Origin of the sequence: Streptomyces fructofermentans (genome assembly GCF_014651055.1) — a bacterium.
Lineage (GTDB): Bacteria > Actinomycetota > Actinomycetes > Streptomycetales > Streptomycetaceae > Streptomyces > Streptomyces fructofermentans.
Window position 1 is genome coordinate 24,119 of record NZ_BMWD01000021.1, and the last position, 85,013, is coordinate 109,131.

At 70.9% G+C, this 85,013-nt stretch carries 73 protein-coding genes and 1 tRNA gene; 32 read left to right on the forward strand and 42 right to left on the reverse strand.

Translation table 11 applies throughout. The annotated features are described in order from the left end of the window. Positions 1-73: 73 nt before the first annotated feature. The 4 genes from IE265_RS25820 to IE265_RS25835 form a co-directional block, all read right to left on the reverse strand. Complete coding sequence (locus IE265_RS25820; protein WP_190038083.1) at positions 74-505, reverse strand: LppU/SCO3897 family protein; 432 nt, start codon at positions 503-505, stop codon at positions 74-76. 115 nt (positions 506-620) lie between these two features. Continuing rightward, positions 621-1,886 (reverse strand): MFS transporter, encoded by a 1,266-nt coding sequence (locus IE265_RS25825; protein ID WP_190038084.1) that lies wholly within the window; start codon positions 1,884-1,886, stop codon positions 621-623. Between the two features lie 102 nt (positions 1,887-1,988). Beyond that, positions 1,989-3,071, reverse strand: coding sequence for an inositol-3-phosphate synthase (locus tag IE265_RS25830; protein WP_190038085.1), 1,083 nt, complete (start codon positions 3,069-3,071; stop codon positions 1,989-1,991). Positions 3,072-3,115: 44 nt separating this feature from the next. Beyond that, positions 3,116-3,799, reverse strand: coding sequence for a PadR family transcriptional regulator (locus IE265_RS25835; RefSeq protein WP_190038086.1), 684 nt, complete (start codon positions 3,797-3,799; stop codon positions 3,116-3,118). A 373-nt stretch (positions 3,800-4,172) separates the two neighbouring features. Here IE265_RS25835 and IE265_RS25840 point away from each other — a divergent pair, with 373 nt between their 5' ends. After that, entirely contained in the window at positions 4,173-6,878 is a 2,706-nt protein-coding gene (locus IE265_RS25840) for a transglycosylase domain-containing protein (RefSeq protein ID WP_190038087.1), read from the forward strand. Between the two features lie 118 nt (positions 6,879-6,996). Beyond that, entirely contained in the window at positions 6,997-8,511 is a 1,515-nt protein-coding gene (locus IE265_RS25845) for a glycosyltransferase family 87 protein (protein WP_190038193.1), read from the forward strand. A 97-nt stretch (positions 8,512-8,608) separates the two neighbouring features. Here IE265_RS25845 and IE265_RS25850 read toward each other — a convergent pair whose 3' ends face one another. From IE265_RS25850 to IE265_RS25860, 3 genes are all read right to left on the reverse strand, one after another. Then, positions 8,609-9,640 carry an alanine racemase gene (locus IE265_RS25850; RefSeq protein ID WP_190038088.1) on the reverse strand — a complete coding sequence of 344 codons (1,032 nt, stop codon included), beginning with the start codon at positions 9,638-9,640 and terminating at the stop codon, positions 8,609-8,611. A gap of 65 nt (positions 9,641-9,705) precedes the next feature. Then, a complete protein-coding gene (gene femX, locus IE265_RS25855; protein ID WP_190038089.1) occupies positions 9,706-10,827 on the reverse strand; it encodes a peptidoglycan bridge formation glycyltransferase FemX in 1,122 nt (373 codons plus the stop codon). 211 nt (positions 10,828-11,038) lie between these two features. Then, a complete protein-coding gene (locus tag IE265_RS25860; RefSeq protein ID WP_190038090.1) occupies positions 11,039-11,338 on the reverse strand; it encodes a hypothetical protein in 300 nt (99 codons plus the stop codon). Positions 11,339-11,614: 276 nt separating this feature from the next. Here IE265_RS25860 and rpsF point away from each other — a divergent pair, with 276 nt between their 5' ends. The 4 genes from rpsF (at position 11,615) to rplI (ending at position 13,350) form a co-directional block, all read left to right on the forward strand. Next, positions 11,615-11,905 (forward strand): 30S ribosomal protein S6, encoded by a 291-nt coding sequence (gene rpsF, locus IE265_RS25865; RefSeq protein ID WP_005482942.1) that lies wholly within the window; start codon positions 11,615-11,617, stop codon positions 11,903-11,905. Positions 11,906-11,982: 77 nt separating this feature from the next. Further along, entirely contained in the window at positions 11,983-12,591 is a 609-nt protein-coding gene (locus IE265_RS25870) for a single-stranded DNA-binding protein (RefSeq protein ID WP_190038091.1), read from the forward strand. A gap of 57 nt (positions 12,592-12,648) precedes the next feature. Then, positions 12,649-12,885, forward strand: a complete 237-nt coding sequence (gene rpsR / locus IE265_RS25875) for a 30S ribosomal protein S18 (protein WP_003949403.1) — start codon at positions 12,649-12,651, stop codon at positions 12,883-12,885. Between the two features lie 18 nt (positions 12,886-12,903). Beyond that, entirely contained in the window at positions 12,904-13,350 is a 447-nt protein-coding gene (gene rplI / locus IE265_RS25880) for a 50S ribosomal protein L9 (RefSeq protein ID WP_190038092.1), read from the forward strand. Between the two features lie 259 nt (positions 13,351-13,609). Here rplI and IE265_RS25885 read toward each other — a convergent pair whose 3' ends face one another. Beyond that, positions 13,610-14,947 (reverse strand): MATE family efflux transporter, encoded by a 1,338-nt coding sequence (locus IE265_RS25885; RefSeq protein WP_190038093.1) that lies wholly within the window; start codon positions 14,945-14,947, stop codon positions 13,610-13,612. A 459-nt stretch (positions 14,948-15,406) separates the two neighbouring features. Between IE265_RS25885 and dnaB the strand changes: the two genes are divergently transcribed. Then, the gene (dnaB, locus tag IE265_RS25890; RefSeq protein WP_190038094.1) at positions 15,407-16,903 is read left to right on the forward strand and encodes a replicative DNA helicase; all 1,497 of its coding nucleotides are present in this window, start codon (positions 15,407-15,409) and stop codon (positions 16,901-16,903) included. A 35-nt stretch (positions 16,904-16,938) separates the two neighbouring features. Here the strand turns inward: dnaB and IE265_RS25895 are convergent, their stop codons facing one another. Then, positions 16,939-17,505 (reverse strand): dihydrofolate reductase family protein, encoded by a 567-nt coding sequence (locus IE265_RS25895; RefSeq protein WP_190038095.1) that lies wholly within the window; start codon positions 17,503-17,505, stop codon positions 16,939-16,941. Positions 17,506-17,867: 362 nt separating this feature from the next. Between IE265_RS25895 and IE265_RS25900 the strand changes: the two genes are divergently transcribed. Continuing rightward, complete coding sequence (locus IE265_RS25900) at positions 17,868-19,256, forward strand: serine hydrolase domain-containing protein (RefSeq protein ID WP_190038096.1); 1,389 nt, start codon at positions 17,868-17,870, stop codon at positions 19,254-19,256. 80 nt (positions 19,257-19,336) lie between these two features. On the opposite strand, the gene IE265_RS25905 is transcribed toward IE265_RS25900, so the two are convergent. Together IE265_RS25905 and IE265_RS25910 are read right to left on the reverse strand one after the other, a co-directional pair. Next, positions 19,337-19,789: a GNAT family N-acetyltransferase gene (locus tag IE265_RS25905; protein ID WP_190038097.1), complete on the reverse strand. Its 453-nt coding sequence runs from the start codon at positions 19,787-19,789 to the stop codon at positions 19,337-19,339. 83 nt (positions 19,790-19,872) lie between these two features. Continuing rightward, positions 19,873-20,337: a MarR family winged helix-turn-helix transcriptional regulator gene (locus IE265_RS25910; protein ID WP_190038098.1), complete on the reverse strand. Its 465-nt coding sequence runs from the start codon at positions 20,335-20,337 to the stop codon at positions 19,873-19,875. 139 nt (positions 20,338-20,476) lie between these two features. Here IE265_RS25910 and IE265_RS25915 point away from each other — a divergent pair, with 139 nt between their 5' ends. After that, positions 20,477-21,691 (forward strand): MFS transporter, encoded by a 1,215-nt coding sequence (locus tag IE265_RS25915; protein WP_229916526.1) that lies wholly within the window; start codon positions 20,477-20,479, stop codon positions 21,689-21,691. A gap of 167 nt (positions 21,692-21,858) precedes the next feature. Further along, complete coding sequence (locus IE265_RS25920; protein WP_190038194.1) at positions 21,859-22,278, forward strand: GlcG/HbpS family heme-binding protein; 420 nt, start codon at positions 21,859-21,861, stop codon at positions 22,276-22,278. Positions 22,279-22,379: 101 nt separating this feature from the next. Here the strand turns inward: IE265_RS25920 and IE265_RS25925 are convergent, their stop codons facing one another. Continuing rightward, on the reverse strand, positions 22,380-23,246 hold the full coding sequence (locus IE265_RS25925; RefSeq protein ID WP_190038099.1) for a GNAT family N-acetyltransferase: 867 nt from the start codon (positions 23,244-23,246) through the stop codon (positions 22,380-22,382). Positions 23,247-23,251: 5 nt separating this feature from the next. Beyond that, on the reverse strand, positions 23,252-23,803 hold the full coding sequence (locus tag IE265_RS25930) for a DUF2269 family protein (protein WP_190038100.1): 552 nt from the start codon (positions 23,801-23,803) through the stop codon (positions 23,252-23,254). Between the two features lie 746 nt (positions 23,804-24,549). Here IE265_RS25930 and IE265_RS25935 point away from each other — a divergent pair. Beyond that, complete coding sequence (locus IE265_RS25935; RefSeq protein WP_229916541.1) at positions 24,550-26,235, forward strand: globin domain-containing protein; 1,686 nt, start codon at positions 24,550-24,552, stop codon at positions 26,233-26,235. Between the two features lie 57 nt (positions 26,236-26,292). On the opposite strand, the gene IE265_RS25940 is transcribed toward IE265_RS25935, so the two are convergent. The 5 genes from IE265_RS25940 to IE265_RS25960 form a co-directional block, all read right to left on the reverse strand. Then, complete coding sequence (locus IE265_RS25940; RefSeq protein WP_190038102.1) at positions 26,293-26,775, reverse strand: NUDIX domain-containing protein; 483 nt, start codon at positions 26,773-26,775, stop codon at positions 26,293-26,295. A gap of 66 nt (positions 26,776-26,841) precedes the next feature. Beyond that, complete coding sequence (locus IE265_RS25945; protein ID WP_190038103.1) at positions 26,842-27,747, reverse strand: LysR family transcriptional regulator; 906 nt, start codon at positions 27,745-27,747, stop codon at positions 26,842-26,844. A gap of 213 nt (positions 27,748-27,960) precedes the next feature. Then, positions 27,961-29,100 (reverse strand): cystathionine gamma-lyase, encoded by a 1,140-nt coding sequence (locus IE265_RS25950; RefSeq protein ID WP_190038104.1) that lies wholly within the window; start codon positions 29,098-29,100, stop codon positions 27,961-27,963. Further along, positions 29,097-29,591 carry a low molecular weight protein-tyrosine-phosphatase gene (locus IE265_RS25955; protein WP_190038105.1) on the reverse strand — a complete coding sequence of 165 codons (495 nt, stop codon included), beginning with the start codon at positions 29,589-29,591 and terminating at the stop codon, positions 29,097-29,099. Before IE265_RS25955 ends, IE265_RS25950 begins: the two co-directional genes overlap by 4 nt. 8 nt (positions 29,592-29,599) lie before the next feature. Beyond that, on the reverse strand, positions 29,600-29,977 hold the full coding sequence (locus IE265_RS25960) for a phage holin family protein (protein ID WP_190038106.1): 378 nt from the start codon (positions 29,975-29,977) through the stop codon (positions 29,600-29,602). A 58-nt stretch (positions 29,978-30,035) separates the two neighbouring features. Between IE265_RS25960 and IE265_RS25965 the strand changes: the two genes are divergently transcribed. The 4 genes from IE265_RS25965 (at position 30,036) to IE265_RS25980 (ending at position 32,395) form a co-directional block, all read left to right on the forward strand. Next, entirely contained in the window at positions 30,036-30,353 is a 318-nt protein-coding gene (locus IE265_RS25965; RefSeq protein ID WP_190038195.1) for a cupin domain-containing protein, read from the forward strand. Positions 30,354-30,526: 173 nt separating this feature from the next. Continuing rightward, entirely contained in the window at positions 30,527-30,739 is a 213-nt protein-coding gene (locus IE265_RS25970) for a DUF5326 family protein (protein WP_190038107.1), read from the forward strand. A gap of 313 nt (positions 30,740-31,052) precedes the next feature. Then, the gene (locus tag IE265_RS25975; protein ID WP_373303015.1) at positions 31,053-31,856 is read left to right on the forward strand and encodes an IclR family transcriptional regulator; all 804 of its coding nucleotides are present in this window, start codon (positions 31,053-31,055) and stop codon (positions 31,854-31,856) included. A gap of 98 nt (positions 31,857-31,954) precedes the next feature. Continuing rightward, positions 31,955-32,395: an SsgA family sporulation/cell division regulator gene (locus IE265_RS25980; protein WP_190038108.1), complete on the forward strand. Its 441-nt coding sequence runs from the start codon at positions 31,955-31,957 to the stop codon at positions 32,393-32,395. 74 nt (positions 32,396-32,469) lie between these two features. Here IE265_RS25980 and IE265_RS25985 read toward each other — a convergent pair whose 3' ends face one another. After that, positions 32,470-33,924, reverse strand: a complete 1,455-nt coding sequence (locus IE265_RS25985) for a YibE/F family protein (protein WP_190038109.1) — start codon at positions 33,922-33,924, stop codon at positions 32,470-32,472. Between the two features lie 221 nt (positions 33,925-34,145). Here IE265_RS25985 and thiC point away from each other — a divergent pair, with 221 nt between their 5' ends. The 3 genes from thiC to IE265_RS26000 all read left to right on the forward strand — a co-directional run bounded on the left by thiC (position 34,146) and on the right by IE265_RS26000 (position 38,836). Further along, positions 34,146-36,002 (forward strand): phosphomethylpyrimidine synthase ThiC, encoded by a 1,857-nt coding sequence (gene thiC / locus IE265_RS25990; RefSeq protein WP_229916528.1) that lies wholly within the window; start codon positions 34,146-34,148, stop codon positions 36,000-36,002. Between the two features lie 96 nt (positions 36,003-36,098). After that, the gene (locus tag IE265_RS25995; RefSeq protein WP_190038110.1) at positions 36,099-37,613 is read left to right on the forward strand and encodes a VWA domain-containing protein; all 1,515 of its coding nucleotides are present in this window, start codon (positions 36,099-36,101) and stop codon (positions 37,611-37,613) included. Positions 37,614-37,732: 119 nt separating this feature from the next. Further along, the gene (locus IE265_RS26000; protein WP_190038111.1) at positions 37,733-38,836 is read left to right on the forward strand and encodes a hypothetical protein; all 1,104 of its coding nucleotides are present in this window, start codon (positions 37,733-37,735) and stop codon (positions 38,834-38,836) included. Between the two features lie 158 nt (positions 38,837-38,994). Here IE265_RS26000 and IE265_RS26005 read toward each other — a convergent pair whose 3' ends face one another. The 3 genes from IE265_RS26005 to IE265_RS26015 form a co-directional block, all read right to left on the reverse strand. Then, a complete protein-coding gene (locus IE265_RS26005) occupies positions 38,995-39,867 on the reverse strand; it encodes a hypothetical protein (protein ID WP_190038112.1) in 873 nt (290 codons plus the stop codon). A gap of 183 nt (positions 39,868-40,050) precedes the next feature. Further along, positions 40,051-41,277 (reverse strand): metallophosphoesterase, encoded by a 1,227-nt coding sequence (locus IE265_RS26010; protein WP_373303020.1) that lies wholly within the window; start codon positions 41,275-41,277, stop codon positions 40,051-40,053. A 176-nt stretch (positions 41,278-41,453) separates the two neighbouring features. After that, positions 41,454-42,566, reverse strand: coding sequence for a LacI family DNA-binding transcriptional regulator (locus tag IE265_RS26015; RefSeq protein ID WP_190038114.1), 1,113 nt, complete (start codon positions 42,564-42,566; stop codon positions 41,454-41,456). A 409-nt stretch (positions 42,567-42,975) separates the two neighbouring features. On the opposite strand from IE265_RS26015, the gene hisC reads away from it, so the two are divergent. From hisC to IE265_RS26045, 6 genes are all read left to right on the forward strand, one after another. Continuing rightward, the gene (gene hisC / locus IE265_RS26020; RefSeq protein ID WP_190038115.1) at positions 42,976-44,052 is read left to right on the forward strand and encodes a histidinol-phosphate transaminase; all 1,077 of its coding nucleotides are present in this window, start codon (positions 42,976-42,978) and stop codon (positions 44,050-44,052) included. Positions 44,053-44,619: 567 nt separating this feature from the next. Then, a complete protein-coding gene (locus IE265_RS26025) occupies positions 44,620-46,128 on the forward strand; it encodes a cytochrome ubiquinol oxidase subunit I (RefSeq protein WP_190038116.1) in 1,509 nt (502 codons plus the stop codon). 20 nt (positions 46,129-46,148) lie between these two features. Then, on the forward strand, positions 46,149-47,153 hold the full coding sequence (gene cydB / locus IE265_RS26030; protein ID WP_190038117.1) for a cytochrome d ubiquinol oxidase subunit II: 1,005 nt from the start codon (positions 46,149-46,151) through the stop codon (positions 47,151-47,153). Between the two features lie 102 nt (positions 47,154-47,255). Continuing rightward, entirely contained in the window at positions 47,256-50,753 is a 3,498-nt protein-coding gene (gene cydD, locus IE265_RS26035) for a thiol reductant ABC exporter subunit CydD (protein ID WP_190038118.1), read from the forward strand. 360 nt (positions 50,754-51,113) lie between these two features. Further along, positions 51,114-52,775, forward strand: a complete 1,662-nt coding sequence (locus IE265_RS26040) for a GAF domain-containing sensor histidine kinase (RefSeq protein WP_190038119.1) — start codon at positions 51,114-51,116, stop codon at positions 52,773-52,775. Positions 52,776-52,945: 170 nt separating this feature from the next. Further along, on the forward strand, positions 52,946-54,013 hold the full coding sequence (locus IE265_RS26045) for a M23 family metallopeptidase (protein WP_190038120.1): 1,068 nt from the start codon (positions 52,946-52,948) through the stop codon (positions 54,011-54,013). Positions 54,014-54,196: 183 nt separating this feature from the next. Here IE265_RS26045 and IE265_RS26050 read toward each other — a convergent pair whose 3' ends face one another. The 7 genes from IE265_RS26050 to IE265_RS26080 all read right to left on the reverse strand — a co-directional run bounded on the left by IE265_RS26050 (position 54,197) and on the right by IE265_RS26080 (position 61,613). After that, positions 54,197-55,084, reverse strand: a complete 888-nt coding sequence (locus IE265_RS26050) for a Cof-type HAD-IIB family hydrolase (protein WP_190038121.1) — start codon at positions 55,082-55,084, stop codon at positions 54,197-54,199. 177 nt (positions 55,085-55,261) lie between these two features. Then, positions 55,262-56,173: an LLM class flavin-dependent oxidoreductase gene (locus IE265_RS26055; protein WP_190038122.1), complete on the reverse strand. Its 912-nt coding sequence runs from the start codon at positions 56,171-56,173 to the stop codon at positions 55,262-55,264. Between the two features lie 139 nt (positions 56,174-56,312). Continuing rightward, complete coding sequence (locus tag IE265_RS26060) at positions 56,313-56,861, reverse strand: RNA 2'-phosphotransferase (RefSeq protein ID WP_190038198.1); 549 nt, start codon at positions 56,859-56,861, stop codon at positions 56,313-56,315. A 170-nt stretch (positions 56,862-57,031) separates the two neighbouring features. Further along, positions 57,032-57,985 (reverse strand): MerR family transcriptional regulator, encoded by a 954-nt coding sequence (locus tag IE265_RS26065; RefSeq protein WP_190038199.1) that lies wholly within the window; start codon positions 57,983-57,985, stop codon positions 57,032-57,034. 126 nt (positions 57,986-58,111) lie between these two features. Continuing rightward, positions 58,112-59,014 carry a metal-dependent hydrolase gene (locus tag IE265_RS26070; RefSeq protein ID WP_190038123.1) on the reverse strand — a complete coding sequence of 301 codons (903 nt, stop codon included), beginning with the start codon at positions 59,012-59,014 and terminating at the stop codon, positions 58,112-58,114. Continuing rightward, the gene (locus tag IE265_RS26075; RefSeq protein WP_190038124.1) at positions 59,011-60,768 is read right to left on the reverse strand and encodes an SDR family oxidoreductase; all 1,758 of its coding nucleotides are present in this window, start codon (positions 60,766-60,768) and stop codon (positions 59,011-59,013) included. Before IE265_RS26075 ends, IE265_RS26070 begins: the two co-directional genes overlap by 4 nt. Beyond that, positions 60,765-61,613 (reverse strand): M24 family metallopeptidase, encoded by an 849-nt coding sequence (locus tag IE265_RS26080; protein ID WP_190038125.1) that lies wholly within the window; start codon positions 61,611-61,613, stop codon positions 60,765-60,767. Before IE265_RS26080 ends, IE265_RS26075 begins: the two co-directional genes overlap by 4 nt. A gap of 274 nt (positions 61,614-61,887) precedes the next feature. Here IE265_RS26080 and IE265_RS26085 point away from each other — a divergent pair, with 274 nt between their 5' ends. The 6 genes from IE265_RS26085 to IE265_RS26110 all read left to right on the forward strand — a co-directional run bounded on the left by IE265_RS26085 (position 61,888) and on the right by IE265_RS26110 (position 66,209). Next, positions 61,888-62,874: an ABC transporter ATP-binding protein gene (locus tag IE265_RS26085; protein ID WP_190038200.1), complete on the forward strand. Its 987-nt coding sequence runs from the start codon at positions 61,888-61,890 to the stop codon at positions 62,872-62,874. Next, the gene (locus IE265_RS26090) at positions 62,864-63,793 is read left to right on the forward strand and encodes an ABC transporter permease subunit (protein WP_190038126.1); all 930 of its coding nucleotides are present in this window, start codon (positions 62,864-62,866) and stop codon (positions 63,791-63,793) included. Before IE265_RS26085 ends, IE265_RS26090 begins: the two co-directional genes overlap by 11 nt. Continuing rightward, the gene (locus IE265_RS26095) at positions 63,790-64,701 is read left to right on the forward strand and encodes an ABC transporter ATP-binding protein (RefSeq protein WP_190038127.1); all 912 of its coding nucleotides are present in this window, start codon (positions 63,790-63,792) and stop codon (positions 64,699-64,701) included. Before IE265_RS26090 ends, IE265_RS26095 begins: the two co-directional genes overlap by 4 nt. Positions 64,702-64,711: 10 nt before the next feature. Beyond that, positions 64,712-65,431 (forward strand): ABC transporter permease, encoded by a 720-nt coding sequence (locus tag IE265_RS26100; protein WP_190038128.1) that lies wholly within the window; start codon positions 64,712-64,714, stop codon positions 65,429-65,431. 156 nt (positions 65,432-65,587) lie between these two features. Beyond that, positions 65,588-65,854, forward strand: coding sequence for an SGM_3592 family protein (locus tag IE265_RS26105; protein WP_190038129.1), 267 nt, complete (start codon positions 65,588-65,590; stop codon positions 65,852-65,854). A gap of 268 nt (positions 65,855-66,122) precedes the next feature. Further along, positions 66,123-66,209: transfer RNA gene (locus tag IE265_RS26110), tRNA-Ser, on the forward strand. 91 nt (positions 66,210-66,300) lie between these two features. Here IE265_RS26110 and IE265_RS26115 read toward each other — a convergent pair. The 9 genes from IE265_RS26115 to IE265_RS26155 form a co-directional block, all read right to left on the reverse strand. Next, on the reverse strand, positions 66,301-67,134 hold the full coding sequence (locus IE265_RS26115) for an HAD family hydrolase (protein ID WP_190038130.1): 834 nt from the start codon (positions 67,132-67,134) through the stop codon (positions 66,301-66,303). After that, entirely contained in the window at positions 67,131-68,408 is a 1,278-nt protein-coding gene (serS, locus tag IE265_RS26120) for a serine--tRNA ligase (protein ID WP_190038131.1), read from the reverse strand. The genes IE265_RS26115 and serS overlap by 4 nt, the downstream gene beginning before the upstream one ends. A 914-nt stretch (positions 68,409-69,322) precedes the next feature. Further along, entirely contained in the window at positions 69,323-70,255 is a 933-nt protein-coding gene (pheA, locus tag IE265_RS26125) for a prephenate dehydratase (protein WP_190038132.1), read from the reverse strand. 71 nt (positions 70,256-70,326) lie between these two features. Continuing rightward, positions 70,327-71,733: an iron uptake transporter deferrochelatase/peroxidase subunit gene (gene efeB / locus IE265_RS26130; RefSeq protein ID WP_229916531.1), complete on the reverse strand. Its 1,407-nt coding sequence runs from the start codon at positions 71,731-71,733 to the stop codon at positions 70,327-70,329. A 7-nt stretch (positions 71,734-71,740) separates the two neighbouring features. After that, the gene (locus tag IE265_RS26135) at positions 71,741-73,786 is read right to left on the reverse strand and encodes a copper resistance CopC/CopD family protein (RefSeq protein ID WP_190038133.1); all 2,046 of its coding nucleotides are present in this window, start codon (positions 73,784-73,786) and stop codon (positions 71,741-71,743) included. 13 nt (positions 73,787-73,799) lie between these two features. After that, positions 73,800-74,240 (reverse strand): copper chaperone PCu(A)C, encoded by a 441-nt coding sequence (locus IE265_RS26140; protein ID WP_190038202.1) that lies wholly within the window; start codon positions 74,238-74,240, stop codon positions 73,800-73,802. A 32-nt stretch (positions 74,241-74,272) separates the two neighbouring features. Next, on the reverse strand, positions 74,273-74,944 hold the full coding sequence (locus IE265_RS26145; RefSeq protein WP_190038134.1) for an SCO family protein: 672 nt from the start codon (positions 74,942-74,944) through the stop codon (positions 74,273-74,275). Positions 74,945-75,037: 93 nt separating this feature from the next. Next, positions 75,038-75,796 carry a YcnI family copper-binding membrane protein gene (locus IE265_RS26150; RefSeq protein ID WP_190038135.1) on the reverse strand — a complete coding sequence of 253 codons (759 nt, stop codon included), beginning with the start codon at positions 75,794-75,796 and terminating at the stop codon, positions 75,038-75,040. A gap of 132 nt (positions 75,797-75,928) precedes the next feature. After that, positions 75,929-76,762 carry a hypothetical protein gene (locus IE265_RS26155; RefSeq protein WP_190038136.1) on the reverse strand — a complete coding sequence of 278 codons (834 nt, stop codon included), beginning with the start codon at positions 76,760-76,762 and terminating at the stop codon, positions 75,929-75,931. Positions 76,763-76,986: 224 nt separating this feature from the next. Between IE265_RS26155 and IE265_RS26160 the strand changes: the two genes are divergently transcribed. Next, on the forward strand, positions 76,987-77,442 hold the full coding sequence (locus IE265_RS26160) for an ATP-binding protein (protein ID WP_190038137.1): 456 nt from the start codon (positions 76,987-76,989) through the stop codon (positions 77,440-77,442). Positions 77,443-77,503: 61 nt separating this feature from the next. On the opposite strand, the gene IE265_RS26165 is transcribed toward IE265_RS26160, so the two are convergent. The 4 genes from IE265_RS26165 to IE265_RS26180 form a co-directional block, all read right to left on the reverse strand. Then, positions 77,504-78,787 (reverse strand): MFS transporter, encoded by a 1,284-nt coding sequence (locus IE265_RS26165; RefSeq protein ID WP_373303017.1) that lies wholly within the window; start codon positions 78,785-78,787, stop codon positions 77,504-77,506. Between the two features lie 317 nt (positions 78,788-79,104). Next, on the reverse strand, positions 79,105-80,472 hold the full coding sequence (gene pdxR, locus IE265_RS26170; protein WP_190038139.1) for a MocR-like pyridoxine biosynthesis transcription factor PdxR: 1,368 nt from the start codon (positions 80,470-80,472) through the stop codon (positions 79,105-79,107). Positions 80,473-80,779: 307 nt separating this feature from the next. Beyond that, positions 80,780-82,267 carry an aminopeptidase P family protein gene (locus IE265_RS26175; RefSeq protein ID WP_373303018.1) on the reverse strand — a complete coding sequence of 496 codons (1,488 nt, stop codon included), beginning with the start codon at positions 82,265-82,267 and terminating at the stop codon, positions 80,780-80,782. Between the two features lie 89 nt (positions 82,268-82,356). Next, positions 82,357-83,805 carry a PP2C family protein-serine/threonine phosphatase gene (locus IE265_RS26180; protein WP_373303021.1) on the reverse strand — a complete coding sequence of 483 codons (1,449 nt, stop codon included), beginning with the start codon at positions 83,803-83,805 and terminating at the stop codon, positions 82,357-82,359. Positions 83,806-84,332: 527 nt separating this feature from the next. On the opposite strand from IE265_RS26180, the gene IE265_RS26185 reads away from it, so the two are divergent. Further along, positions 84,333-84,998 (forward strand): bifunctional DNA primase/polymerase, encoded by a 666-nt coding sequence (locus IE265_RS26185; protein ID WP_190038141.1) that lies wholly within the window; start codon positions 84,333-84,335, stop codon positions 84,996-84,998. The last annotated feature ends 15 nt before the right edge of the window (positions 84,999-85,013 follow it).

The following is an 85,013-nucleotide window of genomic DNA, read 5'->3' on the forward strand; positions in this document are numbered from 1 at the left end:
GTCCGTGTGGCTGGACACCTCGGAGGCCGTTGTTTCACGTGAAACAACGGCCTCCGAGCGCGTCAGCGGTCCCCTACTTGGCGGAGATCTCCGACAGGCAGAGGGTGAAGTCGCTGCCGCCGCCGGTCTCGGTGTACTCGGCGTACTTGGTGCGGTCGCAGCCCGAGTCGTTGCTCTTCTTCTGCTCGACCTTGTACGCGGCCTTGGAGTTGCTGCAGTCCACGACCTCGAGCTCCGGGTCGGTGGCGCTGTTCGGGTTGCCGATGCTCATGCAGTCGCCGACCTTGGCGGCCTGAGCGTCGTCCCGGCTCGCAAGCCAGCCGGCACCGGCGACTATGAGGGCGATGACGATGATGATGACGCGGAAGTACTTCTTGATGCTGCGCTTCGGCGGCTCCGGCGGAACCGGCGCGTAGGGCGCGGCCGGCTGCTGGCCGTACGGGTTCCCCTGGGGCGGCTGCCCCTGAGCGAACGGATTCTGGCCCTGGGGCGGCGGAGTGGTCACTTGGGGGTCCCCCTTGTACGTAGGAGCGCTTGGCGCGAAATAAGACGCACGTAAGCTACCGGTCGCCGCTGACAACTCTGTAGCCCGGATGGGCTCTGTGTCATTGATGTGACACTTAGTGCAGCTCAAATCGGGCCATAGCGGCAGCTACCGCTCCGTAGGTAACGGCCACCGTGATCACCAGTGCGACTGAGCGGCCGTCAGCAGGCAGCATCAAGGCGGCCACCGCCGCCGCGCCGACGAAGGCGACGTTGAACAGGACGTCGTAAACGGCGAAGATCCGGCCACGGAAGCCGTCGTCGACCGACGACTGGACCAGAGTGTCGGTGGCGATCTTCGCTCCCTGGGTCGTCAGCCCCAGGACGAAGGCCGCGATCAGCGTGGTGACTTCCTTGAACGGCAGCCCCAGCGCGGGCTCCAGAATCGCGGCGGATCCGGCGCAGACGGCGATCCAGCCGCCGGGCCCGAAACGCCTGGCTCCCGCCGGAGTCAGTACGGCCGCGGCGAAGAAACCCGCCCCGGAGGCGGCCACGGCCAGTCCCAGCAGGGCGAGCCCGTCGTCGTCGGGTCCGGACGACCAGGCGTACCGGCAGAGCATCAGCACCATGACCGTCAGCGCGCCGTAGCAGAACCGCATCAGCGTCATCGCTGTGAGCGCCCATGCGGCCTCCCTCCGCGCGGGAGAGGCCAGATGGCGTACACCCGCCGCCAGGCCGCGTGCCGAGCCCAGGAGTGCCTTCCGAAGTCCGGGCCGTGCGGACTTCCGGTCCGGGCCGAGCAGGTCCGGTGCCAGGCGGAGCGAGGCGAGCGCGGAGCCCATGTACAACGCGGCGCCGACCAGGACCACTACGGCGTCGGAATCCGAGCCGACGATCCGTACGACGAACGCCAGTCCGCCGCCGACGGTCGCCGCGAGCGTGCCGGCCGTGGGAGAGAGGGAGTTGGCGACCACGAGCCGTTCGGAGTCGACGACGCGGGGCAGCGCGGCGGACAGGCCCGCCAGGACGAAGCGGTTGACCGCGGTGACGCACAGGGCAGAGGCGTAGAAGAGCCAGTCCGGTACGTGGCTGAGCATCAGGACGGCCGTCAGCGCGGCCAGCAGGGCCCGCAGCAGGTTGCCGTACAGAAAGACCTGGCGGCGTCGCCAGCGGTCGAGGAGGACGCCCGCGAAGGGGCCGACGAGTGAGTACGGCAGGAGCAGCACGGCCATGGCGGACGCGATCGAGGCCGCGGACGTCTGCTTCTCGGGCGAGAAGACGACATAGGTGGCGAGGGCCACCTGGTAGACACCGTCGGCACCCTGCGAGAGCAGTCGTACGGCGAGCAGACGCCGGAAGTTCCGGAAGCGCAGAAGTACACGCAGGTCCCGTACGACAGCCATGGGCACAGCCTCACATACGGCTGAGGTCCCCGGGTGCAGCACCCGGGGACCCTCAACAGACCTTGGCGCGTGGTGTCCCGCCGCGCCGTGGTGTGGCCTGGATCAGCGCTCGACCTCGCCCTTGATGAACTTCTCGACGTTGGCGTAGGCCTCGTCGTCGAAGTACTGGACCGGCGGGGACTTCATGAAGTAGCTCGACGCGGAGAGGATCGGGCCGCCGATGCCGCGGTCCTTGGCGATCTTCGCGGCGCGCAGCGCGTCGATGATGACACCCGCGGAGTTCGGGGAGTCCCAGACCTCGAGCTTGTACTCGAGGTTCAGCGGGACGTCGCCGAACGCGCGGCCCTCGAGGCGGACGTACGCCCACTTGCGGTCGTCGAGCCACGCCACGTAGTCCGAGGGACCGATGTGGACGTTCTTCTCGCCCAGGTCGCGGTCGGGGATCTGCGAGGTGACGGCCTGCGTCTTCGAGATCTTCTTGGACTCGAGGCGGTCCCGCTCCAGCATGTTCTTGAAGTCCATGTTGCCGCCGACGTTGAGCTGCATGGTGCGCTCAAGACGGACACCGCGGTCCTCGAACAGCTTCGCCATCACACGGTGCGTGATGGTGGCGCCGACCTGCGACTTGATGTCGTCGCCGACGATCGGGACGCCCGCCTCGGTGAACTTGTCCGCCCACTCCTTGGTGCCGGCGATGAAGACCGGAAGGGCGTTGACGAAGGCGACCTTGGCGTCGATGGCGCACTGGGCGTAGAACTTCGCCGCGTCCTCGGAACCGACGGGCAGGTAGCAGATGAGAACGTCGACCTGGCGGTCCTTGAGGATCTGGACGATGTCGACCGGGGCCTCGGTGGACTCCTCGATGGTCTCTCGGTAGTACTTGCCGAGACCGTCGAGCGTGTGACCGCGCTGGACCGTGACGCCCTTGCTCGGGACGTCGCAGATCTTGATGGTGTTGTTCTCGCTGGCGCCGATGGCGTCCGTGAGGTCGAGGCCGACCTTCTTCGCGTCGACGTCGAAGGCGGCGACGAACTCGACGTCACCGACGTGGTAGTCGCCGAACTGGACGTGCATCAGGCCCGGCACCTTGGTCGCCGGGTCGGCGTCCTTGTAGTACTCGACGCCCTGCACCAGCGAGGCGGCGCAGTTGCCCACGCCGACGATGGCTACGCGAACCGAACCCATTCCGGTTGCTCCCTGTTTGTTCTCGGTGAAGTCCCGACCGGGCTTCACGTGGCGGTGTCGTCGAACGGATCCGGCCCGGGGATTTCCCCGTGCCGGGGCAGGCCGCCCGACTCTCCAGATGTGCTGTCCTGCTGAGCGGATCCTTCGGACGCGGGACGACGCTGGTCCCGACCGGCCCGCTCGCTCTCGATGAGCTCGTTCAGCCAGCGCACTTCGCGCTCCACGGACTCCATTCCGTGGCGCTGGAGCTCAAGCGTGTAGTCGTCGAGGCGCTCCCGGGTGCGCGCCAGTGAGGCGCCCATCTTCTCCAGTCGCTCCTCGAGGCGGCTGCGGCGGCCCTCGAGCACCCGCATCCGTACATCCCGCGACGTCTGCCCGAAGAACGCGAAACGAGCGGCGAAGTGCTCGTCCTCGTAGGCGTCGGGGCCCGTTTGCGAGAGGAGGTCCTCGAAGTGCTCCTTACCTTCCGCCGTCAGCCGATAGACGATCTTGGCCCGGCGTCCGGAGAGCGCTGTCGCGAGGGCGTCCTCGGGAGTACTTCCCGATTCCTCGATCAACCAGCCGTTGGCGACCAGCGTCTTGAGGCAGGGGTAGAGCGTCCCGTAGCTGAACGCACGGAACACACCCAGTGACGTATTGAGGCGTTTGCGCAGCTCATAGCCGTGCATCGGGGACTCGCGGAGCAGGCCGAGGACGGCGAACTCGAGGATCCCGGAGCGCCGGCTCATCTCGCCTCCTCTCTGCCGCGGCCCTGCCGTGACGGTCTTTATGCCGAGCTGATGTATCGACTCGATACATCAGCACGATAGATCGGTTGCGCTCATGGGACAAGAGGGGGCACGGTGAACGGCGTCACATCGGAGATTCAGAAGGAGCAAGTTGCCTGATTTGAGGTGAACTTCGGTCCTAGGCGGGGTTTGACGGTGCGTAGTCTGTGCGCCATGCAAACCACGGGGAACCGAGTGACGCGTGGGGACGTCCTCGTCCCCGGTGCAGTACGGGTGAATGCAACAACGACCGCATCCGTACTTCGGGGGGACCGGAAACCAGCTGCCGTTTCCAGGCGCGCTCACACGCGCCTGCCCGAGGAGTAATCGTTCGATGAGCGAGCACCGTCGCAAATCGCCGCAGCCGCAGGGCGGCGGACGTGCCGCGGCCCGACGCGGCCAGACAGGTTCGTCCTCCGGCCGCCGTGCGGCACCGCGAGGCGCAACCGGGTTTCCTTCCGACTCTTACGACTCGGGAGGTGACGAGAACCAGTCCGGCAGCCGCGCGGAGTCCCGCCGGGCTGCCCAGAGGAGCACGGGCGGTGGCCGGCGCAGAGCCGCCGATGGCCCCGCAGGGGCCGGCCGACGCGGTGGCTCCGGGCTGCCCGGAGGCCCCGGCAGGGTCCGGGCCCGTGGAGCAGAGCCGCCGAACAAGCGGATCATCGACTATCCCCGCGCGGGCAAGTACGGGGGTGCCCGTTGGGTGCCGTCCTGGAAGCTCGTGTCGGGACTGTTCATCGGCTTCTGCGGCAGCATGATGGCCGTCGCGGGGGTCGCGTACGCGCTCGTGGGCGTTCCCGAGGTCGCCAAGACGGCGGAAGCGCAGAACAACGTCTACTACTGGTCCGACGGCACGCAGATGGTCGCCACCGGTGGTGAGACGAACCGGCAGATCATCGACTACTCGCGCATTCCCAAGGAAATGCGCTATGCGGTCATGTCAGCCGAGAACAAGACGTTCGAGAGCGACAAGGGCGTCGACCCGATGGGTATCGGCCGCGCCCTGTTCAACATGGCCAAGGGCGGTCAGACCCAGGGTGGCTCCACGATCACCCAGCAGTACGTGAAGAACGCGATGCTGGACGATCAGTCGCAGACGCTCACCCGGAAGTTCCAGGAGCTCTTCGTCTCCATAAAGGTCGGCGCCCAGGTCGACAAGGAAGACATCATGGCCGGCTACCTGAACTCCGCGTACTACGGGCGCGGGGCCTACGGCATCCAGGCGGCCGCACGGACGTACTTCGGCAAGGACGCCGAGGAGCTCAAGGCGGACCAGTGCGCGTTCCTGGCCGCCGTGCTCAAGGGCGCCACGTACTACGACCCCGCCGGCGCGACCTCGGTCGATCCCGCCGCCACCCCCGAAGCCAACCGGGACCGGGCGGAGCGGCGCACGGAGTGGATCCTGAACGAGATGGTCAAGGACGGTCGCCTGAGCGCGACCGACCGGGCCAAGTACAAGGACTTCCCGACGCTCAAGAGCCCGCGTTCGAACGCGCAGCTCGGCGGCCAGGTCGGCTACCTCGTGGACCTCGCCAAGGGCTACATCGTCAACAACAGCGAGAAGACGGGGATCACCGAGAACCAGCTCCAGCGGGGCGGCTACGAGATCCACACGACCTTCGACAAGAAGAAGGTCAAGCAGCTCGAGGACGCCGTCAAGAAGGTCCGCAAGGAGAACATCAACACCAAGGTCCGCCCCAGGACCGACAAGCACGTCCAGTTCGGTGGAGCGTCCGTCAACCCGGAGTCCGGGGCCATCGAGGCCATCTACGGCGGCGAGGACGCGACGAAGCACTTCACCAACAACGCGGACCAGACCGGTGCCCAGGTCGGTTCGACGTTCAAGCCCTTCGTGCTCGCGGCTGCCATGAAGTGGGGTGTGCTCGACCCCGACGGTGAGCCGACCCAGGCCCAGGACGAGCGGATCAAGATCTCCCCCAAGAGCCTGTACAGCGGTAAGAACAAGCTCAAGATCCAGGAGTACGACGGGAGCGTCTGGACGGACAAGGACGGGCAGGAGTGGCTCCAGCGCAACGACGGCGACGAGTCGTACAACCCGCCCAACTTCCAGATCGACCTGCGTGAGGCGATGCGCGTCTCCTCGAACTCCGCCTACGTCCAGCTCGGCATGAACGTCGGTCTGGAGAAGGTCAGGGAGTCCGCCCTGGACGCCGGCATCAAGCCCGGTTCCCTGGCCAGCGCCAACTTCCCGTCCTTCTCGATCGGTACCTCCGACCCGAGTGCGATCCGCATGGCCGGCGCCTACGCGACCTTCGCGGCGAGCGGCAAGCAGAACGAGCCGTTCTCGGTCGACGAGATCACCAACAAGGACGGAGTCGTCTTCAAGCACGACGACGTGGCGACGACCAAGCAGGCGTTCACCGCCCAGGTCGCCGACAACGTCACCGACGTGCTGACGACGGTCGTGGACAAGGGCACGGGTACGGCGGCGAAGCTCGCCAACCGGCCCGTGGCGGGCAAGACCGGAACCACCGACGGCAACAAGTCGGCCTGGTTCGTCGGCTACACCCCGCAGCTCTCGACCGCGATCTCCATGTACCGCATGGACGACGACGAGTCGAACAAGAAGCGCGAGTTCCTGGAGATGTACGGAACGGGTGGCCAGGACAAGATTCACGGCGCCTCCTTCCCGGCCGAGATCTGGCACGACTACATGGAGAAGGCGCTCAAGAACGCGAAGGTGGAGCCCTTCCCGACGCCTGAGCCCATCGGTCAGGTCGTCAACGACGTCCCGAGCCCGACTCCCACCCCCTCGCCCACCGAGACGGAGGAGGAAGAGGAGGAGAGCGCCCCGCCGAGCCCCACGCCGAGCAGGCCGGAGTTCTCCCCGTCGCCCACGCCGACTCAGACCTGCGGCAGCTTCGGCTTCGGTTGTGAGGACGACGGAGGCAACAACAACGGCGGCACCGATACCGGTGGCTCCAACGGCGGTGTGACCGCGTCACCGACGGAATCCGATGACACGGGGAACAACAGAGGCAACGGCAATGGAGGCCTTTTCGGAGGATCCTCCGGATAGCTGCCGCTGTGGGTGTTTCACGTGAAACATTCGCAATGAGGTGTTTCACGTGAAACGAGGGCCGCCGCACCGACTCGGTGCGGCGGCCCTCGGCGTATTCCCAGGCGCGTACGGCAGGATGTGCGGCATGCCCAGTGCAGAAACGACGCGAGTGAGCGCGCACGAGCCGGACCTGGTGCGGCCGACCAAGGAGGACCCGGTCGCTGCGGCCAGCAGTGAGCTGTTCGGCGGCCCCCTCGGGCGCCGCGCCCTGCTCGGCGCGTCCTGGTGGACCCCCGTGCGCGTCATCGCGCTGGTCGCCCTCGGCATGTTCGCCCTCGGCATGGTGCAGAAGCTGCCCTGCTACGACGGCGGCTGGTTCTTCGGGGCCAGCTCGCAGTACACGCACGCCTGCTACTCGGACATCCCGCACCTCTACCAGGGGCGCGGCTTCGCGGACGGGCTGGTGCCGTACTTCGACAAGCTCGAAGGCGACATGGAGTACTTGGAGTACCCGGTGCTCACCGGTGTCTTCATGGAGGTCGCCGCCTGGTTGACCCCGGGCAGCGGCAGCATCCAGCACCAGGAGCAGGTCTACTGGATGGTCAACGCCGGGATGCTGATGGCGTGTGCCGCCGTCATCGCCGTGTGCGTGACCCGCACCCATCGCCGCCGCCCCTGGGACGGCCTGCTGGTCGCCCTGGCCCCCGCCTTCGCGTTGACCTCCACCATCAACTGGGACCTGCTGGCGGTCGCTCTGACGGCCGCGGCGATGCTGATGTGGTCCAGGAGCCGTCCGCTCGCCTTCGGGGTCCTCCTGGGGCTCGCCACGGCCGCGAAGCTGTACCCCCTGTTCCTGCTGGGGCCGCTGCTGGTGCTCTGCTGGCGGGCGGGGAGGTGGCGGGAGTTCGGTACGGCGCTGCTCGGCGCCGTGGGCTCCTGGCTGATCGTGAACGTTCCGATCATGCTGCTGGCGCCCGAGGGGTGGGCGAAGTTCTACTCCTTCAGCCAGGAACGCCCCATCGACTTCGGCTCCTTCTGGCTGATCATGTCCCAGCGGTTGGAGCTCCAGCTCGCCACCGAGACCGTCAACACCATCGCCACCCTGCTGATGCTGGTCTGCTGCGTGGGCGTCGCCGCCCTCACGCTGACGGCACCGCGCCGGCCGCGCTTCGCCCAGCTGGCCTTCCTGATCGTGGCGGCCTTCATCCTCACGAACAAGGTTTACTCGCCCCAGTACGTGCTGTGGCTGATCCCGCTCGCCGCGCTGGCCCGCCCGAAGTGGCGCGACTTCCTGATCTGGCAGGCGTGCGAGGTGGCGTACTTCCTCGGCATCTGGATGTATCTCGCCTACACGACCAGCGGCGACGCCCACAAGGGGCTGCCGACGGAGGGCTACCAACTGGCGATCCTGGTGCACCTGTTGGGGACGCTCTACCTCTGTGCCGTCGTGGTCCGGGACATCCTGATGCCCGAGCGGGACGTGGTGCGCAGGTCCGGGGACGACGACCCGTCCGGCGGGGTGCTGGACGGGGCCGAGGACGTCTTCGTCCTGGGCGCCGCGGCCCATCCGCCGAAGCACGCGGCGCAGTACGACGGCCCGTACGTCGACTGGGGGAACGAAGGGGAGCCGGCGCAGCGGCGTTCGCTCTGAGCGAACACGATTGGGCGGGCCCACGACGAAGGGCCGTACACGGACTCCGTGTACGGCCCTTCGTCGTGCCGGCTTCCGCCGTGGTGCGTCCGAGCCGTCAGACCTCGACGATGCGGTCGAACTGCGTGGTGGTGTGGCGCAGATGGGCCACCAGCTCCTCGCCGACCGTCGGCTCCGGGGCGTCCGAGGGCACGAAGAGGATCGACACCTGCATGTGCGGGGGCTCCGCGAACCAGCGCTGCTTGCCGCCCCAGACGAACGGGGCGAGGTTCCGGTTGACCGTGGCCAGACCGGCGCGGGCAACGCCCTTGGCGCGCGGCATGACGCCGTGCAGGGCCTTCGGGGCCTCCAGGCCCACCCCGTGCGACGTACCGCCCGCCACGACGACCAGCCAGCCGTCCGAGGCGGCCTTCTGCTGGCGGTACCCGAAGCGGTCGCCCTTGGAGACGGGCGTGACGTCCAGGACGGCCCCGCGGTACTCCGTCGCGTCGTGGTCCCCCAGCCAGAGCCGGGTGCCGATGCGGGCGCGGAAGCGGGTCTGGGGGAACTGCTGCTGCAGCCGGGCGAGTTCCTCGGCCTTGAGGTGGCTGACGAACATGGTGTGCAGCGGCAGGCGTGCCGCGCGCAGCCGGTCCATCCAGCCGATGACCTCCTCGACGGCGTCCGAGCCGTCGGTGCGGTCCAGGGGAAGGTGGATCGCGAAGCCTTCGAGCCGTACGTTCTCGATGGCGGCGTGGAGCTGGGGCAGGTCCTGCTCGCTGACTCCGTGGCGCTTCATGGAGGACATGACCTCGATGACGACACGGGCCCCCACGAGGCCGTAGACGCCGTCGACGGACGAGACCGACCGGATGACCCGGTCGGGCAGCGGAACGGGCTCCTCGCCGCGTCTGAAGGGCGTGAGCACCAGGAGATCGCCGCCGAACCAGTCCTTGATCCGAGCGGCCTCGTACGTCGTGCCGACGGCGAGGATGTCGGAGCCCAGGCGGGTGGCCTCGTCCGCGAGCCGCTCATGGCCGAAGCCGTAGCCGTTGCCCTTGCAGACCGGGACGAGCCCCGGGAACTGCTCGGACACGTGCTTGTGGTGCGCCCGCCAGCGCGCGGTGTCGACGTAGAGGGTGAGCGCCATGGCCGGCCCTGGAACCTTTCTCGTGGCAGCGGTGTATCAGAGGTGTGAAAGCTGATTCTGGTACGTCAGCGGCGCGACATGTAGATGTCGAGCGCCTTGTGCAGCAGCTTGTTGAGCGGGAAGTCCCATTCGCCGAGGTACTCCGCAGCCTGCCCACCCGTGCCCACCTTGAACTGGATGAGTCCGAAGAGGTGGTCGGTCTCGTCCAGCGAGTCGGAGATGCCGCGCAGGTCGTAGACGGTGGCACCGAGCGCGTAGGCGTCCCGAAGCATCCGCCACTGCATCGCGTTCGAGGGCCGGACCTCACGCCCGATGTTGTCCGAGGCGCCGTAGGAGTACCAGACGTGTCCGCCGACCACCAGCATCGTGGCGGCGGACAGGTTCACACCCTCGTGCCGGGCGAAGTAGAGCCGCATGCGGTTGGGGTCCTCGGTGTTGAGGGCCGTCCACATGCGCTGGAAGTACGACAGCGGTCGGGGCCGGAAGTGGTCGCGCAGGGCGGTGATCTCGTAGAGGCGCTGCCACTCCTCCAGGTCCTGATAGCTGCCCTGGACGACCTCGACGCCAGCCTTCTCGGCCTTCTTGATGTTGCGTCGCCACAGCTGGTTGAAGCCCTTGTGGACGTCCTCGAGGGAGCGGTTGGCGAGCGGCACCTGGTAGACGTAGCGCGGCTGGACGTCACCGAAGCCGGCGCCACCGTCCTCGCCCTGCTGCCAGCCCATGCGGCGCAGCTTGTCGGCGACCTCGAAGGCGCGCGGCTCGATGAAGTCCGCCTCGATGTCGCGCAGTCGCTTGACGTCCGGGTCCTGGATGCCGCGCTTGATCGACGTGGCCTCCCAGCGCCGGATGATCACCGGCGGGCCCATCTTCACGGAGAAGGCGCCCTGCTGCTTGAGGTGCGCGAGCATCGGATCCAGCCAGTCGCTCAGATTCGGCGCGAACCAGTTGATGACCGGGCCCTCGGGCAGATAGGCGAGGTAGCGCTTGATCTTGGGCAGCTGGCGGTACAGAACGAGGCCCGCCCCGACCATCTCGCCGGTCCTGTCGTCGAACCATCCGAGGTTCTCGGAGCGCCACTCCGCCTTGACATCTGCCCAGGCGGGGACCTGCATGTGGCTGGCCGCGGGCAGGCTCTGGATGTATGCCAGATGCTGCTCTCGGCTGATGGTCCTCAGGGTCAGGCTCATTCGGGGCGCTCCTCGGGCTGGTGTGTCCCCATGGGTACAAGGGCTCCGGCTCTCGCGCCGAAGCCTACTGCGCCCTGCGAGCGCCCTGCCTGGCCGTATGGAACCTGTGCCCCGACCGGCACGCGGCCGGGGCACTGCGAGGTCCCGTCCGGCCGTCGCGGCCGGCATTCCGTGAGGCCGCCGCCCGGTGTCCGCCGGGTCGGCGTGGCGGTCAGATGAGTCCGCCGTGAGCCATGCCGAGGTAGAAGCCGACGGCGGAGGCACCGAGGCCCAGGATCATCCCGAAGCGTTCCCGGGTCGTCACGGAGACGAACTGTCCGGCCGCTCCGCTGAGGATGCCCACCAGGCCCGCCCAGGAACTGAGCACGTGAAGGTGGTGGAACATCGCGGTGACGAAGGCCAGGACTCCGAGGACCAGCGTCACGGCGAGCAGCGTGTCCTGCAGCGGATGGGGCTTGTGGTCGGTGGCGAGCAGGGAACCGACGGTGTTGGGTCGCAATGCCTGTGCCATGTGGCACCTCCTGCGGAAGGCGGCGCATGGTAGCGCCGTACACACCCGATCCGTACAGATTGCCGGTCTACGGGCCCGGATTTCAACCGGAAGCGGGTGTGCAGGTAGTCTGTACCGTCTGCACCAGTGTCTGCCCAGGCCATGACATCGTCCATCGCTCGGTTCTCCGGTCGACGGGCCCGATTGTCAGTGGCGGCGGATACCGTTGCTTACGCATCACAACCCTCCTGCCACGGAACGACCGTGGCCGCTGAGTCCAAAGGAGGTGGGTTCCACATGCGTCACTACGAGGTGATGGTCATCCTCGACCCCGATCTGGAGGAGCGCGCTGTCGCCCCCCTGATCGAGAACTTCCTCTCCGTCGTCCGTGAGGGCAACGGAAAGGTCGAGAAGGTCGACACCTGGGGCCGTCGTCGGCTCTCGTACGAGATCAAGAAGAAGCCCGAGGGCATCTACTCGGTCATCGACCTGCAGGCCGAGCCTGCGGTCGTCAAGGAGCTCGACCGCCAGATGAACCTGAACGAGTCGGTCCTCCGGACCAAGGTCCTCCGTCCCGAGACCCACTGAGCTCTCCAGCTCAGCTGAACTCGGGCATCGAGTAGCAGCACCAGCAGCCAGCAGCAAACCCGCCGAGAGGTTCCCCCATGGCAGGCGAGACCGTCATCACGGTCGTCGGCAATCTTGTCGACGACCCCGAGCTGCGCTTCACCCCCTCCGGTGCGGCGGTCGCGAAGTTCCGTGTCGCGTCCACTCCCCGCACCTTCGACCGTCAGACCAATGAGTGGAAGGACGGCGAGAGCCTGTTCCTGACCTGCTCGGTCTGGCGTCAGGCGGCGGAGAACGTCGCCGAGTCGCTCCAGCGAGGCATGCGCGTCATCGTGCAGGGCCGGCTGAAGCAGCGGTCGTACGAGGACCGTGAGGGCGTCAAGCGCACGGTCTACGAACTGGACGTCGAGGAAGTCGGCGCCAGCCTGAAGAACGCCACGGCCAAGGTCACCAAGACCACGGGTCGCGGCGGCCAGGGTGGTTACAGCGGCGGCGGCGCCGGCGGCGGCCAGCAGGGTGGCGGCGGTTGGGGCGGAAGCTCCGGCGGCGGTCAGCAGGGTGGCGGCGGCGGTGCTCCCGCCGACGACCCCTGGGCGACCAGCGCTCCTGCCGGCGGAAACCAGGGCGGCGGCGGAGGCGGCTGGGGCGGAAGCTCCGGCGGTTCCGGCGGTTCCGGCGGCGGCTACTCGGACGAGCCCCCCTTCTAGGCCCAGTGCCGAAGGTGGGCCGTACCCACACTTCTTGATCACACAGGAGAAACACCCATGGCGAAGCCGCCTGTGCGCAAGCCGAAGAAGAAGGTCTGCGCATTCTGCAAGGACAAGGTCACGTACGTGGACTACAAGGACACGAACATGCTGCGGAAGTTCATTTCCGACCGCGGCAAGATCCGTGCCCGCCGCGTGACCGGCAACTGCACGCAGCACCAGCGTGACGTCGCCACGGCTGTGAAGAACAGCCGTGAGATGGCGCTGCTGCCCTACACCTCCACTGCGCGATAAGGGAAGGGTGACCGAAACATGAAGATCATCCTCACCCACGAGGTCTCCGGCCTCGGTGCAGCGGGCGACGTCGTGGACGTCAAGGACGGTTACGCTCGCAACTACCTGATCCCGCGGAACTTTGCGATCCGCTGGACCAAGGGCGGCGAGAAGGACGTCGAGCAGATTCGTCGTGCTCGCAAGATCCACGAGATCGCGACCATCGAGCAGGCCAACGAGATCAAGGCCCGCCTCGAAGGCGTCAAGGTCCGTCTGGCCGTTCGCTCCGGCGACGCCGGTCGTCTCTTCGGCTCCGTCACCCCGGCCGACGTCGCTTCGGCGATCAAGGCTTCCGGTGGCCCCGAGGTCGACAAGCGCCGCATCGAGCTGGGCGCGCCGATCAAGACGCTGGGCGCTCACGAGACGTCCGTGCGTCTGCACCCCGAGGTGGCCGCCAAGGTCAACATCGAGGTTGTCGCAGCCTGACCGCTGCGCTCGGCAGAGCTGAGAGAAGGGCCGCACCCCCTGGGGTGCGGCCCTTCTTCATGGGTTCAGCGCGGACCGGGCTCGTTTCGGCAGCTTCCGTGGTGCAAGCCCGCCCGGTGTTTCACGTGAAACCACGTGATCTGGTCCTGCCGTGAGCCGTGAGCCGTGAGCCGTGAGCCGTGAGCCGTGAGCCGGCGCGCACGGGAATGGCGTGGGTACGGGTGCGTGCCCACGGGCGGCACTGTTTCACGTGAAACGCTCAGCGCGTGGCGCCTGTGACGACCCAGCGGCCCGAGCGGGTGCGGAGCCACAGTGTCAGCATTCGCATGGTCATCATCAGGGTCATCGCGGCCCACAGCGCGGTCAGTCCGCCCCCGAGGACGGGTACCAGCAGAGCCGCGGGGGCGAAGACCGCCAGGGTGAGCAGCATGGCCCGCGCCAGATACGGGCCGTCCCCGGCGCCCATCAGCACGCCGTCCAGGACGAAGACGATGCCGCAGATCGGCTGTGAGAGCGCGACGATCAGCAGAGCGGGCAGCGCCACGTCGTGCACCGATGAGTCGCTGGTGAAGAGGGGGAGGAACAGCGGACGGGAGACGATCACCAGTCCGCCGAGCACGACACCGACGCCGATGCCCCACTCCACCATGCGGCGGCACACGTCCCTGGCGCCCTGTGCGTCACCCGCCCCCAGGTAGCGTCCGATGATGGCCTGTCCGGCGATGGCGATGGCGTCGAGCGCGAAGGCGAGCAGGCTCCACAGCGACAGGATGATCTGGTGCGCCGCGATGTCGGCGTCACCGAGCCTGGCCGCTACGGCTGTCGCGATCATGAGAATGGCCCGCAGCGAGAGGGTGCGGACCAGAAGTGGTGTGCCGGCTTGAGCGCACGCGCGTATCCCGGCGAGGTCGGGGCGCAGTGACGCCCCGTGCTTCCGCGCCCCGCGGACGACCACGAACAGGTACGCGGCGGCCATGCCGAGCTGAGCGATGACGGTGCCCCAGGCGGAACCTGCGATGCCGAGGCCTGCGCCGTAGACGAGGCCCACGTTGAGGACGGCGTTGGCGACGAAGCCGGCGACAGCGACGTACAGCGGTGTCCTGGTGTCCTGCAGTCCGCGCAGAACGCCGGTGGCTGCGAGGACGACGAGCATCGCGGGGATACCGAGGGCCGAGATGCGCAGATAGGTGATGGCGTAGGGCGCGGCAGTCTCGGATGCGCCGAAGAGGTCCACCAGCGCGGGCGCCAGCGGAAGTACGAGAGCGATGACAGCGGCTCCGAGCAGCAGGGCCAGCCAGATGCCGTCCATGCCTTGACGGATGGCAGCCTGCAGATCGCCGGCGCCGACCCGTCGGGCGACGGCGGCCGTGGTCGCGTACGCGAGGAAGACGAAGACGCTCACAGCGGTGGCGAGGAGTGCCGCCGCGATGCCGAGGCCGGCGAGTTGCGCGGTGCCGAGATGGCCGACGATGGCGGTGTCGGCCATCAGGAAGAGGGGCTCGGCGATGAGTGCGCCGAAGGCCGGAACGGTCAGCGCGATGATCTCTCGATCGTGCCGACGCCGGGCGGTCCTGGGCGCCGCGGGAGCCTGTGTCATGGGCATCAATCTAATCTTCCACAGGTAAGAGATGCAACTCGCTGTAGACCCTTACTTGGAGTCTCGTTGCGCGCGGCGTCGCGCGTCATTCGCGTCGATCTTGAGCCCGTGGGAAAAGTTTTTCTTCTGCACAGGCGGTGGACGGGATACCTGCAGGTCAACGGGGATACGGAAAACTGTCTGAGTGCTTGTTCACAGGGCTGTCCACCGAGTCGTACACAGGTTTCGCGGAGTTCTCCACAGCATAGGGGCCGTCGTCCACATGGCCTGTGGATAACCAGATTGGCTGACGGTGCCCGCGGGCCTACCGTGGTGCGGCGCCTGTCCCCTCCTCCGTCCTCGGAAAGCTCACAAAACCGACGCGTCAGAACCGGAGTCGGGCGTCCCAATTGTCAGTGTCGTGCCGTAGGAATGAGTGGCACGGCGAGGTCCGCGCGGCGGACGGGAGGAGGTGGTCCGGTGAGTATCTCCGAACCCTTGGACGACCCGTGGGCCGACAGCGGTCCCAGTGATCGTCTGCCCGCCTCCCGTCGGCGCCGCGACGGGGGCCGAGGCCGCGACGGGGGCCGAGGCCGCGACGACCAGCACGACCGCGGCTCGGACGACGGCGGCTGGGACGGTGGGGGCTCCTCCTTCGAGCGGGTGCCGCCGCAGGACCTGGACGCCGAACAGTCCGTCCTCGGCGGCATGCTGCTGTCCAAGGACGCCATCGCCGACGTCGTCGAGGTGCTCAAGGGCCACGACTTCTACCGTCCGGCGCACGAGACGGTCTACAGCGCGATCCTCGACCTCTACGCGAAGGGCGAGCCCGCCGACCCGATCACGGTCGCCGCGGAGCTCACCAAGCGCGGCGAGATCACCAAGGTCGGCGGCGCCTCCTACCTGCACACGCTGGTCCAGACCGTCCCCACCGCCGCCAACGCCGAGTACTACGCGGAGATCGTGCACGAGCGCGCGGTCCTGCGACGCCTGGTGGAAGCCGGCACGCGCATCACACAGATGGGATACGCGGCCGACGGCGACGTCGACGAGATCGTCAACAGCGCCCAGGCCGAGATCTACGCGGTCACCGAGCAGCGCACGACCGAGGACTATCTGCCGCTCGGCGACATCATGGAGGGCGCGCTCGACGAGATCGAGGCGATCGGCTCGCGGTCGGGGGAGATGACCGGTGTCCCCACCGGCTTCACCGACCTCGACCAGCTCACCAACGGCCTGCACCCCGGCCAGATGATCATTATCGCGGCCCGCCCCGCCATGGGTAAGTCGACGCTCGCCCTCGACTTCGCCCGCGCCTGCTCGATCAAGCACAACATGCCCAGCGTGATCTTCTCGCTGGAAATGGGCCGCAACGAGATCGCGATGCGTCTGCTGTCCGCCGAGGCGCGGGTGGCGCTGCATCACATGCGGTCCGGCACGATGACGGACGAGGACTGGACCCGCCTCGCCCGCCGGATGCCGGACGTCTCGGCGGCGCCGCTCTACATCGACGACTCCCCGAACCTGTCGATGATGGAGATCCGCGCCAAGTGCCGTCGGCTGAAGCAGCGCAGCGACCTGAAGCTCGTGATCATCGACTATCTCCAGCTGATGCAGGCCGGCGGTTCCAAGCGGTCCGAGAGCCGTCAGCAGGAGGTCTCCGACATGTCGCGAAACCTGAAGCTGCTGGCCAAGGAGCTGGAACTGCCCGTCATCGCGCTCTCCCAGCTGAACCGTGGTCCCGAACAGCGCACGGACAAGAAGCCGATGGTCTCCGACCTGCGTGAATCCGGATCCATCGAGCAGGACGCGGACATGGTGATCCTGCTCCACCGTGAGGACGCGTACGAGAAGGAGTCCCCGCGAGCCGGTGAGGCGGACATCATCGTCGGCAAGCACCGTAACGGCCCGACGGCCACGATCACGGTCGCGTTCCAGGGCCACTACTCGCGATTCGTGGACATGGCACAGACCTGACGTCGAGTCGGTGCCCGGCGCGTGGGTGCTGCTGCTCAGCGCCTGGTCTCGTACCTGGTCAGGACCACGCCGCCGGGAAGCGTCCGCGTCTCCACCAGGTTCAGTCCCACCCAGCCGTCCAGCGCGGTGAAGAACGGCGTGCCGCCGCCCACCAGGACAGGATGGGTGGCGATCGCGTACTCGTCGATCAGCCCGGCGCGCATGGCCGCCCCGGCGAGCGTCGCGCCGCCGATGCTCATGGGGCCGCCGTCCCCGGCCTTGAGCCGGGTGATCTCGGCGATCGCGTCGCCGGTGACCAGGCGGGTGTTCCAGTCGACCTTGTCGATCGTGGAGGAGAACACCACCTTCGGCGTGTCCCGCCAGTTCCGCGCGAACTCGATCTCCGCGGGGGTGGCGCCCGGCTGCTGGTCGCCCGTCGGCCAGTGGGAACTCATCGCCTCCCACAACTTGCGCCCGTACAGCGTCAGGCCGCTCTCCCGCTCGTGGTCGAGCCACCACCGGAACAGCTCGTCGCTCGGCGGTCCGCCCCAGCTGATGTCGTCGCCGGGCGCGGCGATGTAGCCGTCCAGGGTGAGGTTCATGCCGTAGATCAGTTTCCGCATGCCCAGCCTTCCGTCCGTGGGTGTCCGGCGCGCAGACCGGCGCGGGGCCGGAAACTCGTCGCGCGCGATGTGGGCTCGCCGGTGGTCGTCGTACCCGGGGCTCAGAGTGGTGTATTCGGTCGACTCGGGGCAAGTCGCCTGATCTCGCCCTCGACCGCGCCCAGCCCCAGCCCCAGCCCCAGCCCTCGCCCTCGGCCTCGCGAAGAGATCGCACGGATTCGAGACGGATCGTCGGTGACGAGGCCGTGGGACGGCCAACTGCGCCCGGGCAACGCGCGATCGGCAGGTGACGAACGGCGGGATCCTGCGGGCCGGGCCCGAATGCACTCGACGTGGGACGCCGGGACGGGTGGACTTGGCCCATGACGATCACTCCCGGGGAAGAACTGCTCCCCACCACGCGCCGCGCCCTGCTCCACCGCATCGCCACCGCTCAGGCCGAAGGCCGGTCGCCGTCGCTGGTGGCGGCCGTCGTCCGCGGCGGCCGGACGGTCTGGCACGGCTCCCGCACCTGCGTGGACGGTCACGGGCCGGACGAGAACGTGCAGTACCGCATCGGCTCGATCACCAAGACCTTCACCGCCGTCCTCGTGCTGCGGCTGCGTGACGAGGGCGTGCTGGACCTCGGCGACCCCCTGGAGAAGCACCTCCCGGGCACGGGCGCGGGGGAGGCGACGATCGCGGAACTCCTCGCCCACACCGCTGGCTTGGCCGCCGAATCACCGGCCCCCTGGTGGGAGCGCACTCCCGGTTCGCTCCGCCCCGAGCTGGCCGACGTACTGGGCGAGCAGCCGCACCGGCATCCCGTCGGGCGGCGGTTCCACTACTCGAACCCCGGATACACCTTGCTGGGCGCCCTGGTCGAGGAACTCAGGGGCGCTCCGTGGGAGCAGGTCCTGCGCGAGGAGGTCCTCGAACCCCTGGGGCTGACGCGTACGAGCGGACAGCCGCAGGCGCCGCATGCGGGCGGCTGGGCCGTGCATCCCTGGGCGGACGTGATGCTGCCGGAGCCCAGCGAGGACCTGGGCCGGATGGCGCCGGCGGGCCAACTCTGGTCGACCACCGGCGACCTGGCCCGTTTCGCGGCCTTCCTGGCCAAGGGGGACGACCGGGTGCTGAGCGCCGGGTCCGTGTTGGAGATGCGGACGCCGGCCGCGCCGCCCGAGGCGGAGGAGGTGGCGGCAGGCAGCGCGTACGGACTCGGGATGCAGATCCAGCTCCGCGACGGCCGCATGCTCGTGGGCCACGGCGGTTCCCTGCCCGGATTCCTCGCCGGCATGATGATCGGCGTCGAGGACGACCTGGCGGCGGTCGTCCTGGCCAACTGCACCTCGGGACCGGCGGTCTCCGCGGTCGCCGCCGACCTCGTGCGGATCGTCGCGGAGGCCGAGCCCAGGATTCCGGAACCCTGGCGGCCGCTGCCCGAAGTCGACCATGACGTGCTGGAGTTGGCGGGTCCCTGGTACTGGGGGACCAGTGCTTTCGCGCTGCGGGTCACGGCCGACGGAGGCCTGTCGCTCGGGCCTCTGGCGGGCAATGGCCGGCGGTCACGGTTCCGGAACGGACCCGGCGACGGCTGGACGGGCCTCGACGGCTACTTCGCGGGCGAGCTCCTGACGGCCGTACGGCGGCCTGACGGCACGGTCGGCCACCTGGACCTCGGTTCGTTCGTGTTCACGCGTCAGCCGTACGAGGACGGGCCCTCGGTGCCCGGTGGAGTGGATCCCGAGGGCTGGCGCGGGATTCGGTGACTCCGCACTCCCGGTAGGGTGCCGGCTTCCGGGTGAGGTGTCCTGTTTCACGTGAAACAGGACACCTCCTGGACGGCCCGTCAGAGCTGCAGCTTGAAGCCCACGTGCGAAGCCGTGAATCCGAGCCGCTCGTAGAACCGGTGCGCGTCGGTGCGGGTGGCGTCGGAGGTCAACTGGACCAACTGGCAGCCCTCGCTGCGAGATCGCTCCACGGCCCACTCGATGAAGCGGGTGCCCAGACCGCTGCCCCGCTCGTCGGCGTGGACGCGCACGCCTTCGATGACCGAGCGGGTCGCCCCCTTGCGGGACAGCCCGGGAATGATCGTGAGCTGAAGGGTGCCCACGACACGGCCGTCGCGTTCGGCGACGACCAGGTGCTGGTTCGGATCGGCGGCGAGGCGCTCCAGGGCCGCCAGGTACGGGGTCAAGTCGTCCGGTGACTCCCGCAGGGCCCCCAGCGGATCATCGGCGAGCATCGCGACCACGGCCGGCACGTCGGCCGCGACGGCGGGGCGTATTTCAAGATCTCCCATGCCGGAAGCCTACGCAGACGGCCTCCGCGAGGGCCGGGCGCGATCCCCGGCCCCGGTGGCGCCCGAGCGGGCCCGGAGGACGCCTAAGCGGGTGCCGAAACGCTCGCCGACTCCACGACGCGGACCAGGGGAGCCAGCTCGGGGTTCTCGGCTGCTTCGTCGAGGGCCTCACGCAGAGCGCCGTCATTGGTGGGGCGTGCCTCATCGAGCAATCGCAGGCCCGCCGCGCTGACGTTGGTGTAGATCCCGCGGCGATCGGTGGGGCACAGGTAGCGCGACAGCAGTCCGCGGTCCTCCAGGCGGGTCACCAGGCGGGTCGTGGCGCTCTGGCTGAGGACCACGGCGTCGGCGACCTGCTTCATCTGGAGATGGCCGCCCTCGCCGTCGTGCTGTCGGCTGAGTACGTCGAGGAGCGAGTACTCGCGCACGCTCAATCCGTGCCGGCCCTGCAGGGCCCGTTCGATGTGGGCCTCGATCCTCCCGTGCAGCAGCGAGAGGGCGCACCAGCCCTGGGCGAGGGCGGTGAGTGCGGGGTCCGTGGCTGTCATGGCGGTTCCTCCGTCCAGGAGCGGCTGAGAACCAGGGTAGAGCACGAGCGCAATAGTCCGCGCTTGCAAGTAACCCGCGTCTGCAATTATTGTGAGCGAACGTAAAGCGCTCCTGCAATCTTCTGGGAAGGTTCCTTCCATGCCTCTCGCGCTTCTGGCCCTCGCGATCGGGGCCTTCGGGATCGGCACCACCGAGTTCGTGATCATGGGCCTGCTGCCCGAGGTCGCGGGCGACTTCGGTGTCTCCATCCCCACCGCGGGGTTCCTGGTGACCGGCTACGCGCTGGGTGTGATGTTCGGCGCGCCGCTGATGACCGTCCTCGGTACGAAGGTGTCCCGCAAGCGGATGCTGATGCTGCTGATGGGGCTGTTCATCGTCGGCAACCTGCTCTCCGCCGTCGCTCCGAGCTTCTCGGTCATGCTGATCGGACGGGTCGTCGCCTCACTCGCGCACGGCGCCTTCTTCGGCATCGGGTCGGTCGTCGCCGCGGATCTCGTCGCACCCGACAAGAAGGCCGGCGCCATCGCGATGATGTTCACCGGCCTGACCGTCGCGAATGTCGTCGGTGTCCCGCTGGGCACCCTCATCGGGCAGTCCGCCGGCTGGCGTGTGACGTTCGCCGTCGTCGCCGGTCTCGGTGTTCTCGGCCTCGCAGGCATCGCGCGGCTCGTCCCCGACATGCCCAAGGCGGAAGGTGTGCGCCTGCGCCACGAGCTGGCCGCCTTCAAGAACGTCCAGGTGCTGCTCGCCATGGCGATGACGGTCCTCGGCTTCGGCGGGGTCTTCGCGGCGATCACCTACATCGCGCCGATGATGACGCACGTCGGAGGCTTCGCCGAAGGCTCCGTCACCTGGCTTCTCGTCCTCTTCGGGCTCGGCATGGTGGGCGGCAACCTCGTCGGCGGCCGGTACGCGGACCGCGCGCTGATGCCGATGCTGTACGTCTCGCTGGGCGCCCTGGCCGTCGTGCTCGCCCTCTTCACGCTGACCGCCCACAACCAGGTGGCGGCGGCCGTGACCATCACCCTCATCGGTGCTCTCGGATTCGCCACCGTGCCGCCGCTGCAGAAGCGGGTGCTCGACCAGGCGCACGGCGCCCCGACGCTCGCCTCCGCCGTGAACATCGGCGCCTTCAACCTCGGCAACGCCCTCTCGGCCTGGCTCGGCGGCCTCGTGATCGCGGCCGGCCTGGGCTACACCGCCCCCAACTGGGTCGGAGCCGTCCTCGCCGCCGCCGCGCTGGTGCTCGCCGTGCTCTCGGCGGCCCTGGAACGCCGCTCCGAAACCCGGGGCAGGGCCGTGACGGGGGTATCCGCGGAGCACGCGCAGCCGGCGGCAGCCGTCACTCACTGACACCCCGGCGGGCCCGGCCGGACCGGCGGTACCGAACACCGGCACAGGGCCGTCTCCACGAGCGACCGGACCCGCCCCCGGCGTGATCCTCCACGCCCCGCAACGAACCACCCCCCATGACTCCCCCCACAGCCCCCAAGCACCACCTCATCCAGGAGAAGCCCTTCATGAGCACCACCGCCGTCGCCCCGCTGACCACCCAGGACGCCGAGGCACTTGTCGCGGCAGCACGCCGTGCCGCGGAGTCCGCCGATGTGACGGTCAGCGTGACCGTCCTGGACGCGGGTGGCCACCTGCTCGCGTTCCGCCGTGACGACCGGGCCGTGCTGATCTCCGGCGAGACCAGCACCCGCAAGGCGTACACCGCACTGCAGCTGAACGCGCCCACGGCCGACCTCGTCGACGCGGTCCAGCCCGGCGGCCCCTTCCACACCCTGCCCACCGCGCTCGACCGACCGCTCCTGTTCATCGCGGGTGGCGTTCCGGTCCACCGCGACGGCCGCCTCATCGGCGCGATCGGAGTCGGTGGCGGCGCCCCGGAGCAGGACCACTCCTTCGCCGTCACGGCCGTCGAGGCACTCGGCTAGGGACGAGCGGCATCGGGAGCGATCGCCGCGAGGCACGCCCGCACATGGAAGCGGCGGCCNNNCCCCCCGCTTCCATGTCGCATCCGGGCTTGGCCGTACGCTCAGCCCGCCGCCACCGTGAGGGGCGCGAAGCGCCTGCTCCAGTCCCCCGGCAGCTCGGGGATGCCATGCGTCATGACGGCGTTGAAGGCGGTCGGAGCGAGCCCGTGACGCTTCGCCCACGCGAGCAGTTCCTCGTGCCGCACGTCGATGTCGGTTCGCAGCGGACGGTCGGTGCCCGCGGCCAGAGAGGCGATCAGCGCCTTCGCCGTCTCGGTGTCCCGGGCGATCAACGGGCCGACCACGTGCGTGGCCATGTTGGGCCAGGCAGCCGCGTATCCGGTGATCAGGCCGTCCGCCTCGGCGACACGCAACTGGTCGGCGAAGGCGGGGAGTCGCGTGATCATGTGGGTGCGGTCCGAGCCGAAGACCTCTTCGTCGAGCCGGAGGATCGCCGGGAGGTCCTCGGCCGTGGCCGGCCGCGTGGCGACCTCGGACGCCGATCCACCGGGGATGAAGTGTCCGAGGACCATCTCCGCCCGGCCGGTCGTCTTGAAGCCCAGCTCCTCGTAGAGAGGCTGTCCGTACGGTGTCGCGTGCAGCGTGAGAGGCGTGGTTCCCTGCTCGGCGACGACGTGCCGCATCAGCCGCCGTCCGATGCCCCGGCGGGCATGGCGCTCGGCGACGAGGACCATGCCGATCGCCGCGAGATCGGGACGCTCCCCGGGACCGTAGGTGGTCACGACACAGACGGCGACGAGGCCGCCCGCGGGGTCGTCGATGCCGTAGCCCGTGCCGGCGGCGAGGAGCAGCCCCCACTTGTGCTCCTCACGGGGCCAGCCACGGTCCTCCGAGAGATCGGCGCAGGCGGAGAGGTCTCGAAGCGTCAGACTGCGGACGGGCAGGGACGCGATGGGTGGATTGGACACGCAGGTCAGGCTGTCCGACGCGAGTCCTCGGCGTCCACCGGTTTGCGGACTTCGGTCCTGTTTCCCTCGGACCTGAGCCGTTGCCCGCGCCGGGTGAGCCCCCACGGCTTCAGGATCGAGATCACGGTCATGAACAGGTACGCGGACAGCGAGACGACCGGTCCCGCGAGAACATCGGCGGGATCGGGCAGTGGGCCGCCCGCCGACACCGCCGTGACGGCGTCAGCGACTCCTGGACGCAGCGCGAGGACGGTGGCGGTGATCGTCGCCAGGGTCAGCCAGAACTTCGTGTGGACCCAGCGGTGCCTGGCCAGGCCCCACGGCGTGCCCAGGGCCAGCAACAGGCCGCTGAGGAGGGTCAGGAAGGCAAGAGGGAGCAGGAGCCAGTCGGCGAACAGCTTCATGGCGCGGACCGACGCCTCCACGGTCCCGGCGGACCCCGTGGTGGTGGCGGTGATCCCCAGCGCGAGCAGCCCGAGCGTGAGCCCGAGCCAGCCCGCGGAGGCGACTGCGTGGACGGCGAGGGTGGCCCGGCGTACGGGGCGGCTCAGTTTCACGTGAAACAAACTGGCGGTAGAGGGCACCGGGCACGTCTGACGGCGGGAGTAAGCGCGCGTACTCGCCTCGGCGTACGTGACCGGACTCCAGTTCGCTTCCAAGTGGGCGGCCGTGTGGATCGCGAACCGCCTCCGTGAAGAATTCGGGGTGGTCACCGCGAACTCTTCGCACAAGGTGAAAGCCCGGGGGACCGAATGCTGTGAGGGCGTCCGCCCGGTATCCGTCCGCGTCAATGCACGTGCACGTCAGGCGTTCATCCAGTTGTCCGCCCATCGGTGGGGCGGGATCTGCGAGAAGCCTGTGAATTTATGTGGGGCGCCCGGTAATTGAAGGAACTACCGATCCGAACCGCTCAATTCCTGACGTAAGGAAGAGGGCGCTTGTGTGTCGGGCAGCGGCCGGTATCGTCGACTCCGGTTCGTGCCGGCGCGGTGGGCCTGCGCATCCGGCCCCGGCGGACTCAGGGCATCGCAGCCTAACGGGACGGGAAGATCGATGACCCGTATTTCCCGTTACGGGCCCGGATGTTGACGCAGGGTGCCATCCTGCGATGGCGGAAGTGCAGCCGATGTCACACTCCTGGCTTACTTGTCCGTAGGGCGCCGGATTCCGTGCTCGAATGGGCCGCTTCGGCCAACCAGAACAAAGCCTCATGGGAAAGAAGGCAATCTGCGGGGGGAATCAGGCATCTTCCGATCGAGGAAGTGCGCAGACCGACCGAAAGATGTTCGAGGCGAGGCACACCATGGACGCTCCGGCCACCACGTCGGCCGACAACGGCACTTCAGGCGGCGGGGGCGGCTGGTTCACACCCCACACGCCGCCCGAGCCGTCCGCGGACGGCGAGCAGCAACCTGCCGACGGGCGCCGCCTGGCCGCGCTGAGGCCCGTCGGCCGCCCCGGGGCAGGGGACAGCGACGCTTCCCGGCACAGCACGCTCCCGGCTTCCTCGCCGGAGAGGCTCCGCCCGGAGCAGCCCCACCCGCAGGGGGCCGGCCCGGTGTGGACAGGGAGGGACGGTCGGGCCGAGGGCCTCCGTGACGGCGGGTACGGAACAACCGCCCGTCCGGGCACCCTGGCTGACGGGCAGTCCGCTCTGGAGGGGATCACGCGTGGCAGTCGGCCGCCGGGCTCCCACCGATCCGGCCCGCCTCCGGGCACGTCGACAGGGGGCGTGGCGAGGCACGCGATACCCGACGGTGCCCAGCCCGTCGCGGCGCCGTCGCCCGGTATGCCCCTCCCCCTGCCCGAGGAGCCCGCCCGGCGATCCGATCCGGCCGCCGATCCGGTCGCCGTTCCCGCTCCGACGCGGCCGGCCTCCCCGGACGCCGTCCTCATCCGCCGCACCATGGCGGAGGTGGGGCCCGTCGCCGACAAGGTCACCTCGTACTTCTACGCACTGCTCTTCGTGCGCCACCCGGATCTCCGTCCGCTCTTCCCCGCGTCGATGGACACCCAGCGCGACCGGCTCCTCAAGGCGCTGCTGACCGCGGCCGAGCACATCGACAACACCGAGGTCCTGGTCGCGTACCTGCAGAACCTCGGCCGCGGACACCGCAAGTACGGCACCCGCCCCGAGCACTACCCGGCCGTCGGGGAGTGCCTCATCGGTGCGCTCAGCCGCTTCGCGGAGGGGATCTGGGACCGGGAGACCGAGGCGGCCTGGGTCCGGGCGTACACGACGATCTCGCAGGTCATGATCGACGCGGCCGCCAAGGACGAGCTGCGAGCTCCGGCCTGGTGGTACGCCGAGGTCGTCTCGCACGACCTCAGGACCCCGGACGTCGCCGTCATCACGGTCCGCCCCGACCAGCCCTACCCGTTCCTCGCCGGGCAGTACACGAGCGTGGAGACCCCCTGGTGGCCGCGGATCTGGCGGCACTACTCGTTCGCCGCCGCCCCCCGCTCGGACGGACTGCTGTCGTTCCACGTGAAGGCGGTCCCGGCGGGCTGGGTGTCCAACGCGCTGGTGCACCGGGCCCGCCCCGGCGACATCATCCGGCTGGGGGCCCCGGCCGGCTCGATGACCGTCGACCACACCACCGACAGCGGACTGCTCTGCCTCGGCGGCGGCACCGGGATAGCCCCCATCAAGGCCCTGGTCGAGGACGTCGCCGAGCACGGCGCCCGGCGGCCGGTCGAGGTCTTCTACGGAGCCCGGACCGATCACGACCTCTACGACATCGACACCATGCTCAGGCTCCAGCACAGCCATCCCTGGCTCGCGGTGCGCCCCGTGGTCGACCGGCAGGCGCATCTCCAGCTCCCGGACGCGGTGCGCGAGTACGGGCCGTGGAACGAGTACGACGCGTATCTCTCGGGTCCGCCCGGCATGATCCGCAGCGGTGTGGACGCGCTCAGGGACGTCGGCATTCCGTCGGACAGGATCAGGCACGACGCCGTGGAGGAACTCGCCGCGGTGGGCAACTGACCCGGAAGCGTCCCCGGCGACGGACACAGCGACGGCTTCGGCTCCGGCGCGGCGGCGTCAGCCGAGATCGGGCGCGTGCATCGCCCGTACGCCCTCGATGTTGCCGTCGAGATAGTGCCGCAGGGACAGGGGCACGAGATGCACGGAGGCGATCCCCACCCGGGTGAAGGGAATCCGTACGATCTCGTACTCGCCGCAGGGCTCTTCGATCTCGGGGCCGTGCCGCAGCGACGGGTCCATGGCTTCCAGTCGGCAGACGAAGAAGTGCTGGACCTTCACGCCGGTCGTGCTGCTGTTCTCGCCGATGTGCTCGACGGTGTCGACGAAGCAGGGAACCACGTCGGTGATCTTGGCGCCGAGCTCCTCGTGCACTTCACGATGGAGCGCGTCGACGACGGTGGTGTCCTCCGGCTCGACTCCGCCACCGGGCGTCAGCCAGTAGGGATCCACGCCGGGCTTGGTTCTTTTGATCAGGATCAGGTCGTCGCCGTCCAGGAGGACGGCACGGGCGGTGCGCTTGACCACGGGTCGGACGGTCATGGGAGAAATGTGGCCCGGTTGGTTCCACGTGAAACATCGTCCGGCCGACCAGGCGGTTCAGCCTTGTCATGACCAGTGGCCGGCGGCGCGCAGCAGCCACTCGTGCGCCCTCGCTATGTGGGGCATGGCCAGCGTGCCGGTGCGTACCACCAGGAAGTAGGTGCGCAGCGGCGGGACGGCGGGGTCGAGCAGCTCCACCACGTCGCCGCGCTCCAGAGCGGGTGCGCACAGATAGCGGGGAAGGACGGCGAGCCCCGCACCTGTGGCGGCGCACGCGAGGACCGCGCGGAGATCGGGCACGATCACGGTGCCCGAGGCGGCCGGACGGGAGTCGAACACGGAGGCCCAGTAGCGGGCGACGAAGGGCAGCGACTCGTGGACCTCGACCACGGGGAGGTTCTCCAGAGTGGACGCACCCCTGCGGCGCAGCCTGCCGGAGCCGATACGGGCGGCCCAGCGGGGGGCGGCGACGAGGACGTGCTCCTCGTCGCAGAGCGCGGACGCGGTGAGCAGCGCGCCACGTGGTCTGGCTGTGGTGATGGCCAGATCGTGGTGTCCGGCCGCGAGCCCTTCGAGCGCCTCCTCCGCGTTGCCGAAGGAGGCGCGCAGTGCGAAGCCCTGGCCGTCGTCCCCCGTCAGCTCGGTCAGTGCGGGCAGCGCGCGTTCGGCGGTGAACTCGGGGGGTCCGGCGAGGTGGAGGGTCCGTACCGAGGAGGCCTCGTCGAGGCCGGTCTCGGCGATCTCCACCAGGGCGTCGAGGTGGGGGGCCGCCTTGTGGGCGAGTTCGTCCCCGATGGTGGTGGGGGTGACCCCGCGGGCCTGCCGCAGGAAGAGAGGGCGCCCCAGCTGCCGTTCCAGGGTTCGGATCTGGGAGGTGACGGCCGGCTGCGACAGGCCGAGCAGCGCGGCGGCGCGAGTGAAGGAGCCGGCCCGGTGCACGGTCACAAAGGTCCGCAGCAGGGCCAGATCCATATCGCTTTTCCCTCCTGGGCTCGGCGGAAGCCTCCAACTATAAATAAGTCGATAGGTCTCTGTCGCTACTGTGATTGGACACTGACACGGAGTCAACTAGCCTTGTGCGCGCGGTTCTTCGCGCGCAGAACCGGGACGGTCCGAGCCACGAGGGGGGAGGCTCGGACCGTCCGTCATACGCTCTGTGCGGCTGACCGGCCGATCAGCAGCCGCTCACTTCGCCGACTCGTCGAGCGCGCGCAGGACGTCGGCCACGAGGTCCTCCGGGTCCTCGGCTCCGACCGAGAAGCGGACGAAGCCCTCGGCCACGGCGTCGCCTCCCCAGCGGCCCCGCCGCTCGGCGGTGGACCGCACCCCGCCGAAGCTGGTCGCGTCGTCCACGAGCCGCAGCGCGTCGAGGAAGCGCTCCGCGCGTTCGCGCGTGGGCAGCGTGAACGACACCACGCAGCCGAAACGCCGCATCTGCTGCGAGGCGAGCTTGTGCGAGGGGTCGCCGGGCAGCCCGGGGTACCGGACCCCGAGGTCCTCGTGCCAGTCGCGCAGCGCCTCCGCGACGATCAGCGCACTGGCGTTCTGCCGTTCGACGCGCAGTTGGAGGGTCGCGAGCGAGCGGTGTGCGAGCCACGCCTCCATCGGTCCCGGAATGGCGCCGACGATCTTGCGCCAGCGCCGTACGGGGGCCATGGCGGAGGGATCCGCGCCGGTGACGTAGCCGAGCAGGATGTCCCCGTGCCCGGTGAGCTGCTTGGTGCCGCTGGCCACGGAGAAGTCCGCCCCGAGTTCGAGCGGGCGCTGCCCGAGAGGTGTGGCCAGGGTGTTGTCGACGGCGACGAGGCAGCCGCGCGAGTGCGCCGCCTCCACGAGCCGCCGCACGTCGCACACGTCGAGCCCGGGGTTCGACGGCGTCTCGATCCACAGCAGCTTCGCGCCGTCGAGCAGTTCTAGCTGGGCGTCACCGCCGGTCGGCGCCGTGCGCACCTCGACGCCGTACGCCTCGAGCTGCGCGCGGACGAGCGGCAGGACCTGGTAGCCGTCGTCGGGCAGCACGACCGTGTCGCCGGCGCGCAGCTGGGAGAACAGGACGGCCGAGATGGCGGCCATGCCGGAGGCGAAGACGAGCGTCTCGACGCCGTCCCGTCCGGGCGCCTCCAGCTCGCCGATGGCCCGCTCCAGGTGGGTCCAGGTCGGGTTCTCGTCGCGGCCGTAGGTGTACGCGCCCGTGGGGTCGCCCGGAAGATGGAAGTGTGCGGCGAAGACCGGGCCCGGGAGGGTGGGCTCGTGCTTGACCGGCTCGGGCAGTCCTGCCCGTACCGCGCGGGTGCCGTCGCCGGGTCCTGTGACGGAATCTGTCATACCGCTTGTCCTTCCACTTGCTTCTCGATCACGGCGAGCAGACCTGCACTCGCCGTCTCCACCATCTCAAGGCACTCCTCGAAGCCGTCCATCCCCCCGTAGTAAGGATCGGGCACATCGAGGTCGTGACCTGCGGCGTCGGGATCGTACGAGCGCAGCAGACGGACCTTTGCGGCGTCCTCGGGGGTGGGCGCGAGCCGTCGCAGGGCCCGCTGGTGCCCGGCGTCGAGAGCGACGACGAGGTCCAGCCGGGCGAACCACTCGGCCCGGAACCGTCGGGCCGTGTGGCCGCCGTCGTAGCCGTGCTCCTCGAGGACGGACACCGTGCGCGGATCGGCGCCGTCGCCCTCGTGCCAGCCGTCGGTGCCCGCGCTGTCCACCTCGACCGCGCCGTCGAGTCCGGCCTCGACGACCCGCGCGCGGAAGACGGACTCCGCCATCGGGGAACGGCAGATGTTGCCGGTGCAGACGAAGCACACGCGATAGGGCATGGGGACACTCAGTCCTGGTCGGGGAGGACGACGTTCAGCGCCCACGAGACGACGGAGATGATCAGGCCGCCCAGGACCGCGGTCCAGAAGCCGTCCACGTGGAAGCTCAGGTCGAGCTTGTCGGCCAACCACGAGGTGAGCAGCAGCATCAGGGCGTTGACGACCAGGGTGATCAGGCCGAGCGTCAGGATGAACAGCGGGAAGGTGAGCACCTTCACGATCGGCTTCACCACGACGTTCACCAGCCCGAAGACCAGCGCGACGAGCAGCAGCGTGCCTATTTCCTTGCCCGTGCTGTCACCGGTGAGGGTGATCTTGTCGAGCAGCCACACGGCGACCGCCAGGGCACCCGCGTTGGCGATCGTCTTGACTACGAAATTCTTCATGTGTCTGATCGTTGCAGAAGAGATCGGAAACGAGCAGGGGCAGGGGCGGTCAAGGTCGATGAAGGCATTCCGGCTGGACGAACTGGAGGCGGAGCGCGCCGCCAACGACGGCGCGTACCTGCAGTTCCTGCGCGAGAAGAACATGTCGGTCGGCCTGTACGCGCTGGACGCCGGCGTGCAGGACCCCCAGCAGCCCCACGGCCAGGACGAGGTCTACTTCGTCGTGAGCGGCAGGGCGGCGATCACGGTCGGCATGGAGACGACCCAGGTCGCGCGCGGCAGCGTCGTGTACGTGCCCGCCGGGGTCGCCCACAAGTTCCACCACATCAGCGAGGACCTGCGGGTACTCGTGATCTTCTCTCCGCCGGAGAGCTGACCTCCCCCTCGGGGTTCCCTAGGGGGACGGTCAGGGGAGGACAAGGGATGCGAGGCCCCCGCGGGCACCCCCGGCGCGCCTAGCATCGGACGCAGGACGTCGTGGACCCGCCAGCAGGCGGGCACGGACCGGGCAAGTCCCCGAAACGGGCAGAGAGACAAGGAACAAGGGCGATGCGAGAGATCTTCGCGGGGATGCCGTGGTGGGTTAAGTGGGTCGCGGTGCCGGTCATCGCCCTGTTCGTCTTCGGGGGCCTGATAGTCGGCATCCTCCAGGTGCTCGTGGGCCTGCTCTTCAAGGTGCTGGTCTTCGTCGCCCTGGTCGGCGGACTGATCTACGTCGTACGGAAGTTCATGTCGAACTCCTCGTCGAGGAGCGACTGGTAGTCGCCCCGGCGGGGCCGGGGACGCGGGGCAAGGGCAGCGGCGGGTCCGGCCGGCTGTCGAGGAGGAGGCACCCCGGCGGAGGATTCCCCGCGACCGCGCGAGGCCGTCGGCGGCCCCCCGGCCGACCACCCGCGGCGGCGACGGGAAGCCGTGGTTCCCTCGCGAGGGGGAAGTTTCCCGCACAGCGCGTATGCGGGCGGTGGCAGAGGGTTAAAGTCCGGAATCGACGCGGGGTCGATCCCCGCGGGCGGCGACCCGATTCCTCCCGTGCCACCCCCGCACGGGCGGCCCCCTCGCGCTCCGGGAGTGAACCTTGACCACGGTTGACACCGCACCCGTACGAACGCACGTGCCGTCGGCCGAGCTGCACCCCACGACACTCATCGGATCCGTGCAGCGCGCGATGCGCCTCCTGGAGTCCGTCGCCCGGCACGAGCACGGCGCGCCGGCCAAGCAGTTGGCCCGTGAGGCGGGCCTCGCCCTCCCCACGGCCTACCACCTGCTGCGCACCCTGGCGCACGAGGGCTACCTCCGCCGGGAGAAGGGCCTGTTCTTCCTCGGTGAGGCCGCCGAGCGGCTCAGCAGCAGCGGCGCCCAGGAGAAGCGGCGCAGCACGGTGGCAGAGGCGCTGGGCAGATGGCGCGATTCGATCGGTGTCCCGGTCTACTACGCCGTCTACCGGGACGGTGAGATCGACGTCCAGTGCGTCGCGGACACTCCGGCGAACCCGGCGGTCGAGGAGTGGGCGGACTTCCGCGAGACCGGTCACGCCCATGCGATCGGGCAGTGTCTGCTGTCGCAGCTCGGCGACGAGGACCGCCGGAACCACCTCGACCGCTACCCCGTGCGCTCCCTCACGCCGTACACGGTGCGTGACGACCGGACCCTCCTGCGGAGGCTCGAATCCACCGTTCGGATGCAGCCGGTGATCGAGCGCCAGGAGTACGCGCTGGGGTCCGTCTGCGCCGCCGTTCCGATCACCGCCGGCAGCACGGCAGCCACTGTGGCCTTGTCGTTGCCGTCCCATCAGGTGGACCGATTGCTCCCTTCGGCCCGCCGTCTTCAGGCAGAGATCGGCAGGCTGTTGGGGTCACTCTCGCTCTCTATCAGCATCTGAAAACTCACTCCTTGTGATCTGGCGTATACGTTCAGCAAGATGCCAGCAGTGTCAGGGGGTTGATTCCCGGCCAGTCCACGGCAACGACGGGGTAGGCGATGCACGAGTCGGTAGTACAGGCAGAGGTCATGATGAGCTTCCTCGTCTCGGAGGAGCTGTCCTTCCGCATTCCCGTGGAACTGCGCTACGAGACCTGTGATCCGTACGCCGTGCGTCTGACCTTCCACCTGCCCGGGGACGCTCCGGTGACCTGGGCCTTCGGGCGCGAGCTGCTGATCGACGGGGTCGGCAGGCCGTGCGGGGACGGAGACGTGCGCATCGCGCCCACGGACACCGAGGGCTTCGGCGACGTGACGATCCGCCTCCAGGTCGGCGTCGACCAGGCGCTGTTCCGCTGCGGCACGGCGCCGCTGCTGGCCTTCCTCGACCGTACGGACCGACTGGTGCCGCTCGGTCAGGAGCGCGCCCTCGCCGACTTCGACGCCCATCTCGACGAGGCGCTGGACCGCATCCTGGCGGAGGAGCAGAGCGCGGGCTGAGCGTGTGGCCGGCGGGGGGTGGCGTAACGCTTCTCCTGTGTCGGCCCCGGTGACGGCTCCCGTCCCGCGGGAGGTCAGTGCTTGCGGCGGCGGCCACCGCCACCGCGCGACTGCGTCCGGGGCCCCGTCTGAGGCTGCGGCTGCCGTGCCGCCGGGCCGTCCGGGTTCGGACGGTCCGCCGAGACCACCAGGGCCGCGAGAGCGGTGGTGACGGGGACCGAGGCGACCAGTCCGATCGAGCCGACGAGTGTCCGCACGATCTCGACGGCGACCAACTCGCTGTTGGCCACGGTTCCGACGCCGCTCTGCGCGATCGAGAAGAGCAGCAGCAGCGGCAGGGCGGCGCCCGCGTAGGCGAGGACGAGCGTGTTCACGACGGACGCGATGTGGTCGCGGCCGATGCGGATGCCGGCGCGGTACAGCCCCCGCCAGCCCATCGTCGGGTTGGCTGCGTGCAGCTCCCAGACCGCGGAGGTCTGGGTCACCGTCACGTCGTCGAGGACACCGAGCGAACCGATGATGATGCCCGCGAGCAGCAGGCCACTCATGTCGATGGACGGATAGAGCCCGTGGATCAGACCGGTGTTGTCGTCCACGTTGCCGGTCAGCGCCGCCCAGTCGATGAACCACGAGCCGAGCAGCCCGATCAGCAGCAGGGAGAGCAGTGTGCCGACGACGGCCACGGAGGTGCGGGCCGACAGCCCGTGGCACATGTAGAGGGCGATCAGCATGATGGCGCTCGCCCCGACCACCGCCACGACCAGCGGGTTCGATCCCTGCAGGATCGCGGGCAGGATGAAGAAGGTCAGGATGAGGAAGCTGATGACCAGCGCGACCAGCGCCATGACGCCGCGCATCCGGCCCACGACGACGACGGCGACGGCGAAGATGCCGGCGAGCAGCACCAGCGGAAGCTTGCGGTTCACATCGGTGACCGCGTACTGGAGTTCCTTGGGGGCGTCGGGCGCGTAGGCCACGACGACTTCCTGGCCCTGGCTCAACTGGCGTGACGAGTCGGGCTGGATGATCTCCGTGAAGGTACGGCCCTTGTCCTTGCCTGTGTCGACCCGGACCGTCGCCTTCTTGCAGGTGCCGGTCGCCTGTTGCTGTGCCGACGATCCCTCGGCGGTGGAGGTGTCGCCGGTCGGTGTTCCTCCGGAAGCGTTCACGGACTTGCAGTCGACCTCGTCGACCTTGGTCACGGTGGCCTGCTGAGTCTGCCGGTCGAAGCCGACACCGGTGCGCTCGTGGCCGGGAGCGCCTCCGGGCCAGAGCACCACGAGACCGACGACGACCGCCGCGGCGAACGGAATCAGTACGGCCGCGATGACCTTGCGCAGGTGTACCGAGACGGGAGCGGCCGGTCCATGGCTGTGCGAGTGGCCGTGTCCGCCGCCGGGCCCGTCGCCTCCGGAACGGCCGTCGCCTCCGCCACCCGGCCCGTGGCCGCCTCCGTGCCCGTGGCCGTCGTCACCGGGTCCGTACGGCGGTTCGGACGGTGGACGTGGGGGCTGCTGCATCGTGGTCACCGACCGATCATCGCAAGAACGGCAGGGGCCCACTGTTCACCGCGCCCATTGTGACGCTAGCGTGGAGCCACCTTTGCACACGCGGGAGCTCGGAGCACCGGGCTGAGAGGGCGCTGACCTCCGTATCCGCGATGTTTCACGTGGAACATCGCCGGACGGGAAATCGCTGCGTCGACCGCTGAACCTGTTACCGGGTAATGCCGGCGTAGGGAGTAGGTCTCATGACCAACAAGGACGTACGCACGCCTGCCTCCAGTCAGACGAACGGAGCGCTCGCACCCGCCGACTCGGTGGAGGCGGTCACCCCGCCGGAGGCCCGCGAGGGCTCCGGTGCGGCACGGAACGGCGACGCGGGAAGGTCCATCGGCTGGCACAAGGGGTATGTCGAGGGTTCGCGCCCCGACCTGCGGGTGCCGGTCCGTCAGGTGCACCTCACCAACGGGCAGTCCGTCACGCTGTACGACACCTCCGGCCCGTACACCGATCCGTCCGTGGACACCGATGTGCGCAGGGGTCTCGCACCCCTTCGCGACAACTGGATCATCGCTCGCGGCGACACCGAGGAGTACGCGGGCCGTCCCGTCCGCCCCGAGGACGACGGGATCAAGCACACCTCCCCGCGCGGCGGGCTGCGCAACCTCGACGCGGTCTTCCCCGGGCGCCCGCGCCTGCCGCGCCGCAGCCGTGACGGGCGGGCCGTGACGCAACTCGCGTACGCCAGGCGGGGCGAGGTCACGCCCGAGATGGAGTACGTGGCCGTCCGTGAGAACGTGCCGACCGAGGTCGTGCGCGAGGAGATCGCGGCGGGCCGGGCCGTGCTGCCGGCCAACGTGAACCACCCGGAGATCGAGCCGATGATCATCGGCAAGCGGTTCCTGGTGAAGGTCAACGCCAACATCGGCAATTCCGCGGTCACCTCCTCCATCGAGGAGGAGGTCGACAAGATGACCTGGGCGACCCGTTGGGGCGCCGACACGGTCATGGACCTGTCCACCGGCCGCAACATCCACACCACACGTGAATGGGTACTGCGGAACTCTCCCGTCCCCATCGGCACCGTCCCGCTGTACCAGGCACTGGAGAAGGTCGACGGACGGGCCGAGGAGCTGACCTGGGAGGTCTACAAGGACACGGTCGTCGAGCAGGCCGAACAGGGCGTCGACTACATGACCGTCCACGCGGGAGTGCGGCTGTCCTATGTCCCGCTGACCGCGAACCGCAAGACCGGCATCGTCTCGCGCGGCGGCTCGATCATGGCGGCGTGGTGTCTGGCACACCACAAGGAGTCGTTCCTCTACGAGCACTTCGAGGAGCTGTGCGAGATCCTCGCCGCCTACGACGTCACCTACTCGCTCGGCGACGGTTTGCGGCCGGGGTCGATCGCGGACGCCAACGACCGTGCGCAGTTCGCCGAGTTGGAGACGCTCGGGGAACTCAACAGGGTCGCCAAGCGTTTCAACGTACAGACCATGATCGAGGGCCCGGGGCATGTCCCGATGCACAAGATCAAGGAGAACATCGACCTTCAGCAGGAGATCTGCGATGAAGCTCCTTTCTATACGCTCGGCCCGCTGACGACGGACGTCGCTCCGGCCTACGACCACATCACCTCCGGCATCGGTGCCGCGATGATCGCCTGGTGGGGCACGGCGATGCTCTGCTACGTCACGCCCAAGGAGCATCTGGGCCTCCCCAACCGCGACGACGTCAAGACGGGCGTCATCACCTACAAGATCGCGGCCCACGCGGCGGACCTCGCCAAGGGGCACCCCGGCGCCCAGGAGTGGGACGACGCGCTGTCCGACGCGCGCTTCGAGTTCCGTTGGGAGGACCAGTTCAACCTGGCCCTCGACCCGGACACGGCACGGGAGTTCCACGACGAGACCCTCCCGGCCGAACCGGCCAAGACGGCCCACTTCTGCTCCATGTGCGGGCCGAAGTTCTGCTCGATGAAGATCTCCCACGACATCCGCCGCGAGCACGGGGGATCCCAGTCGGAGATCGAGGAGGGCATGGCCCAGAAGTCGAAGGAGTTCGCGGCGAGCGGGAACCGGGTGTACCTGCCGCTCGCGGACTGACAGCCGGTGGGCGACGCCCCGGGTGCTCCGGGGCGTCGCGGATCCGGTGCCGCCACGGGGCAGCCCCGCGGCCGCTCCTGCGGGCAGACTGGACCCATGACAGCGAGAGCACTGAGCAAGGGTGCCAATCTTCCCGTCGACTCCCGCGCCGTCAGCGTCGAGCTGACCTGGTCCGCGGGTCCCGGCGTGCCGGACGTCGATGCCTCGGCTCTGCTGCTGACGGAGGCGGGACGGGTGCGGGACGACGGTGACTTCGTCTTCTACAACCAGCCGCACCACGCGTCGAGCGCGGTGAACCACCGGGGCAAGGAGGGTGCCGGGGGCGTTCTCACCGACACGGTCGAGGTGGACCTCCAGGCGCTGGAGCCGGCCGTCGAGCGGGTCGTGCTGTGCGCGTCGGCCGACGGCGGGGTCTTCGGCCAGGTGCCGGGGCTGACGCTGCGGCTGCTGGACGCCGGGACACGGGCCGAGCTCGCACGGTTCGTGATGGAGGCCGGTCCGGAGACCGCGTTCATCGGCGGCGAGCTGTACCGGCGTTCGGGGCAGTGGAAGTTCCGCGCGGTCGGCCAGGGGTACGCCTCGGGGCTGGCCGGGCTGGCGACCGACTTCGGCATCACCGTCGACGAGGAGACTCCCGACGGCGCCGCCGCGGCCGGGCAGGGCTCCGCGGGCCCTGCCTCGGCCCCCGCCACGGGTCCCGCCCCGGCACGGCCCCTCGCCGCACCCCCTGTGGCGGCACCTACCTCGCCGACACCTCCGGCTCCGGCCCCGCAGGGACCCGTACCGCCCGTCCCCGCTCCACCGTTCCCCGCTCCGCCGGTTCCGGCCGCCGCGCCCTCCCGCCCGCGCCTCGACAAGGACGAGGAGAGGCTGCCCGTCGACATGCGCAAACGGCTTTCCCTGCGCAAGGAGCAGGTGGCCGTCAGCCTGCGCAAGCACGGCGCCACCGGGCTCACCGCGCGCGTGATCCTCGTACTGGACGCCTCGGGCTCCATGTCGTTCCTCTACTCCAAGGGCGTCGTGGCCGATGTGGTCGAGCGGATGGCCGCGGTGGCCGCGCAGCTCGACGACGACGGTGAGATGCAGGCGTGGACGTTCGCCTCGAACCCGGCACGACTGCCCGATCTGCGCATCGGCGGGCTTCCCGAGTGGCTGCGGCTGCACGTCAGGGTGGGTCAGATGACCCTGTTCCGCCGCAAGAAGCCCGTCAGGGGCCTGGAGCCCGGCCAGGTGGACATGCGGGCGGTCGGCATCCAGAACGAGGAGCAGAAGGCGATCGACGAAGTCCGTACATACGTACGGAACAACCCGGCTGCCGCACCGACACTGGTGCTGTTCTTCTCCGACGGGGGCGTCTACCGGAACGCGGCGATCGAGAAGGAACTCCGCGAAGCCGTCGAGGAACCCATCTTCTGGCAGTTCGTGGGGCTGGGGCGGGCCGACTACGGGGTGCTGCAGCGCTTCGACACCCTGCCCGGCCGACGCGTGGACAACGTGGGCTTCTTCGCCGTCGACGACATCAGTACCGTTCCGGACCAGGAGCTGTACGACCGGCTCCTGTCGGAGTTCCCGAGCTGGATCACCGCAGCGCGCCAGGCGGGCATCCTCTAGGCGGCCACCCGGTCGGGCTCCCGGCAGCCGTCGAGGGGGACCGGTCCGCCCCGCGGCCGTGCTGTAACGGAAGCGCCAAGATCACCCGTGCCGCGGTCGGCGTCCCTACGCTGCCGGGCATGGGCGGGATCGATGTTGCCAACGGAGTGGTGGGCGCCGTCATCGGCATGCTGTTCGCCGTGCTGTTCCAGCAGCCGCTGCAGAACGGCTGGTACCGGTTGCGCACCCGGTCGGCGCGCGCGGTGCGCGGACTGCGGCGGCGCGAGGAGTCGAGCCCCGTGTGGAGCACCTTCTCGCTCGGCCCCCTCCACACCTCGGCCCTGATCGTCGAAGGCGACGGGGAGACCGCCATCGCCGGGGACTCCGTCTACATCCAGGTGCTCGACGAGCCGGTCGAACTTCCGCCGGACATGGCCGGGTGGCGTGCCGAGATAGCGGAGCAGAGCGAGCACCTGCGGGCCGAGGGCCGGGCGCCGCTGTGGAACGGTCCCCGCTACGCGGTCGAGTCGCTGGACGTCTCCCGGACCGCGCTCGACGAGCAGCCGGAGGTGCGTCTGCGCCTGCGGCCCACCGACTACTACACCTTTCTGGCCGCCCAGCAGCTCGACCGCCGCCTCCCCGACGGTTCGAGCCCACGGTCCCGGTACCTCGACCCGGACGACCCGCTGAAGGCTCCGGCCTTCCTGCAGTGCAGCTTCGCCGTGAACGTCGCCGTGGTGACCGCCGACGACATGCTGGTCGTCAGCCGGCGCAGCAACCAGGTCAGGATGGCGCCGGGTGTCTGGAACTCCTCGGTCAACGAGGGCATGTCACGGCACATCGACTCCTCCGGCAGAAGCGCTCCCGACCTGCACGCCGTCGCCCGGCGCGGCATGCGGGAGGAGCTGTCCCTGGAGCCCCACGAGTACGCGCTCGAACTGCTCGCCTTCGTGCTGGACGTCGACAAGCGCCACTGGAGCGCGCACTACTACGCCAGGCTGAAGGACCTGACCCGTGAGGACCTGCGGACCCGGATGAGCAGAGGGGTCGCGGACCGGTGGGAGCACCAGACCATCGACTACGTGCCCTTCCGCCCCGCGGCCGTGGTCAAGTACCTGCTGCGGCCCGACCGGCGCCACCGGTGGGCGCCCCTCGCTCCCGCCCTCTTCCACCTCGCCCTGGTGCACGTCTTCAGCCGGACACCGGTCGAGAGGGCGGTCGCGCAACTGGTGCGTCGCCTCTAGGAGAAGCGCGCGGCGCTCCCGGCGGAGGGCAGCACGCAGCGCGGTGACCGCCCACCGCCCGGGCAGCCCTCGTACGCCTCTCGCGCACTCCACCTGTCCGGCACCCGCCCCGCGCCCGCCCGGCTGCCGGCCCCCGCGGGGCCCGGCACCGGACGGTTTCACTCCGGCTTGTGCTCCGGTCCTCCGAAGTCCGGGCTGCTGAAGTCCGGACTGGAGTAACTGGGGCGGGGGCCCGCCGCCGGTCCGCCGTCGGGGCTGCTGAAGCCCGGACGGTTGTAGCCGAGGTGCGGCATGCGGCCGGCCGGCGGTGACGGCTTCGACCTGTCGGGGACGGTCGGAGCCGGGTTGGCGAGCGCGTCCCTGAGGAACGGCAGGATGCCGCGCTCCAGGAGGGCGTCGCGCCAGGCATCCCTGGCGCGGGCGAGTTCCTCGTTGGGTTCGCCCTGCGCGCCGACCCGCAGTGAGCCGGCGCCGTCGCGCAGCGCGGTGAGGACGAGGCCGACCCCGGCCACCAGGATCGTGGCGGCCGTGATCGCGCCGAAGACCCACCCGGTGTTGAGGAGGGTCTGCGCGATGCCCGGCTCGGGGTCGAGCATCTTCAGGACGTAGCCGACGAGCAGGAAGATCGCCGCGGCGGTGCCGGCGAGTACGGGCGCCAGCACCGCGACGACGGCGGCGGCACCCGCCCCGGCGGTCTCGGCGACCTCTCCCATTGCGGTGGCGAGCCCCATGGCGCCCGTGCCCTGGTCCGTGGAGCCGGTGGACCCTTCGCGGACGGGAGGGGTGGACGGCGCCGGCCGGCGCAGTTCCTCGCGGACCTTCACATAGTGCTGGTACTCGGTCGCCGCGGCCGCCGTGATGAGTGCGGTGGCGTTGAGCGCCATCGTGCGCAGCTGCTCGGGGTTGAGCCGCTGACCCACAGCGGCGAGTTCCGGACGGTGTGGTGCGGAGCGCAGCGCCTCATCGAGGATCCGCTCGTACTCTTGGCGGTCCTCACTCGGCAGGTGCTGCGGAACGCTGTTCATGTGCATCCCCCGATGCTCCGTAGGGCTTGGGGCTCGGCATGCTGACGAGCCGTCGGGCAGAAACGGAGGGGAGCCTGCTACGGATAAGCCGATGGTAGAGCGGCGAAGGCACACGGTGACAGGGGGTTTCCAGAAATTGCCCCCACCCCGCGGCGGTCCTGCGCCGGAGAGTGCCGCTCCGGTGAACGCTCAGTCGTCCAGCGGAAGTTGCTGGACCAACAGCTTTCCGGCCATGGTCACGCCGCCGTCCATCGCGATGGCGAGGCCGTCGGCGTAGACGTGCGGTCCGGCGACCACGTGTGCCGAGGGGTCCGCGCCCTCCTCCGGCCCGCCCTCGCCCAGGAGGTACGGAATCGGGCTGTGGCCATGGACGATGCGCGAGCCGCCGTAGGTGTCGAGGAGGGAGCGCACGGCCTGCGCGCCGCCGTCGTCGCGGAACGCGAACCGCCGGGTGAACTTGCGGAAGAGGTCCCAGACCTCGTCCGCGTCGTTCCGGGTGAGCGCCTCGCGGACCGTGTCGTTGACCGCCTCGATGGAGTCGCCGTAGTCGAGGTACGCGGTGGTGTCGGAGTGCACCAGAAGGTGTCCGTCCGCCACCTCCATGGCGTCCAGGCGGGCCATCCACTGGAGGTGGTGGTCCTGGAGGCGGTCCATGTCGGTCTTCTGGCCGCCGTTGAGCAGCCAGGCCGCCTGGAAGGTGGCCGTTCCCGCGCCGGAGTTGACGGGGGTGTCGCCGAACCGCTTGGCGCCGAGCAGCAGCAGCTCGTGGTTGCCCATCAGGGCCTTGCAGTAGCCGCCGGCCGCCGCGGCCTCCGCGGACAGCCGCATCACGAGGTCGATGACGCCGATGCCGTCGGGCCCGCGGTCGGTGAAGTCGCCGAGGAACCAGAGCCGCGACGTCCCGGCGGCCCAGCCGCCGTCGATGTCGATGAGGCCCTTCTCGCGCAGTGCGGCGACCAGCTCGTCGAGATAGCCGTGCACGTCGCCGACGACGTACAGCGCGCCCGGGCCGTCGGCCGCCTGCGGCACCTGTCCGGCTTCGGGGTCGACGCTCACCTGGAGTGTGTCGCCGCGGTTGATGACGGGCAGATCGCGCTGCGTCGGGGTGTAGCCCACCGGCTCGGCGGCGGGCCCGGCGCCCTCGCCGACGTCCGCCCGGCCCGGGTGGGAGCCGGGCACGGCGTGGGGCGCGGGCGCCTCGGCGCGTGCCCCGGGGACGTCCGCGTACGGCGCGGGGGCCTCGGGGTACGGATCGGCGGTCTGGTCGTACACCTCGTCAGGGTGCGGGTACGGGCCGGCGGACTGCGCGTACGGACCGGCCTCGTGCACGTACGCCGGCACGCGGAAGTCGCGCACCGTCGGCGTCCGCACCGCGGGTCCCTGACCGGCCCCCTGAGTCATCGACCCCTCCACCACCATCGCGCCGCATCTGCACCGCGTCGGACTGCCTGGTCGCAGCGGCCCGCGGTGTCGTCCGCCCATCATAGGAATGCGGATCGCGCCATGTGATGACCCAGGGGTGGTGAATCGAAGCAGAACCCCAGTTCACCGTGGTTTTCTCCCGAATTGGGAGGGGCTTTCCCCGCTGGGGGTCACCCCTCCTCCGGCGACCTGGGCGGACTGACGGTCGTCCGCGGCGACCGTCGCTCGGACGAGGTACGCACCATCAGCTCGGTCGGTATCACCTGCTCGACCGGTTGGTCCGATTCGACCCCCTCGATCGCGTCGATGAGGAGCTGGACCACGGCCGTGCCGATCCGGCGCGGTTTCAGTGAGAGCGTGGTGATGGGCGGCTCGGTGGTGGCGTAGACGGTGGACTCGCTGCAGCACACGAGGAGCAGGTCCTCCGGTACGCGCAGGCCGTAGCGGCGGGCCGCGGCGAGCAGGTCGGTGCCGTTGGGGTCGAAGAGTCCGTACACGGCGTCGGGCCGGTCGGGCCGGGCGAGCAGTCGGTCGGCGGCCACGGCGCCCGCGCACGGATCGTGCGCGGGATAGGCCTCGTACACCGGATCCTGGCCCACGCGCTCGCACCACCGCAGATAGGCGGTCGTGGAGAGGCGGGTGTACGTGTCGGTGGTCGTCCCCGTCAGCAGACCGATTCTGCGGGCGCCGGCGTCGGCCAGGTGGTCGAGGATGCCGAGCACCGCGGCCTCGTGGTCGTTGTCCACCCACGCGGTCACCGGCAGCGAGCCGGCCGGGCGGCCGTCGGAGACCACCGGTAACCCCTGGCGGACCAGTTCGCTGACGACCGGGTCCTGGTCGGAGGGGTCGATGACGACCGTCCCGTCCAGTGCCACGTTCGACCACACGTCGTGGCGCGAGGTCGCGGGGAGGATGACCAGGGCGTAGCCCCGTGCGAGCGCGGCCGACGTGGCGGCTCTGGCCATCTCCGCGAAGTACGCGAACTCCGTGAAGGTGAAAGGTTCATCCCCGTAGGTCGTCACGGTCAGGCCGATGAGGCCCGACTTTCCGGTACGGAGCGTTCGGGCCGCGGCCGAGGGGCGATAGCCCAGCCGGTCGGCGACCTCGCGGACATGGCGTCGGGTGGCGTCCGGGAGCCGCCCCTTGCCGTTGAGTGCGTCGGACACCGTCGTAATGGAGACCCCGGCGGCCGCGGCCACGTCTCTGATGCCCGCCCGGCCAGGCCGGCTGCCTCGGCGTGAGGTCTCCGACCGGCTCACCTGGTGCTTCCCTGCTGCTGTCATGGCGAGCCGATAGTAGGGCTCATGCGGTGGGGTAGTGCGGACGCATATGCACCCGTTGACAGGCACGTTTCTGCATGGTCATTCGCAATCAATTGCCTTCGAAATCAAGGGAGTTGACCGTTTCAATGGCAGTACGTCACTCGTCGGTGCGCAAAGGCCTGCCAAAGGGGCCATGTTTCGAAGAGGTCTCAACTCACCTTCACGAGGGATGCGCGCCACGGCGTGAGCCACCGGCGCGAAAGCGGATGGGCAGCGCGCCCCCTGTTTCGTACGCCTTGTGCGGTGATGCCCGGGAGTGGGTGCGCGGTGGGTCCCGAGCCATACGCTCCGGCTGCGAATCCTCTTAAGGTGAGCAGTATTGGAAGCCGGCGGCGTTCGTGAGCCGGAGATGATCACGAGGAGGACTGCGGTGAGCGAGACGAGCCCCAAGCTGCGAGCCGAGCTGGAGGGTATCCCCACGTACAAGCCGGGGAAGCCCGCCGCGGCCGGCCCGGTGGCCTACAAGCTGTCCTCCAACGAGAACCCGTACCCGCCGCTGCCCGGCGTGACGGAGAGCATGGCCGCGGCGGCCGGCTCCTTCAACCGCTACCCGGACATGGCGTGCACCGGGCTGATGAACGAGCTGGCGGACCGCTTCGGGGTGCCGCTCTCGCACCTCGCCACCGGTACGGGATCGGTCGGTGTCGCCCAGCAGCTCCTGCAGGCGACCTCGGGTCCGGGCGACGAGGTGATCTACGCCTGGCGGTCCTTCGAGGCGTACCCGATCATCACCCAGATCAGCGGCGCCACCTCGGTGCGCGTACCGCTGACGCCGGGTGACGTGCACGACCTCGACGCGATGGCCGAGGCGATCACCGACCGTACGCGGCTGATCTTCGTCTGCAACCCCAACAACCCCACGGGCACGGCGGTGCGCCGGACCGAGCTCGAGCGGTTCCTCGACCGGGTGCCGAGCGACGTCCTCGTGGTGCTGGACGAGGCGTACCGGGAGTTCGTACGGGACGTCGAGGTGCCGGACGGGGTCGAGCTGTACCGGAACCGGCCGAACGTCTGCGTGCTGCGCACGTTCTCCAAGGCGTACGGCCTCGCCGGGCTCCGGGTGGGCTTCGCGATCGCCCACGAGCCGGTGGCGGCGGCGCTGCGCAAGACGGCCGTGCCCTTCGGCGTGAGCCAGCTCGCGCAGGACGCGGCGGTCGCCTCGCTGCGGGCCGAGGACGAGCTGCTCGGCCGGGTCGGCTCGCTGGTGTCCGAGCGGGCCCGGGTCCTCGCGGTCCTGCGCGGTCAGGGCTGGACGGTGCCGGACTCGCAGGCGAACTTCGTCTGGCTGCGGCTCGGCGAGCGCACCCTCGACTTCGCCGCCGCGTGCGAGCAGGCCGGAGTGGTCGTGCGGCCGTTCGCCGGCGAGGGCGTCCGCGTGACGGTGGGCGAGACCGAGGCGAACGACATCTTCCTGAAGGTGACGGAGGGCTTCCGCAAGGAGGCGTAGCCGAGTCGGCGGCGAGGAGGGCTCGCCACCGGGCCCCGGACGAGCGTGCGGAGCCCGTTCGCCCGGGGCGCGCCCGCCCGGGACCGGGGCAGTGGCGCCCACCCGGAGTCCGCCCGGGGCCCGCCCGGGGCCGCCCACCCGGTGCCGAATGCTCGGCGCGCTGTGCCGGGAGCACTCGGGGACGCGGCGGCGGGGCGGGCGCGGTCGCACCGGCGGGGTGCGGGCCGGGCGTACAGGGGAGCTGTCCGTCCGGGGCCGTCGAACCGCCCGTCCCGCCCGTCCCGGGTGGCTCTTCGGCCCCCGCGGGCCCACCCGGTGACGGGGCCGCACGTGATGTGGAGCACCCCGGATTCGCCGTGACCCGCCCCGGCCTGGGCCTCTCGTGCCCGAGGGCCGGGGCGTCCCGCATTAGGGACCCCCCACCCGTCATCAGTCGAACGGCCATGCGTCATAATTGCTTGTGAATGTGAACGCGTTCACAAGCGTGTCCCGGTTGGTCCCGTGATGTCTTGTTCCGAGCGGGGCAAACTGCCGCTGTCACCACAGCGATGTAAGGAGACTGACGACGTGGAATTGGCTTTGGCGCCAGAGACGCTGGCGCGATGGCAGTTCGGTATCACCACCGTCTACCACTTCCTCTTCGTCCCGCTCACGATCTCGCTCGCCGCGCTCACCGCGGGGCTGCAGACCGCCTGGGTGAGGACGGAGAACGAGAAGTACCTCAGGGCGACGAAGTTCTGGGGCAAGCTCTTCCTGATCAATATCGCGATGGGCGTGGTCACGGGGATCGTGCAGGAGTTCCAGTTCGGCATGAACTGGTCGGACTACTCGCGCTTCGTCGGTGACATCTTCGGTGCTCCGCTGGCCTTCGAGGCGCTGATCGCCTTCTTCTTCGAGTCCACCTTCATCGGCCTGTGGATCTTCGGCTGGGACAAGCTGCCGAAGAAGATCCATCTCGCCTGCATCTGGATGGTCTCGGTCGGCACGATCCTCTCGGCCTACTTCATCCTCGCGGCCAACTCATGGATGCAGCACCCGGTCGGCTACCGGATCAACGAGGAGCGCGGCCGGGCCGAGCTCACCGACTTCTGGCAGGTCCTGAGTCAGAACACGGCGGTCGCCCAGGGCTTCCACACCCTCTCGGCCGCCTTCCTGACGGGCGGCGCCTTCATGGCGGGCATCGCGGCCTTCCACCTGGCGCGCAAGCGGCACATCCCGGTCATGAAGACCTCGCTGCGCCTGGGGCTGGTCACGCTCATCGTCGGCGGTCTGCTCACCGCCATCAGCGGTGACACCCTCGGCAAGGTCATGTTCAAGCAGCAGCCGATGAAGATGGCCGCCGCCGAGGCGCTGTGGGACGGCGAGGCGCCCGCGCCCTTCTCGATCTTCGCCTACGGCGACGTCGACGCCGGCCACAACAAGGTCGCCATAGAGATCCCGGGTCTGCTGTCCTTCCTGGCCAACGACGACTTCACCTCGTACGTGCCCGGCATCAACGACGTCAACAAGGCCGAGCAGGAGCGCTTCGGTCCGGGCGACTACCGGCCCAACATCCCCGTCGCCTACTGGGGCTTCCGCTGGATGATCGGCTTCGGCATGACGTCGCTCGCCATCGGCGTCGTCGGACTGTGGCTCACCAGGAAGAAGTTCCTGCTGCCGCAGCATCTGCGGGTGGGTGAGGACGAGGTGCCGAACGTGGTCCTGTTCCGCCGCAAGCCCCTCGGCCCGTCACTGTCCAAGTGGTACTGGCGGATCGCGTTCCTGACGCTGGGCTTCCCGCTGATCGCCAACTCCTGGGGTTGGATCTTCACCGAGATGGGCCGCCAGCCGTGGGTCGTCTACGGCGTGCTGCAGACGCGCGACGCGGTCTCCCCCGGTGTGTCGCAGGGTGAGGTGCTCGCCTCGATGATCGTCTTCACGGCGCTCTACGCGGTTCTCGCCGTCATCGAGGTCAAGCTGCTCGCGAAGTACATCAAGGCCGGACCGCCCGAGCTGACCGAGGCCGACCTCAACCCGCCCACGAAGATCGGCGGCGACCCTCGTGACGCCGACAAGCCGATGGCCTTCTCCTACTAGGCCGAGGGAGCCGCTGAGTCATGGAACTTCACGACGTCTGGTTCGTTCTCATCGCCGTCCTGTGGATCGGCTACTTCTTCCTGGAGGGCTTCGACTTCGGAATCGGTGTCCTCACGAAGCTGCTCGCCCGGGACCGGGCCGAGAAGCGGGTACTGATCAACACCATCGGGCCCGTCTGGGACGGCAACGAGGTGTGGCTGCTCACGGCCGGCGGCGCGACCTTCGCTGCCTTCCCCGAGTGGTACGCCACGCTGTTCTCCGGCTTCTACCTGCCGCTGCTGCTGATCCTGGTCTGCCTGATCGTGCGCGGAGTCGCGTTCGAGTACCGGGCCAAGCGCCCGGAGGAGCAGTGGCAGCGCAACTGGGAGACCGCGATCTTCTGGACCTCGCTGCTGCCCGCGTTCCTGTGGGGCGTGGCCTTCGGCAACATCGTGCGGGGCGTGAAGATCGATCAGGACATGGAGTACGTGGGCAACCTCTGGGACCTGCTCAACCCGTACGCCGTTCTGGGCGGTCTGGTCACGTTGACGCTGTTCACCTTCCACGGAGCGGTGTTCGCGGCTCTCAAGACCCTCGGCGACATCAGGGAGAGGGCGCGGGCGATGGCGCTGTGGCTCGGCCTGACGACGGCCGTGCTCGCGCTGATCTTCCTCCTCTGGACGCAGGTGGAGAACGGTAACGGGCAGAGCCTGGTGGCGCTGGTCGTGGCGGTGGTGGCGCTGGTCGCGGCCATCGGGGCGAACCAGATGGGGCGCGAGGGCTGGGCGTTCGCCCTGTCCGGAGTGACGATCGTGGCCGCCGTCGCGATGCTCTTCCTGACGCTCTTCCCGAACGTGATGCCGTCCTCGCTCAACGAGGAGTGGAGCTTGACCGTCACCAACGCCTCGTCGAGCCCCTACACCCTGAAGATCATGACCTGGTGCGCGGCGATCGCCACGCCGGTGGTGCTGCTCTACCAGAGCTGGACGTACTGGGTGTTCCGCAAGCGGATCGGTACGCATCACATCGCCGAGTCCGTGCACTGACACCGATGAATCCAAGGGGCTGTTTCACGTGAAACAGCCCCGATGTGAAGAGGTGGGTGTTTCACGTGAAACACCCCTGTTCGACCCAAGGGTGTGTTTCACGTGAAACCGATTGACCCGCGACTGCTGCGATACGCACGGGCCACCCGCTTCTTCCTGATGGCCGTGGTGGGCCTGGGTGTCGTGGGGGCGGTGCTGGTCATCGCCCAGGCGATGCTCATCTCCGAAGTTGTGGTCGGCGCCTTCGAGCAGGGGTTGGCGGTAGCGGAACTCCGCACCCCGCTGCTGCTGTTGGCGGCCGTCGCGCTGGGCCGAGCTCTTGTCTCCTGGCTCACGGAACTCGCCGCGCACCGGGCGAGCGCGGCGGTCAAGTCGGAGCTGCGGGGGCGGCTCCTGGAGCGCGCCGCCGCTCTCGGTCCGGGGTGGCTGAGCGGGCAGCGCACCGGCTCGCTCGTCGCGCTGGCAACCCGGGGGGTCGACGCGCTCGACGACTACTTCTCGCGCTATCTGCCGCAGTTGGGGCTCGCGGTGGTCGTACCCGTGGCGGTACTGGCCCGGATCGTCACCGAGGACTGGGTGTCCGCGGCGATCATCGTCGGCACCCTGCCGCTCATCCCCGTGTTCATGATGCTCATCGGCTGGGTCACCCAGTCCCAGATGGACCGTCAGTGGACGCTGCTGTCACGGCTCTCGGGGCACTTCCTGGACGTGGTCGCCGGCCTCCCCACCCTGAAGGTCTTCGGGCGGGCCAAGGCGCAGGCCGAGTCGATCCGGCGGATCACCGGTGAGTACCGGCAGGCGACGATGCGAACCCTGCGGATCGCCTTCATCTCGTCGTTCGCCCTGGAACTGCTCGCCACGATCTCGGTCGCCCTGGTCGCGGTGACGATCGGCATGCGGCTCGTCCACGGCGAGATGTCCTTGTACGACGGCCTGGTCGTGCTGATCCTCGCCCCCGAGGCGTACCTGCCGCTGCGTCAGGTGGGAGCGCAGTACCACGCGGCGGCGGAAGGGCTGTCGGCCGCCGAGGAGATCTTCGCCGTCCTGGAGACGCCTGTCCGGACCCCCGGAGCGGCCACCGCTCCGCGGTCCGCGGGGATGCGCCTGGACGGCGTGACGGTGCGCTACCCGGGTCGGTCCTCCGACGCGGTCACGGAGGTGTCGCTGACCGTCGAGCCCGGGGAGACGGTGGCCCTCGTCGGCCCCAGCGGGGTGGGCAAGTCGACGCTGCTGAGTGTGCTGCTGGGTTTCGTGGAGCCCACCTCGGGCCGGGTGAGCGCCGGGGGAGCCGATCTCGCCGAGGTGGACATCGAGGAGTGGCGCTCCCGCATCGCCTGGGTGCCGCAGCGTCCGCACCTCTACGCCGGGTCCGTTGCCGACAACGTACGGCTCGCGCGGCCGGGGGCCGACGACGCCGAGGTGCGTGACGCCCTGCGCGAGGCCGGGGCCCTGGATTTCGTGGACGCACTCCCGGACGGGTCGCGGACGGTCCTCGGTGAGGGCGGAGCCGGGCTGTCCGCCGGGCAGCGTCAGCGGCTGGCACTGGCGAGGGCGTTCCTGGCGGACCGGCCGATCCTGCTCCTGGACGAGCCGACCGCTTCGCTGGACGGGGCGACCGAGGCCGAGATCGTCGAGGCGGTCCGCCGTCTCGCGGTCGGGCGGACCGTGCTCCTCGTCGTCCACCGGCCCGCCCTGCTGGACGTCGCGGACCGGGTCGTGCGGCTGGAGCAGACGGAGTCCGCCGGCGTGGACACCTCCGTCAGCGGCGCTACGGTGACGCGCCGCGCCGATCCGGTGGCGGCGGAGACCGTCGCCGCCGAGGGAGCGGTGCCCGCGGCCGAGGGCGGCCACCGAGACGGCCTCGCACGCGTGCGCGCCATGGCCGGGCCCCGCAGGGGACGGCTCGCGCTGGCGCTCCTGCTGGGCAGCCTCGCGCTCGGCAGTGCCGTGGGGCTGATGGCCACCTCCGGCTGGCTGATCTCCAGGGCCTCCCAGCAGCCGCCCGTGCTCTACCTGATGGTCGCGGTCACGGCCACCCGTGCGTTCGGGATCGGCCGGGCCGTCTTCCGGTACGCCGAGCGACTGGTGTCGCACGACGCCGTGCTGCGGATGCTCGCGGACACCAGGGTCGCCGTGTACCGGCGGCTCGAACGGCTCGCGCCCGCCGGGCTGCGCGACACGCGGCGCGGCGACCTCCTCTCACGGCTCGTCGCCGACGTCGACGCCCTGCAGGACTACTGGCTGCGCTGGCTGCTGCCCGCCGCGGCCGCCGCCGTGGTGTCGGCCGGGTCCGTCGGGTTCACGGCCTGGCTGCTGCCCGAGGCGGGAGCCGTCCTCGCCGCCGGACTGCTGACCGCCGGCGTGGGGGTCCCGCTGGTGACCGGAGCGGTCGCCCGCCGTGCGGAGCGCAGGCTGGCGCCCGCCCGCGGTGTGCTCGCGACCGGGGTGGCCGACCTCCTCACCGGTACCGCCGAGCTGACCGTCGCCGGAGCCCTGCCCGCACGCGCCGCCGAGGCGCGGCGGGCCGACGCCGAGCTGACCCGGATCGCCTCGCGTGCGGCCACCGCCACCGCGCTGGGCGACGGGCTCACGGCGCTCGTCTCCGGACTCACCGTGGCGGCCACCGCGCTCGTGGGGGTCCAGGCGGTCCTGGACGGGCGACTGAGCGGTGTGGCGATGGCCGTCGTCGTCCTCACCCCGCTCGCGGCGTTCGAGGCCGTTCTCGGCCTGCCGCTCGCCGTCCAGTACCGGCAGCGGGTGCGCAGGAGCGCGGAACGCGTGTACGAGGTTCTCGACGCGCCCGAGCCCGTGCGGGAGCCCGAGCGCCCGGCGGCGGCGCCCGGGTCGCCCTTCCCCGTCGTGGTGAGCGGGCTCACCGCCCGGCACGCGGGGCAGGAGCGCGACGCGCTCACCGGAGTGGACCTGACGCTCGACCGCGGGCGCCGCATCGCCGTCGTGGGGCCGTCGGGCTCCGGCAAGACCACCCTCGCGCAGGTGCTGCTGCGGTTCCTGGACCCGGGTTCGGGGACGTACACGCTCGGCGGAACCGACGCGTACGGCATGGGCGGCGACGACGTGCGGCGACTGGTCGGGCTGTGCGCGCAGGACGCGCACCTCTTCGACAGCTCGGTGCGGGAGAACCTGCTGCTCGCGCGCAAGGACGCGACCGACGACGCGTTGCGGGACGTGCTCGGGCGGGTGCGGCTCCTGGAGTGGGCGGACGGCCTGCCCGACGGGCTCGACACCATGATCGGGGAGCACGGGGCCCGGCTGTCGGGCGGGCAGCGGCAGCGGCTCGCGCTGGCCCGCGCGCTGCTGGCCGACTTCCCCGTGCTGGTGCTCGACGAGCCCGCGGAGCATCTGGACCTGGCGACCGCCGACGCTCTCACCGCCGATCTGCTGGCCGCGACGCGAGGCCGTACGACGTTGCTGATCACGCACCGGCTGGCGGGGCTGGACGCGGTGGACGAGGTGGTCGTGCTGGCCGGCGGACGGGTCGTGCAGCGGGGGCCCCACGCGGCTCTGGTCGACGAGGAGGGCCCGCTGCGGGAGATGTCCGAGCGGGAGGCCCGGACGGAGGCCCTGGCCGCCGTGCGCTGAACGGCCGCCACCGGGGCTCGGCAGAGGGCTCCGGCACCGCGGCCCGGTGGTGCGTGCCGGGCCATCTGCGGGGTGCCCCGCAGATGGCCCGGGCGTCCGGCGGCAGGGTGCGGCGCAGGTATGCGGCCTGAGGGGAGTTGCCGGGTCCGAGGCGGCCGTCCGGCGCGCGAAGGCCGTCCGGCGGCCCGGAGACCGTGCGGTCCTCCCCCGGAAGCCGTGCTGTCCACCGGAAGTCGGCCGCGTCGGGCGGCGTCGTGTCGTGGGGGCCGCACGCGACCGTACGCGGGCACGCGGCACCCACGGAAGAGAACCGAACCAATCCGGCTTCCTATTACAAAAGGTACTAACTAGGCTCGGGTCATGTCAGAAGCACCGGCTCCCGGAGCCGGCCCTCATCCCGAGGACCTGCCGCAGTTGATGGAGGCGATGCGGTCGGTGGGGAGCGGGCTGGAACTGCACGCCACGCTGGAGCGGATCTGCGAGACCGCGGCCGAGCTGGCGGACGCCAGTTACGCGGCCATCGGGGTCGTGGCGGAGGACGGCGACGGCCTCGCCGAATTCGTGTACCAGGGTGTCGGCGGAGAGGCGTCCCGGCTGATCGGGCGCCTGCCCGGCGGCCGGAAGGGGCTGCTCGGGGCACTGATCCGGGAGTCCGAACCCCTGCGGCTCGCGGACCTGAACGCGGACCCTCAGTCCTTCGGGCTCACCGAGGACCATCCGCCGATGCGCAGCTTCCTGGGCGTCCCCATCCACGTGGACGGGGAGATCTTCGGCAATCTCTACCTGGCGGACAAGCGCAGCGGCGGCCCGTTCGACGACCACGACCTCGACATGGTGCGCGTACTGGCCCGCGAGGCCGGCATCGCGGTGCGCAACGCGCACCTCTACGAGGCGGCCAAGCAGCGCGAGCGCTGGATCGACGGTTCCGTGGCCGTCACGACCGCCCTGCTCTCCGGAGGGGACGCCGACGAGGCGCTCCAGGTCGTCGCGGAACAGGCCCGCCGCCTCTCGGGCGCGGCGGCCGCTCTCGTGCTGCTGCCCGCCTCCGCGGGCGGTCTGGAGATCGTCGCCGTGGCGTCCGAGCATCCGTCGAGGGCCCTGGGCCTGGTCGTCCCGCCGGAGAGCGAGGTCGTGAGCCAACTCCTCGCGGGACACGACGTGTTCGTGGAGGACGCCGCCGACGACCCGCGTCTGGACGCCGAACTCACCCGCGGCTACGGGCCGACCATGATCCTCCCGCTCCAGAGCGACGGCCGCGTCCTGGGAACGCTCCTGATGGCCCGGGGCACGGGGGCGCGGCAGTTCTCCGGCGCCGAGCGCACGCTGGCGACGCAGTTCGCCTCGCAGGCCGCCCTCGCGCTCATGATGGCCGAGGCCCAGCGCGACAGGGAGCGGCTCGCGGTCTACGAGGACCGTGACCGGATCGCCCGCGACCTGCACGACCTCGTCATCCAGCGGCTCTTCGCCACCGGCATGATGCTGGAGAGCGCCCAGCGCGGAACGCTGGTGCCCGAGGTGCGCAAGGGCGTCGGCAAGGCGGTCGACGAACTGGACGTCACCATCCAGGAGATCCGCACGGCCATCTTCGCGCTCCAGCAGGGCCCGGCCGACGTCCCGGCCGGTCTGCGGACCCGTGTGCTGCGCGAGAGCAACATGGCGGCCGTCCCCCTCGGCTTCAAGCCCTCGCACCACTTCGCCGGCCCCGTCGACACGGTCGTCGGCGAACTCACGGCCAAGAACCTCATCGCGGCGCTCCGCGAGGCACTGTCCAACGCGTTCCGGCACGCGGCGGCCTCCCGTATCGACGTCACCGTCGACGCGACCGTGCAGATGCCGGACGGACGGGCCGGCGTCAGGCTGACCGTCGCGGACGACGGTGTCGGCATCCCGCAGGGCGGCCGCCGCAGCGGGCTGAAGAACCTGAAACGACGGGCGGAGTCGCTGGGCGGGGACAGTTGGTACGGCCCGGGGATCGGCGAGAACGGCGGTGGCGCGTCGGTGGTGTGGGAGGCGCCCTACTGAACCGTCCGCGGGCGCACGCACGCTGCGGGCGGCCGGGTCGGGCGACCCGCCGAAGTCATGGGTGGGCGTGCCCTGTTCGGCCGAGCGCGATGCTCCATCCGTGACCGCCGGTCCCCCGGGTGCACCCCTTGAACAGGCCCGCCGGGCGTCCCCGCGACACGATCCGTGTCATGCGCCTCTCCCGACGCCACCCGCTGATCCTGCCCGTGCTGCTGTGCGCGCTGGCCGTCCTGGCCGTCCGGCCCACGACGGCGGCGGGCGACGCCGACGGTGTCGCCGACGCCGCCGGGCCGGAGTCCGGGGCCAGTGCCGAGGTGGTGCGCCTGTACGAGGAGGCCTCCCTGGCGACGCAGCGGTACGAGGCGGGGCGCCGGGCGGCCGAGGTCCAGCGGGCCAGGGCGCAGCGGCTGGAGCGGCTCCTGGAACGGGAGCGGGGGGACATCGCCGCCCTGCACGGGGAGCTGGGCCGGATCGCCCGCGCCCAGTACCGCACCGGAGGAGGAGTGCCGCACGCCGTGCGGCTCCTGCTCGCGGACAGTCCCGAGGAGCTGATGCGTGGTCAGCACGCCATCTGGCAGGCGGACCTGGCGGTCGACAACACGATCAGCAAGAGCCGCCGGGCCGAGGCGCGGCTCGCCGCGGACGAGGCGAAGGCGGCGTCGGCCTGGCAGGCGCTGGAGCGGCGCAAGGGGGAGCTCGCCGGGATCAAGCGCGGTGTCGAGCAGCGGCTGGAGGAGGCCCAGTGGACGCTTCAGGGGCAGGCCGACGCCTCGGTCGCGGCCGGCGCGTGCCGTGGAGCGGTGCGTCTCGACCAGCCGCCGACGGGCTACACGCAGCCGTGGGTCGCGCCCGTGGAGACGTACCGGCTCTCCGCGGGGTTCGGCAGCGGCGGCGACCGCTGGGCGAGCCGGCACACGGGGCAGGACTTCGCGGTGGACATCGGCACACCGGTGCGTTCGGCCGGCGAGGGGCGCGTGGTGAAGGTGTCGTGCGGCGGCGCGTTCGGCATCGAGGTCGTCGTGCGGCACCCGGGCGGCTACTACACGCAGTACGCCCACCTCGCCGCCGTCACCGTGGACCAGGGCGACCGGGTGACCGCGGGGCAGTGGATCGGGCAGTCGGGCACGACCGGCAACTCGACGGGGCCGCACCTCCACTTCGAGGTGCGGCTGACGCCTCAGCTCGGTTCCGGCGTCGATCCGCGGGAGTGGATGGCGGAGCGCGGGGTGACCCTGTGAACGGCCGGACGTGAACGCGCGCCGCTGAGCGGCACGAGCGAGCGGGCCGCCGCCGTCCCCGGCCGACCGCCCGGGAAACCCGCGTCCCCGGTCGACCGCCCGGAAACCCGCTCACAGGCCGGTCGCCCGGGAACCCGGCTCACAGGCCGCTCGCCGGCCGGCCCGGCCCGCCCGGAGCCGCGGCTATCCGTGTTCGGCGAGGATCCGCTCGATGACGACCGCGACCCCGTCCTCGTTGTTGGCGACCGTGCGTCCGGAGGCCGCGGCGATCACGTCGGGGTGGGCGTTGCCCATCGCGTAGGAACGGCCGGCCCAGCTGAGCATCTCGACGTCGTTCGGCATGTCCCCGAAGGCGACGACCTCCTCGTGCGAGATGCCGCGCTCGGCGCAGCACAGCGCCAGCGTGCTGGCCTTGGACACGCCGGGTCCGCTGATCTCCAGGAGTGCGCTGGGGCTGGAGCGGGTGACGTTGGCGCGGTCGCCGATGGCCAGGCGGGCGGTCATCAGGAAGTCGTCCGGGGCGATCTCGTGGTGGTACGCAAGGATCTTGAGCACCGGCTCACCCGCGCCCGGTCCGTCCGGCGCGAGGAGTTCCTCGGCGGGGGCGAGGGTGTCGGGCGCCTCCATGTGCATCTTCGGGTAGTCGGGCTCCTGGTGGAAGCCGTACGTCTGCTCGACGGCGACCACGGTGCCGGGCGCGGCGTCGCGGAGCAGCCGTACGGCGTCGAGCGCGTTCTCCCGCGCGAGTTCCCGGATCTTGACGAAGCGGTGGGCGCCGGGGCCGCCGTGCAGGTCGACCACGGCGGCGCCGTTGCCGCAGATCGCGAGGCCGTGCCCGTGGACGTGGTCGCTGACGACGTCCATCCAGCGGGCCGGACGGCCGGTCACGAAGAAGACCTCGATGCCGGCCTGCTCGGCGGCGGCCAGGGCGGCGACCGTACGCGGCGAGACCGACTTGTCGTCGCGCAGCAGGGTGCCGTCGAGATCCGTGGCGATCAGGCGGGGCGGGAGAGTGGAGGCCGGGGTCCCGGGCCGTCGGGTCGCTGAGGTCACCCGGTCATTCTCGCGCATATGCGTGCACGGGCGTGCGGCGGTCCGCACAGGTGAGTGCGGAGGGCTCCCACCTGCTGCTTTCGCCGCATACGCCGCCTGGTACGGGACGGCATCGGGCTGCGGCGCCCCCACAGCCGTCGCCTCCGGCGCGCCTGGCGCCGAGGCGAGTGCCCCGGCGCCCGGTGCGCCCGCCGCTCAGCCGAGCTGCGCGACAGCCTCCATCGCGATGTGCTCGAAGACCTTCTCGTCCGCCGCGAAATCCGAGTCCGGGATGGGCCAGTGGACCACGATGTCCGTGAACCCCAGCTCCATGTGCCGTCCGGCGAAGTCGACGAACGCGTCGAGTGACTCCAGGGGGCGCCCGCGGTCCGGGGTGAAGCCCGTCAGCAGGACCTTGTCGAGGCCGTCCACGTCCCGGCCGACCGCCTCGCACGCGGCGGCCAGCTTCTCGGTCTGTCCGCGCAGGGCGTCGACCGACTGTTCGGGCGTACCCGTCTCGAACAGCTTCGGGTCGCCCGTCGTCACCCACGCCTGCCCGTACGACGCGGCGAGCCGGAGCCCGCGCGGGCCGGTGGCGGCCACCGCGAACGGCAGCCGGGGGCGCTGGACGCAGCCCGGGATGTTGTGGGCCTCGCGCGCCGAGTAGAAGGCGCCCTCGTACGTCACGGAGTCCTCGGTGAGCAGCCGGTCGAGCAGCGGCACGAACTCCCCGAAGCGGTCGGCGCGCTCCCGGGGCGTCCACGGCTCCTCGCCGGCGCCCAGCAGCGTGGTGGCGTCGAAGCCGTTGCCGCCTGCTCCGATGCCCAGTGTGACCCGGCCGCCGGAGATGTCGTCGAGGGAGATCAGTTCCTTGGCGAGGGGCACCGGATGCCGGAAGTTCGGCGAGGTCACCAGGGTGCCGAGGCGCATGCGGTCGGTGGCTCCCGCGGCGGCGGTCAGCGTCGGCACCGCGCCGTACCAGGGCCCCTCGCGGAAAGTCCGCCACGCGAGGTGGTCGTACGTGAAGGCGGTGTGGAACCCGAGCTGCTCGGCGCGCTGCCAGGTGGCACGGCCTCCCTCGTGCCAGCGGAGGTACGGCAGGATCACGGTGCTCAGGCGCAGACTCATGATTCAGAGCCTAAGCGCAGCGGCGGGTCGTCCTCCCGCCGTGATCCGGGAGGCGGAGGCCCACGGAGGCCGGCGGGACGTGCGCAGCACGGCCTGCCGCGGGGCCCGGGCACGGTGATCGCGCTCCGGAACGGTCCGGCTAGTGCGGGGCGGGGAAGCGCAGATAGCGCGGGGGTACGGCCGCCGTGAGCCAGACGCCGTTGGCGCTGACCCGGAAGACGTGTCCGTCCCGGTGCATCGCGGCGGCGTCCACGGAGAGCACGACGGGCGTGCCGCGGCGGGCTCCGACCCGGGTGGCGGTCTCGCGCTCCGGCGAGAGGTGCACGTCGTGGCGGTTCATGGGCCTCAGGCCCTCGGCGCGGATCGCGTCCAGGTTCCGGCCGACGGTGCCGTGGTAGAGGTACGCGGGCGGGGTCGCGGGCTCCAGCCCCAGGTCGACCTCGACGGAGTGGCCCTGGCTGGCTCGGATCCTGGTGCCCGCGACGGCGAACCGCCGCTTGTCGTTGTGCGCCACCACGTGATCGAGCTCGTCCCGGCTGAAGCGGAAGCCGTGCGCGGCGGCCGCGGCCATCAGCGTCTCGATCTCGACCCAGCCGCCCTCGTCGAGCGTGAGCCCGATCCGTTCCGGCTGGTGGCGGAGATGCTTCGAGAGGTACTTGGACACCTTCACGGTGCGTCTCTCGTCCATGCCGTTCCCACTCGCCCCGTCGTCGTCCGTACGGTTGTCGTCCGTACCGCTCCTGTCCATCCCGACAGAGTGCCTGGCGAGACGCGGATCACGCAGGTGATTTTGTGCCCGAGGTTTGATCCACAGCCAAGTCGGTTTTCCACAGGGGGAGTTGGAGATTCTGTGGACAACTACTTTGCGCGAGGCGGCAATTCGTCAACTTTGTCTCCATTGGCGTGAGATGCGGCAAGCGTGTCCATTCTCCTTGCGCACAGCTCCCGTTCGGTGGCCATCGCGACGAACTCGGCGGCGCCGGCGTGGCCAACGAGGGCCTCGACGGCTGTCATTGTCGACGCGGGCAGTGCCACCGTGCGGGTCTCGTCGACCGGTCCGACCGACTCGTCGGCGAAGAGGTGCCGCCGCAGGTGCCGCTGGGCGAACAACCGCATCGCGCGGGCGAGTTCGGCGTCCACCGTCTGGCGTGCCATCGGGCGCAACCGTCGTACGAGCTCCGCCGCCTCCGCGGTGTCGCGCCCGCTCGGCGGGTGCGGGCCGAGCCAACGGGCGAAGACGTGCTCGGTGGTGAACTCCAGGAAACGGGAGGCGATGTGCTCGACCTGCCCCCTCAACTCCCGCAGATGGCCGCCGATCGCGGCGAGTGGCACGCCCGCGTCGTACAACTCCGCCGCCACGGACAGTTCTTGGGGGCTCGGCACCAGGAAGACGTCCTCCTGGCCCGGAATCCTTTCGAGCACCCCGAGTTCGACCGCCTCGGCGACCGCCGTCTCGTCCGGCTCGCCGCCGAACCGCTCGTCCAGCTCGGCCCGCGAGATGCGGACGGCCTCCTCGTCCGTCCACGGCCCCTCGACCTCCGCAACCAGGCCGAGCACCCCGCCCAGACCCCGGCCCGCGTCCCAGGCCTCCAGCAACTCCTTGATGGACGACAGCGTGTAGCCCCGGTCCAGCAGGCCGGCGATCTGCCGGAGCCGGGTCAGATGCGTGTCCGCGTACACGTTGGCGCGGCCGCGGCGCTCGGGGCGGGGGAGCAGCCCGCGGTCCTGGTAGGCGCGGATCGTCCGGACCGTGGCGCCGCTGAGATGCGCCAGGTCCTCGATCCGGTACGCGACACCGGCCGACTCGTCCATCACGGTCCCCGCCTTCCCGAGTCCTGCGCCCCGTACCCGCCCGTACCCGCCCGTAGCATCCGCTGCCGACCGCTGCCGACCGCTGCCGACCGCTGCCGACCGCCGCCGGCCGACCCTCGGTGACGACTAGGAGATCGCCGCCCTGCCGATGGCCCCGGCCGCCGTGCGGGCGGCCGGGGACCGCGCCAGGTACTCGACCGCCCGGCGCATCGATCCCTCCTGGGAGGGATGGTACGAGCGCCGCAGATAGCGCGGCACGGCCGAGCCCAGCTCCTTCCACGTGGGGAGCAGGCCCTTGCGCACCGCGCGGTTGTGCGCGCCGAGCGAGTAGCGCGTCCCGCCCGCCAACTGCGGGTCGTGGCGCATGAGATGGGCGGCACCCCAGGCCCACAGGTAGGCCATCACGGGTGCCGTGACCGCCATGCCCGCGATCCTGCGCGCGTACCGGGGCAGGCCCTCGCCGCCGCAGTGCTGGTACATGTCGAAGGCGACCGCCCGGTGCTCGACCTCCTCCGCTCCGTGCCAGCGCAGCAGATCGAGCATGACCTCGTCGGCCCCGGCCCGGTCGAGCCCCTCGGCCGCCAGCACCCAGTCGCCCAGTACCGCCGTGAACTGCTCGATCGCCGCGATCACCGAGAGCCGGAACCGCAGCCACTCCAGCTCCGGCACGGGCGCGCCCAGCGGGGGCGTCTCGCCGAGGATCTTCCGGAAGAGGAAGTCGACGTACTTCGTGTACGCGGCCGTGTCCAGGTGCTGCGCGGCCAGGTGGTCCAGCACGTACGAGTGCTGGACGCTGTGCGTCGCCTCCTGCCCCATGAACCCCTTGACGTCCTTGAGGAGTTCGGGGTCGGACACCAGTGGCAGGCCTTCCTTGAAGACCTTCACGAACCACCGCTCCCCCGCGGGCAGCAGCAGATGGAGCACGTTGATCACATGGGTCGCGGTCGGCTCGTCCGGTATCCAGTGGAGCGGGGTCCGCTCCCAGTCGAAGGCCACCCTCCGGGGTGCGATGGGGTACTGGTCACTCACAGCGGCGGCTCCAACCGTGCGATCGCCCGCAGGGCCCTGGGCGTGAAACGGGACATGAGGCGTCCGCCGCGCGCCTCGGCGGTCACCGGCACCACGGCCTGGTTGCGCACGACCGCCCGCAGGACGGCCTCCGCCACCTTCTCCGGCGGGTAGTTGCGCAGGCCGTACAGCCGGGCGGACTTCCTCCGGCGGCGGTCCTCCTCCTCGGGGCCGACGCCCGCGAAGCGCGCGGTCGAGGTGATGTTCGTGTTGACGAAGCCCGGGCAGATCGCCGAGACGCCGATGCCCCGGCCGGCCAGTTCGGCGCGCAGGCACTCGCTCAGCATGAGCACCGCGGCCTTCGACGTGCTGTAGGCGGGCAGGCTCCGGGAGGGCAGGTAGGCGGCCGCCGAAGCGGTGTTGACGATGTGGCCGCCCTGACCGCGCTCGGCCATCTGCCTCCCGAAGAGGCGGCAGCCGTGGATCACACCCCACAGATTGACGTCGAGGACCTTCCGCCAGTCCTCGGTGGTGGTGTCCAGGAAGGGGCCGGCCAGTCCGATCCCGGCGTTGTTCACGAGGACGTCGACGACCCCGTACTCGGCGGCGACCCGCTCCGCCAGCTTCTCCATGGCCTGCTCGTCCGAGACGTCGACCGTCTCGGCCCAGGCCTCGGGGGCGCCGACGAGACGGGCCAGCTCCGCCGTGCGGGCCGCGCTCTGCGCGTCCCGGTCGACGGCGACCACGCGCGCGCCCGCCTCGGCGAAGGCGAGGACCGTGGCCCGTCCGATGCCGCTGCCCGCGCCGGTCACGAGCACGAGCTGCCCGCCGAATCGGTCGGCGTGCGGCCCGGACGCGGCCCGGGCCGTGGGGCGACCGCCCTCGGTCGCGACCACGAACTCCTTGATCCATGCGGCCAGTTGGTCGGGGCGGGTCCGGGGGACCCAGTGCTTGGCCGGGAGGGTCCTGCGCGTCAGCCGGGGTGCCCACAGTTCGAGTTCGTCGTAGAGGCTCTCGGACAGGAACGCGTCCCCGAGCGGGGTGACGAGCTGCACCGGCGCGTGCGCGTAGGCGTCGACGCGCGGCCTGCGCAGGCGGGGCCGTACGTTGTCCCGGTAGAGCCAGGCGCCGTGCGCCGCGTCCGTGGGCAGCGACGGTGTCGGGTAGTCGCCCCCGGGCACCTTCTCGAGGCGGCGCAGGATGCCCGGCCACCTCTTGCCGAGGGGGCCGCGCCAGGCGAGTTCGGGCAGCACGGGTGTGTGCAGCAGGTACACGTACCAGGACTTGGCGCCCTGGCCGAGCAGCTGGCCGATCCGACGCGGTGTCGGCCGGGACACCCGCTTCTTGATCCAGTGCCCGAAATGGTCCAGGGAGGGCCCGGACATCGACGTGAAGGACGCGATCCGCCCCTTCGTGCGCTCGACCGTGACGAACTCCCAGGCCTGCACCGAGCCCCAGTCGTGGCCCACCAGGTGCACCGGCCGGCCGGGACTGACCGCGTCGGCGACGGCCAGGAAGTCGTCCGTCAGCCTCTCCAGCGTGAACCCGCCCCGCAACGGCTCCGGGGCTGTGGACCTGCCGTGGCCGCGCACGTCGTACAGCACGACGTGGAAGTGCTCCGCGAGTCGCGCGGCAACCTCGGACCACACCTCCTTGGAGTCCGGATAGCCGTGCACGAGGACCACGGTCGGCTGCGCCGTGTCACCCAGCTCGGCCACGCACAGCTCGACTCCGCCCGTGCGCACCCAGCGTTCGCGCGCTCCCTGAAGGGTCACTTCTCCTCCGCCCAGCGCCGCACGTGCGGCACGTCGTCGTCCAGCCAGAAAGCGCTCTGCTCGGGGTCCGCCGAGTCGGTGACCACGAGGATCTCCTCGAACTTCGCGCCCGTGCCGCGGAATCCGAGATGCGGTTCGACCGCCCACAGCCCGGGTGCCGGCGGGTGGTCGGAGAACCGGTGGGGCGACCACAGCGGGGACCAGCCCGCACGGTGCCCGCGCACCGCGTCGGCCGCCAGCCCCCTGAGCGACTGCGTGCCGAACCCGAACAGGCGCGGCGACCAGCGCCGCTCCGCGACCCTGTCCACCTTGTGCGCGATCACCCCGAACGGGTACGCCCGGTGCCGGTTGGCGTACCCCTGGTGGGCCATGAGCCGGTCCACGTCCTCGTAGATCTCCCGCAGCGGCCGCCGTTCGCGCACCTCGCGCAGGATGAGGTCGCGGTGGGCCTCCAGATCGGCGAGGAGCCGGTCCTGCAGCGGGTTCGGCCCCAGTGAGCCGGAGTAGCCGATGTCCGCGGTGAAGCCCTTGTGGACCGGGGCCATGTCCAGGATGAACGCCATGCCCTCCTCGAGGCGCCGGCCGGTGGGGAAGAACTGGAGGGGAACCCTGAAGCCCGTGAACGCCGTGCGGTCCCCGAACCAGGCGAACGGCAGGTGGAACCAGTCCCGCACCCCGCGCCGGTGCAGCCAGTCGCGCTGCATCCGGGCCGCCCCGCGCTCGGTCACGCCCGGCGCGAGCTGCGCGGCGACCGCCTCCGCGCACTCGTACGCCAGGCGCTGCACCTCCCTGAACCCGCGGAGCTCCGCGCCGGTCGCACCCGGTGGGGCCACTGCTGAGGTCATGCCACCGTCCGTTCCAAGCCGACTGCCGTACGCGCCCGTAACTTGACACCGATGAATGTGACAATTGTTGGAGGCTGCGTCAATAGGCGTGCGCGGAACCTGTGGACAACGGAACGGATGGGGACAACCGAGGGCGAGTCCGGCCGGGCTCCCCACCCCGGCCGTTGGACCTCAGGGGGACCCCTACGGGCCCGTAATACCGCAGGGGGACGCCGATACAGCTCCCTGGTCTGACGACCGTTGTGGCCTGCGCCACTACCTTCGAAACGTGACTGTGATCGCGACCGAAAGCCTGAGCAAGCGGTTCCCCAGGGTGACCGCTCTTGACCGGCTCTCCGTGGACGTCGGACCCGGTGTGACCGGACTCGTCGGAGCCAACGGAGCCGGCAAGTCCACACTGATCAAGATCCTGCTGGGTCTGTCCCCCGCCACGGAGGGCCGCGCCGAAGTCCTGGGACTCGACGTCGCCACCAGGGGCGGCACCATCCGGGAGCGCGTCGGGTACATGCCCGAGCACGACTGCCTGCCGCCCGACGTCTCGGCCACCGAGTTCGTCGTCCACATGGCGCGCATGTCGGGCCTCCCCCCGACGGCGGCCCGTGAGCGCACGGCGGACACCCTGCGCCACGTCGGTCTCTACGAGGAGCGGTACCGCCCCATCGGCGGCTACTCGACGGGCATGAAGCAGCGGGTGAAGCTGGCGCAGGCGCTGGTCCACGACCCGCAGCTGGTCTTCCTCGACGAGCCGACCAACGGCCTCGACCCGGTCGGCCGCGACGAGATGCTCGGCCTGATCCGGCGCATCCACACCGACTTCGGCATCTCCGTCCTGGTCACCTCGCACCTGCTCGGCGAACTGGAGCGCACCTGCGACCACGTCATCGTGGTCGACGGCGGCAAGCTCCTGCGGTCCAGCTCCACGACGGACTTCACACAGCGGACGGCGATCCTCGCGATCGAGGTCACCGACACGGACGAGCACCCCGACGGCACCGGAGCGGTGCGCGACGCGCTCCGCGCGCGCGGGGTCGACACCCACGACGGCAGCGGCCTGCCCGGCGCGGGCCACGTCCTGCTGCTGACCGCGGAGAGCGAGGACACCTACGACCTCGTACGGGACGTCGTCGCCGATCTGGGCCTCGGCCTGGTCCGCATGGAACAGCGCAGGCACCACATCGCCGAGGTCTTCAAGGACCACGACGAGCAGGTCCTCAGGAACGGCGACGAACAGCGGAAGGAGGCGGTCGGCCATGGCGGTTGAGCAGCCCCCGGCACAGGCCCCCGCGCAGGCTCCGGCCCGCGCGGGCGAGCAGACCCGGATCCACAACATCGGCTACCGCAACTACGACGGCCCGCGTCTGGGCCGCGCGTACGCCCGCCGCTCGCTCTACTCGCAGTCCCTGCGCGGCTCGTACGGCCTCGGCCGCTCGGCCAAGTCCAAGGTGCTGCCGATGCTGCTCTTCGTGGTCATGTGCGTGCCCGCACTGATCATGGTCGCGGTCGCCGTCGCCACCAAGGCGAAGGACCTGCCCGTCGACTACACGCGCTACGCGATCATCATGCAGGCCGTCATCGCCCTGTACGTGGCCTCGCAGGGACCCCAGTCCGTCTCGCGCGACCTGCGCTTCAAGACCGTGCCGCTGTACTTCTCGCGGCCCATCGAGACGGCCGACTACGTGGGGGCCAAGTACTCGGCGCTGGCCTCGTCGCTGTTCATCCTCACCGCGGCCCCGCTGCTCGTGCTCTACGTGGGCGCGCTGCTGGCCAAACTGGACTTCTCCGAACAGACCGAGGACTTCGGACAAGGGCTCGTCTCCGTGGCACTGCTCTCCCTGCTCCTCGCCGGAATCGGCCTGGTCATCTCGGCGGTCACGCCCCGGCGCGGCTTCGGCATCGCGGCCGTCATCGCCGTGCTGACCATCTCCTACGGGGCCGTCTCCACCGTCCAGGCCATCGCCCACGAACAGGGCAGCACCTCGGCGGTCCCCTGGCTCGGCCTCTTCTCGCCCATCACGCTCATCGACGGCGTACAGACGGCCTTCCTCGGCGCGTCGTCCGCCTACCCCGGCGAGGTGGGTCCCTCGTCCGGCCAGGGCGTCGTCTTCCTCCTCGTCGTCCTGGGACTCGTCGCCGGCTGCTACGGCCTGCTGATGCGCCGCTACCGAAAGGTCGGACTGTGACCACGCTCACCATCGACCACGTCTCGCGCTGGTTCGGCAACGTGGTGGCCGTCAACGACATCACCATGACGATCGGCCCCGGCGTCACCGGCCTCCTCGGCCCCAACGGAGCCGGCAAGTCCACGCTCATCAACATGATGGGCGGCTTCCTGGCCCCCTCCACGGGCACGGTCACGCTCGACGGCCGGCCGACCTGGCGCAACGAGCAGATCTACCGGAAGATCGGCATCGTGCCCGAGCGCGAGGCGATGTACGACTTCCTCACCGGGCGCGAATTCGTCCTCGCCAACGCCGAGTTGCACGGCCTCGGCCGGAAGACCGCGCAGCAGGCGCTCGCCACGGTCGAGATGGAGTACGCGCAGGACCGGAAGATCTCGACGTACTCCAAGGGCATGCGGCAGCGCGTCAAGATGGCCTCCGCGCTCGTCCACGACCCGTCCCTGCTGCTGCTCGACGAGCCCTTCAACGGCATGGACCCGCGCCAGCGCATGCAGCTCATGGACCTGCTGCGGAGCATGGGCGACGAGGGCCGTACGGTCCTGTTCTCGTCCCACATCCTCGAAGAGGTCGAGCAGCTCGCCTCGCACATCGAGGTGATCGTCGCCGGACGGCACGCGGCCAGTGGCGACTTCCGGCGCATCCGCCGCCTGATGACCGACCGGCCGCACCGCTACCTCGTGCGTTCCAGCGACGACCGCGCGCTCGCCGCCGCGCTCATCGCCGATCCGTCGACGTCCGGGATCGAGGTGGACCTCCAGGAGGGCGCGCTGCGCATCCAGGCCGTCGACTTCGCGCGCTTCACGGCACTGCTGCCGCGCGTGGCCCGCGACCACGGCATCCGGCTGCTCACGGTCTCGCCGTCCGACGAGTCCCTCGAGTCCGTCTTCTCGTACCTCGTCGCGGCGTAGGAGGCCCACCATGTACGACCCCACAGTCGCCCGGCTCACCTACCGCGGCCTGCTCGGCCGCCGCCGGGCCCTCATCCTGGGCGCCCTGCCCGTCCTGCTCCTCGTCATCTCGGCCGCCGTACGGACCTTCACCGGTGCCGACGACCAGGTCGCCGCCGACGTCCTCGGCGGGTTCGCGCTCGCCACGATGGTGCCGATCATCGGCGTCATCGCGGGCACCGGGGCGATCGGCCCCGAGATCGACGACGGATCGGTCGTCTACCTGCTCGCCAAGCCGGTCAAGCGTCCGACGATCATCTTCACCAAGCTGATCGTCGCCATCGCCGTGACCATGGCGTTCTCGGCGGTCCCGACCCTGCTCGCCGGGCTGATCCTCAACGGCAACGGCCAGCAGATCGCCGTCGCCTACACGGTGGCCGCGCTGGTCGCCTCCATCGCCTACGCGGCGATCTTCCTGCTGCTCGGCACCGTCACGCGGCACGCCGTGGTCTTCGGCCTCGTCTACGCCCTGGTGTGGGAGGCCCTCTTCGGGTCGCTGATCTCCGGGGCCCGCACGCTGAGCGTCCAGCAGTGGTCGCTGGCGGTGGCCCACGAGGTGTCCGGAGCGGACCTGGTGACCTCGGACGTCTCCCTCGTCACGGGGACGGTGCTGCTGCTCGCCGTGACCGTCGCCGCCACCTGGTTCGCCGGGCAGAAGCTGCGCTCGCTGACCCTGGCCGGCGAGGAGTAGGCGCCCGGCGCCCGGGCGGCTCCACGCGCGCGTGACCCGTCACCGCGGGACCCGCGCGCGTGGAGCCCTTGCTTTTCCCGGCCGTCCGGCTTGAAGCGGGCCTTATCCGCGCGGCGGCACACTGGCCCGAGGGACGCACGGCTGGGAGGAACGGGGATGGCCGAACAGACACCGCGTGACGACGGACGGGATCCCGGCGGCGACGGGCGGGAGCGACCGGAGTCCGAGGAGGCCTGGGACGACCTGGTCCTGGACGAGGACTTCGTCCGGGCGGCCGGCACCGAGGAGCCGTCGGCGCGCGCGAGGATGCTCGCGGCGCGCTGGCGGAAGGGCGGGCCGGACCCGCAGCCGTGGCGCTCCGACGAACCGCCGGCGGGCTGGTTCTTCAGCAAGGCGCGCCGGCGCCGGTGGCGGCGCTCGTAGAGGTCACCGCCGTACCGTGCGCCCTTTATTCGGTGGCGGCAGCCACGGTGCAACCGGCACAGTGGTCATGTCCACGCCGCCGGTTCCACCGGCGCCGCAGTCCGGGAGAGGAGCGCGACGATGTCCACCAGTGGTAGTTCGTCGAGTTCCCGACAGGGCAGCCGGCGGCGGTCTCCGGAGTAGTCACTCCTCCGTCGAGCCCGCCCCGCAACGGGGAGCTGCCCGGGGCGGCCGCTTCGAGCGCGCACCTTGCGCGGGCCGCCCACCCGGAGGATTGGCCGAGCGGTAAGGCACCGGCTTGCTAAGCCGAGGTCAGGGTCTCCCTGCGCGCGTTCGATCCGCGCATCCTCCGCCAGACGTCCCGCACGCTCCCGATGCCCGATGCCCGATGCCCGATGCCCGATGCCCGGCGCACGGGCGGCGGGCATCGCGCGTATCCGCGCCGGTCAGGCGCGCAGCAGGCGCTCCAGGACGACCGCGATGCCGTCCTCCTCGTTGGAGGCGGTCACCTCGTCCGCCACGGCCTTCAGCTCGTCGTGCGCGTTCGCCATGGCCACGCTGTGCGCGGACCACGCGAACATCGGGATGTCGTTCGGCATGTCGCCGAAGGCGATCGTCTCGGCGGCCTTCACCCCGAGGCGCCGGGCCGCCAGGGACAGCCCGGTGGCCTTCGACAGGCCCAGCGGCAGGATCTCCACGATGCCCTCGCCGGCCATGACGACGTTGACCAGGCCGCCCGCCGCCGCCCGTGCCGCGGACGCCAGCTCGTCGTCGGTCAGACGGTGGTGCTGGATGTACATCTTGGTCAGCGGTGCCGCCCAGAGCTCGGCCACATCGGTGAACGGGACGGCCTGCAGCAGACCCCGCACCCGGTACCCGGGGCCCACCAGGACGTCGCCGTCGATGCCGTCGCGGCTGGCGGCCAGGGCCAGCGGGCCGACCTCCGCCTCGATCTTGGCGAGCGCCAGTCCGGCCAACTGCCGGTCGAGCGTCACCGACGTGAGCAGCCGGTGCGCGCCCGAGTCGTACAGCTGCGCGCCCTGGCCGCAGACCGCGAGTCCCTCGTATCCGAGTTCGTCGAGGATGTGGCGGGTCCAGGGGACCGCCCGGCCGGTGACGACCAGGTGCGCCGCGCCCGCCGCGGTGGCCGCGGCGAGCGCCTCGCGCGTACGGTCCGAGACCGTGTCGTCGGAGCGCAGCAGCGTTCCGTCGAGGTCGGTCGCGACGAGCTTGTAGGGGAACGCCCCGGCCGTGCCGATGGGCCCAGTGGTGCCGGTCACTTGGAGATCGGCTCCAGCAGTTCGCGGCCGCCCAGGTACGGACGCAGCACCTCGGGCACCTGTACGGACCCGTCGGCCAGCTGGTGGTTCTCCAGGATCGCGACGATCGTGCGCGGGACGGCGCAGAGCGTGCCGTTCAGCGTCGAGAGCGGCTGCACCTTCTTGCCGTCGCGCATGCGCACCGACAGGCGCCGGGCCTGGAAGCCGTCGCAGTTGGAGGCCGAGGTCAGCTCGCGGTACTTGCCCTGGGTCGGGATCCACGCCTCGCAGTCGAACTTGCGCGAGGCGGACGAGCCCAGGTCGCCGGAGGCCACGTCGATCACCTGGAAGGGCAGTTCGAGGGCGGTCAGCCACTGCTTCTCCCAGTCGAGGAGCCGCCGGTGCTCGTTCTCCGCGTCCTCGGGGGCGACGTACGAGAACATCTCGACCTTGTCGAACTGGTGCACCCGGAAGATGCCGCGGGTGTCCTTGCCGTACGTGCCGGCCTCGCGGCGGAAGCAGGGCGAGAAGCCCGCGTAACGCATCGGGAGCTTGTCGGCGTCGAGGATCTCGTCCATGTGGTACGCCGCGAGCGGGACCTCGGAGGTGCCGACCAGGTAGTAGTCGTCCTTCTCCAGGTGGTAGACGTTCTCGGCGGCCTGGCCGAGGAACCCCGTGCCCTCCATGGCGCGCGGACGGACCAGCGCGGGGGTCAGCATCGGGACGAAGCCGGCCTCGGTGGCCTGGGCGATCGCCGCGTTGACCAGGGCGAGCTCCAGGAGCGCGCCGACGCCCGTCAGGTAGTAGAAGCGCGAGCCGGACACCTTGGCACCGCGCTCGACGTCGATGGCGCCCAGCGCCTCGCCGAGCTCCAGGTGGTCCTTGGGCTCGAAGCCCTCGGCGCCGAAGTCGCGGATCGTGCCGTGCGTCTCCAGGACGACGAAGTCCTCCTCGCCGCCGACCGGGACGTCCGGGTGCACGAGGTTGCCGAGCTGGAGGAGGAGGCGCTTGGTCTCCTCGTCGGCCTCGTTCTGCTCGGCGTCGGCGGCCTTGACCGCCGAGGCGAGCTCACCGGTCTTCTTCAGCAGCTCGGTGCGCTCGTCGCCGACCGCCTTGGGGATCAGCTTGCCGAGCGTCTTCTGCTCGGAACGCAGCTCGTCGAAGCGGACGCCGGACGACCTGCGCCGCTCGTCGGCGGAGAGGAGGGAGTCGACGAGGGCGACGTCCTCTCCACGGGCGCGCTGCGACGCACGCACACGGTCGGGGTCCTCACGGAGCAGGCGAAGGTCAATCACCCCGCCAGGCTACCGGTGCGGGGTTCGGGCTCACGACCCGGTATTCCGGTTCCGCCGCGCATGCGGCGTTGCCGGAGAAATGTCGAAGCGTGGCAATGCGTGTCAATAAAGGGGATTCGGACCCCTGGAAGGGGGTGGGGCGGGCCGTCCGGTTGACTCGACTTCCTTGTGGGGGAAGGGACTTGGAGCGGTCGGGGGGCGGCCTTGTCCACAGGAATCCACTATCCCGAGAAGTTATCCACAGGCTGTGTGCAAGATCTGTGGACATCGGAAGTGATCATTCCGAATGTCGTCCGAAAGTCGCGCGCCGAGTGAGGAATTCCTGAGTCAAACCCCTCTCACACGCACTTTCGAGTGGAAACGCATCCCTTCGAGGGGTCGATCCATGGAAACGGATGGGCGAAGGGTGACCAGTCAGGCTGTGGACGCAGTGGCCCTCCAGGGGGCGATTTGTCGACTGAGTCATACTTCGTTGTCGACTTGTCCCCAGGTCGAGAGCCGACCTGTGGATAACTTCTGTGGATGGAGACTATCTGCAGGTAGGACAGACGCCACGCAGGGCACGCCGCCCCGGGGCCGCGCCTCGCCGCACCGCCGCGTACGCCACACCGGGGCCGCGCCTCGCCGCCGCACCGCCGCGCACGCCGCACCGCCGCGTACGCCGCACCGCCGCGTACGCCGCACCGCCGCGTACGCCGCACCGCCGCGCACGCCGCGCCGCCGCGTACGCCGCACGCCTCACCGCAGCCGCAGCGGGCGCACGCCCCGCCCGGCCCGCACCACCGGCGTACGCCTACCGCTGGGAGAGCCCGGCGTCGGCGTACCGCCTAGAGCAGGAAAAGCCCGGCGTCGGCGTACCGCCTACCGCTGGGAGAGCCCGGGCGGCCGGCAGCCCGACGAGGGCGGGCCGGGGGTCAGAACCGTCCGTCCTGGCAGCGGGCCAGCCAGTCCGAGGCCGCCGAGAACTCGCTGTCCGAGGTCCCGGCACGCGGCGCGCGGACGTCGGCGAGCCCGACCCCGGCCCGCGGATAGGAGCCGAGGAACCGCACCTGGGGGCAGATCCGCTTCAGGCCCATGAGGGCCTCGCCCACCCGGCGGTCCGCGATGTGCCCCTCGGCGTCGATGGCGAAGCAGTAGTTGCCGATGCCCTCGCCGGTCGGCCGTGACTGGAGCAGCATCAGGTTGACGCCCCGGACGGCGAACTCCTGGAGCAGTTCGAGCAGCGCACCCGGGTGGTCGTCGCGCTGCCAGATGACCACGGACGTCTTGTCCGCGCCCGTGGGGGCGGCGGGCCGGGCGGGCTTGCCCACGAGGACGAAGCGGGTCTGCGCGTTCTCCGCGTCGTGAATCCCGGTCTCCAGGGGCTCCAGCCCGTACCGCGCGGCGGCGAACTCGCCGGCGAAGGCCGCGTCGTAGCGCCCCTCCTGCACGAGGCGGGCGCCGTCCGCGTTGGAGGCCGCCGACTCCCAGACGACGTCCGGGAGGTTGTTCCTCATCCAGTTGCGCACCTGCGGCTGCGCGGCCGGATGCGCGGTGACCGTCTTGATCCCCGAGAGCTTCGTACCGGGCCTGACCAGCAGCGCGAAGGTGATCGAGAGCAGGACCTCGCGGTAGATCATCAGCGGTTCGCCGACCGCCAGCTCGTCGACCGTGGTGGTGATGCCGCCCTCGACCGAGTTCTCGATGGGTACGAACGCCGCCTCCGCCTCGCCCGCCCGGACCGCGTCGAGCGCGGCGGGCACCGACACCATCGGGACGAGCTGCCGGGTGGCCGTCTCCGGGAGAGTCCGCAGGGCGACTTCGGTGAAGGTGCCCTCGGGGCCGAGATACGCGTAGCTGGCTGGCATGGCCTCACCCTAATGGGCCTGCCGGAACGCGGCCGACCCTTCCGGTGGGCGGTCACCCCGGCGGTCGGACCTCAGCCCTCCAGCAGCCTCTGCCCGACGTACTCCCCCTTCGCGGCCCCGCCCGGAACCGCGAACAGCCCGCTCGCCTCGTGCCGCACGAACGCCGACAGGGCGTCGCCGCGGTCGAGTTTGCGCTGCACCGGCACGAAGGCCCGCAGCGGGTCCGCCTGCCAGCAGACGAAGAGCAGGCCCGCGTCCGGGACCCCGTCGCCGTCGATGCCGTCGTGGAAGGAGAACGGCCGCCGGAGCATCGCGGCACCGCCGTTCTGGTCGGGCCGGGTGATGCGGGCGTGCGCGTTGACGGGGACGGCCGGGCTCCCGTCGGGGCCGAGCTTCTCCAGGTCCATCGCGGTCCTCTCGGAGCCGCCGGACAGCGGCGCCCCGTCGGACTTGCGCCGCCCGATCACGGCCTCCTGGTCCTTCACCGACAACTGCTCCCAGTCGTCGAGGAGCATCCGGATACGGCGTACGACGGCGTACGAGCCGCCCGCCATCCAGGCCGGTTCGCCCGCCGCCGGCACGAATACCCGGCGGTCGAAGTCGGACTCCGCCGGCTTCGGGTTGCGGGTGCCGTCGATCTGGCCCATCAGGTTGCGTGCGGTCATCGGGTGGGCGGTGGCCCCGGGCGACCGGTTGAAGCCGTTCATCTGCCAGCGCACCCGGGCCGCCGCACCCGCGTCCTTCTGGATCGCGCGCAGGGCGTGGAAGGCGACCAGGGCGTCGTCCGCGCCGATCTGCACCCACAGGTCGCCGTCGCTGCGGTTCCTGTCGAGGTGGTCCGAGGAGAAGTCGGGCAGCGGGTCGAGGGCGATCGGGCGCTGCTTCTCCAGTCCCGTACGGGCGAAGAACCCGTGGCCGAAGCCGAAGGTGACCGTGAGGGACGACGGTCCGGCGTCGCGTGCCACGTCCGTGTCGTCCTGCGCCGCGGCCTCTCCGGCCATCAGCAGCCGGGCGGTGGTCGACCAGCGGCGCAGCAGGGCGGCCGCCTCCTTGCGGCCCGAACCGGCCGTCAGGTCGAACGCGACGAGATGGCCGCGGGCCTGCAGGGGCGTGGTGATGCCCGGCTGATGGCTGCCGTGGAACGGCACCTGGCCGGAGCCGAGCGAGGCGAGGGCGGCGCCGCGGTCCGCGGTGGGCGCCGCGGCGTATCCGGCGGCGCCGCCGGCCGCGCCGAGCGCCAGCCCGGTGGCCCCCGCGGTGCCGAGCAGCCGGCGCCGTGAGACGGAGCCGTGCGGGCGCGACTGGGGCGACGGCACGTCACGGGAGCCGCCCGGGCCGGACGCGGCCCCGCCCGGGGCACCCGAGGAACCGCGGGCGGTACGGGCGGCGGAGGAGCCGCCGGCACCCGGGGAGCGCTCGGCCCCCGGAGGGCCGGACGCGTCCGGTGGCGACGTCTGCGGGGTGGACTGTTCGGGCATGGTCGGTTCAGCCGATCTGAGCGTTCTTGTCCACGGTCACCTGGTCGATGTCGGACGTGCGCACGGTCACCGCGATCGTCCAGCTTCCGGCCATCGGGATCTGCACCCCGTCGGCCGTCCAGTGCCCGGTGGCGATGTGGTCGGGAACCACGGGCAGGGGACCGATGTCCTTCGCCTCCAGTGTGAAGGCCACCTTGATCTCGGGGACGTCGAAGGCCTTGCCGTTCGGCCGGTCCACGTAGACGTGCATCTCGTTGCCGCCCACGCGGGCCGGATCGAGTTCCACGCGCGCGACGCCCTTGCCGTCCCGGCCGCCGGTGTCGAACGGTATGTCCAGGGACAGGGCCCCGGTCTGCGGTGTCACGGCGGCGGCGGTCGCGGCCCTGGCCTCCTGCTCCGTACGGCCCGGCTCGGTGGACGTGAGCGCGGTGGTGACGGCCAGCAGGACCACGGCGACACCCGCCTCGGCGAGCACCGAGCGGCGCAGCCCCGTGCGGAGCGGATCGGCGTCGCGCAGGCGCTTCTCGGCCGCCGAGGCCACCGCGGCGCGCTGCCGGGCGAGTTGGGCGGCGCGCTTGCCGTCACCCCCGCCCGAGCCGGCTTTGGGCTTCGCGCCCTTCCGCGTCCGGGCCGACGCGGCACCGACCGGCGTACGCACGGCCTCGGCGGCCCGCCGCTCGGGCGCCTGCACCAGCCGGGCGGTCCAGCGCCGCGACATCCACGCGATCCCGACCAGCACGACGACGAGGCCGATCTTGACGAGCAGCAGCTGCCCGTACGTGGTCTCCGTGAACGCCGACCACGAGCCGAGCTGCCGCCAGGACTGGTAGATCCCGGTGGCGACGAGTACGGCCACGCTGCCGAAGGCGAGGCGCGAGAAGCGGCGTACCACCGGCGCGTCGAGCGAGGGCGCCCGGAAGAGCGCCACGAGCAGTGTGGACAGACCGCCCAGCCAGACGGCGACGGCGAGGAGGTGGAGGACGTCCACGGGCATCGCGATGCCCGCCTGGAGGCCGGTCGAGGCGTGCTCGGCCATCGCCCAGGTGGCGGCCAGCCCCGCCGCCACGACGAAGCCGCCGATGGCCAGCCCGAAGGCGAGATCGCTCTTCTCCTGGCTCTCGGTGCTGTCCGTGCTGTTCGTGCTGTCCGTGCCGGCGGTGCTGTCCGTGCCGGCCGCGGTGCCTGTGCCGCCGTCGGTGGAGCCGGCGCCCGGAGCACTGGTGTCGCCGGTGCCGGTGGCGTTCTGCTCGCCGGTTCCGTCGGCCCGGACTCGCCTGTCGTACGCGCCGAAGAGCACGGCCACGAACAGCGCGGCCGCGGCGAGCAGGAGGAGCCGCGAGACCAGCGCAGCTCCGGTCTTGGTCTGGAGCACCTGGCTGAGCAGGGCCAGGTCGAAGATGTCCCCGACCCTGCCCGAGCCCGTGTAGGAGCCGCGCAGCAGCAGCATGGCGAGCGTGGCGCCGGTGAGGGCCAGCCACCCGGAGACGACGAGGCGCTGCACCGAACGCGCCCCGGCACCCCTCGGCCAGCAGGCCAGCACGAAGGTCGCGCCGCCGACCAGGAGGATGAATCCGCCGTACGAGACGTAGCGGGCGAAGCCGTAGAGCCCGCCGACCACTCCGCCGCCGGCCGTCTGGTCGGACAGGGCGACGGACGTCGTGGAGGGCGCCCCGATGGAGAAGGTGAAGGCGCCGGAGACGGGGTGGCTGTCCGCCGACACCACCTGGTAGGTGACGGTGAACGTGCCGTCGGGCAGGCCCGCGTGCAGCTTCACGGCGTACGTGTTGGCGCCCTGGTCGGCGGGCGCGCCGGTGTCGACGCGCTTGCCCTTGGGGTCCAGCACGCGCACCGCGCCGTCGGACACCGCGACACCCTCGGAGAAGGTGAGCGACACCTGGGCGGGCGCCTCGTCGACCACCGCTCCCTGCCGGGGGTCGCTCGCGGTCAGCGCGGCGTGCGCGGAGACGGGTGCGGCCCCGGCGAGCAGCGCGCCGGTGACGGCGAGGAACAGCAGCAGCAGCGTCCGGACGCGGGGAGCGATGGTCGAACTCAAGGTGGTCCCTCCCTCAGTGGTGCGACTTCGTGGACGCCGCGGGCCGGTAGGTGGCCGACTTCACCGGCATCTCGACGTCGATCGGACCGGACTTGGTGAAGTGCAGCTCCAGGCTCACCCTGTCGCCCTCCTTCGGCCGGCGTTTCAGCTTCTCGAACATCAGGTGGTCGCCGCCGCTCTCCAGGACGAGCCTGCCGCCGGCGGGTACGTCGAGGCCGTCGGCCTCCGACATCGCCTGTCCGGAGGTCGTGTGCAGGGTGACCTCGCCCGCGACGTCGCTGGTGACGGAGGTCAGCCGGTCGCCGTCACCGCCCTTGTTGGTGACGACCAGGAATCCCGCCGCCATGGAGTCGGAGACGGGCTGCGGCATGTAGGCGGCGCCGACGGACAGTTCGGGTCCGGACTCCCCGGAGTCCGAGCCCCCGCAGCCCGCCAGGGCCAGGGCCGCCGCCATGACGAGGGCGCCCGCGGACACCGTGCGACGCGTCACGGCTTCTCGCCCCTGATCAGCTCGGGCAGGTCCTCGGTGTAGTCGTCGACGGTCGCGTCCTCGCCGTACAGCACGTATCCGCCGTCGGTCTTCGGGTTGAAGGCGATGACCTGCGTGCCGTGCATCGAGACGACCTTGCCGTCCTTCTCCTTCTTGGGCGCCTCGATGGAGATGCCGAGCGTCCGGGCACCCGCCTGGATCGTGGCGAAGGAGCCGGTCAGGCCGACGGCGTCCGGGTCGATGCCCTTGAGCCACTTGCCGAGCGCCGAGGGGGTGTCCCGCTCGGGGTCGGTCGTGACGAACACGATGCGCAGCGAGTCCTTCTCGGCCTGCGACAACCGCTTGTCCCGGTCGAGCTGCTTCTTGGCGACGGCGATGTTGTTCATCGTCAGCGGGCAGACGTCGGGGCAGTTGGTGTAGCCGAAGTAGATCAGCGTCGGCCTGCCCGCCGTCTGCTCGCGGAGGTCGTACTCCTTGCCGTGCGTGTCGGTCAGCACGAGGTCGGGCTTCTCGAACGGCTTGTCGAGAACCGTCGCGGCCCTGTCGGAACCGGTCTCGGCGGACACCTCGGCGACGGCGTTGCCGCTGTCGTCACCGCTGCCGCAGGCGGAGAGGGTCAGTGCGGCCGCGGTGAGCAGTGCGGCCACGGCGTACGTCTTCTTGCGCATAGGAAAATGTCCCAGATGTGAGATCTCCGGCCCGCACCGGGGGCGTACCGGACAGGTACGGCCCCCGGTGCGTACCGGCGGGGTGCGTGGGCCTCAGGCGGTGGTGCGCCGACGGCCGGCGACCACGCCGAACGCCACGCCCGCCACACCGACGACGATGCCGACGACGCCCAGCACACGGGCCGTGGTGTCGCTGCTGTCGGCGGACGCCTCGGTGGTGGAGGCGGCGGCCTTCGCGTCCTTGGCGTGGTCTTCCTCGGCCTTCTCGGCCTCGTCGGCGTCGTCGGAGCCGGCCGCGGCCCCGTGGTGGCCCTCCTCGGCCGCCGTCAGCGCGAGGACCGGCGCGGGGGCCTCGGGCTCCTCCTCGCCCTTCTCCTGGGTCTCGATCCAGCGCACGACCTCCTTGTTGGAGTACGTCTGGATCGCCTTGAACACCAGCTCGTCGGTGTCCTCGGGCAGCGCGCCCAGGGAGAGCGGGAACTTCTGGAAGAAGCCGGGCTGGATGCCCTTGCCGTCGGCGGTCCAGGTCACCTTGGTGACGGCCTCGTCGATCTTCCTGCCGTGCAGGTCGAGCGGCTTGTCGAGCTTCGACTTGGTGACCTTCACGGTCCAGCCGGCGACGGGCTGCGGCATGACCGAGGCGAGCGGGTGGTCGGCCGGGAAGTTGACTTCGAGCTTGGTGGTCGAGGCGTTGTCGCGCTCGTTCGGCACCTTGAAGTTGACCGTCGCGTAACCGCCCTTGGCGGCGGTGCCCTCGGGCTGCACGCTGACGTGCGCGAACGCGGGGCCGGAGAGGGCGAGGGCGGCGGTGGCGGCGAGGACACCGGAAACGGCGACGCGGGAAGCCTTCATGGCTGGAGACACTCCATTTTCAGCACTGGTTCGGCGAAAGTTTCGGGGGTGCGCGTGCGCGGGAACGGGCACGCGCGCGTGCCGCACGACGGCACCCCCGGGGAGTGGTACGTCCGGAAGGGGTGTGTCGTGTCAGGCGGCGAGGTCGAGAGCGCCGAGGGCGGGCGGACCGCGCCGGACGACCGAGTGCTGAAGAGCGGCCGCGCGCAGGACCGGCACCGTGCACTCCGCGGCGCGTGGTGCCCGCGGTACCGCGGGGGACGTGCCCGGGAGGCCCGCCAGTAGTGCGCGGACCAGCGCGAGGGCGCCGCGCAGGTGGACCAGCGCCGCCCCGGCCACGCCGTCGGCGGAGAGCCGCAGCAGGCGCCGCACCGCGACGTCGCCGCGGCGCAGCAGCCACCCGGTGGCCACGGCCGCGAGCACGTGCAGCAGCACCATCGACAGTGACGGCAGCGCGGGGACCGACGACATGGCGTCACCGGAGGCGCCGGCCGGCAGCGCGCCCGCCTGCCCGTGCATGGCGTGCGAGGTGTCCGTGCCGCCCGCACCGCTCGTGTCGAGCCGTGCGTCGGCGAGGATGCGCTGGGCCTGTGCGGGGCTGAGCGTGGCCACCGAGGCGCCGCACACCAGCCGGGCAGCCCGGGCCACGAGGGTCGGGTCGGGCCCGCCGGCGGCCGCGGTGGCCGTCGTGCCGTGCTGCCCCAGCCCGAAGAGCGTGTGCAGCAGGGTCTGCCCGAGCGCGAGGAGCGCGGCGATGCCCGGCAGCGAGCGCTCGCGGCCGGCGAGCGGTGCCACGAAGGCGAACACGGCGAGGAATCCGATGCCGAGCGACCACAGCGGAACCGTGGCGCACGATGCGATCGCATGACCGGCCGCGGCCAGCACGACGCAGACCGCGGTGAACACCGCGGCCCTGAGGACCCGGAGATCACCTCCGGCGCGCGCGGGCTGGTGGGGGGCAGTCATGGCGGGCTCATCATCGCACTGGGCCCACCCGCTCCATACGGCAGGTCCACAAGATGACGTACGGCCCGGAAGATCACGTTCTGGCCGCGGTCGTCCGCACATACACCGGCCGATCGCCCCGGCACATCCCCCGTATGGGCGCCATCACGTCGACAACACGCTTACATCCGGGTCCTGGCGGCAATACGTAACGGTATGTCGAGCCGCAGCCAGGAGGCTGGAGCATGAGCATCTGGTGGTCCCTCCATCTCCGGCGTGACGCGGCGAGCGTGCCGCTCGCCCGGCGCCTGCTGCTCGGCACGATGGAGTCCGCGGGGGTGGATCCCGACATCTCCTACGACCTCTCCGTCGCGCTGAGCGAGGCCTGCGCCAACGCCGTCGAGCACGGGGGCGAATCCGTCCGCGGCGAGTTCGACGGGGCCTACCGGGTCACGGCCTACCTCGACGGGGAGACGTGCCGGATCGAAGTCGACGACTCCGGTCCCGGCTTCCCGGCCGGGAGGAGCCGCGCCACCGTCAGGACCGCCCGCTGCGACGCCGAGAACGGCCGGGGCCTCGGCCTGATCGAGGAACTCGCCGACCATGTCCACATCGGCAACAAACCGGGCCGCCGCGGCGCCGTGGTGAGCTTCGACAAGATGCTCAAGTGGCGGGAGGACACCCCGCTGGTCGCCACGTGACGCCCGGCCGCCGCTGAGGCCCGGTCCGGGACCCGCCCCTCCGGCACCCCGCCGGTGGGGTTCAGCCGACCGGTGCCAGGGGCCCGACCCCGGGCACCGCCGACCGGGCGGACGTCGCCCGGCGCACCGCCGGGCCCATCGCGTACGAGGCCGCGGACACCAGGGCGCCGAGGAGCAGCCACCCCGGAACCCCCCATCCCACGAGCAGTGCCGTCAGCACCAGCGGGCCCAGGGTGCGCGCCACCGTCACCCCCGTGCCGAAGAAGCCCTGGTACTCGCCCACGCGGTCGGCGGGAGCGAGATCGAAGGACAGCTGCCAGGAGCCCGCCGACTGCTGCATCTCCGCGACGACCTGGAGCACCGCGCCGACCGTCAGCAGGGCCACCGCCACCAGGGGCGAGCCGCCGCCCGACAGCGCGAACACCGCGCACGACGCCCACATGACGAGGCCCGAACGCCGTATGGCGCGGGTGGCCGACGCGGGTCCCGTCACCCCGCGGGCCGCCCGTACCTGGAAGAGCGTCACCGCCGCGGTGTTGAGCACGAACAGCGCCGAGACCGTCCAGGCGGGAGCCGCGGTGCGTTCGGCGATCCACAGCGGGACGCCCAGCGTCAGCAGCGGCATCCGCAGCAGCAGCACGGTGTTCAGGAGCGTGACGACGACGTACGGCCGGTCCCGCAGCACCCCCGCGGCCGAGTCCCGGCCCCGCCCGGGCGTCCGCACCCCCGTCCGCGGCCGCCTCCCCCCGGGACCGGGGCGCCGTTTCCGTCCGAAGGGCCGCCGGCGCCCGTGCCCTTCGACGGCCGCCACGCGCGCGTGCGCGGGAGCCACGGACGGCAGCCCCAGCAGCACCGCGGCGCACAGCGCGAAGCAGGCCGCGTCGAGGGCGAACACCGAGAGGTACGCCGTCCGCGTCCCCGCGTGCAGCGCCAGCCCGCCGAGGCCCGCGCCCACCGCCAGACCCGCGTTGAGCGTGGACTGGAGGCGTGCGAGCAGCCCGGTCCGCTCCCGGCGGGGGACCAGCCCGGCCAGCAGAGCCTGCCGGGCCGCCGCGAGCCCCGACTGCGCGGCCGCGTACGCGCAGGCCGCGAGCACGAACGGCACGAAGCCTCGTACGACGAGGAAGGACGCGACCGAGAGCGCGGTCGCGAACGCCAGCAGTACCGATGTGCCGCGCGGCCCGCGCCGGTCGGCGAGCCGTCCCAGGGGCACGCCCACCACCGATCCGACCGCCCAGGCGAGCGTGAGCCCGAGCCCCACGCGCGCGGGGGCCAGCCCGACGACACGGGTGAAGTAGAGGGCGGACGTGACGTAGAAGGCACCGTCCCCGACGGAGTTGCTCAACTGGGCGAGGGCCAGGACGCGTCGCGGTCCGGCGGACGGTACCGGCCGCCCCGCCCTCCCGGCGGCCCGGGCAACCCCGACGGACCGCACGGCCCCAGGGGCTCGGCCGGCCCCGTCGGTCCCCTCAGCCGCGTCAGCGCCGGTGGCCCCGACGGTCCCCGGCACGTTCCCTCCGGCGGTGGCGCCGCCCGGCGTCTCACGATGCGTCATGACCGCGACGCTACGGACGCATTGGAACCCTCGGCAGGCCCAATGTCCGGGCGGTTTCCTGTTCCAATTCCCGCCGGACCGGGCCCTCCCGCCGGGTGTCCCGTGGCTCAGTGGCCTTCGAGCACCCGGCCGAGGACCTCCAGCGCCTGCGGATAGGCGTGCTCGCGGGGCGTCCCGTATCCGACGACCAGTCCCTGCGGCAGGCCGTCGCCCGGGGTGTGCCAGTGCTCCCCGAGCCACCCCACCGCGAGCCCCTCCGCGACGGCCCGCTCCAGGACCGCGTCCTCGTCCCGCACGTCGACGAGCGCGTGCAGCCCCGCCGCGACACCCCGTACGCCCCGCAGCGGGCCCAGCCGCTCCAGCAGGCGGTCGCGCCGCCGCCGGTACCGCAGCCGGCTCGCGCGGACGTGCCGGTCGTACGCGTGGCCCTCGATCAGCTCGGCGAGGGCGAGTTGGCCGATGGACTCGGTGTGGTGGTCGCTGTGCAGCTTGGCGTCGGCGACCGCGTCGACGAGGTGCGGCGGCAGCACCATCCAGCCCAGCCGCAGCGCGGGACCGAGCGTCTTGGACGCCGTCCCGAGATAGGCCACGTGCCCGGGCGCCATGCCCTGGAGCGCTCCGACCGGCTGCCGGTCGTAGCGGAACTCCCCGTCGTAGTCGTCCTCGACGATCAGCCCGCCGCCCGCGCGTGCCCAGTCAGTGAGCGCCCGCCGCCGCTCCGGGTGCAGGGTGACCCCGGTCGGGTACTGGTGCGCGGGTGTCACGACGACGGCCGCCGCGTCCCCCGGCACGCCCGCGCCGGCTCCCCGCCCGTCCACCCGGACGGGGACCACGGTCCCGCCGTTGTGCCGTACGACGTCCCGGTGGAAGGGGAGTCCCGGGTCCTCCATGGCGATCGCGCCGGGGCCCAGCACCCGAGTGAGGAGGGCGAGCCCCTGCACGTATCCGGACGTCACCACGATCCGTTCGGGAGGCGCGATCACCCCGCGCGCCCGCCCCAGATACCCGGACAGCGCCGTACGCAACTCGATCCGGCCGCGCGGGTCCCCGTAGTCGTACGCCGGGGAGGGCGCGGCCGCCACCGCCCGGCGCAGCGCCCGGAGCCAGGCCGCCACGGGGAAGGAGCCCACGTCGGGGCTGCCGGGCCGCAGATCGAACAGGGGCGCACGCGCGCGTGCCGGGTCGCGTGCCGGGTCCGGGGACCGCGCGGGCAGCACGGCCACCTGGGTCCCCGAACCCTGCCGCGCGGTCAGATAGCCCTCGGCCACGAGCTGGTCGTACGCGGCCTTGGCCGTCCCCCGCGAGACCCCCAGCTCGACGGCGAGCCGCCGGGTGGCGGGCAGGAGGGTGCCGGGGGCGAGCCGTCCGTCGCGCACGGCGTCCCGCAGGGCCCGTTCGAGCCCCGAGCGGCGCCCCGCCCCCGCGTCCGGCTCCAGATGCAGATCGACACCGATGCCGGACCAGAAGTCGTCCACGACCAGCCGCCCCCCTCAGGACCGTCCCGTGCTCCCCGGCGGGCGCACCACGGCGGCGCGGCGTCCCGCCGCGTCGCATGAGCACCCGGACACGGCCAGTATTGGGGACGATCCCCCCGCCCTGTGACGCACCCGAGCCCGGCGCGGGGACCGCCCACCGGCCCCGTTGACCGGGTGCCCGGGGCCGGACCCCCCCCCGCACGACGGCACGGCCCCGGGCACGCCGATGGCCGGGTGTTCACGCGAACACCCGGCCATCGGTCGAGCGACGGTCGTCAGGGGCGCTCGCCGCGCCCCCGGGGAGAGGTCATCCCTTCAGGGACGCCATCCACGCCTCGACCTCGTCGGAGCGCCGGGGCAGCCCCGCCGACAGGTTCCGGTTGCCGTCGGCGGTGACCAGGATGTCGTCCTCGATCCGGACACCGATGCCGCGGTACTCCTCGGGCACGGTCAGGTCGTCGGCCTGGAAGTACAGACCCGGCTCGACGGTCAGGCACATGCCCGGCTCCAGCGTCGCGTCCACGTACGTCTCCGTCCGCGCGGCCGCGCAGTCGTGGACGTCCATGCCGAGCATGTGGCCGGTGCCGTGCAGGGTCCAGCGGCGCTGGAGCCCCAGCTCCAGGACCCGCTCGACCGGACCCTCGACGAGGCCCCACTCGACCAGCTTCTCGGCCAGCACGCGCTGCGCGGCGTCGTGGAAGTCGCGGTACTTGGCACCAGGCCGCACCGCGGCGATGCCGGCCTCCTGGGACTCGTACACCGCGTCGTAGATCTTCCTCTGGATCTCCGTGTACGTGCCGTTGACCGGCAGCGTGCGCGTGACGTCGGCCGTGTAGAGGGTGTGGGTCTCCACGCCGGCGTCCAGCAGCAGCAGGTCGCCGGAGCGGACCGGTCCGTCGTTTCGCACCCAGTGCAGCGTGCAGGCGTGCGGGCCGGCGGCGCAGATCGAGCCGTAGCCGATGTCGTTGCCCTCGACCCGCGCGCGCAGGAAGAAGGTGCCCTCGATGTAGCGCTCGCTGGTGGCCTCGGCCCTGTCGAGGACCTTCACGACGTCCTCGAAGCCGCGCACGGTCGAGTCGACGGCCTTCTGCAGCTCACCGGCCTCGAAGTCGTCCTTGACGAGCCGCGCCTCGGAGAGGAAGACGCGCAGCTCCTCGTCCCGCTCGGCGGTGACCTTGTCGGTGAGGGCCGCCTCGATGCCGGCGTCGTGGCCGCGCACGACCCGGACCGGTCCGGTCGCCTCGGCCAGCGCGGCGGCCAGCTCGCGGACGTCCGCGGCCGGGATGCCGTGCAGCTGCTCGGCCTCGGCGAGCGAGTGGCGGCGGCCGACCCACAGCTCGCCCTGGCCGCTGAGCCAGAACTCGCCGTTCTCGCGGTCGGAGCGGGGCAGCAGGTAGATCGTGGCCCGGTGGCCACCCGGCACCGGCTCCAGGACCAGCACGCCGTCCTCGGTCAGGTTGCCGGTGAGGTACGCGTACTCGACCGACGCGCGGAAGGGGTACTCCGTGTCGTTCGAGCGGGTCTTCAGGTTGCCCGCCGGGACGACCAGGCGCTCGCCCGGGAAACGGGCGGAGAGCGCGTCGCGGCGGGCGGCGGTGTGCGCGGCCTGCGGGATCGGCTCCAGGCCGTGCAGCTCCGTGTCGGCCCAGCCGGACTTCATGCTCTCGGCCAGCTCGTCGGACACGCCCGGGTACAGGCCGTTCTTGCGCTGCTTGATCGGCTCTTCCGGCTCCGCCTGGTCGGCGGCATCGTCAAGCACGGCTTCCGGGGTCTCCGGGGTGAGCGCCTCCGACACGGTCTGCCTCCTCTGTAAGTCTCTGGACGCCCTCCATCGTACGGTCGTGCTGAAGGGAGCCCAGGGCCGGAAGACCCATTACCGGAGTCCTACTCGAAGTGCGCCGCGAGGATCACCACGTCCTCGTCGCTGTCGGCCGCGTCCAGGCCGTCGGGGAGCACGGTCCTCAGCACGTGGTCGGCGACGGCTCCCGGGTCCGCGCGCAGCGCCCTCGGGACGCTCGCCGCGGCCGCGTGCAACCGCGCGAAGGCGCGGTCCATGGGGTCGCCGGTGCGGTGCAGCAGCCCGTCCGTGTACAGCAGAACCGTCTCTCCGGCCTCCGCCTCGAACTCCACGCTCGGCGCCTCCCAGCAGGCGAGCATGCCCAGCGGCGCCGACAGGGAGGTCTCCACGAACTCCGTGCGGCGCTCGCCGACCACCAGCGGCGGGCTGTGCCCCGCCCCGGCCAGCGTGATCTTGCGCAGGGCGGGCTCGCAGTACGCGAACAGGGCGGTGGCGGAGCGCGCCGGCTCGGTGAGCCTCAGCAGCAGTTCCAGGTCGGACAGGACGGCGACGGGGTCCTCGCCCTCCATCACGGCGTACGCGCGCAGGGAGGCCCGCAGACGCCCCATGGCCGCCACGGCGCTGGGGCCCGACCCGGTGACGGACCCGACCGCGAGACCGAGCGCCGCGTCCGGCAGGGGCAGAGCGTCGTACCAGTCGCCGCCGCCGCGCGGTCCGGTGCGGTGCCGGGCCGCGAGCCGGACGCCGGAGACGCGGGGCAGCCGCGAGGGGAGCAGTTCCTCCGAGATCGTCGCCATGCACGCGCGCGTGCGCTCCAGTTCCACCAGCCGGGCCAGGTGCTCGGCCGCGTAGCGCGCGTACAGGCCGACCAGGTGCCGTTGCCGCTCGACGGGCTCGGCGGGCTCGTCGTAGAGCCACACGGCGGCGCCGAGGCGTCCCGCCGTCTCCGTGGAGAGGGGGAGCGCGTAACTGGCGGCGTAGCCGAGCCGGGCGGCGACCTCGCGGTGCCGCGGGTCGAGGCCGTCCTCGGAGAGCAGGTCCGGCTGGGCGATCTCGCCCTCGCCACCGGGCAGGCCGTCGAGGATCCTTCCGTACGACATGGAGCTGCGGGGGACGGTCTCGATGTGTCCGAGGTCGGCCCGGGCGAGGCCGAGGCCGATGGTGGTGTCCGGTCCGAGGCCGTCACCCGGCTCCAGCACCACGAGACCGCGCCGGGCGCCCACGAGGGCGGCTCCGGCGCGCAGAAGTTCCTGGAGTGCGTCCGACAGCGACGCGGTGCGCGCCAGCCGCTCGGTCAGCTCGTGCAGGGTCGTGAGATCGGAGACCCAGCCTGCGAGTCTGTCCTGGAGAACGGCACCCGGGGCGTGCGGAGCGGCGTCCGAGGGGGCATCCGCGGCTGCCGGCATGGGCGCGACAGTGTGTGTGGGTGACGGAACCGTTGAATCGATTCCGGCCACTTTCGGGAGGTGAGGGGCGTTCATGGCGTCCGGCTTTCCGACCGGTGCGTTTTGCTGAATAGCATCGCAAACCCCCATGTCATTCTGCGCCGCTGGCAGTGTCTCCACATCTACACGCACTCAGGAGGGGATGTCCAGCATTGTCCTGCCGGGATTCCTGGTGTCCGTGCGTCTGTTGCGGAATTGCAAAGTTGGCTTAAAACTGACTCGAGTCTCGGCGTATTGCGGTCGACTGGCCTCGTTCGACGGAGCGTCACAGCGGTCGTGATGGGTACGTACTCGGTGAAGGCCAGGAGTGGTTGGGCTAGTCCCGGAACCTGGCGACGGACCCGGGCGTCCTAACCACCGACGACCGTGCCCCATCCTCCCGTGGCGGAGGCGGCTGGAAGTACGCGGGACGGCAATTCGCCAGGCGCCGCCACCCCACGCCATGCCCATGCTTTGGCCGGACGCAGCAACGGAAGCGGACGCGGCCAACGCGTGGCCCACGGGGGCGCCCCTTGTCCAGGACCGGGGCGTGATGCGACGGCAGATGCGCACAGTGAAGTGATCGACACATGGTGTGATGTGGTTCCTCGGCGTTCAACGGAAAGGAACGAGCGCACATGCGCGAGATCCTCGGAAGGCGACGAAGGCTCCTGTCCAGGCGAAACGACGGGAGGCCTGAGATGCTCAGTGCGGCCCTGACCTTCGCGACCGCATGGCAGTGGCCCGTACTCCCGGGCGTGGCTCCGGACCCGCAGGGGCGGGCCCGCTGCGCGTGCCCCGACGCGGAGTGCACGGTGCCCGGTGCCCACCCCTTCGACCCCGGCCTGCTCGCGGCCACCACCGACGAGCGCATGGTGCGCTGGTGGTGGACGAACCGGCCCTCGGCGCCGATCGTCCTCGCCACCGGCGGCGGCGCGCCGTGCGCGGTGAGCCTGCCGGCCCCTGCGGCCGCCCGGGCGCTCCGCGCGCTCGACCGCATGGGCATGCGCCTCGGCCCCGTGATCGCGTCCCCGACGCGCTGGGCGCTGCTGGTGAAGCCCTACTCCTTGGAGCAGCTGGGCGAGCTGCTCTACGCGAAGGACTACGTGCCCGGCTCGCTGCGCTTCCACGGCGAGGGCGGCTATGTGGCGCTGCCCCCGTCGGAGACGGGGCAGGGCCCGATCTGCTGGGAGCGGGCTCCGCTGCCCGGTTCGGCGGCCCCCTGGGTGCCCGACGTGGAGGCCGTGGTGGACGCGGTCGTGGAGGCCCTCACTCGTACGGGTGTGAGCGCCCCCGAGTTGTAGGCGTGCGGGCGCGGG

Excerpts from the sequence above, each read along its gene's own strand:
- IE265_RS25825 (WP_190038084.1), bottom strand. The coding sequence starts at position 1,886 with ATGGCTGTCGTACGGGACCTGCGTGTACTTCTGCGCTTCCGGAACTTC.
- IE265_RS25830 (WP_190038085.1), bottom strand. The coding sequence starts at position 3,071 with ATGGGTTCGGTTCGCGTAGCCATCGTCGGCGTGGGCAACTGCGCCGCC.
- IE265_RS25835 (WP_190038086.1), bottom strand. The coding sequence starts at position 3,799 with ATGAGCCGGCGCTCCGGGATCCTCGAGTTCGCCGTCCTCGGCCTGCTC.
- IE265_RS25840 (WP_190038087.1), top strand. The coding sequence starts at position 4,173 with ATGAGCGAGCACCGTCGCAAATCGCCGCAGCCGCAGGGCGGCGGACGT.
- IE265_RS25845 (WP_190038193.1), top strand. The coding sequence starts at position 6,997 with ATGTGCGGCATGCCCAGTGCAGAAACGACGCGAGTGAGCGCGCACGAG.
- IE265_RS25850 (WP_190038088.1), bottom strand. The coding sequence starts at position 9,640 with ATGGCGCTCACCCTCTACGTCGACACCGCGCGCTGGCGGGCGCACCAC.
- femX (WP_190038089.1), bottom strand. The coding sequence starts at position 10,827 with ATGAGCCTGACCCTGAGGACCATCAGCCGAGAGCAGCATCTGGCATAC.
- IE265_RS25860 (WP_190038090.1), bottom strand. The coding sequence starts at position 11,338 with ATGGCACAGGCATTGCGACCCAACACCGTCGGTTCCCTGCTCGCCACC.
- rpsF (WP_005482942.1), top strand. The coding sequence starts at position 11,615 with ATGCGTCACTACGAGGTGATGGTCATCCTCGACCCCGATCTGGAGGAG.
- IE265_RS25870 (WP_190038091.1), top strand. The coding sequence starts at position 11,983 with ATGGCAGGCGAGACCGTCATCACGGTCGTCGGCAATCTTGTCGACGAC.
- rpsR (WP_003949403.1), top strand. The coding sequence starts at position 12,649 with ATGGCGAAGCCGCCTGTGCGCAAGCCGAAGAAGAAGGTCTGCGCATTC.
- rplI (WP_190038092.1), top strand. The coding sequence starts at position 12,904 with ATGAAGATCATCCTCACCCACGAGGTCTCCGGCCTCGGTGCAGCGGGC.
- IE265_RS25885 (WP_190038093.1), bottom strand. The coding sequence starts at position 14,947 with ATGACACAGGCTCCCGCGGCGCCCAGGACCGCCCGGCGTCGGCACGAT.
- IE265_RS25895 (WP_190038095.1), bottom strand. The coding sequence starts at position 17,505 with ATGCGGAAACTGATCTACGGCATGAACCTCACCCTGGACGGCTACATC.
- IE265_RS25900 (WP_190038096.1), top strand. The coding sequence starts at position 17,868 with ATGACGATCACTCCCGGGGAAGAACTGCTCCCCACCACGCGCCGCGCC.
- IE265_RS25905 (WP_190038097.1), bottom strand. The coding sequence starts at position 19,789 with ATGGGAGATCTTGAAATACGCCCCGCCGTCGCGGCCGACGTGCCGGCC.
- IE265_RS25910 (WP_190038098.1), bottom strand. The coding sequence starts at position 20,337 with ATGACAGCCACGGACCCCGCACTCACCGCCCTCGCCCAGGGCTGGTGC.
- IE265_RS25915 (WP_229916526.1), top strand. The coding sequence starts at position 20,477 with ATGCCTCTCGCGCTTCTGGCCCTCGCGATCGGGGCCTTCGGGATCGGC.
- IE265_RS25920 (WP_190038194.1), top strand. The coding sequence starts at position 21,859 with ATGAGCACCACCGCCGTCGCCCCGCTGACCACCCAGGACGCCGAGGCA.
- IE265_RS25935 (WP_229916541.1), top strand. The coding sequence starts at position 24,550 with ATGGACGCTCCGGCCACCACGTCGGCCGACAACGGCACTTCAGGCGGC.
- IE265_RS25940 (WP_190038102.1), bottom strand. The coding sequence starts at position 26,775 with ATGACCGTCCGACCCGTGGTCAAGCGCACCGCCCGTGCCGTCCTCCTG.
- IE265_RS25945 (WP_190038103.1), bottom strand. The coding sequence starts at position 27,747 with ATGGATCTGGCCCTGCTGCGGACCTTTGTGACCGTGCACCGGGCCGGC.
- IE265_RS25950 (WP_190038104.1), bottom strand. The coding sequence starts at position 29,100 with ATGACAGATTCCGTCACAGGACCCGGCGACGGCACCCGCGCGGTACGG.
- IE265_RS25955 (WP_190038105.1), bottom strand. The coding sequence starts at position 29,591 with ATGCCCTATCGCGTGTGCTTCGTCTGCACCGGCAACATCTGCCGTTCC.
- IE265_RS25960 (WP_190038106.1), bottom strand. The coding sequence starts at position 29,977 with ATGAAGAATTTCGTAGTCAAGACGATCGCCAACGCGGGTGCCCTGGCG.
- IE265_RS25965 (WP_190038195.1), top strand. The coding sequence starts at position 30,036 with ATGAAGGCATTCCGGCTGGACGAACTGGAGGCGGAGCGCGCCGCCAAC.
- IE265_RS25970 (WP_190038107.1), top strand. The coding sequence starts at position 30,527 with ATGCGAGAGATCTTCGCGGGGATGCCGTGGTGGGTTAAGTGGGTCGCG.
- IE265_RS25980 (WP_190038108.1), top strand. The coding sequence starts at position 31,955 with ATGCACGAGTCGGTAGTACAGGCAGAGGTCATGATGAGCTTCCTCGTC.
- thiC (WP_229916528.1), top strand. The coding sequence starts at position 34,146 with ATGACCAACAAGGACGTACGCACGCCTGCCTCCAGTCAGACGAACGGA.
- IE265_RS25995 (WP_190038110.1), top strand. The coding sequence starts at position 36,099 with ATGACAGCGAGAGCACTGAGCAAGGGTGCCAATCTTCCCGTCGACTCC.
- IE265_RS26000 (WP_190038111.1), top strand. The coding sequence starts at position 37,733 with ATGGGCGGGATCGATGTTGCCAACGGAGTGGTGGGCGCCGTCATCGGC.
- IE265_RS26005 (WP_190038112.1), bottom strand. The coding sequence starts at position 39,867 with ATGCACATGAACAGCGTTCCGCAGCACCTGCCGAGTGAGGACCGCCAA.
- IE265_RS26015 (WP_190038114.1), bottom strand. The coding sequence starts at position 42,566 with ATGACAGCAGCAGGGAAGCACCAGGTGAGCCGGTCGGAGACCTCACGC.
- cydB (WP_190038117.1), top strand. The coding sequence starts at position 46,149 with ATGGAACTTCACGACGTCTGGTTCGTTCTCATCGCCGTCCTGTGGATC.
- IE265_RS26040 (WP_190038119.1), top strand. The coding sequence starts at position 51,114 with ATGTCAGAAGCACCGGCTCCCGGAGCCGGCCCTCATCCCGAGGACCTG.
- IE265_RS26045 (WP_190038120.1), top strand. The coding sequence starts at position 52,946 with ATGCGCCTCTCCCGACGCCACCCGCTGATCCTGCCCGTGCTGCTGTGC.
- IE265_RS26050 (WP_190038121.1), bottom strand. The coding sequence starts at position 55,084 with ATGCGCGAGAATGACCGGGTGACCTCAGCGACCCGACGGCCCGGGACC.
- IE265_RS26055 (WP_190038122.1), bottom strand. The coding sequence starts at position 56,173 with ATGAGTCTGCGCCTGAGCACCGTGATCCTGCCGTACCTCCGCTGGCAC.
- IE265_RS26060 (WP_190038198.1), bottom strand. The coding sequence starts at position 56,861 with ATGGACGAGAGACGCACCGTGAAGGTGTCCAAGTACCTCTCGAAGCAT.
- IE265_RS26065 (WP_190038199.1), bottom strand. The coding sequence starts at position 57,985 with ATGGACGAGTCGGCCGGTGTCGCGTACCGGATCGAGGACCTGGCGCAT.
- IE265_RS26080 (WP_190038125.1), bottom strand. The coding sequence starts at position 61,613 with ATGACCTCAGCAGTGGCCCCACCGGGTGCGACCGGCGCGGAGCTCCGC.
- IE265_RS26090 (WP_190038126.1), top strand. The coding sequence starts at position 62,864 with ATGGCGGTTGAGCAGCCCCCGGCACAGGCCCCCGCGCAGGCTCCGGCC.
- IE265_RS26100 (WP_190038128.1), top strand. The coding sequence starts at position 64,712 with ATGTACGACCCCACAGTCGCCCGGCTCACCTACCGCGGCCTGCTCGGC.
- IE265_RS26105 (WP_190038129.1), top strand. The coding sequence starts at position 65,588 with ATGGCCGAACAGACACCGCGTGACGACGGACGGGATCCCGGCGGCGAC.
- pheA (WP_190038132.1), bottom strand. The coding sequence starts at position 70,255 with ATGCCAGCCAGCTACGCGTATCTCGGCCCCGAGGGCACCTTCACCGAA.
- efeB (WP_229916531.1), bottom strand. The coding sequence starts at position 71,733 with ATGCCCGAACAGTCCACCCCGCAGACGTCGCCACCGGACGCGTCCGGC.
- IE265_RS26140 (WP_190038202.1), bottom strand. The coding sequence starts at position 74,240 with ATGGCGGCGGCCCTGGCCCTGGCGGGCTGCGGGGGCTCGGACTCCGGG.
- IE265_RS26145 (WP_190038134.1), bottom strand. The coding sequence starts at position 74,944 with ATGCGCAAGAAGACGTACGCCGTGGCCGCACTGCTCACCGCGGCCGCA.
- IE265_RS26150 (WP_190038135.1), bottom strand. The coding sequence starts at position 75,796 with ATGAAGGCTTCCCGCGTCGCCGTTTCCGGTGTCCTCGCCGCCACCGCC.
- IE265_RS26155 (WP_190038136.1), bottom strand. The coding sequence starts at position 76,762 with ATGACTGCCCCCCACCAGCCCGCGCGCGCCGGAGGTGATCTCCGGGTC.
- IE265_RS26160 (WP_190038137.1), top strand. The coding sequence starts at position 76,987 with ATGAGCATCTGGTGGTCCCTCCATCTCCGGCGTGACGCGGCGAGCGTG.
- IE265_RS26180 (WP_373303021.1), bottom strand. The coding sequence starts at position 83,805 with ATGGGGGTTTGCGATGCTATTCAGCAAAACGCACCGGTCGGAAAGCCG.
- IE265_RS26185 (WP_190038141.1), top strand. The coding sequence starts at position 84,333 with ATGCGCGAGATCCTCGGAAGGCGACGAAGGCTCCTGTCCAGGCGAAAC.